This window comes from Streptococcus sp. sy010 (assembly GCF_007859175.1).
Lineage (GTDB): Bacteria > Bacillota > Bacilli > Lactobacillales > Streptococcaceae > Streptococcus.
The window spans coordinates 57,672-173,014 of record NZ_VOHO01000001.1 but is presented as its reverse complement, the minus strand read 5'-3'; the positions used below and the strand labels follow the sequence as shown (position 1 = coordinate 173,014).

General features: G+C 37.8%; 122 protein-coding genes, 1 pseudogene and 1 riboswitch (2 of these 124 cut by a window edge). Of the genes and pseudogenes, 21 read left to right on the top strand and 102 right to left on the bottom strand.

The genetic code is table 11. The features are described 5' to 3' along the window. The 3 genes in view from FRX51_RS00920 to FRX51_RS00910 are tightly spaced (at most 37 nt apart) and all read right to left on the bottom strand, a layout consistent with a single transcriptional unit that may run on beyond the window. On the bottom strand, positions 1 to 1,008 hold the 5' portion of the coding sequence (locus FRX51_RS00920) for a pyridoxal phosphate-dependent aminotransferase (RefSeq protein ID WP_146495037.1). It extends 174 nt beyond the left edge of the window; the window shows 1,008 of its 1,182 coding nt (coding positions 1-1,008); it begins with the start codon at positions 1,006 to 1,008; the stop codon falls past the left edge of the window. Next, the gene (locus tag FRX51_RS00915) at positions 1,005 to 1,478 is read right to left on the bottom strand and encodes a DUF5590 domain-containing protein (RefSeq protein WP_186603304.1); all 474 of its coding nucleotides are present in this window, start codon (positions 1,476 to 1,478) and stop codon (positions 1,005 to 1,007) included. Before FRX51_RS00915 ends, FRX51_RS00920 begins: the two co-directional genes overlap by 4 nt. A 37-nt stretch (positions 1,479 to 1,515) precedes the next feature. After that, positions 1,516 to 3,975: a bifunctional DnaQ family exonuclease/ATP-dependent helicase gene (locus tag FRX51_RS00910; RefSeq protein WP_146495033.1), complete on the bottom strand. Its 2,460-nt coding sequence runs from the start codon at positions 3,973 to 3,975 to the stop codon at positions 1,516 to 1,518. Between the two features lie 60 nt (positions 3,976 to 4,035). Between FRX51_RS00910 and FRX51_RS00905 the strand changes: the two genes are divergently transcribed. Next, a complete protein-coding gene (locus FRX51_RS00905) occupies positions 4,036 to 4,674 on the top strand; it encodes an MBL fold metallo-hydrolase (protein ID WP_146495031.1) in 639 nt (212 codons plus the stop codon). 70 nt (positions 4,675 to 4,744) lie between these two features. On the opposite strand, the gene FRX51_RS00900 is transcribed toward FRX51_RS00905, so the two are convergent. The 35 genes from FRX51_RS00900 to FRX51_RS00735 form a co-directional block, all read right to left on the bottom strand. Continuing rightward, a complete protein-coding gene (locus tag FRX51_RS00900; RefSeq protein WP_146495029.1) occupies positions 4,745 to 5,977 on the bottom strand; it encodes an ABC transporter permease in 1,233 nt (410 codons plus the stop codon). Positions 5,978 to 5,991: 14 nt separating this feature from the next. Further along, positions 5,992 to 6,678, bottom strand: coding sequence for an ABC transporter ATP-binding protein (locus FRX51_RS00895; protein ID WP_261378946.1), 687 nt, complete (start codon positions 6,676 to 6,678; stop codon positions 5,992 to 5,994). 13 nt (positions 6,679 to 6,691) lie between these two features. After that, complete coding sequence (locus tag FRX51_RS00890; protein ID WP_146495027.1) at positions 6,692 to 7,918, bottom strand: efflux RND transporter periplasmic adaptor subunit; 1,227 nt, start codon at positions 7,916 to 7,918, stop codon at positions 6,692 to 6,694. 162 nt (positions 7,919 to 8,080) lie between these two features. After that, positions 8,081 to 9,856, bottom strand: coding sequence for a DUF262 domain-containing protein (locus FRX51_RS00885; RefSeq protein ID WP_146495025.1), 1,776 nt, complete (start codon positions 9,854 to 9,856; stop codon positions 8,081 to 8,083). Positions 9,857 to 9,927: 71 nt separating this feature from the next. Then, positions 9,928 to 10,050 (bottom strand): hypothetical protein, encoded by a 123-nt coding sequence (locus FRX51_RS05860; protein ID WP_261379605.1) that lies wholly within the window; start codon positions 10,048 to 10,050, stop codon positions 9,928 to 9,930. A gap of 149 nt (positions 10,051 to 10,199) precedes the next feature. Beyond that, complete coding sequence (locus FRX51_RS00880) at positions 10,200 to 12,065, bottom strand: ABC-F family ATP-binding cassette domain-containing protein (RefSeq protein ID WP_146495023.1); 1,866 nt, start codon at positions 12,063 to 12,065, stop codon at positions 10,200 to 10,202. Then, complete coding sequence (locus FRX51_RS00875; RefSeq protein WP_146495021.1) at positions 12,058 to 13,266, bottom strand: CCA tRNA nucleotidyltransferase; 1,209 nt, start codon at positions 13,264 to 13,266, stop codon at positions 12,058 to 12,060. The genes FRX51_RS00880 and FRX51_RS00875 overlap by 8 nt, the downstream gene beginning before the upstream one ends. 13 nt (positions 13,267 to 13,279) lie before the next feature. Next, a complete protein-coding gene (locus tag FRX51_RS00870; protein ID WP_146495019.1) occupies positions 13,280 to 14,134 on the bottom strand; it encodes a DegV family protein in 855 nt (284 codons plus the stop codon). A 2-nt stretch (positions 14,135 to 14,136) separates the two neighbouring features. Continuing rightward, complete coding sequence (locus FRX51_RS00865) at positions 14,137 to 14,511, bottom strand: DUF1149 family protein (protein WP_146460044.1); 375 nt, start codon at positions 14,509 to 14,511, stop codon at positions 14,137 to 14,139. 83 nt (positions 14,512 to 14,594) lie between these two features. Then, the gene (locus FRX51_RS00860) at positions 14,595 to 15,116 is read right to left on the bottom strand and encodes a hypothetical protein (RefSeq protein ID WP_146460042.1); all 522 of its coding nucleotides are present in this window, start codon (positions 15,114 to 15,116) and stop codon (positions 14,595 to 14,597) included. Positions 15,117 to 15,286: 170 nt separating this feature from the next. After that, positions 15,287 to 19,213: an ATP-dependent DNA helicase gene (locus tag FRX51_RS00855; protein WP_146495017.1), complete on the bottom strand. Its 3,927-nt coding sequence runs from the start codon at positions 19,211 to 19,213 to the stop codon at positions 15,287 to 15,289. A gap of 86 nt (positions 19,214 to 19,299) precedes the next feature. Next, positions 19,300 to 19,830, bottom strand: coding sequence for a hypothetical protein (locus FRX51_RS00850; protein WP_146495015.1), 531 nt, complete (start codon positions 19,828 to 19,830; stop codon positions 19,300 to 19,302). Position 19,831: 1 nt separating this feature from the next. Continuing rightward, positions 19,832 to 22,483, bottom strand: a complete 2,652-nt coding sequence (locus tag FRX51_RS00845; protein WP_186627071.1) for an AAA family ATPase — start codon at positions 22,481 to 22,483, stop codon at positions 19,832 to 19,834. Between the two features lie 71 nt (positions 22,484 to 22,554). Further along, on the bottom strand, positions 22,555 to 23,505 hold the full coding sequence (locus FRX51_RS00840) for a YafY family protein (protein WP_146495013.1): 951 nt from the start codon (positions 23,503 to 23,505) through the stop codon (positions 22,555 to 22,557). A gap of 50 nt (positions 23,506 to 23,555) precedes the next feature. Beyond that, positions 23,556 to 24,803, bottom strand: coding sequence for an MFS transporter (locus tag FRX51_RS00835; protein ID WP_146495011.1), 1,248 nt, complete (start codon positions 24,801 to 24,803; stop codon positions 23,556 to 23,558). A 215-nt stretch (positions 24,804 to 25,018) separates the two neighbouring features. After that, positions 25,019 to 25,657, bottom strand: a complete 639-nt coding sequence (locus tag FRX51_RS00830) for an HNH endonuclease family protein (protein ID WP_261379772.1) — start codon at positions 25,655 to 25,657, stop codon at positions 25,019 to 25,021. A gap of 32 nt (positions 25,658 to 25,689) precedes the next feature. Further along, positions 25,690 to 27,045: a 23S rRNA (uracil(1939)-C(5))-methyltransferase RlmD gene (gene rlmD / locus FRX51_RS00825; protein WP_146495009.1), complete on the bottom strand. Its 1,356-nt coding sequence runs from the start codon at positions 27,043 to 27,045 to the stop codon at positions 25,690 to 25,692. 88 nt (positions 27,046 to 27,133) lie between these two features. After that, entirely contained in the window at positions 27,134 to 27,904 is a 771-nt protein-coding gene (locus FRX51_RS00820; RefSeq protein WP_146495007.1) for an acetyl-CoA carboxylase carboxyl transferase subunit alpha, read from the bottom strand. After that, positions 27,901 to 28,767 (bottom strand): acetyl-CoA carboxylase, carboxyltransferase subunit beta, encoded by an 867-nt coding sequence (gene accD, locus FRX51_RS00815; protein ID WP_146495005.1) that lies wholly within the window; start codon positions 28,765 to 28,767, stop codon positions 27,901 to 27,903. Before accD ends, FRX51_RS00820 begins: the two co-directional genes overlap by 4 nt. Before the next feature lie 8 nt (positions 28,768 to 28,775). Next, a complete protein-coding gene (locus tag FRX51_RS00810) occupies positions 28,776 to 30,146 on the bottom strand; it encodes an acetyl-CoA carboxylase biotin carboxylase subunit (RefSeq protein WP_146495002.1) in 1,371 nt (456 codons plus the stop codon). A gap of 31 nt (positions 30,147 to 30,177) precedes the next feature. Next, the gene (fabZ, locus tag FRX51_RS00805) at positions 30,178 to 30,600 is read right to left on the bottom strand and encodes a 3-hydroxyacyl-ACP dehydratase FabZ (protein ID WP_146495000.1); all 423 of its coding nucleotides are present in this window, start codon (positions 30,598 to 30,600) and stop codon (positions 30,178 to 30,180) included. Continuing rightward, positions 30,597 to 31,064: an acetyl-CoA carboxylase biotin carboxyl carrier protein gene (gene accB / locus FRX51_RS00800; RefSeq protein ID WP_146494998.1), complete on the bottom strand. Its 468-nt coding sequence runs from the start codon at positions 31,062 to 31,064 to the stop codon at positions 30,597 to 30,599. Before accB ends, fabZ begins: the two co-directional genes overlap by 4 nt. Position 31,065: 1 nt before the next feature. Then, the gene (gene fabF / locus FRX51_RS00795) at positions 31,066 to 32,298 is read right to left on the bottom strand and encodes a beta-ketoacyl-ACP synthase II (protein WP_146494996.1); all 1,233 of its coding nucleotides are present in this window, start codon (positions 32,296 to 32,298) and stop codon (positions 31,066 to 31,068) included. A gap of 42 nt (positions 32,299 to 32,340) precedes the next feature. Continuing rightward, the gene (fabG, locus tag FRX51_RS00790; RefSeq protein WP_146494994.1) at positions 32,341 to 33,078 is read right to left on the bottom strand and encodes a 3-oxoacyl-[acyl-carrier-protein] reductase; all 738 of its coding nucleotides are present in this window, start codon (positions 33,076 to 33,078) and stop codon (positions 32,341 to 32,343) included. Between the two features lie 3 nt (positions 33,079 to 33,081). After that, complete coding sequence (gene fabD / locus FRX51_RS00785; protein ID WP_146494993.1) at positions 33,082 to 34,011, bottom strand: ACP S-malonyltransferase; 930 nt, start codon at positions 34,009 to 34,011, stop codon at positions 33,082 to 33,084. Position 34,012: 1 nt separating this feature from the next. Next, on the bottom strand, positions 34,013 to 34,978 hold the full coding sequence (gene fabK, locus FRX51_RS00780) for an enoyl-[acyl-carrier-protein] reductase FabK (RefSeq protein WP_146494991.1): 966 nt from the start codon (positions 34,976 to 34,978) through the stop codon (positions 34,013 to 34,015). A 93-nt stretch (positions 34,979 to 35,071) separates the two neighbouring features. Beyond that, positions 35,072 to 35,296 carry an acyl carrier protein gene (locus tag FRX51_RS00775; RefSeq protein WP_146494989.1) on the bottom strand — a complete coding sequence of 75 codons (225 nt, stop codon included), beginning with the start codon at positions 35,294 to 35,296 and terminating at the stop codon, positions 35,072 to 35,074. A 62-nt stretch (positions 35,297 to 35,358) separates the two neighbouring features. Continuing rightward, on the bottom strand, positions 35,359 to 36,333 hold the full coding sequence (locus tag FRX51_RS00770; RefSeq protein ID WP_146494987.1) for a beta-ketoacyl-ACP synthase III: 975 nt from the start codon (positions 36,331 to 36,333) through the stop codon (positions 35,359 to 35,361). Then, positions 36,333 to 36,767, bottom strand: coding sequence for a MarR family winged helix-turn-helix transcriptional regulator (locus tag FRX51_RS00765; RefSeq protein ID WP_146494985.1), 435 nt, complete (start codon positions 36,765 to 36,767; stop codon positions 36,333 to 36,335). The genes FRX51_RS00770 and FRX51_RS00765 overlap by 1 nt, the downstream gene beginning before the upstream one ends. Positions 36,768 to 36,857: 90 nt before the next feature. Next, the gene (locus FRX51_RS00760) at positions 36,858 to 37,649 is read right to left on the bottom strand and encodes an enoyl-CoA hydratase (RefSeq protein WP_146494983.1); all 792 of its coding nucleotides are present in this window, start codon (positions 37,647 to 37,649) and stop codon (positions 36,858 to 36,860) included. 178 nt (positions 37,650 to 37,827) lie between these two features. Beyond that, positions 37,828 to 38,574, bottom strand: coding sequence for a 2-keto-4-pentenoate hydratase (locus FRX51_RS00755; protein WP_146494981.1), 747 nt, complete (start codon positions 38,572 to 38,574; stop codon positions 37,828 to 37,830). Between the two features lie 519 nt (positions 38,575 to 39,093). After that, positions 39,094 to 40,272, bottom strand: coding sequence for an HNH endonuclease (locus FRX51_RS00750; protein ID WP_146494979.1), 1,179 nt, complete (start codon positions 40,270 to 40,272; stop codon positions 39,094 to 39,096). Further along, entirely contained in the window at positions 40,247 to 40,960 is a 714-nt protein-coding gene (locus FRX51_RS00745) for a site-specific DNA-methyltransferase (RefSeq protein ID WP_146494978.1), read from the bottom strand. Before FRX51_RS00745 ends, FRX51_RS00750 begins: the two co-directional genes overlap by 26 nt. After that, entirely contained in the window at positions 40,950 to 42,032 is a 1,083-nt protein-coding gene (locus tag FRX51_RS00740; RefSeq protein WP_146494976.1) for a DNA cytosine methyltransferase, read from the bottom strand. The genes FRX51_RS00745 and FRX51_RS00740 overlap by 11 nt, the downstream gene beginning before the upstream one ends. Positions 42,033 to 42,141: 109 nt before the next feature. Continuing rightward, the gene (locus tag FRX51_RS00735; protein WP_146460008.1) at positions 42,142 to 43,131 is read right to left on the bottom strand and encodes a rhodanese-related sulfurtransferase; all 990 of its coding nucleotides are present in this window, start codon (positions 43,129 to 43,131) and stop codon (positions 42,142 to 42,144) included. A 179-nt stretch (positions 43,132 to 43,310) separates the two neighbouring features. Here FRX51_RS00735 and FRX51_RS00730 point away from each other — a divergent pair, with 179 nt between their 5' ends. Beyond that, positions 43,311 to 43,619 carry a hypothetical protein gene (locus tag FRX51_RS00730; protein WP_146494974.1) on the top strand — a complete coding sequence of 103 codons (309 nt, stop codon included), beginning with the start codon at positions 43,311 to 43,313 and terminating at the stop codon, positions 43,617 to 43,619. Between the two features lie 28 nt (positions 43,620 to 43,647). Here FRX51_RS00730 and addA read toward each other — a convergent pair whose 3' ends face one another. The 4 genes from addA to FRX51_RS00710 form a co-directional block, all read right to left on the bottom strand. Continuing rightward, positions 43,648 to 47,235, bottom strand: a complete 3,588-nt coding sequence (gene addA, locus FRX51_RS00725; protein WP_146494972.1) for a helicase-exonuclease AddAB subunit AddA — start codon at positions 47,233 to 47,235, stop codon at positions 43,648 to 43,650. Then, complete coding sequence (gene rexB, locus FRX51_RS00720; RefSeq protein ID WP_146494970.1) at positions 47,225 to 50,398, bottom strand: ATP-dependent nuclease subunit B; 3,174 nt, start codon at positions 50,396 to 50,398, stop codon at positions 47,225 to 47,227. Before rexB ends, addA begins: the two co-directional genes overlap by 11 nt. A 70-nt stretch (positions 50,399 to 50,468) precedes the next feature. Further along, positions 50,469 to 50,834 (bottom strand): OsmC family protein, encoded by a 366-nt coding sequence (locus tag FRX51_RS00715; RefSeq protein ID WP_146494968.1) that lies wholly within the window; start codon positions 50,832 to 50,834, stop codon positions 50,469 to 50,471. Positions 50,835 to 50,840: 6 nt separating this feature from the next. Further along, a complete protein-coding gene (locus FRX51_RS00710; RefSeq protein ID WP_146494966.1) occupies positions 50,841 to 51,353 on the bottom strand; it encodes a QueT transporter family protein in 513 nt (170 codons plus the stop codon). Further along, a riboswitch (PreQ1 riboswitch) is annotated at positions 51,351 to 51,449 on the bottom strand. (Overlaps the previous gene by 3 nt.) A 28-nt stretch (positions 51,450 to 51,477) precedes the next feature. On the opposite strand from FRX51_RS00710, the gene FRX51_RS00705 reads away from it, so the two are divergent. Then, positions 51,478 to 51,921, top strand: a complete 444-nt coding sequence (locus FRX51_RS00705) for a GtrA family protein (RefSeq protein WP_146459997.1) — start codon at positions 51,478 to 51,480, stop codon at positions 51,919 to 51,921. Positions 51,922 to 51,953: 32 nt separating this feature from the next. Here FRX51_RS00705 and FRX51_RS00700 read toward each other — a convergent pair whose 3' ends face one another. The 7 genes from FRX51_RS00700 to FRX51_RS00670 all read right to left on the bottom strand — a co-directional run bounded on the left by FRX51_RS00700 (position 51,954) and on the right by FRX51_RS00670 (position 59,208). Beyond that, on the bottom strand, positions 51,954 to 52,865 hold the full coding sequence (locus tag FRX51_RS00700; RefSeq protein WP_146494964.1) for a YihY/virulence factor BrkB family protein: 912 nt from the start codon (positions 52,863 to 52,865) through the stop codon (positions 51,954 to 51,956). A 7-nt stretch (positions 52,866 to 52,872) separates the two neighbouring features. After that, positions 52,873 to 53,733 carry a methionyl aminopeptidase gene (locus tag FRX51_RS00695; RefSeq protein ID WP_146494962.1) on the bottom strand — a complete coding sequence of 287 codons (861 nt, stop codon included), beginning with the start codon at positions 53,731 to 53,733 and terminating at the stop codon, positions 52,873 to 52,875. Between the two features lie 15 nt (positions 53,734 to 53,748). Next, entirely contained in the window at positions 53,749 to 55,011 is a 1,263-nt protein-coding gene (locus FRX51_RS00690; RefSeq protein ID WP_146494960.1) for a DRTGG domain-containing protein, read from the bottom strand. After that, a complete protein-coding gene (locus FRX51_RS00685) occupies positions 55,004 to 55,558 on the bottom strand; it encodes a GNAT family N-acetyltransferase (RefSeq protein WP_146494958.1) in 555 nt (184 codons plus the stop codon). The genes FRX51_RS00690 and FRX51_RS00685 overlap by 8 nt, the downstream gene beginning before the upstream one ends. Before the next feature lie 88 nt (positions 55,559 to 55,646). Beyond that, positions 55,647 to 56,861: a tRNA uracil 4-sulfurtransferase ThiI gene (gene thiI / locus FRX51_RS00680; protein ID WP_146494956.1), complete on the bottom strand. Its 1,215-nt coding sequence runs from the start codon at positions 56,859 to 56,861 to the stop codon at positions 55,647 to 55,649. Next, a complete protein-coding gene (locus FRX51_RS00675) occupies positions 56,861 to 58,003 on the bottom strand; it encodes a cysteine desulfurase family protein (protein WP_146494954.1) in 1,143 nt (380 codons plus the stop codon). Before FRX51_RS00675 ends, thiI begins: the two co-directional genes overlap by 1 nt. Positions 58,004 to 58,062: 59 nt before the next feature. Further along, a complete protein-coding gene (locus FRX51_RS00670; RefSeq protein WP_261379771.1) occupies positions 58,063 to 59,208 on the bottom strand; it encodes a glycoside hydrolase family 3 protein in 1,146 nt (381 codons plus the stop codon). 116 nt (positions 59,209 to 59,324) lie between these two features. Between FRX51_RS00670 and FRX51_RS00665 the strand changes: the two genes are divergently transcribed. Beyond that, on the top strand, positions 59,325 to 59,738 hold the full coding sequence (locus FRX51_RS00665; protein ID WP_146494952.1) for a DUF6556 family protein: 414 nt from the start codon (positions 59,325 to 59,327) through the stop codon (positions 59,736 to 59,738). Between the two features lie 34 nt (positions 59,739 to 59,772). On the opposite strand, the gene gorA is transcribed toward FRX51_RS00665, so the two are convergent. From gorA to FRX51_RS00635, 6 genes are all read right to left on the bottom strand, one after another. Further along, a complete protein-coding gene (gorA, locus tag FRX51_RS00660; RefSeq protein ID WP_146494950.1) occupies positions 59,773 to 61,125 on the bottom strand; it encodes a glutathione-disulfide reductase in 1,353 nt (450 codons plus the stop codon). Between the two features lie 148 nt (positions 61,126 to 61,273). Further along, entirely contained in the window at positions 61,274 to 61,615 is a 342-nt protein-coding gene (locus tag FRX51_RS00655) for a YlbF/YmcA family competence regulator (RefSeq protein WP_146459979.1), read from the bottom strand. A 17-nt stretch (positions 61,616 to 61,632) separates the two neighbouring features. Then, on the bottom strand, positions 61,633 to 62,796 hold the full coding sequence (locus FRX51_RS00650) for a class I SAM-dependent rRNA methyltransferase (RefSeq protein WP_146495519.1): 1,164 nt from the start codon (positions 62,794 to 62,796) through the stop codon (positions 61,633 to 61,635). Between the two features lie 84 nt (positions 62,797 to 62,880). Beyond that, positions 62,881 to 64,605: a septation ring formation regulator EzrA gene (ezrA, locus tag FRX51_RS00645; protein ID WP_146494948.1), complete on the bottom strand. Its 1,725-nt coding sequence runs from the start codon at positions 64,603 to 64,605 to the stop codon at positions 62,881 to 62,883. A gap of 91 nt (positions 64,606 to 64,696) precedes the next feature. Further along, positions 64,697 to 66,649 (bottom strand): DNA topoisomerase (ATP-hydrolyzing) subunit B, encoded by a 1,953-nt coding sequence (gene gyrB, locus FRX51_RS00640; RefSeq protein WP_146494946.1) that lies wholly within the window; start codon positions 66,647 to 66,649, stop codon positions 64,697 to 64,699. A gap of 142 nt (positions 66,650 to 66,791) precedes the next feature. Next, positions 66,792 to 68,708, bottom strand: coding sequence for a heavy metal translocating P-type ATPase (locus FRX51_RS00635; protein WP_146494944.1), 1,917 nt, complete (start codon positions 68,706 to 68,708; stop codon positions 66,792 to 66,794). Between the two features lie 95 nt (positions 68,709 to 68,803). Between FRX51_RS00635 and FRX51_RS00630 the strand changes: the two genes are divergently transcribed. Beyond that, complete coding sequence (locus FRX51_RS00630) at positions 68,804 to 69,586, top strand: MerR family DNA-binding transcriptional regulator (protein ID WP_146494943.1); 783 nt, start codon at positions 68,804 to 68,806, stop codon at positions 69,584 to 69,586. A gap of 86 nt (positions 69,587 to 69,672) precedes the next feature. On the opposite strand, the gene FRX51_RS00625 is transcribed toward FRX51_RS00630, so the two are convergent. From FRX51_RS00625 to FRX51_RS00580, 11 genes are all read right to left on the bottom strand, one after another. Next, positions 69,673 to 70,017: a hypothetical protein gene (locus FRX51_RS00625; protein WP_146494941.1), complete on the bottom strand. Its 345-nt coding sequence runs from the start codon at positions 70,015 to 70,017 to the stop codon at positions 69,673 to 69,675. 413 nt (positions 70,018 to 70,430) lie between these two features. Further along, positions 70,431 to 70,667, bottom strand: coding sequence for a hypothetical protein (locus tag FRX51_RS00620; RefSeq protein WP_146494939.1), 237 nt, complete (start codon positions 70,665 to 70,667; stop codon positions 70,431 to 70,433). Beyond that, complete coding sequence (locus FRX51_RS00615; protein ID WP_186627069.1) at positions 70,667 to 70,930, bottom strand: hypothetical protein; 264 nt, start codon at positions 70,928 to 70,930, stop codon at positions 70,667 to 70,669. Before FRX51_RS00615 ends, FRX51_RS00620 begins: the two co-directional genes overlap by 1 nt. A gap of 106 nt (positions 70,931 to 71,036) precedes the next feature. Beyond that, a complete protein-coding gene (locus FRX51_RS00610) occupies positions 71,037 to 71,363 on the bottom strand; it encodes a hypothetical protein (RefSeq protein ID WP_146494937.1) in 327 nt (108 codons plus the stop codon). Between the two features lie 24 nt (positions 71,364 to 71,387). Further along, on the bottom strand, positions 71,388 to 71,549 hold the full coding sequence (locus FRX51_RS05780; protein ID WP_222430690.1) for a hypothetical protein: 162 nt from the start codon (positions 71,547 to 71,549) through the stop codon (positions 71,388 to 71,390). 173 nt (positions 71,550 to 71,722) lie between these two features. Continuing rightward, positions 71,723 to 71,962 (bottom strand): hypothetical protein, encoded by a 240-nt coding sequence (locus tag FRX51_RS00605; protein ID WP_146494935.1) that lies wholly within the window; start codon positions 71,960 to 71,962, stop codon positions 71,723 to 71,725. Further along, positions 71,962 to 73,398: a minor capsid protein gene (locus FRX51_RS00600; RefSeq protein WP_146494933.1), complete on the bottom strand. Its 1,437-nt coding sequence runs from the start codon at positions 73,396 to 73,398 to the stop codon at positions 71,962 to 71,964. Before FRX51_RS00600 ends, FRX51_RS00605 begins: the two co-directional genes overlap by 1 nt. Next, positions 73,388 to 74,782: a phage portal protein gene (locus FRX51_RS00595; protein WP_146494931.1), complete on the bottom strand. Its 1,395-nt coding sequence runs from the start codon at positions 74,780 to 74,782 to the stop codon at positions 73,388 to 73,390. The genes FRX51_RS00600 and FRX51_RS00595 overlap by 11 nt, the downstream gene beginning before the upstream one ends. Then, the gene (locus FRX51_RS00590) at positions 74,782 to 76,008 is read right to left on the bottom strand and encodes a PBSX family phage terminase large subunit (RefSeq protein WP_146494929.1); all 1,227 of its coding nucleotides are present in this window, start codon (positions 76,006 to 76,008) and stop codon (positions 74,782 to 74,784) included. The genes FRX51_RS00595 and FRX51_RS00590 overlap by 1 nt, the downstream gene beginning before the upstream one ends. Further along, the gene (gene terS, locus FRX51_RS00585) at positions 75,995 to 76,690 is read right to left on the bottom strand and encodes a phage terminase small subunit (RefSeq protein ID WP_261379770.1); all 696 of its coding nucleotides are present in this window, start codon (positions 76,688 to 76,690) and stop codon (positions 75,995 to 75,997) included. The genes FRX51_RS00590 and terS overlap by 14 nt, the downstream gene beginning before the upstream one ends. A gap of 146 nt (positions 76,691 to 76,836) precedes the next feature. Beyond that, on the bottom strand, positions 76,837 to 77,268 hold the full coding sequence (locus tag FRX51_RS00580; RefSeq protein ID WP_146494925.1) for an ArpU family phage packaging/lysis transcriptional regulator: 432 nt from the start codon (positions 77,266 to 77,268) through the stop codon (positions 76,837 to 76,839). Between the two features lie 75 nt (positions 77,269 to 77,343). Between FRX51_RS00580 and mazE the strand changes: the two genes are divergently transcribed. Further along, positions 77,344 to 77,556 carry a type II toxin-antitoxin system PemI/MazE family antitoxin gene (gene mazE / locus FRX51_RS00575; protein ID WP_146494923.1) on the top strand — a complete coding sequence of 71 codons (213 nt, stop codon included), beginning with the start codon at positions 77,344 to 77,346 and terminating at the stop codon, positions 77,554 to 77,556. Next, on the top strand, positions 77,549 to 77,890 hold the full coding sequence (locus FRX51_RS00570) for a type II toxin-antitoxin system PemK/MazF family toxin (RefSeq protein ID WP_146494921.1): 342 nt from the start codon (positions 77,549 to 77,551) through the stop codon (positions 77,888 to 77,890). The genes mazE and FRX51_RS00570 overlap by 8 nt, the downstream gene beginning before the upstream one ends. A gap of 23 nt (positions 77,891 to 77,913) precedes the next feature. On the opposite strand, the gene FRX51_RS00565 is transcribed toward FRX51_RS00570, so the two are convergent. From FRX51_RS00565 to FRX51_RS05770, 16 genes are all read right to left on the bottom strand, one after another. Next, positions 77,914 to 78,207: a helix-turn-helix domain-containing protein gene (locus FRX51_RS00565; RefSeq protein ID WP_146494919.1), complete on the bottom strand. Its 294-nt coding sequence runs from the start codon at positions 78,205 to 78,207 to the stop codon at positions 77,914 to 77,916. Between the two features lie 105 nt (positions 78,208 to 78,312). Then, positions 78,313 to 78,555: a hypothetical protein gene (locus FRX51_RS00560; protein WP_146494917.1), complete on the bottom strand. Its 243-nt coding sequence runs from the start codon at positions 78,553 to 78,555 to the stop codon at positions 78,313 to 78,315. Between the two features lie 4 nt (positions 78,556 to 78,559). Continuing rightward, positions 78,560 to 79,105 (bottom strand): DUF1642 domain-containing protein, encoded by a 546-nt coding sequence (locus FRX51_RS00555; protein ID WP_146494915.1) that lies wholly within the window; start codon positions 79,103 to 79,105, stop codon positions 78,560 to 78,562. Continuing rightward, positions 79,089 to 79,388 carry a DUF1372 family protein gene (locus FRX51_RS00550; protein WP_146494913.1) on the bottom strand — a complete coding sequence of 100 codons (300 nt, stop codon included), beginning with the start codon at positions 79,386 to 79,388 and terminating at the stop codon, positions 79,089 to 79,091. The genes FRX51_RS00555 and FRX51_RS00550 overlap by 17 nt, the downstream gene beginning before the upstream one ends. Next, on the bottom strand, positions 79,385 to 79,846 hold the full coding sequence (locus FRX51_RS00545; protein ID WP_146494910.1) for a RusA family crossover junction endodeoxyribonuclease: 462 nt from the start codon (positions 79,844 to 79,846) through the stop codon (positions 79,385 to 79,387). The genes FRX51_RS00550 and FRX51_RS00545 overlap by 4 nt, the downstream gene beginning before the upstream one ends. 140 nt (positions 79,847 to 79,986) lie before the next feature. Next, positions 79,987 to 80,817, bottom strand: coding sequence for a PD-(D/E)XK nuclease-like domain-containing protein (locus tag FRX51_RS00540; protein ID WP_146494908.1), 831 nt, complete (start codon positions 80,815 to 80,817; stop codon positions 79,987 to 79,989). 3 nt (positions 80,818 to 80,820) lie between these two features. Next, entirely contained in the window at positions 80,821 to 81,684 is an 864-nt protein-coding gene (locus FRX51_RS00535) for a recombinase RecT (protein WP_146494906.1), read from the bottom strand. Further along, on the bottom strand, positions 81,681 to 81,884 hold the full coding sequence (locus tag FRX51_RS00530) for a hypothetical protein (RefSeq protein WP_146494904.1): 204 nt from the start codon (positions 81,882 to 81,884) through the stop codon (positions 81,681 to 81,683). The genes FRX51_RS00535 and FRX51_RS00530 overlap by 4 nt, the downstream gene beginning before the upstream one ends. 92 nt (positions 81,885 to 81,976) lie before the next feature. Continuing rightward, the gene (locus FRX51_RS00525; RefSeq protein WP_146494902.1) at positions 81,977 to 82,216 is read right to left on the bottom strand and encodes a hypothetical protein; all 240 of its coding nucleotides are present in this window, start codon (positions 82,214 to 82,216) and stop codon (positions 81,977 to 81,979) included. Beyond that, on the bottom strand, positions 82,197 to 83,183 hold the full coding sequence (locus tag FRX51_RS00520; RefSeq protein WP_146494899.1) for a DnaD domain protein: 987 nt from the start codon (positions 83,181 to 83,183) through the stop codon (positions 82,197 to 82,199). The genes FRX51_RS00525 and FRX51_RS00520 overlap by 20 nt, the downstream gene beginning before the upstream one ends. Continuing rightward, positions 83,180 to 83,524, bottom strand: coding sequence for a hypothetical protein (locus FRX51_RS00515; protein WP_146494897.1), 345 nt, complete (start codon positions 83,522 to 83,524; stop codon positions 83,180 to 83,182). Before FRX51_RS00515 ends, FRX51_RS00520 begins: the two co-directional genes overlap by 4 nt. Continuing rightward, positions 83,517 to 83,738: a hypothetical protein gene (locus FRX51_RS00510; RefSeq protein ID WP_146494895.1), complete on the bottom strand. Its 222-nt coding sequence runs from the start codon at positions 83,736 to 83,738 to the stop codon at positions 83,517 to 83,519. The genes FRX51_RS00515 and FRX51_RS00510 overlap by 8 nt, the downstream gene beginning before the upstream one ends. A gap of 2 nt (positions 83,739 to 83,740) precedes the next feature. After that, positions 83,741 to 83,893, bottom strand: a complete 153-nt coding sequence (locus FRX51_RS05775) for a hypothetical protein (RefSeq protein ID WP_186627065.1) — start codon at positions 83,891 to 83,893, stop codon at positions 83,741 to 83,743. Positions 83,894 to 83,904: 11 nt separating this feature from the next. Then, positions 83,905 to 84,195, bottom strand: coding sequence for a DNA-binding protein (locus FRX51_RS05905; protein ID WP_146494893.1), 291 nt, complete (start codon positions 84,193 to 84,195; stop codon positions 83,905 to 83,907). 105 nt (positions 84,196 to 84,300) lie between these two features. Then, a complete protein-coding gene (locus FRX51_RS00500; protein WP_146494891.1) occupies positions 84,301 to 84,483 on the bottom strand; it encodes a hypothetical protein in 183 nt (60 codons plus the stop codon). Positions 84,484 to 84,493: 10 nt separating this feature from the next. Next, entirely contained in the window at positions 84,494 to 84,667 is a 174-nt protein-coding gene (locus FRX51_RS05770) for a hypothetical protein (RefSeq protein WP_186627063.1), read from the bottom strand. A gap of 54 nt (positions 84,668 to 84,721) precedes the next feature. Between FRX51_RS05770 and FRX51_RS00495 the strand changes: the two genes are divergently transcribed. Then, on the top strand, positions 84,722 to 85,102 hold the full coding sequence (locus FRX51_RS00495; protein ID WP_146494889.1) for a DUF2513 domain-containing protein: 381 nt from the start codon (positions 84,722 to 84,724) through the stop codon (positions 85,100 to 85,102). Here the strand turns inward: FRX51_RS00495 and FRX51_RS05765 are convergent. From FRX51_RS05765 to FRX51_RS00485, 3 genes are all read right to left on the bottom strand, one after another. Further along, positions 85,082 to 85,222 carry a hypothetical protein gene (locus FRX51_RS05765; protein WP_186627061.1) on the bottom strand — a complete coding sequence of 47 codons (141 nt, stop codon included), beginning with the start codon at positions 85,220 to 85,222 and terminating at the stop codon, positions 85,082 to 85,084. The two genes, FRX51_RS00495 and FRX51_RS05765, sit on opposite strands and share 21 nt — an antisense overlap. A 15-nt stretch (positions 85,223 to 85,237) precedes the next feature. After that, the gene (locus FRX51_RS05760) at positions 85,238 to 85,384 is read right to left on the bottom strand and encodes a hypothetical protein (RefSeq protein ID WP_186627059.1); all 147 of its coding nucleotides are present in this window, start codon (positions 85,382 to 85,384) and stop codon (positions 85,238 to 85,240) included. A 583-nt stretch (positions 85,385 to 85,967) separates the two neighbouring features. Then, the gene (locus tag FRX51_RS00485) at positions 85,968 to 86,174 is read right to left on the bottom strand and encodes an XRE family transcriptional regulator (protein ID WP_146494885.1); all 207 of its coding nucleotides are present in this window, start codon (positions 86,172 to 86,174) and stop codon (positions 85,968 to 85,970) included. A 509-nt stretch (positions 86,175 to 86,683) separates the two neighbouring features. Here FRX51_RS00485 and FRX51_RS00480 point away from each other — a divergent pair. From FRX51_RS00480 to mnmE, 7 genes and pseudogenes are all read left to right on the top strand, one after another. Further along, complete coding sequence (locus FRX51_RS00480) at positions 86,684 to 87,457, top strand: XRE family transcriptional regulator (RefSeq protein WP_146494883.1); 774 nt, start codon at positions 86,684 to 86,686, stop codon at positions 87,455 to 87,457. A 33-nt stretch (positions 87,458 to 87,490) separates the two neighbouring features. Beyond that, positions 87,491 to 88,486 carry a virulence RhuM family protein gene (locus FRX51_RS00475; RefSeq protein ID WP_146494881.1) on the top strand — a complete coding sequence of 332 codons (996 nt, stop codon included), beginning with the start codon at positions 87,491 to 87,493 and terminating at the stop codon, positions 88,484 to 88,486. Between the two features lie 51 nt (positions 88,487 to 88,537). Then, positions 88,538 to 88,699 (top strand): annotated as a pseudogene (locus FRX51_RS05835) (S24 family peptidase); the annotation flags it as partial. Between the two features lie 39 nt (positions 88,700 to 88,738). Then, entirely contained in the window at positions 88,739 to 90,403 is a 1,665-nt protein-coding gene (locus FRX51_RS00465) for an AAA family ATPase (RefSeq protein ID WP_146494879.1), read from the top strand. Between the two features lie 56 nt (positions 90,404 to 90,459). Beyond that, positions 90,460 to 91,317, top strand: a complete 858-nt coding sequence (locus tag FRX51_RS00460; RefSeq protein ID WP_146494877.1) for a DNA adenine methylase — start codon at positions 90,460 to 90,462, stop codon at positions 91,315 to 91,317. A gap of 255 nt (positions 91,318 to 91,572) precedes the next feature. After that, positions 91,573 to 92,502, top strand: coding sequence for a site-specific integrase (locus FRX51_RS00455; protein WP_146494875.1), 930 nt, complete (start codon positions 91,573 to 91,575; stop codon positions 92,500 to 92,502). A 66-nt stretch (positions 92,503 to 92,568) separates the two neighbouring features. Beyond that, positions 92,569 to 93,936 carry a tRNA uridine-5-carboxymethylaminomethyl(34) synthesis GTPase MnmE gene (mnmE, locus tag FRX51_RS00450; protein WP_146494873.1) on the top strand — a complete coding sequence of 456 codons (1,368 nt, stop codon included), beginning with the start codon at positions 92,569 to 92,571 and terminating at the stop codon, positions 93,934 to 93,936. A gap of 803 nt (positions 93,937 to 94,739) precedes the next feature. Here mnmE and dhaM read toward each other — a convergent pair. The 3 genes from dhaM to dhaK are packed head-to-tail and all read right to left on the bottom strand — an operon-like array spanning position 94,740 to position 96,688. Continuing rightward, the gene (dhaM, locus tag FRX51_RS00445; RefSeq protein ID WP_146494871.1) at positions 94,740 to 95,114 is read right to left on the bottom strand and encodes a dihydroxyacetone kinase phosphoryl donor subunit DhaM; all 375 of its coding nucleotides are present in this window, start codon (positions 95,112 to 95,114) and stop codon (positions 94,740 to 94,742) included. Continuing rightward, positions 95,107 to 95,688: a dihydroxyacetone kinase subunit DhaL gene (gene dhaL / locus FRX51_RS00440; RefSeq protein ID WP_146494869.1), complete on the bottom strand. Its 582-nt coding sequence runs from the start codon at positions 95,686 to 95,688 to the stop codon at positions 95,107 to 95,109. The genes dhaM and dhaL overlap by 8 nt, the downstream gene beginning before the upstream one ends. Before the next feature lie 13 nt (positions 95,689 to 95,701). Next, the gene (dhaK, locus tag FRX51_RS00435) at positions 95,702 to 96,688 is read right to left on the bottom strand and encodes a dihydroxyacetone kinase subunit DhaK (RefSeq protein WP_146494867.1); all 987 of its coding nucleotides are present in this window, start codon (positions 96,686 to 96,688) and stop codon (positions 95,702 to 95,704) included. Between the two features lie 169 nt (positions 96,689 to 96,857). Here dhaK and dhaS point away from each other — a divergent pair, with 169 nt between their 5' ends. After that, positions 96,858 to 97,385 (top strand): dihydroxyacetone kinase transcriptional activator DhaS, encoded by a 528-nt coding sequence (dhaS, locus tag FRX51_RS00430; protein WP_146459853.1) that lies wholly within the window; start codon positions 96,858 to 96,860, stop codon positions 97,383 to 97,385. Positions 97,386 to 97,394: 9 nt separating this feature from the next. Then, positions 97,395 to 98,384, top strand: coding sequence for a DhaKLM operon coactivator DhaQ (gene dhaQ / locus FRX51_RS00425; RefSeq protein ID WP_146494865.1), 990 nt, complete (start codon positions 97,395 to 97,397; stop codon positions 98,382 to 98,384). A 31-nt stretch (positions 98,385 to 98,415) separates the two neighbouring features. On the opposite strand, the gene FRX51_RS00420 is transcribed toward dhaQ, so the two are convergent. Next, complete coding sequence (locus tag FRX51_RS00420; RefSeq protein ID WP_146494863.1) at positions 98,416 to 99,411, bottom strand: NAD(P)/FAD-dependent oxidoreductase; 996 nt, start codon at positions 99,409 to 99,411, stop codon at positions 98,416 to 98,418. 193 nt (positions 99,412 to 99,604) lie between these two features. On the opposite strand from FRX51_RS00420, the gene lctO reads away from it, so the two are divergent. Beyond that, positions 99,605 to 100,741 carry an L-lactate oxidase gene (gene lctO / locus FRX51_RS00415; protein ID WP_146494861.1) on the top strand — a complete coding sequence of 379 codons (1,137 nt, stop codon included), beginning with the start codon at positions 99,605 to 99,607 and terminating at the stop codon, positions 100,739 to 100,741. A gap of 32 nt (positions 100,742 to 100,773) precedes the next feature. Here lctO and trmD read toward each other — a convergent pair whose 3' ends face one another. The 7 genes from trmD to FRX51_RS00380 form a co-directional block, all read right to left on the bottom strand. Beyond that, entirely contained in the window at positions 100,774 to 101,496 is a 723-nt protein-coding gene (gene trmD, locus FRX51_RS00410) for a tRNA (guanosine(37)-N1)-methyltransferase TrmD (protein WP_146495515.1), read from the bottom strand. After that, positions 101,486 to 102,004: a ribosome maturation factor RimM gene (gene rimM / locus FRX51_RS00405; protein ID WP_146494859.1), complete on the bottom strand. Its 519-nt coding sequence runs from the start codon at positions 102,002 to 102,004 to the stop codon at positions 101,486 to 101,488. Before rimM ends, trmD begins: the two co-directional genes overlap by 11 nt. 99 nt (positions 102,005 to 102,103) lie before the next feature. Beyond that, a complete protein-coding gene (locus FRX51_RS00400; protein ID WP_146494857.1) occupies positions 102,104 to 102,349 on the bottom strand; it encodes a KH domain-containing protein in 246 nt (81 codons plus the stop codon). A gap of 10 nt (positions 102,350 to 102,359) precedes the next feature. After that, positions 102,360 to 102,632: a 30S ribosomal protein S16 gene (rpsP, locus tag FRX51_RS00395; protein WP_146459844.1), complete on the bottom strand. Its 273-nt coding sequence runs from the start codon at positions 102,630 to 102,632 to the stop codon at positions 102,360 to 102,362. A 175-nt stretch (positions 102,633 to 102,807) separates the two neighbouring features. Beyond that, complete coding sequence (locus FRX51_RS00390) at positions 102,808 to 103,644, bottom strand: amino acid ABC transporter substrate-binding protein (protein ID WP_146494855.1); 837 nt, start codon at positions 103,642 to 103,644, stop codon at positions 102,808 to 102,810. A 15-nt stretch (positions 103,645 to 103,659) separates the two neighbouring features. Further along, a complete protein-coding gene (locus FRX51_RS00385) occupies positions 103,660 to 104,289 on the bottom strand; it encodes an amino acid ABC transporter ATP-binding protein (RefSeq protein ID WP_146459840.1) in 630 nt (209 codons plus the stop codon). A gap of 9 nt (positions 104,290 to 104,298) precedes the next feature. Beyond that, positions 104,299 to 104,940 carry an amino acid ABC transporter permease gene (locus FRX51_RS00380; RefSeq protein ID WP_146459838.1) on the bottom strand — a complete coding sequence of 214 codons (642 nt, stop codon included), beginning with the start codon at positions 104,938 to 104,940 and terminating at the stop codon, positions 104,299 to 104,301. Positions 104,941 to 105,377: 437 nt separating this feature from the next. Between FRX51_RS00380 and FRX51_RS00375 the strand changes: the two genes are divergently transcribed. Both FRX51_RS00375 and FRX51_RS00370 read left to right on the top strand, forming a co-directional pair. Further along, complete coding sequence (locus FRX51_RS00375; RefSeq protein ID WP_146494853.1) at positions 105,378 to 106,499, top strand: PTS sugar transporter subunit IIC; 1,122 nt, start codon at positions 105,378 to 105,380, stop codon at positions 106,497 to 106,499. Between the two features lie 20 nt (positions 106,500 to 106,519). Continuing rightward, positions 106,520 to 107,551 carry a branched-chain amino acid aminotransferase gene (locus tag FRX51_RS00370; protein WP_146494851.1) on the top strand — a complete coding sequence of 344 codons (1,032 nt, stop codon included), beginning with the start codon at positions 106,520 to 106,522 and terminating at the stop codon, positions 107,549 to 107,551. Positions 107,552 to 107,590: 39 nt separating this feature from the next. Here FRX51_RS00370 and FRX51_RS00365 read toward each other — a convergent pair whose 3' ends face one another. The 4 genes from FRX51_RS00365 to FRX51_RS00350 all read right to left on the bottom strand — a co-directional run bounded on the left by FRX51_RS00365 (position 107,591) and on the right by FRX51_RS00350 (position 112,230). Further along, complete coding sequence (locus tag FRX51_RS00365) at positions 107,591 to 109,336, bottom strand: ABC transporter ATP-binding protein (protein ID WP_146494849.1); 1,746 nt, start codon at positions 109,334 to 109,336, stop codon at positions 107,591 to 107,593. Continuing rightward, on the bottom strand, positions 109,326 to 111,092 hold the full coding sequence (locus FRX51_RS00360) for an ABC transporter ATP-binding protein (protein WP_146494847.1): 1,767 nt from the start codon (positions 111,090 to 111,092) through the stop codon (positions 109,326 to 109,328). Before FRX51_RS00360 ends, FRX51_RS00365 begins: the two co-directional genes overlap by 11 nt. 117 nt (positions 111,093 to 111,209) lie before the next feature. Continuing rightward, positions 111,210 to 111,767: a VanZ family protein gene (locus FRX51_RS00355; protein WP_146494845.1), complete on the bottom strand. Its 558-nt coding sequence runs from the start codon at positions 111,765 to 111,767 to the stop codon at positions 111,210 to 111,212. Beyond that, entirely contained in the window at positions 111,721 to 112,230 is a 510-nt protein-coding gene (locus FRX51_RS00350; RefSeq protein WP_146494843.1) for a YutD-like domain-containing protein, read from the bottom strand. The genes FRX51_RS00355 and FRX51_RS00350 overlap by 47 nt, the downstream gene beginning before the upstream one ends. A gap of 181 nt (positions 112,231 to 112,411) precedes the next feature. Here FRX51_RS00350 and FRX51_RS00345 point away from each other — a divergent pair, with 181 nt between their 5' ends. After that, positions 112,412 to 113,632: a mechanosensitive ion channel gene (locus FRX51_RS00345; RefSeq protein WP_146494840.1), complete on the top strand. Its 1,221-nt coding sequence runs from the start codon at positions 112,412 to 112,414 to the stop codon at positions 113,630 to 113,632. A gap of 22 nt (positions 113,633 to 113,654) precedes the next feature. Here the strand turns inward: FRX51_RS00345 and FRX51_RS00340 are convergent, their stop codons facing one another. Both FRX51_RS00340 and ccpA read right to left on the bottom strand, forming a co-directional pair. Further along, a complete protein-coding gene (locus tag FRX51_RS00340; RefSeq protein WP_146494838.1) occupies positions 113,655 to 114,683 on the bottom strand; it encodes a glycosyltransferase in 1,029 nt (342 codons plus the stop codon). A 63-nt stretch (positions 114,684 to 114,746) separates the two neighbouring features. Then, positions 114,747 to 115,343 carry the 3' portion of a catabolite control protein A gene (ccpA, locus tag FRX51_RS00335; RefSeq protein WP_146494836.1) on the bottom strand. The gene runs 408 nt beyond the window's last position, so only the last 597 of its 1,005 coding nucleotides appear in the window; its start codon lies off the right edge, out of view; it ends in the stop codon at positions 114,747 to 114,749.

The following is a 115,343-nucleotide window of genomic DNA, read 5'->3' as shown; positions in this document are numbered from 1 at the left end:
TAGTTTCATGGCTTCACTGACATTGATAAAAAGATAAAAGGCACCTTGAGGTTTAATTAAACTAAAACCTGGAATCTCTTGGATAAGTGGATAAATGGTATTTAGACGCTCTTCAAAAGCTTGACACATCTTTTCAACCTCATCTTGTGGACCAGTTAGAGCTTCAATGGCTGCATATTGAGCAACTGTGGTCAAATTAGATGTGGTTTGGCTGATGAACTTACTCATAGCAGAAATAATGGCTGCATTTCCAACTGCAAAACCAACTCGCCAACCTGTCATGGCATAGGTCTTAGACACCCCATTGACCACGACAGTTTGTTGCCGAATGGCTTCAGATAAACTGGAAATTGGAACAAACTCTGTTTCATTATAAACCAAGCGCCCATAGATATCATCAGCTAAAATTAAAACATCTCGCTCCACCGCCCAACGACCAATAGCCAATAACTCTTCACGACTATAAACCATTCCCGTTGGATTGGATGGTGTATTTAACAGCAAAACTTTCGTCCGCGAACTGACCATCTGTTCCAAATCAGCTACTGTAACCTTAAACTGATTGGTTTCATTAGTTTCAACAAAAATGGGTTGACCTTGAGCCAAGACGACCTGCTCAGCATAAGATACCCAGTAAGGTGTAGGAATAAGCACTTCATCGCCCTCATCCAAGACAGCCATAAAAAAGGCATATAGGATAAATTTAGCTCCAGTAGCGGCTACAATTTCCTTTGACGACACCTCATAACCATAATAGTGTTTCATGTAGCTTGTAATCGCAGATTTCAAATCTGGTAAACCACTGGCTACGGTATAGTAGCTCGCTTGACCACTTACAATACTGTCAATGGCTTGTTTACCAATATTTTTAGGCGTTGAAAAATCAGGTTGTCCTAGTGTCAAGTCAATAATATCCTTGCCCTGTGCTTTCAAAGCCTGTGCCCTAGCACCAGTAGCTAAGGTGGCACTTTCTTGCATGGCTTGGATTCGCTTGGCTAATTTGCTCATAGCCCCTCCTTTTTCACTAACTCACCTGAAGTAAAATCAATCAGATAGTAGGCTTTGTCTGACTTAACTTCCCAGATTGACCGTTCTTGATAACGACCAAATACTGCTTTATCAATAGTACCTGCACCATAGTCTTGAGCCTTGGCTACTGCTTCTTCCTTACTCAAGCCTGTACTTTGTGGCACCATATAAACCTGACCAGTTTCTTGGTTAATTGTAACAATGACCTCTTGGTCATCTTGAGTTTGACCATAAATAGTGTAATAGGTCATTTCACCACTGTAACGTTCTACCTGATTCGTCTGCTTTAATTGGGCAACTTCTTGGGCTACTTGTCTTGCTTGCTGACTAGCTAGCAAATGAGGACGCATAGCCCAATAAGCCATAATCATCACTGCAAAAAACAAGGAAAACAATAACAAAACAAAACCAAAAAGATACTGTTTATATAAGGGAATCGTTCTGTCCATACTTTTCCTTTCTTTTTTATGATTGATACTCATTCTATTATATCAAAAATTCTGCAATTACTGGCAGAATTTTTATGAAATTTCCCTGCTCCATTTGAAAATTATCTTCTAAATAATCCAAGATAGTAGAACTATAAGAACGACTTAACAGCCGTTGATCTAAAATCAAAATAGCTGACTTTTGCTCAGGACGGCGCTGGGAACGACCAAAGGCCTGAATTAAACGCAAGAGCATCATAGGTAGCGTATAACTCATAAAAGGATTCTGTCCCCTTTGTTCCAACTCTCGATAAATTTTTTGACTAAAACGATCCTTAGGGTTCTCAAAAGGCAACTGCGTAATGACCGTTAATAAGCGGTCTTGTTCTTTAAAATCTACCCCTTCCCAAAAGGTTCCCGTTCCTAACAATAGCCCATTTTTTTCACGGTCAAAACGTTTTTTCAAGCCAAAAGGTTGACCATTCTTATATTGACAAAGATGATTAACTTCAACTTCGTCTAATAAGTCAGAAACCTTCAACATCATTTTTTTTGAGGTAAACAAGGCTAGAATAGGGTAATCAAGTTGGACTAACTGGACCAATTTTTCAGCTAAAAATAGGGCGTATTGTTCCTGTGATAAGGAACGAATATCTGGTAAATCTCTTGGTAAATAGAGGTGTTGTGTTGTTGTTCGTTCACTAGGCAAACGCTCAAAGTGATAGCTTTCTAGTTGTAACAGGTCGGCTAGATTAACGTCCTGACTAATCTGCAAACTGGATGAAATTAAATAAAGTTTCTTCGGTTTGATAAGTTCAGTTAGTCGAACCAGCTCTTTCTGGCTACTATGGAGTATGATTTGGTCTGGCTCATTTAGTTCATCTTTTTCTAGCCAAACCAATGGAAAATCTTCGGATAAGGCTTTAGCCAAAGGTTGTAATGCAACAAGATCCAATTCAGACAGATCTTGACGTAGCTTAGGCAAACGTAGTTCCAACTGCTCTTGGCAGTATGACTCGTTGCCATTAACCACTTGTTCCAGTTCGAATTGCAGACTTTCTAATAAGCGTTGTTGCAAATGATTAGTTATTTCGTCTAGTAACAACTTTATTTGACTCAGCAATTGAGTTAAATTTAGACGCTGATGAGTTTGTGCCTCCAAAGTTGCCAACATAGCCTGCGCTTCATCAATCACCAGCACCTTGTTCGTGATAAAATTCTGACGCTCTTTACTTTCTTCTAACAAATAAGCATGATTGGTTATCAAAAGACGACTAGTTTTAGCTTTTTCTTGAGCACGTCGCCAAAAATCCATTTCATAAAAAGGTGAGTACACATCTAAACGCCCATCATGTCGTAAGGCTTCAAAAAATGGCTCCATCCCTTGTTGTTGTCTAATTTCATCTAAATCTCCCGTTTGCGTTTCAGCCAACCAAACAAGCACACGCATTTTATAACGATTCAATAAACGGTTGCTCTCAGGAGTTTCCAGACTCTTTTGGAAGGATTCCAGTTTAATATAATTTCTGGCAGCCTTGATGCTCTGACTGCTTAGGTTAAAACAGTTTCTTAGCCATGCTGCCTCTTGATAATAAAGTTGATCTTGTAACGTCTTGGTTGGTACGGCAACAACCAGTTGCTCTTTGAAACCTTGACTAAGTAAGGGAAGAAGATACCCTAAACTTTTTCCGATTCCAGTTGGGGCTTGAATCAAACTTGGCTCTGGCAATGCCAAGCCCTGCTCAATCAATTGAGCAAATGCTTCTTGCTTCGGTCTAACATCTAAGCCCAAAGTCTTTAGATTATCAGTAAAATGTCTAGCCAACTCTTTTTCCTTAGCTAGAGATAAGATTTTTTTCAACATCAGATGTTCAACCAACTCATACTGATCAAGGTCATCTTCTCTCATCTTCTCTTCCAAAATTTCATCAATAATGAGATGACTTTCATAAAGGAGATGATGTGAAAAAGTCTTTAAGACCTGCAAGGTCTGTTGGGGAAGCTGTCTAATCTTTTCTTGTAGCATTAAAAAAATTTCTGCCGTTGCTCGTGCATCTGCAATCGCCGTATGCGCTTGATTAAGTTTAACCTCCAAAGCACTGGCTAACTGGGCAAGAGAATATTTTTCCAAGGTTGGAAAAAAAACTTGACTTAATTCGACTGTATCAACTCGTGGTTGACGAAGTTCATACCCTTCCCAAAAGAGTTGCTCTGTTAATAGATTGGCATCGAATTTAACATTATGAGCAACAAAAATAGCATCCTTAATCAACTCATAAATACGACTAGCTACTTGCGAAAACTCTGGAGCAACTGACAGCTGCTCATCTGTAATGCCTGTCAAACTAATAATATGTTCGTCCAAGGGTTGATGAGGATTAACATCTGTTTCAAAGGTTTCTGTGATTTGTCCGTTTTCAATAATGACAATCCCCACTTGGATAATGGAAGAATCAATCGCCGTTCCAGTTGCTTCCAAATCAACAACGGCGTACTTGCGCAGCTTATTCACTTTCATAGTGCCTCTATTATATCATTTTTAATCGCCAAATTGAGGTTTTTTTGATAGACTAGATGTATGAAAATTATAAAAACAGTTAATACTTTTGCGCGTGAAAACACCTATTATTTAGTCAATGACAAGGCTTGTCTTATTATTGATCCTGGTAGTGATACAGACTTCATCTGTCAAAAATTAAGAGAAATCAACAAACCCGTCGCTGCCATCCTACTCACTCATGCCCACTATGATCACATCATGGGGGTTGATGTGGTTCGAGAAAATTTCAACCAACCACCTGTCTATGTGTCAGAAAAAGAATCAAGTTGGCTTTATACACCTCATCAAAATCTTTCAGGCCTTAGTCGTCATGATGATATGGCGGATGTTATGATTAAGCCTGCTGATTATTATTTTGATTATGGACAGTCCTATAACCTAAGCGAGTTTCATTTCTATGTTCTTGAAACGCCTGGTCATTCTCATGGTGGGGTCTCTTTTGTTTTTCCAAAAGAAGAAATCGTCTTTTCTGGTGACGCTCTCTTCAAAGAGTCTATCGGTCGAACCGATTTACCGACCAGTGATTTTGACCAACTCATCACCAGTATAACCACCCAGCTTTTTACTCTACCTAACCATTACGCTGTCTATCCAGGTCATGGGTGGAGTACAACCATTGGTCATGAAAAAAGTTTCAACCCCTTTTTCATCAAATAAAAATAAAGTCCTTAACAAATTTGTTAAGGACTTTTTGATATACATTATCTAAACTATCAAACTAAAGTTACTACTCATATCTCAAGGCTTCAATTGGATCCAACTTACTTGCCTTATTGGCTGGTAAAACACCAAAGATAATACCAACCATGGCAGAAAAAGCAATGCTAACAAAAACAGTAGCCAAGGATATTTCTGGCTTACCAAGATTAGCAACCAGTCCTTCAATATTGCCCAAGGCATAAGTAAACAAATAAGCAATAATCAATCCAATGAAACCACCTAAAATCGTCAACACGACAGATTCAATTAAAAATTGTACCAAAATATTACGGCGAGTTGCTCCCAAAGCCTTGCGAAGACCAATCTCTCGCGTTCTTTCAGTTACGGATACCAACATGATATTCATGACACCAATTCCTCCGACAAAAAGAGAAATTCCACCAATAAAACCAATAAACATGGTCATGGTGCCAACTTGCTGTTTGATTGATTCTAACATTTGAGAAATATCAAACATGGTAAACTCACCTTCTTTGGCATCAGATAACTCGGTTAAACGCTTAGCCGCCTGAGTTCCTAGCTCACTAGCCTGTAAGACATCTGGCACATAAAAATTAACTGCACCAATCTCATCAACATTAAATTCTGCGGCTAGTTGCGTGTTGGCTAAGATCGCGTTTCCTTCTGAAGTCGCTCCATAACTGGCTGAACCTGCTGCGGGATCTTTATAAACACCGACCACTCGGTATTGCTTATTGCCAACATCAACGGTTTGATTAAGGGCTTCTTCATACGAAGAAAATAATTTTTTTGCCAAGACCTTATCAATCATAATTAAGCGAGAAAACTGACTGTAGTCTGAGACGCCCAGTTGGCGACCTGCCAAAATCTTATATTTCTTTATCCCAAAATAAGTGCTAGTGACTCCTGTTAAAGTTACCTTACTAGATTTCTTATTCTGATAAGAGATAGCTTCTGTTGTCGTATTTGTCGCATAATAACCACTGATACCAGGAATTTCTCGAACAATTTGTTCTAACCACTCTTCTCGAATCAAAGGGGGTTTGATAGTTGGCGACACATCTTCTGGAAAGAGAGCATTATCCCCTTTTTTCTGGTAAAACAAGCTAACATCATGTTGAAATTGTGACGCTTGTTTGGTAATGCTTTTAGTCACACCTGTACCAATAGCCATAACCACTGACACAGCAGCCACACCAATGATAACCCCCAACATGGTCAAGAAAGATCGCATTTTATGCCCTAAAATCGAGCTAATGGCAAATTTCCAATTTTGCATTGATTCCTCCTTCCCTACTCAATTCTTACACTGTCTGTTGTATCTGCTGTAATCTCACCATCACGAATGACAATTTTTCTAGTTGCATAGTCAGCAATTTCTGGCTCATGCGTAACCATGATAATCGTCTTGCCTTCTCTATTGAGCTGGGTCAATAATTCCATGATTTGATTACTGGTTTTAGTATCAAGAGCTCCTGTTGGCTCATCAGCTAGGATAATTGAGGGATTGTTAACCAAGGCACGCGCGATTGCCACCCGTTGCTTTTGTCCCCCAGACATTTCAGACGGCATGTGGTACATGCGATTCGCAAGCTCGACTTTTTCTAAAAATTGCTCAGCTAGCTCACGTCGTTTTCTTGCTCCCACACCAGCATAAATCAAGGGAAGTTCGACATTCTCAAGGGCATTTAATTTGGATAAGAGAAAAAATTGTTGGAAGACAAAACCGATTTCTTCGTTTCTGACCTGTGCCAACTCCACTTCTGGCAAATCTTCTACTTCATTATCAGCCAAATGGTAAAGACCACTTGTTGGCGCATCTAAAAGACCAATAATATTCATCAAAGTGGATTTACCCGAACCAGATGGCCCCATAATCGCTAAAAATTCACCCTCATAAACCGTTAGATCAATTCCCTTAAGTACTTGTAACTCCTCTTCACCACTGCGATAAGACTTCGTGATTTGCTTTAAGGTCATCAAAGCTTTCGGTCTATCCTTCACTTGAACTTCCTCCCTCACTGTCAGCCTGAGCATCGCCTTCTGTGTCCTCAGAAGCAACACTTTCCAACACTTGACCGTCTTTTAATTTATTATCTGGATTGGTTACAACCACTTGACCAACTTCTAAGCCTGTATTGATTTCTTGCGAACGGGCATCAGCATTACCAATGCTGACTTCTTTTTTAGCGACTGTTCCATTATTTTCATCATAAACCCAGACATAAGATTTATCTCCCTCAACGACAAGTGCACCAATTGGAACAACAAAACCTTTCTTATCGTTAATGACTTCAACGGAAACAGTAAAGCCTTGCTTTAAGTCACCTAAATCACTTGTAATATCAGCTGTGTAATTATAAGTTGGGGTCGAATTGGTTGAGCCGCTTTCCGTTGGATTGGGGTAATTCGAAATCGAAGCAATTGTTCCTGTCCATTCTTTATCGCTATAAACCTTAGATTTAATTTTTATAGCTTGACCAACCTTAATATTGGCTAAGTCATACTCCGTCAGCGTTCCTTTTACCTGCAATTGTCCCTCACTCGTAACATGAACAATGCTCTGACTGGTCTTGGAGGCAGGATCAATATTGTTATTGACCGCAACCACTGTACCAGAAACAGTACTGGTAATCACCGACTCATTCAAGGCAGCTTGAGCTTTATCGATTTCTCCCTGGGCATTAGCATAGGCATCATTAAGGTCTTGGAGTTGCTGCTCATAACTAGCTGTGGCCTGCATGGTTGGTGGTGTTGTCATCGTATAAGTTTCACCCGTTTCTGGATCTGTGGTCGTATTGGTTGTTGGGAGATTGCCATAAGCTCTCAAGTACTCAATCTGACGAGCAACCTTATTCAAGTTACGAATAGCTGTGTCATAGTCGGTCTGAGCCTTGGTAATATCATACTGCACCAACTGCTGACCTTCTGTGACCTGATCACCAACAGCTACAGTGGCAGTAGCACTTGTTCCCTTACTGGCATCGTAATAAACATACTGTTCAGACAAGGCCTTGACAGTACCAGATAACAAGGTCGCAGATGCTAAAGACCCTTCTTTAACATTAGCAATCTTATAAAGATTATCTGAGGCAACATTAGAAGTTTGATTATTTTTAAAATAGGTAACTCCCGCAAAACCAATTAGGCCTAAAAGCCCTAGGCTAACCAGACCCCACTTTTTCTTCTTCAACGTTTTTTTTCTATGTTTTCTTGACATAAAATCCCTCCTTATCTCGTACCCTTGTATGAGTTATATAATATAATTATAAAGTTTTGAAAAATCCTTGTCAATGATTGGCTGTTAAATTCATTATAAATTTACACTATCTTTTCCATCCACAAAAAACTTCCCAGTTTTAAACTGAGAAGTTGTATTTGGTTAATTAAACAGGAAATTAACGAAACGATTAGCGATTTTTTCCGTTGCTTTTTCAATATCTTCCTTATCCCAAGTATCTTTTTCATACCCAGATAAAGCCTGTGCTAAATGATAACGACTGCCACGGTAACCCTGACCACTTGTCACTTCGTTTTCTTTTTTGGTTCTAAACCAAGCATCACCAATACCACGGTTAATTTCTGCTTCTAATAAAATCTTGTTACCTAATTTTTCCGCATAGCTATAAAATTCATCTTGGTCAACAAAACCTGCATCTCGCATAATCGATTCACGATTTAGACCACTCTGAGGCATGATATGTTCGACATCAACCAAGCCATCTAATTTGAAAGGTAAGCCTTGCTCTTGACTGTAAAGGTAGTCATTAACAAAAACCAACGTTTTAGGTAGGCCACTCTCCAACAGGCGACTTCTAATATCTTCTGGAGTAAAGTGATGAGCAATGTGGTCTTTAACCTCCTGAATCAAATCAGACTCACTGTAAGTGTCAACTTGGCTATATTTAAGATTGATTTTTTCCAAAAATCCTTTGAAAATAGAGTGACTGTAAGAAAAATCTGTCACATCCAAAAGAATAGCCAGACGTAGTAAATAACTCAAGTAACGACTATCTGTCGAGCGATAAAAGAGGTAAGACGAAACAAAGGGTCTAAAATTACCATAAAATCTTCCCATAATCTGACCTAATTCGGTTTGCTCAAAACTCGACCAATTGCTTATAATTTGGTTTAACTCATTGATAAAGATCTGATCTTCTTTCAAAAGATAGGCACGTTTTTTGAAGAAGGCACGAATCCCTCGGTTATTAGTTTCTTTTTGCTCTTTAGCTAATTTCACAAAAATATAATAAGTCATGAGCAAATTTAAGTCCAAAGATGATTGATCCACCCGTTGAACCAAGTCCTTCCAAGAAGCTTCAAAATCACGTCTGTCCTTAGATACTGCCGTTGCTCGAGACACCAAAACTTCAATAGCTGTCAAAGGCAGACCAGTACCATTTAAGGAATTAAAAATGTTGATGGCTTGATCCGTATTGAAACTGGTAATGGTAATAATTTGACAATGAGAGAGTAGATGAGTTGCAAAATCCCTAATTTGGGTGTTGGTCAACGGTTGACAATAATGATAAAAGTAACGGAAGTTTTTATAAAAATTGGTGTATTTATTGTCCTTGCGTCGTCCTTTAATCTTAATCACGCTATACTCAATGGTTGACAGGTCTTCACCTCTTAAAATACTATTCAAATCACTAGCATAAAGTTCGGAAATCGAATCATTTTTATATTTGATTTGATGGTCTTGCAAGTCATGTTGACCACGACGATAGTTAAAGGCATCCTCATCTGATAAATTATATAGCATAGTGACCGTTCTAGCTATTAAGCCCTTAAGTTCTTCCAATAATCTAGCATCTGCCAAAGACTCTTCTGATAAATGTGAGATTTCCTGCTTTAATTTCAACAAAACTGCCTTGAGCAATAACATGAAGGTTGTTGTTCGTTGCTGACCATCAATCAAGGAAATTTCATGCTCTTCCCCAGATTCTTGAGCGATCAATACCGCACCAAAGAAATAGTTATCCTGTTCATCAGCACTAAAGTTTTCTTGATGATTCTTAATATCCTCAATCAACTGCTCACACTGTCCCACCTGCCAAGCGTAGGGACGCTGATAACTTGGGATATAAAATTCTCTTCGCTTACTAAAATAATCTTCAATATTCTGCAAATCTGGCTTAATATCATTTCTTACCATATTTTGTTCTCCTCAAAATAATTCAATAAAAAAATTCTCACAAAGGAGAATTTTTCATCAGCAAAAACAGCTTACCCTTTATAAACAACAGTGTAAGATGGATTGCCACCAGCCATATTTTCTGCCGTTTGTTTATCCATAAAAGGTCCCATAACTACATTACCAAACTGATCAACAACATACCAATTTCCCATTTAGTTCACCTCCTTTCCCAATAGTGACTTAATCTAAGTAATTGACAAAGTCAATTACTTAGATTAAAAAATACTGTAAGTATATTTTAATTTTTTCTTCTTTCAACAATATAAAAAGAACCGCCATTTTGGTGGTTCTTGATAAACTATTATACCAACTCACTCAAATAGTCATAACGTTCATACTTGTTTAAGAGTTGTTCATTTTTTTCATCTAATTGAGCTTGTAACTCTGCGAGTTGACCGTAGTCGCTGCCACACTTGGTCATGGCTTCTTCAATAGCAGAAATCTCATCTTCTAACTGACTAATGTCTTCCTCAATGGTTTCCCATTCCTTTTGTTCAAAATAAGATAAGCGTTTTTTACTATCCTTACTTTTTTCAATCTTTGGCTTTTCGAGTTTACTCACGTCTTGTTCATAGCTGGTCTCAAAAGCCTTTTCATCCAAATAATCCGTATAATTTCCAAAAAACTCTCGAATCTGACCATCTTCAAAGGCTAAAATCTTATTGGCAACCTTATCCAAGAAATAACGGTCGTGACTGACCGTCAAAACTGGACCTGAAAAATCTGCTAAAAATTGCTCTAACACGGTCAAGGTCGCAATATCAAAATCATTGGTAGGCTCATCCAATAATAAAACATTTGGCTTTTCTAACAAAATCTTCAACAGATACAGGCGTTTTTTCTCACCACCAGATAGTTTCCCAATCAAACTACCATGACTGGCACGAGGAAAGAGAAATTGCTCCAATAGATTCGTGATACTGGTTGTTCCCACATCGGTTTTGACTTCTTCAGCCACTTCTTGTAGATAATTGATGACTCGCTTATTTGGATCCATATCCTTGAATTGTTGTGAAAAATAACCCACTCGAACGGTTTCCCCAACAATGAGTTGTCCACTGGATAAAGTTAAATCGCCATTGATGAGATTCAACAGAGTTGATTTTCCAACACCATTATCACCGACAATGCCAATGCGATCTCGATTTTGAATCAAAAGATTGAACTTGTCCAAAATGACCTTATCTGAGAAAGAAAAACTCGCCTCTTGAAACTCAAGCACTTTTTTACCAATACGAGTTGTTTCAAAAGTCATACTCAAATCAGTTGCTTGTTGGTTGGTTTGCAAACCTTTTTTCAAATCATGAAAACGATTGATTCGAGCTTGTTGCTTGGTCGCTCGAGCTTGAGGTTGACGTCTCATCCAAGTCAATTCTTGCTTATAGAGTTGTTGACGCTTATGTAAATTAGCAGCATCTCGTTCATCTTGCTCAGCCTTTAATCTAATATAATCTTGATAATTCCCGTGATATTCTGTTAAATCCGCCTGTTCCAACTCAAAAATTCGAGTCGCTACATTATCTAAAAAATAACGGTCATGGGTAATAAAGAGAACGGTTTTTTTACTTTGATTGAGAAAATTAGTCAGCCAAGCAATCGTGTCAATATCTAAGTGGTTGGTTGGTTCATCTAATAGGAGTAAATCTGCCTCAGCTAGTAAGACTTGGGCCAATTGGACTCGACGGCGTAAACCACCAGAAAGATTACCCACCTTTTCTTGTAGATTCATGATACCCAATTTAGCAAGAATGGTCTTAACTTCACTTTCAATCGACCACACATCTAGGGCATCCATTTCTGCCATGAGCTGATCAAGACGACTCTGCTTAGCTTCATTATAATCCGCCATTAACCGTTCATATTCCTTAATGAGCTGAATTTCTCTCAGGCTTGACGACAATACCGTATCCAAGACCGTCGTTTGATCATCAAAATTGGGTTCTTGCGTTAGGTAAGCAATCTGATAATCATTGGCCTTACGAAAAGGTGACTGGTCGCCATCAAATCCCAAACGCCCTGATAAAACATCTAAGAGCGTCGTCTTACCTGTACCATTCACGCCAATCAAACCAATCCGATCTTGCTCATGAATAATAAAGGAAATCCGATTAAAAACGGTCTTTTCTCCCACACTCTTGGTTAACTGTTCGACTAAAAAATCACTCATCTAGCTCTCCTTTTACAAACTCAAAAATGGCCACTCGATCATTTGGTAAATTTCCCATAACAATTTGATCTTCAATCCTTGTCAACAATTTCCCCAGAATTGGACCTGCCTTGAGTTGAAATTCTTTCATTAAATCCCCTCCATTGACAACAATTTCATGTTTATCATGAATGATCAAACTGTCATTTAATTGCCAAATACTATCAAAATCAACAACCAACCCCAAGGCTTGTCGGAGTTCTTCTACTAGGATTAACTGAGCATAGCCATAGTCATAAACCTGTCGTTGCGTAAGTGGTTTAGTAGCACGGTCATTATAAATGTTAATTAGCTGAGTAACAGTCTTTTGAAACTGGACTGAGGTTTTCCATTTTTTCAAAAAAGGTTTCACATCTACTTCTAAGTTGACCAACAAGTAAGCCCAGGCCTGTTCAGAATTTTTAAACTGAAACTCACTTGGCAGAGCAGCTAGCATCTGAGTCAAAGCCAACTTTTTGTGAGCCAAATCTGGTAAATAAAGATAGGCTTGACTAGCGATAAAAGCTTGCAAACCTTTTTGCCAGTAAGGAGCTGTCAATAATTTATCAAATTCAATGAACGAACGCTCCACCGATATTTTAGTCAAAAGAGGGGCACAGGCCGTCATGGCTGCAAAGGTGTCTTTTTCAATGTCAAAATTAAGATTAGCTGCAAAACGAAAGCCTCTTAAAATGCGCAAGGCATCTTCATTAAATCGCTCACTGGCTTGACCCACAGCGCGTAATAAACCTTGTTCTAAGTCCGCTAGACCATTGAAACGATCAATCAACTGACCGTCTTGATTTAAGGCAAAGGCATTTACCGTAAAATCACGGCGTTTTAAGTCCTCATCCAAAGAGCGAACAAAGGATACCTGACTAGGCCTACGATAATCCACATAGACATCTTCTGTTCGAAAGGTTGTCACTTCATACTCACCATGATCCGTCAAGACCAAAACAGTACCATGCTCAATGCCTATATCAATGGTTCGCTCAAATATTTTCTTAATTTCTTGAGGATAAGCACTAGTGGCGATATCGACATCATGAATAGGGCGATTCAAAAAAACATCTCGAACACTGCCACCCACAAAATAAGCTTCATAACCAGCTTGACGAATTCTCTGTAATATCGGTAAAGCCTTCTGAAATTCAGAAGGCAAATCATTTATAATCTTCATGTTTTATCTTTCACTATAAGATATGTGGTGTTAAAGCAAGAGCAATCGTTCCTTGTCCCACATGGGTGGAAATCACACTATTCAAAGGCACTACTTTTATTTGTTCTATATTATAGCCTTGCTCTCCCAAAAGGCCTTGCAACTTTTCCACCTTGTCTGGTGCATTAGAATGGAGAATAAATAGCTCATAGTCTTGATCAGTCATTTGTTTTTCTAAAATATCCACCAGACGCTTTTGTGCTTTTTTCTCAGTCCTAACCTTATCAAACACCTCAATCTTACCTTCAGTTGTAAAATACAAAATAGGCTTAATATTGAGTAGATTTCCTAACAAAGCACTGCCATTTGACAGACGACCACCACGCACAAGATGATTCAGATCATCCACCATGATAAAAGCACCTGTTTGCTCAATTTGTTGTTCCAGACGAGTTAAGATGCTGTCAAAAGTCTGTCCTGACTCAGCCCACATCAAAGTATTGGCCACCAAACTACCCAAGGGGGCACTGGTAATCTTGGTATCTGGAAAGGCTAGAGTGAGTTGGTCATACTCATCAATAAGATACTGAATATTTTGCCAGAAACCCGAAATACCGCTAGATAAAAAGAGTCCAATGACATGTGTGTAGCCTTCTGCTACTAGCTGTTCCAAAGTGGCAACTAACTCTGATAAACTTGGTTGGCTGGTCGTTGGCAAATCAGTCGCCGTTGCTAAATAACGATAAAACTCATCCAATGACAAGTTTTTCCCTTCAACATAGCTCTGCTTATCCATGATAATGGGAATATCCAAACAAAATAGATTTTGAGCTTGTTTAACTTTTGGTTCTAAATAAGCTGACGAGTCCGTAATAACGGCTAACTTCATGACTAAAACTCCAATGTGATTCCTGGACGATCCAGTGCAATTTCGGTTACTTCATAGGTCAAACGTTGGAGCATATCCAATAGTGGTGCTGCTAAACTTTGAACCTCTTCTTGTGAAAATTCACTTGGTTCGTTGATGATTCGATTTTTAATGCAATTCATTTGTGACACAACTGCTGTCAAAACAAATTCTTCCTTAACAATAATTGACTGTAATACAGCAACAATTGTTGTTTCATTTTTTTCTTCATCTTTCTTAATCAGTTGGAAAGTCACTTCAGCATTTGTTTCAGGAGTACCATTTTCTTTTTCCCATTCCAAATTACGAGCATCATAATGATACTGGTTTAAGAATACTTTTTCACGAACTAATTCCATCATCTTCTCCTCTTTGATTTCAATATAATCTAGTATAGCATAGGACCGTTTATTCTTCAATCAAGGTCAAAATCCACCCAAGTCTAGTATTTTTTCTGAGGGTGTTTGGCAATAATCTCAGGGTATTTGGCTAGGGTTTTATCGCCCTTATCCGAAAGCGAATACCCACGCAAATCAAACTGCTTGGCCAATTCATCTTCTTGATAAGCAATGATCATGGCTTGATCTAGATCAGCTCGCTTCATTTTTGACAAACCAGCAACCTCTTTTTCTTTTAGCCACTGCTTTAGTTTACCTGCTGGCAAATGGCGCAACGAATCAAACGCACTGTCTATTTTGACATAACCCTGCTTGATTAAAAATTCCAACTCTTTTTGAGCGTCAATACCATAGGTTGTCGCAAAATATTTGTGATGTGGGTAGTCTGTCGTGTAGGTGCCAAAATGCACACGCCATAACATAATGATGTGACCAGGCAACAAGCCTTCTTCCGTTCGCTCCATTGCCCATTTGGCAATAGGTTTTTCCAACAATTCTTGCTCATATTCTGGTGCAATATAAGGTTTTTCGGCATGATTACTATAAACTGTTTCAATTGTTTTCATTTTTTTATTATATCATAAAAAGCGTTAAACTTGGTGAAAATTAAAAAAAACGCTTTTTTATTGTTAGCCTCTTTATAAAATCCCACTCAAATTATATAAATAATTGAAAGTCTCTATTAAAAAAAGCAGGTACTTATCCGTACCTACTTATTTTTAGATAATTTGTGTGTCTAATTACTTCGATTGCTAGAAATCAAGTCAAAATCTACATAACAACCTAATTTACAGAAATCACAATCATCTTTTTGACAACCATTCTTAAATTGTCCTTTACGGATAGCTTGCCAAAAATCTTTAATGTCTTGTTTTACTATCTCAATATCTTCTGATGTGACAGTTAAGTCATGAATTGAATAACCTGTTTCTTGACGATCATCATCTAGGAAAATATAGCGTGTTTCGATCGTTTTACCACCTGTATCAATAGCTGTGCTTTCCTCAAGCAAGATATTATAATAGACTGCTTGACGCCAGTAGTCACCACCAGTTTCTAACTCTTCGACACCATGTTGAGCAGAACCTGTTTTATAATCGACTACTCGAATAATATCACCATCGAACTCTAGTTTATCAATAATACCGTTAATTTGTAAGTTATCTTCAAGTGTAACTTGGATTTCTTTTTCTAACTCAACGTCTTTACAACTATTTGGAATATAAGTATCAAATAAATTATTAAGCAATTGATGACCATATTTTTTCATGTCACTAGCATTCATGGTATCAATGATGTTAGATTCATGACGACTAAGAGATTCGTCAAATACTCCAATCGCAGCCGCTAAATCAAGATGATCACGATAAATATGTTCCAGTGTTTCATGCATAACGGTACCAAATACATGACCTGTTGGAGCATGTTTAGCAGCAATCTTACTAGCATATTCTTTCGCTGCTGGTTTTAACCCAGCAACCGTTGTCAGTTTCAAAACATGATCAAAATAAAAACTATTAGAACAATGACGATAACGATTGAGATTGCTAACACTCAAGGTCTTAAATGACTTCACTGCTTGATCATAACTTGCAAGTTCAACAGCCTCACGGTTATCCAATGGCTGCATATTCAATCTTGCTTGAGTACAATACTCACATGGATAAATGCCATTATTTCCGTCCTCCAAAATACCACAACCAGTAGTGAAATCACCAGCTTTCATCTCAAGTAGTGTCGTTTTGATTTGTTCTAAAAGGAAGTCCATATCTTGTTCTGAAATAGAACAATCCTTTTCAGAAAATCCTCTCGAGTCTTTCTCATTTTCAACAAAGACATAACGTACTTGGATCTCTTTACCTGTCACATCGATATCTGAATGCGTTAAAAGGATGTAATAAAATACCGCTTGACGCCAATAATCTTCCCCTTGTGGAGATTTTTCACTTGGTGCAGATAATTTTTTCGTTGCGTTAGTTGGATTGCCAGTTTTATAGTCAATCACACGAATAACATCACCGTCAATTTCAAGTTTATCAATCTTACCATTGATTTCAAAATCAGCCACCTCGGTCAAATCAACACTGGTGTTTTTGATATTACCAAGTTTAATATGAGCAATATTTTTTTCAATAGCAACATGTCCAGACTTAAGATAGTCACTTGCCTGATAGAAATTGTTGATAATAGAAATACCACGCTTGTAATCGTCTTGACGAGCACGCTTACTTGGCAACTGATGTGACTCACGTTCAAAAATTTCTTCAAAATATTTGAGGGTTTCATCTTTAGAGCGAATAGTTTTTGGAGATAAATCAGACAAGTCATCACCGTCTGAAACATAGATACTTTCTAAAGTACTATGGATAATATTTCCAAACACCAAGGCTTCATTACTTTCAGTTGAAAATCTAAGGCCTTTATTGAAATAAAAACTCAGTGGGCATTTCAAAAAACTATTAAGGGTACTGACGCTTAAACTAAAGTTTGAAGTAATAGTTTCTCGCACCTGGTCAGTTAAGGCTGGAAGACTAATTTCAACCTGATTAGACATCTCTTCAGTCACCGGTACGGCAGTTCTTTCTACTAAATAATCTTTAAACTCATCAATAAAATGTGTATGTGTGCCAGTATTGCTATAAGAAATGTTTAATTCTTTTTTCGCTCTGGTCATCGCTACATAGAACAATCGACGATTTTCTTGCTCTTTGAGTTCTGTCTCATTATCTTTCTTATCACTCAGGCTAGGTGGATAAGTAAAACTACTAGAGTGATTCTCTTTTCCTGGCCATCTCTCGTCCTTTTTAGTTCCATCATTACACTTAATCATAAAGACATGGTCAAATTCCAACCCTTTTGAACCATGAGCAGTCATCAAATTGACACAATTATCTGGACTTGTTTCAAGCCTCTTAATCGGCAATGCTACTTTCATTTCCTGTAATCCTGTAATCCGACCTAAAAACTCGGCTAGACTAATTTCTGGTGTGAGTTGCATCAATTCATAAAGCGTTGTTAGAACAGACACTAAATGATATTTGTCAGATGATTGCATGAGATAGGTGTCGATGTGACAGATTTTTATGATTTGTTGCAGAATATAGACTGGTGAAAGGGGTTGTTTGGCACGTAAGATTTTTTGTCGTAAGGTTTCTAGTTCTTTATAGATAGTCAAAATATCAGGAGATGACAGGTCTTCTTTAGTTTTGACGTCTCGAATGTTGACTAACTCTTCTAGTGAAACATTGAAGAAATCAAAGTAAAGCAGTTTTCTAAAGTCACTCATACTCGCAGTTGGACGATTAAGATATTTTAACATCGAATACAGTTTGATAAAGAACGCATCTGCAAATAAATCGTCATCAATCTTAATATGGACAGGAATACCTTGCTGTCTAAACAGTTTCGCCAATTTTTTTCCATAGTTATTACGGCCATAGATAATACCAATTTCCTTGGGTGCTACTCCATGTGCGATTAGTTCTTTGACATCATTTAGAACACCACGCATTTCAGCCGCATCTGTTTCATACTTTGTCAAGGTCGGTGCTTTTTGAAGGTAGTCTTTATTAGCACCTGCTGCTTGTAATTGCTTATCTTTTCTTGGATTGTTTTGAATAAGCTCTTTGGCAGCGTCAATAATCACCTGAGAAGAACGATAATTTTCTTCGAGCACAATCTCAGTTGGATGATATTTCTTACTAAAATCTTCGATATTCGTCGCACTGACTCCTTGGAAACGGTAGATACTTTGATCATCATCTCCAACTACGAAAATATTAGGATTTTCTTGACCGGCTACTAATAAATCAATTAGTTCATTTTGCAGAACAGATGAATCTTGAAATTCATCAACAAATAAATACTTAATACTAGCTGAAACCAACTGTTGAAAGGCTGTATTTTCTTCAAGCAAAGCTTTGACCCATAGGATCATATCATCAAAGTCAAAATAGTTTTTCTCAGCTAGCTTTTCCATATAAATTTCATTGAGCCTAGCTCCTGCTATTGACTTCTCTAAACGTGTTTTTAAGGCTTCACCTTTAGCAGTTAATTTATCACTTTTTTTATAACCTAATCCATGAAACTCTCCCTCTCCTCTGGATGTTTTCATTTGCTCTACGTAGCTTGTTATCTCATTTTTTAACGTATCTTCATTAAAATTATTGCGTTTCATCCTTGAAAACAAATCAAGCAACGGCCCCTTTGATGAATATCTATATCCAGAATTCTTATAAAGCACATCTCCTTCTTGGATATGCTCATCCATGATCTCTTTAAGAATTTCATACTGGGCAGCAGTGGAGATAACTTTGGGCTGATTTTCAAAATAATCAGGATTGGCAAGAATCAATCCACTACAAAAAGCATGAATGGTTGACACTCTAACATTTCTTCCACTCTCTCCAAGTAAGTTTTCCAAACGATCCAACATCTCAGAAGCTCCTGCTTCTGTATAAGTCAAGCACACAATATCTTCTGGATTCGCATTATGATTTAACAAGATATTGGCCACACGTCTAGAAAGAATCTGGGTCTTACCAGTACCTGGACCAGCGATCACCATCACTGGACCTTCAACTGTTTCAACCGCTTCTTTTTGCTTCGGATTTAATTTTGCAAATTCTACTTCATAACTATGTTTAAGATCAATTGTATTCATTTTATTTCTCCTTTGTATTTAATTTTTTAATTTAAATAATTTTATCATTTTTTTAATTATTTCAGCAACTAAGGACATCTACCTGATTAGCATTTGAAATCTCCACGTTTTTGCTCAATAACTTTCATCGCGGCTTTCACAGCATGGTATTCATCGATGAGTTGAGATAATAGTTGATAATTTTTCTCCGTCAACCTTCCAACCATCAAGGTATGAGCCAATTGGTAAAATGCTTCTAAATGTTCCTTGGTGCTGAGTAACATTTCTTGAGAATCTTTAAGCCGATATTTATGAGCTAGCTTGGTCAATTCCTTAGAAAATAACTCCACATTATATTCATGAATAGTTATCTTCTGCCCTTCTGCTAGCATATCATTAGCTTCATAACAAGTGACAAAAGTTCGCTTAACCGTATCACAAACAAAGATAATACCATCATCTGAGACATATTTTTTCACATCAGGCGAAGACGTCGTTTCAGTTGAGTATAAGGTTAAACTACTGATTTGCCGAGCAACCCACTTAGCCAGCCTGTCCGAGTCAACACCAAATCTTTCCAAAGCTCTGTCTGAAAAGTGCTCGCTCCAAGTATAATCAGGAGCATGAGACAATCCCATATTATCCCTCCTCTTTCTCTTTTTTGATAATTTTAAAGCTTAGCCCATCACCTTTGACACCAACTAGCAACTTATCTCCTTTATCGACCAAGCCTTGAATGATTTTTTCTGACAAGGGCGTTTCAACTAATTTTGAAATTCCTCGCTTAATTGGTCTGGCACCATTTTTAGGGTCATAGGTTAATTTTGCAATTAACTTTACCGCTCCTTTTGTAAACTCTAGATGATAACCTTGTTCTTTGATTAGCTCAATTTCTTGGTCAAGTAATAATTTAGTAATTTTCAAAAGTGATGCCTCACTAAACGGCTTAAACGTTACAATCTCATCAATTCGATTTAACAATTCTGGTCTGAAAAACTGCCCAACAGCCTCCATCATGTGCTGACGAATACTATCTTCTTCAAGTTCTGATGATTGTTTGCGACCAAATCCCACTGTCTTATCTTGTTTCAAGGCAGCTAAACCTAGATTGGAGGTCAAAATAATCAAGGTATTTGAAAAATCAACTTTTCGACCGCTATTATCTGTCAAATGACCATCATCAAACACCTGTAACATCAAGTCAAAGACCTTAGGATGTGCCTTTTCAATTTCATCAAAAAGAAGTACTGAGTTAGGATTGGTCTGAACAGCAGAGGTGAGTTGACCACCTTCTTTATAACCAACATAACCCGGAGGAGATCCGATTAGTTTGGATACTTCATGTTCCTGCTGATATTCAGACATATCAAATCTAATCAAATCGCGACTATGACCTGTCAACTCCTCAGACAGAACCTTAGCCGTTTCTGTTTTACCCACACCGCTAGTTCCAAGGAAGAGAAAGACACCTACTGGACGTTTAGGATTTCTAAAGCCTGTCTTAGCACGAATAACTGCCTCAGCAACCACATCGGTCGCAGCCGACTGGCCAATGACTTTTTGTGCTAAGGTTTCTTTCAACCTGGACAGTCGAATTCGCTCCTGTTCTTCTGCAAATTTACCAACTATCATATCTTCTGGTTTTACTGTCTGACCTGATTTTTGCTCAACCACCTTTTTAATAACTGTTTCATCAATTTTTAAAGAATAAGTTTGTGGCGTAAGATTATTGCGTGATTTCTGAAATTCACTCACCAGTTTGTCTAGTTCTTGACGAATCCTATTTTCTTCAACTTCATTATATTCAATCGCTTGAGCAGCCTCCAGTTTCGCTTTCAGTTCATCGACTTGCTTTTGGTATTCTTCCAATATATCAACGCCTTGCTCAGCCTCAATCCTGACCATAGCTCCCGCATTATCAATTACGGTAAAAGCAGAATCTGGGAGTTTTTCCTTAGGCAAATACTTTTTAGCTAGACGGACAGCCAACTCAATACTTTCGCCTTCAAAATTAGCACGATGAAAATTTTCATACACAGGGGATGCCTTTTTAACAATAGTAATGGTAGCATCAATACTAGGCTCATCAACAATCACTTGTTCAAATCGTCGAACCAAGGCAGAGTCATCTGAAAGATACACATCCCATTCTGTAGGTGTCGTTGCACCAATAATTCTAAAATCTCCTCTTGCCATGATTGGCTTGAAGGCGTCTGTTAAATATTTCACACGACCTAACATGTGAATTTCATCAACAAATAAGATGACATCTTTTTCACGTTTCATTTCTTCAATAAATCGTAAAATTCCCTTGTTGTAATCGCCAGATAAAACGGCATATAAATCATTCAGACTAAATTGTAAAATTCGTTTGCCTGCTAAAGAAGCCACCTGACCAGCTGCGATCCTCATAGCTATCCCATCCACAATCGCCGACTTACCAACACCACCTTCTCCAAGTAAGACAGCATTATTCTTATCTCGACGAGTTAGGGCAATCTCTACTTTTCTAATTTCGTCATCCCTACCAATGACTTCCATCAGCTCTGAATTTTTCGCTTTGAGTGTAATATCTGTCGCAATATCTTGAAGTAAAGAATAGTTGGGATCAGACAGTTTATTTGAAATATTCGAAGCAATTCGGTTCTTCAACCCTCGTTCTTTTTCTGCCTTACCATCTGTAAATTCTCTGTAATTATACTTTCTTGACGTGAAGATAGCATCTAAGGTTTGGTCGCTATAAACATTATCACCAGTCAATAGATGCTGTTTGTAAATAATATGGTAAGCGTTGGTGGCAAATGACTGGCTAATACCAACCAATAACCAGTAAGAATCTATGACACCATCTGGGGCATTTTGCTGACGCATTTCTTCTGCGAAATCAAAAATCTGTTTCACATACTCTGATATAGGGTAGCTGTCACACTCTGCCAAAAAACAATCAGATGATTTTTCGACAATAAGTTCTACTGGAGTTTGAATCACTTGCTTTTTAATTTCTTGTTTTTTTCGATACCCTTCAAACGTTTCATCAGTCATATCAAAAATAGTCCGCTCTTCTACAAGAACACTCTTATCCAGTTCTGTTTGTAGCTTAGTTCTTGTCAGCGAATGATAACCCAGAGCATAAGCAAATCCTGTGTCAACAACTGACAACACTGCCATCATGATATCCTGAGTTTCGATAACCTTATATGATTTATGAGAAACTAAGTCTTCTAATTTGACCATCGCAGCCTTTAACTGTCTGCTAAATTTATGTGAAATCGTTGTTTGTCTTTCTTGCATTATCATCGCTCCCTTACATTTGATAAGTCAATTATAAAACAAAGCGTGGACATCTCGCGTCCACGCTTTACCTAATCATAATTTTTTTGCATTTTTTCTAACATATCTTTGATCTCATCAACAAAAGATTGAGGTGATAAGACCGTCAAAACATCCAACTGACTAATAATATATCTTTTCAGACCCAGCGTATTTTGACTTTCAATAACAATTTCATATCCCTTATCATCTTCTTTGACTACTTTGGCATTAGGAAACTTATCCAAAATAATATTTTTATCGATTGTATAGTTAATGGTAAAGGTCATAGGTTTACGTGAAAAAGCATCAACTTTCAAGTTTCGATGTTCGCCATCTTTGTAACGATGACGATAATCTATTTTGGGCTTATCAACATCAGAATTTTGCCACGACTGCACCCGATCTAATCTAAAATCCAGATATTTCTCTTTCTCCATATCGAATCCTTTTAGATAAAAATAATGATCATCATAATAAAGAGATGATAACAAAACCGTGTGTTTCTTTACCTTTTTACTATACGGTGAAGCATAGTCAAATTCAATCATCTGCTCTTGACGAATGTATTCTGAGAAAATCCAAACCTTATCAATACGATGTTGCTGGTCTTGTAAGGGAGCATAATTCAATTTTTCTGATGCTATGATTTGTTCAATTTCTTTCTGGTCACTTTTAGAAAGCAGGGCTAACAAGCCATCCAACAAGGCATTGTTTTCTTCTTTATTTAAGGCTCTATTTTCTAATAAAATCTTTGAAATAACGAGAATCTCTTTTTTATTAAATTGGGACGCTTTCTTCAGTTGTCTTTTATGGTTACTGTGATTATAGATAAGCTCCCCAGAAAAGTAAGACTGGGACTCAATAAAACCTTCTAAAAAGGAGAAATCTCTCTGTATGGTTTTTGTACTGACACCAAATTCTCTAGCTAATTGTGATTTACTTAAATATTCGCCTGCTTGAAGGCGTAGAAAAATCATCAAAATACGTTCTGCCTCTTTCATCATGCCATCCTTATCCACTTTTTTACTATTATATCATGAAACTGTTCTTATCATTTGGGCACTGATTTTTTATCAGAAAAGAGATAAAACAAAGCCACTAAAAGAATTGAAAGATAAACAATACTAATTTGTTGCGAAGATAAGTATAAAACTAGAATCGAAAAAGATAATTTTGAAATAATATCTCCAACTTGAAAATAGGTTACCATACCACCAAAAATTGTCGCCAATTTATCTTCTTCAATATTATTGAAAACAACTGCTCCCATTTTGGGGTTTAAGGCACTCACAAACAGGCTTGACAGAAAAGACATGAGTAAAATGCCAACTATATTTTGCAAATAAAGTGCCACAAAGAAGCCTACGACGAAGAAAAGATTGATTTTTAACAGGATTGATATGGACAGACCTTTGAAATAATTATTTGTCAAAACCAAGGCTCCACCTAAAATCCCACCTAAAACAGTACTTATCCCTAAAAGTGAAATGGTCGTGGCCTTATTGAACAAAATCAAAGTAGGCGTCTGAGAGAGATTGATGACCACTAAGGAAGTCATAATGGCTAAACTTCCATTGAGAATCGGAATCGTCAGCAAAACACTTTTCATGTCTTTTATCGAAAACAACTGCCTAACCGATAATTTCAAATCTAACACCAAGTCCGAAACGATGGTATTTAATTTGATTGCACTCAAGTTTTTCTCACTAGAAGCATGAGTCAGTTGATTTTTTACCGATAAGATAATCAAAAGACTGCATAAAAAACTCAAGGCATTGAGCATGGCTAAACTTGCATAACTTATAAGAGTAAGCAAGAGAACACCTGTAACTTGAAACATAATAGCTAAAGCTGATGTCAGTGTTTGCCTAAAAGCAATCGCTTCTTCTCTATCTGCTTCCTCTATGATTTGATTAGAAATTGGATAAAACAAACCATTTTCATACTGCCCTAAAATATCCGACACGAAATTCACCAAACTAGCAAATAAGACAATCACTAAAGACGGTTGGAAGGTCATGGCAACTGCAACTGCCAGATACAATAACATCCTTAGCCATAAGGTTTTAATAATCATCCCGACCTTATTCATGGTTCTATCTGCCAGAAAACCAAACAGTATGGTAAACAATATCGGCAAGGTTTCTGAAAGGTTGATAGCAGATACGGCCAAACTACCATTCTTAATCTCAGTAATATAAGTCATCAAGGCGAGATAGTACACGGCATCGCCAAAATTGGATACCAAATCTGACATTAAAATTTTCATGTATAATCTGTTTCGTAAGATTTTTTTCATCTGTTTCTACTGTCGAATATTTTACAAATCTGACAACTCCTCTCATCGGTTTTTTTATTCATTATAATTACTATACAATCTCATTGAAAACAAAAACTACCATTTTAAACTTTACAATACTCACAAACATACTTAAAAGAAGTCACTAAATAACTATTATATTTTTTATATAAATTATTACAAATAGCTTAACCATTAAAAATAGCTTTATTAGACTAGTAATAGTCCTCAATTTTTTCTAACATCCTTCTCAGTCTATCACCATTATCTTTGATAAAAATATCAAATATATAACTATTTAGAACTTGTTCTCTTTCACGTATATCTATTTTTGAAATATTAACTTTATCAATTTGAAACACCTCATTTACTTTTAGTTCTAATTCCTTATGACTAATTCCTTGTCTCTTTTGATAAAATGATTTATTGCTAATTCTAGTATTTGTGTCTTTAGTCAATAATGCTAGATTACCTATATTATTTATTAATTTAGAATTTTCATGATTAAATTGATTATATCTTTGTGACCTAGGAACGATATGTTCAATTTGCCATTCCAATGATTGGTTAAATTTATATTCATCTAATAGCTTTTTAATATCATCTTCTTTAATATTATCTAAAGCATATTCTATTGATATAGAAACCAATACAAAACGAGTAAATTTTTTATGATTATCATAAAAATTATGAATTTTTGGAGTGACATATTTATCATATATATTATAATGCTTATGTAAATATTTTATAATATAATCATCACAGTTAGTGACACAAAAATCTCCAACTTTTTTTCTCATATCCGAAATAATATATTCATCATAAAGTATCTTTAGAAGTATTTGTGTATTCAAAATAAGTCACTCCTATCAAAAAATTAATAATTTTAAACCTTATTCTCCAATAAACTGACCACCTCCACATGATGCGTCTGTGGAAATAGATCAACTGGTTGGCTTTTGATGAGTTGGTAGCCTAATTGGTGATAGTGCTTGATATCACGCGCCATGGTCGCTGGGTTACAAGAGATATAGACAATCGTTTTAGCTCCCATTTGGCTACTTGCCTCAATGAAACTTTCTGTTAAGCCCTTGCGTGGTGGGTCAACAATAATCACATCTGCTACAAGACCATCTTTTAACCACTGGGACATGACTTTTTCAGCAGGCCCTACCTGATAATGAGCGTTACTAATGTCGTTACGTTTGGCATTGGCTTTGGCATCCTCTACGGCTTGCTCAACAACTTCGACACCATAGACTGCCTTAACATGTTTGGCAAAAGATAAGCCAATCGTTCCAATACCTGAGTAGGCATCAATGACCACATCACTCGGCGTCAAATCAGCAAATTCAATAGCTGTTTGATACAGTTTTTCAGCCATAGGGGTATTAACCTGATAGAAAGACTGGGCTGAAATTTCATAATGGTTGCCTAGTAGTTGATCGCTAATGGTCAGCGAACCATACAAGGTGCGAAACTCTTTACCTAAAATCACATTGGTCTTTTGATCGTTGATGTTTTGAATAATCGACACCAAATTCGGAAAAGATTTCGTCAAGTGTTCAATCAATTGCTCAATACGAAAAATCTTAGGACGAGTCGTCACCAAGACCAACATGAGCTGACCTGAGTAATGCCCACGTCTTACCAAAATATGACGAATCAATCCTGTATGAGCCTCTTCATCATAGGCTTTTAAGTCCAAACGACGCAATAAATCACGGGTCGTATTAATCAATTGGTCAATCTCTGGATGTTGAATGTAATAATCAGACAGTGGAATCAAGTCATGTGATTGCTTACGGAAGAAACCTGTTTCTAGCTGACCATTGACACGACGAACAGGAACTTGAGCCTTATTACGATAAGCCAAGGGTTTCTCCATACCCAAGGTATCTAGAACCAGACTCTCTTTAAGCCCTGCAATTTTCGACAAACTTTTTCTAACTTGTTCTGCCTTAAATAATAACTGCTGATCATAGGCTAGATGCCCCAAATCCGCGATACCTGTTCGCAAATAAGCCAAAGCCACGTCCTCTTGTCGATAGGGCGATTGACTAATCCAACGCTCAACTTTTCCATAAGAAATATTCTTAGCTAATTTCAAGATTCGCATGTCAATTTCTTCATTTGGTAGAGCATTATCCACAAAAAAGACCTTGCCTTCATGTCTAACCACACCCAAACCGTCATGGCTCAAATCAGTCACTTGAACACGGATAATATCATTTTTTTGCATTTTTTTCTCCTTTTACTTCCCCTTATTATAGCATAAAATCAAAAAGACTTTTACGTCAAGAAGAAAAGGCTGGCTCTGCCAACCTCTCTTAATATTTTCTAAAGCGTTGATAACGTTCTTCTAACAATTGTGCCACTGGTAATTTTGTCAGATAATCCAATTCTTCAATCAAACTAGCTTTTAAAAAGTCCAAGATCTCACTGGTAAAATAACCATGCTCTGCAATAATCTTATCAATTACTTTCATCTGAAGCAGTTCAGCTGCTGTAACTTTCATTAACTCAGCCGCTTCATTAGCTCGTGTACCGTCTTTCCATAAGATAGAGGCAAAACCTTCTGGGCTGAGTACCGCATAAATGGTGTGTTCCAACATCCAAACACGGTCAGCAACTGCTAGGGCTAAGGCACCACCTGAGCCACCCTCACCAATAATCACAGCGATAATTGGCACTTTGAGGTCACTCATTTCCATCAAATTTCTAGCAATCGCTTCGCCTTGACCACGTTCTTCAGCTTCAATACCTGGATAAGCACCTGCGGTATTGATAAAGGTAATGACAGGACGACCAAATTTTTCGGCTTGTTTCATCAGACGCAGTGCTTTACGGTAGCCTTCTGGATTGGGTTGACCAAAACGACGATTCAGATTATCCTGTAGATTCTTCCCTTTTTGAATCCCAATCACCGTCACTGGACGACCTGCCAAATAAGCCAAGCCACCAATAACAGCGCCATCATCAGCCATCTGACGATCCCCATGTAATTCCATAAAGTCATCAAATACTTGGTGGGCGTAATCAAGGGCTGTCAATCGACTTTGGTCTCTGGCTTCTTTTACAATTCTTGCAACTCGACTCATTTGACACCTCCATGAAAGGCTAGCAATTTGGCAATTCGTTCACGCAAGTCCATTCTTGGCACAATGGCATCAACAAAACCATGCGCCAAGAGAAACTCTGCTTTTTGAAAATCTTCTGGCAAGGTTTGACGCACCGTCGTTTCAATGACACGGCGACCAGCAAAACCAATCAAAGCCTGAGGTTCAGCCAGAATAATATCCCCTTCCATGGCAAAACTAGCTGTTACGCCACCAGTCGTTGGGTCCGTTAGAACTGTCAGGTAAAAAAGACCGGCATTAGAATGTCGTTTGACTGCTGCTGAGATTTTAGCCATCTGCATCAAACTCATAATTCCCTCTTGCATCCTAGCTCCGCCAGAGGCTGTAAAAATCACAACTGGCAAACCTTGCTTAGTAGCTAGTTCAAACAATCTTGTTATCTTTTCACCGACAACCGTCCCCATGCTAGCCATGATAAAGCGAGCATCCATGATTGCCAAGGCTAATTCTTGCCCCTTAATCTTAGCAAGACCAGTCACCACGGCCTCATCAAGACCTGTAGCTTCACGAACCTGACGTAATTTCTCATCATAATTTGGAAAATTTAAGGGATTAGTCGTTTCCAAGCCAGTAAACAACTCTTCAAAAGTCCCCTCATCCACTGTTAAAGCTAGACGTTCTTGGGCTGAAATCCGAAAATTATAACCACAAGAAGGACAAATCTTTGCCACTCCCAAATCTTTTTGGTAGATGATATGCTTACAAGACGGACACTTGGCAAATAGCTCATCTGGAACTTCTGGCACATCACGAGTTTGTTTTTGACGCAAGGAACGGTTAGGACTGATACGAATAGATTTATCTTTTTTACTAAATAAAGCCATAAGACCTCCTAATTATCCTTTTGATTGTAAGCAGGCAAAAAGGTTTCCATCAAGAAAGATGTGTCATAATCCCCTGCAATCACACGCTTGTCGGAAATTAAATCAAGCTGAAAATCACTATTGGTTACCACACCTTCAATCTCTAACTCGTATAAAGCACGCTGCATCTTCATCAAAGCATCAAAACGATTATCCCCATGAACAATGACCTTAGCGATCATGCTGTCATAGTAGGGAGGAATCGTGTAACCTTGATAAACTGCCGAATCCACTCGCACACCTACTCCGCCACTTGGTAAATAAAGGTCTGTAATCTTACCTGGGCTTGGTGCAAAGTTAAAGGCTGGATTTTCAGCGTTAATACGACATTCAATAGCATGACCCGTCAAGCGAATTTCATCTTGACTGACGCTCAAGGGTTGCCCAGCAGCGATTTTGATTTGTTCCTTGACAATATCAATACCTGTGACAAACTCGGTAACGGGATGCTCCACTTGAACGCGGGTATTCATCTCCATAAAGAAGAATTGACCTGATGATTCATCCAAAAGGAACTCAATCGTTCCTGCATTTTCATAAGAAACGGCCTTGGCAGCCCTTACTGCAGCTTCTCCCATTTGCTGACGTAAAGTTTGACCAATGGCAATCGACGGGCTTTCTTCTAACACTTTTTGATTATTTCGTTGTAAAGAACAGTCACGCTCACCCAAATGAACAATATTGCCATAGCTATCGCCTAAGATTTGTACCTCAATATGACGGGCTGGATAGACCACTTTTTCGATATACATGGCCCCATTGCCAAAGGCTGCTAGGGCTTCCTGGGAAGCTGATTCAAAGGCAGCCACCAAGTCTTCTTTATAACTAACCTTACGAATTCCCTTACCACCACCGCCTGCAGAGGCTTTTAACATAACTGGATAGCCAACACTTTCTGCAATTTGGAGTGCCTCTTCACTTGTTGTGACTTCACCTTCTGAACCAGGGATTACTGGCACATTGGCTTTTAGCATTTCCTTACGAGCATTGATTTTATCGCCCATCTTCTCCATGACTAAAGCACTTGGCCCAATAAACTTGATGTTCATCTCTTCACACATAGTAGCGAATTTAGCGTTTTCACTCAAAAAACCAAACCCTGGATGAATGGCTTCTGCCCCAGTCACAATAGCTGCTGATAAGACACTGTTCATATTGAGATAAGAATGCGTTGACTTGGCTGGTCCAATACAAATAGCCTCGTCAGCCAAAATCGTATGCAACGAATCTTTATCCGCTTCTGAATACACTGCTACCGTAGCAATTCCTAATTCTCTTGCTGCACGAATAATTCGCACGGCAATCTCACCACGGTTAGCAATCAATAGTTTTTTTAACATGGAGGATAACTCCCTCTCTTTTTATCTTTGATTAACCACCAATTGCAAAGGTCAAAACACCACTGGCTGCTAATTGACCATCAACTTCAGCCTTGGCTTCAACCACTGCAATGGTACCACGACGCTTGATAAATTTAGCTGTCATGATGAGCTGATCTCCTGGAACCACCTGTTTTTTGAATTTGACCTTATCCATACCTGCATAAAAGACTAGCTTGCCTTGATTATCTGCTTTGGATAATTCTAAGACACCTGCTGTCTGAGCTAAGGCTTCCATAATCAAGACACCTGGCATGACAGGATAGTTTGGAAAATGCCCTTGAAAAAAAGGTTCATTGATGGTCACATTTTTTAGAGCAACAATTTCATCTTCTCTGACCTCTAAAACACGATCCACTAACAGAAAGGGATAGCGATGAGGTAGGGCTTCTTGAATCGCTTTAATATCAATCATTTAATGCGTACCAATCCTTTACCAAATTCAATCACTTCTTCATTAGTAACCAAAATTTCAGTCACCACACCATCACATGGTGCAGGCACTTCATTCATGACTTTCATGGCTTCAATAATCAGTAGGGTTTGTCCTTTGGTGACACGATCGCCAACAGAAACAAAGGCTGGCTTGTCTGGAGATGGGGCCAGGTAAGCCACACCAACCAAGGGACTTTCAACAACGTCACCCTCTGCAAATTCTGCTGTAACAACTGCTTCTTCTGCCGTTTCAGCAACTGGTTGTTGAACCTCTTGAGCAGGCACTGATTTTACTTCTTCTACTGGTTGAACAACTTGATTGGCAGTGACTTTAATATCATTTTTACTAAAGCTTAGCTCGTCTGAACCATTACGATATGTAAATTCTTTTAGACTTGATTGGTCAAATTGTGCCATCAAATCTTTGATTTCTGCAATATTCACCTTAATCCTCCCAACGCTTAAAGGCGGTTACCGCATTATGACCACCAAAACCAAAAGTGTTTGACAAGGCATACTTAATTTCTGCCTCTTGGCCTTGATCATAAACGACATTTGCCTCAATATCTTCTGATAGTTCTTGTGTACCAGCTGTCATGGGAATAAAACCATGACGCATGGCTTCAATGGTTGCAATGGCTTCCACCCCACCTGCTGCTCCAAGTAAGTGACCTGTAAAGGACTTGGTTGACGATACAGGAACTTGACGACCGACCACTGCAACGATGGCTTGGCTTTCGCCTTTTTCATTAGCCGGTGTTGAGGTCCCGTGGGCGTTGACATAATCCACATCTGATGCTGTAATACCAGCCTCTTCAATCGCTAAACGCATAGCCCTAGCTGCTCCAGAACCGTCTGGTGATGGACTGGTTTGATGATAGGCATCACAGGTATTACCGTAGCCAACGACTTCAGCCAGGATGGTTGCTCCACGTTTTTGAGCATGTTCAAGACTTTCAAGCACCAAGACACCTGCACCTTCGCCCATAACAAAACCATTACGATCCTTGTCAAATGGAATAGACGAACGAGTAGGATCTTCTGTTGTTGATAGGGCTGTCAAGGCATTAAAGCCACCGATACCAATTTCATTGATGGTCGCTTCTGCACCACCCGCTAAGACCACATCTTGCAAGCCGAATTTAATCTCACGAAAGGCTTCACCAATGGCATCATTGGCTGAAGCACAAGCAGTGGTAATTGATTTACAAACACCTTGAGCACCAATGCGAAGAGCAATATTTCCTGCTGCCATATTAGACAGTGCTTTTGGCACAAACATCGGCTGAATGCGTTTCATCCCTTTTTCATGCAAACGAATGATTTGCTCCTGCATTTCTTGAAGGCCACCGATACCAGACGACACAATGACACCTGTGCGTTCACTGTTGATACTAGCCATGTCTAACCCAGCATTCTCCAAGGCTTCTAAGGTTGCATAAATAGCGTAGATAGAATACATGTCCATCCGATTTTTGTCCTTGCGAACAAAATACTTATCAAAGGGAAAATCCTTAATTTCACCTGCATTGTGAACAGGAAGCTCTGATGTGTCAAAACGCGTAATGGGACCAATCCCAATTTGACCAGTTTCTAAACTCTTCCAAAATTCCTCAGGTGTATTTCCAATCGGTGAGGTCACACCATAACCTGTTACTACAACTCGATTAACTGTCATTTCTTTACCTTTTAGTTTCTTTTATTAGGGGCTAGACTATCCTTAGCCTTGCATGGTCATGCCACCGTCAATAGCAAGGACTTGACCTGTTAGATACTCTTGTTCTGCCAAAAAAGTCACTAAACTTGCCACTTCTTCTGGCTTACCAATCCGTTTCATAGGAATTTGAGTAAGAGCTATTTCCTTGACCTTATCTGCCATAGCATCTGTCATATCTGACTCAATAAAACCTGGTGCCACCGCATTAACACGAATGCCACGACCAGCAACTTCACGAGCAACCGACTTGGTAAAACCAATCAAGCCAGCCTTGGACGCTGCGTAATTAGCTTGACCAATATTACCAGTCAACCCAACCACACTTGATATGTTAATAATAGCACCTTGACGAGCTTTTGTCATCTGTTTTAGGACCGATTGTGTCATGTTAAATGCCCCAGTCAGATTGATTTTCAAGACAGCTTCAAAGTCATCTTCTGTCATCTTCAACATCAATTTGTCCTTGGTTATGCCTGCATTATTGACCAAAATATCAACGCTACCCAAACTAGCAATAGCTTCTTCAATCATTCGTTTCGCATCTACTCCATCAGCCACATCACCAGAAATCGCCAAGACCTTAACCTTATAAGCCTCAAACTCTTCTAAAAGTTGAGCTGAAATTGGACGACGACCGTTCAAAATTACATTAGCCCCAAGACTAGCAAAACGATGAGCAATCGCCAAGCCGATACCACGGCTTGAACCCGTTATAAAAACATTTTTTCCTTGTACATTCATTTATTAACCCTCCATTTTGGTCAATAGTTGCCTGAAGCTAGCCTCGTCTTCTACAGGAGCTGACATGAGTTGCTTGTCAATCTTCTTAATAAAGCCACTCAAAATCTGACCTGGACCAATCTCAATAAAACGAGTCGCTCCCATAGCTATCATGGTTTTAATCGAGTCATAGAAACGCACAGGTTCCATAACCTGACGTGTCAAGAGTGATTTGATCTGTGATTGTTCCATCACCTTGGCTTCTGTATTGCCAATCAAAGGAATAGCAAAGTCAGAAAAAGAGACGATTTCAAGTACCTTGGCTAGTTCTTGACTGGCAGGCTCAAGTAAGGCAGTATGGAAAGGACCAGATACATTGAGAGGTATTAAACGTTTGACCCCTTCGTTTTTTAGTAATTCTACAGCTTCATTAACCGCTTCAGTATGACCACCAATGACGATTTGATTGGGTGTATTGTAATTGGCAGGGCTAACCACTCCTTTGACTGACCCTTGACGACAGGCTTCTTCGATAACGTCTATTGGTGTGTTTAAGACGGCTACCATCTTACCAATCCCTTTGGGAACAGCTGTTTCCATCAATTGTCCTCGTTTAGCAACCAAAGGTAAAGCCTCTTCAAATGACAAAGCACCTGAAGCCACCAAGGCTGAATATTCACCCAAAGACAGACCAGCTACCATATCAGCTGAAAGACCTTGTTCTTGCAACAAGCGAAAAATCGCTACTGAAGTTGTGAAAATAGCCGGTTGAGTATAACGGGTTTGATGTAACTTGTCTTCTTCACAATCAATTAAAAATCGTAAATCATAACCCAAAATATCATTGGCCTGGGCAAAGGTTTCCCGAACACAAGCGTATTTTTGGAACAGGTCATAAGCCATACCTAGCTTTTGTGCTCCTTGACCAGCGAATAAAAAGGCTGTCTTTCCCATACTACTTCTCCACATCTGACCAGCGACTAGCTTGCATTTGGATAATATCTGCCGCACCATAATAGAGATCTTTCAAAATGGCTTCACAAGTTTCTTCCTTATCAATCAACCCTGAAATTTGACCTGCCATAACTGAACCAAAATCCACATCACCATCAACCACCGCATTACGCAAGGCACCCGCTCCCAATTCTTCGATTTCTTGCTCATCTTTTAGACCACGCATATAATCTTGCTCGGCCTTGGCATAGGTGGTTGACAGTTTATTTTTAATGGCACGCACAGGATGTCCCACAATGGAAGCTGACACAACCGTATCAATATCCTTGGCTTTAAGAATCTTGTTCTTAAAATTTTGATGAGCATTAGACTCTTTGGCAACTGCAAAACGTGTGCCTACCTGAACAGCCTCAGCTCCTAGCATAAAGGCAGCCGCAACTCCGTAACCATCAGCAATACCTCCTGCAGCAATGACTGGAATATTAACCGCAGCGGCAACCTGACGAACCAAGGCCATGGTTGTTAATTTACCGATATGACCACCTGCTTCCATACCTTCGGCTACAACAGCGTCTGCTCCTAATTTTTCCATACGTTTCGCCAGAGCTACGCTTGGAACCACTGGAATAACCACAATCCCTGCTTCATGGAATCGTTCCATGTATTTACCAGGATTACCTGCCCCAGTTGTTACGACCTTAACCCCTTCTTCAATGACCAAATCAACAATGTCATCAGCAAAAGGAGAGAGCAGCATGATATTCACTCCAAACGGTTTATCTGTAATTTCTTTAACACGATCAATATTAGCTTTAACCACTTCTTTAGGGGCATTACCACCACCAATGATTCCTAAACCACCGGCATTTGATACTGCTCCAGCCAAATCGCCATCAGCAACCCAAGCCATACCACCTTGAAAAATCGGATATTTAATCTTTAGTAAGTCAGTAATTCTTGTTTTCATCTTGTAACATTAACCCTCAATCGATAATTTGATTATCAAACTATATAGATAAGATTTAAGAATACTCTAAAATTAGAATATTCTTAAACCACCTTATTTAGTTTTTTCTTCTACATAAGCAACTAGGTCGCCAACTGTGTTAAGACCTTCTTCCGTTTCGATTTGAATGTCAAAAGCATCTTCGATTTCTGAAATTACTTGGAAGACATCTAATGAATCAGCATCCAAGTCATCGAAAGTTGTTTCCAATTTTACTTCTTCTGTCTCTTTACCAAGTTCTTCAACGATAATTTCTTGTACTTTTTCAAATACTGCCATGTTTCTATTTCTCCTTAAAATAAATAATAAATTCACCTTGTGCTAGGCACAAGTTTTAATAACTACATTTTAACAATTAGACTTCCCCATGTCAAACCTCCACCGAAGCCCGACAAAAGAATGGTCTGTGTCCCATCCAATCTGATACGACCATCTGCCACACATTCTGATAATAAAATCGGAATACTGGCTGCACTGGTATTACCATAAGACATCATATTCGCTGGAAATTTCTCCAAAGCAATCCCCATCTTCTTAGACATTTTCTCCAAGATACGACGATTAGCTTGATGTAACAACAAATAATCTATCTGATTTTTGTCAATCGCCGAGCTATCAAGCAAAGTCATAATGCTTTTTGACACATCACGAATAGCAAAATCGAAAATAGCTCGACCATCCATGGTCAAATAGGGTTGATTTTTTTCTTTAATGGAATACGGCGAGTTCAAAGCGGTCACACTAGATACCAGACCTTGACCACGACTACCATCAGAATTCAGTGATTCAGCCAAAAAATGCTTGGTGTCAGATTGTTCTAACAGTACCCCACCTGCCCCATCACCAAATAAAACAGCCGTGCTGCGATCCGACCAATCTAGCACCTTGGACAAGGTTTCTGCCCCTAAAATCAAGCCCTTAGCATAAGCCCCAGATTCGATTAACTTTTGTCCCATCGACAAAGCAAAGGTGAACCCACTACACGCCGCCGTCAAGTCAAAAGCAAAAGCATTTTTAGCAGCCAAACCAGCCTGAACTCGAGCAGCCGTTGACGGCATAAGAGAGTCAGGAGTAATCGTTGCTACAATAACAAAGTCAAGCTCCAAAGGATCCAAGTTTGCCTTGGCTAAAAGCTGCTTAGCCACTTCTAAAGCCAAATCACTGGTTGACTGTTCTCGACTAATACGTCTCTGCGTAATCCCAGTGCGTGAACGAATCCACTCATCACTGGTTTCCAAAATCTGAGAAAGATCATCATTCGTCACGATTTGATCAGGTACATAATGAGCAACCTGACTAATTTTTGCAAAAACCATTAGACTAAATCCTCCAAAAATTGATGAAGATTGCCCAAACCTCGAGTCAAAACATCAATCTCAGCTGGATCAAGGTCCTCAATGATGTGAGTGACCATGGACTTGTGGAATTTGGCATGCAGACGATTCAGTAATCTCCCTTTTTTTGTTAGACTAAGATAAACCACTCGTCGATCGACATCAGATCTGGTCCGTTGAACATACCCCTTTTTTTCAAGTTTGTTCAAACTGGTCGTGACTGTTCCCAATGTGACCATCAGCTCACGCGCAATATCACTCGGTGTTACTTGAGAGTCTTTGCCAATAATTTCAATCGTGTGCATTTCTTTGAGAGAAACATCATTGAATTGACTGGTTCGCAGACTCGTCTCTTCAATAATTAGAATCCGATTAAAAATATTAACAAGGTATTCGTTTATTTGATCGTATTCCATGCTGATCTCCTGATTTTTGACAAAATTTGACTCTCAAATTATACCAACTTTTCTAATCATAAGCAACTATGTGCTATGGTTTGCCAAAAATCATTGACCTGTAAATCGTGGACGACGACGTTCGGCATAGGCACGAACCCCCTCTTTGAAGTCTTCTTTGAATGCCAAGTTCTCTTGCAAGTCTAATTCTAACTTAGTATAGGCCTGCCAATCTTGAAATTCAGAAGCCCAAACCATCTCTTTGATGGCTCGATAGGAATTGATAGAGCCACGCAAGAGTTTTTTAATCAACTGAGCGGTGGTTTTTTCCAATTTATCAGCCGAACACATCCGATAGACAATACCATAATCAAGAGCTTTTTCAGCCGACAAACCCTCACCAGTCATGGCTAATTGGGTTGCTCTGTTTGCTCCAATCGCTCGTGTCATCAAAAATAAGCCGCCCGCATCTGGAGCCAAGCCAACATTGACAAAGGCTTGAATGAATTTGGTTTGCTCGCTTGCAATCACAAAATCTGCAGCAACAGCTATATTAGCTGCCGCACCAGCCACCGCACCATCAATACTCATGATGACTGGCTTGGGTAATTTTTTAATCGCAAATGAAATCTGATTAACCAAATCAGCAATCAACACCAAGGATTGCACATCGTCTGCCTCAACAGCTCGTTGCATTTCAACCAAATCACCACCGACTGAAAACACTTTGCCGTTGGCCTTAATCACTAGGAGGCTGATCTGATCATCTTGAGCCACTTTATCTAAAACATCCAAAATTTCCTGACACATAGGAATGTTAAAACCGTTAGAAACGTCTGGACGATTAAAAGTAAGTGTCGCCACTTGATCTTCCACCGTATAAATAATTCCCTTATAGGTCATCTCTTCCTCCTTTCCCTTAAAATGATTTGATTTTCAAACCATTTTTCAGATTAACCTTATTTTACATTAAAAAATAAAAATTGGCAAGAAAAAAGTTTTACAATAAAATTATTTAGTTATCAAACAAAAATAGCAAGTGTTTTATCAACACTTGCTATTTTTATGATTTTTCAAAATCTTATTCTGTCACAACTAGCTCAACTGAACCAAGATTGTCATAAACTGCCTTATATGTTCCAACTTCTAACTTAACTGGCATTACAAAAGTCCCTGATGAAACAAACATGCCTGCCGGGAGAGTCTTGCCATGTTCAGCTAGGGTATCAACCAACCATTTAAGTGAATGAACAGGATGTCCCAAAACTTCTGTCGAACGTCCTTCAGTTACCAACTCATCATTAAAGAAAAGTTGACCTGCCACATCTGCAATATCTTCCAAGCTCACTGTCTTAGCTTCCCCATAAGCCACACCACCATTCACGGCACCATCAGCGATAACCTCATACAGGCTAGCTTTAGGGAACCAATCTTGATAACGCGCATCTGGCACTTCTAAACCTGGTGCCACCTTACACTTAGCCATTAACTCTTCCAAAGAATCCGTCGGCAACAATTCGTCTTCTGTCAAAAAGACCAATTCCAACTCTAAAAGCGGCTGATTGTAATCTTTTAGGGAGTAAGTGTGTTTCACAGTAACATCCGTCATCCCACCATAAAGCGGCGAATCACTGTTGAAAAGATCCTGTGTCTTTTGACTAGTTAAGCTGATTTTATACCCTTTGAGTGTTTGACCATCTGCTTCTTTAAGAGCAAGAACACCGTCTTGGATAGCATAGGCTTCTTCCTTAGTTGTCGCTTCAACCTGTCCCAAGGGTAATGGTTGATTGGTTTTATAGGCTTGGTATAATTTTTCAACTGTTGTCATAAGAATACTCCTTCATTTTGTTTTCATTATTATATGTCAAAAGATTTAGATTGTCAAGTTGTTTTCAGAATAATTAAACAAAAATAATAAATTGAATTATTTTAATAAATAAAAGACACCGAGTTCTCGTCTCGCTGTCTTTCAGGACTTTATTCTATTATGTTTGCTAGGGATGGTTTCATGTCTTTGTTTTATGGGCTGCTAAATTTCTTCTTATTGACGAAATAAGCTCCTAGTAGAAAGGCAAGCATCGTCACAAGATAAGAAATCAGTAATCGATCGTGTAATAAAAAGGTTGTGTTTAATTCATTCGGCGTGATTTTACTGATAATCTTTACACCAAAAAGTGTGATAATCGTTCCACTCTTAGTGATCTGAAATAGTTCTATTAGTAAATCAATCAACACTAAATACAGATAGATAATATTGCCTTGTTTAAGAGAATATATAATTTTTTCATTTCCCAAAACTCTAGGCACTTACTCACGTTCTTTCCTGTACTTGTTTCATAGTCATACTTTAAGATAATAATTCATAAATTTTATTTATAGTCTCTTTATCTGTATTTGTATTTAAATATGTTTTTGTAAACGCCATAATATCTGAGCGATCAAATAAAATATTTTTGATTAATTCTTTTTGATACGCAGATTCTGCTCGATTAGGAGTCATTGCACGATGACAAGTTGGACATAATTTAACTACATTATCTGATATATCTAATTTTGTTTTATCATTGGAAAATGAGATAACATGATGATATTCAAAATAATAACGTCCATCTTTAGGTTGTTTAAAACTTCTACAATCAATAGGATAATATTTATAACATGCCGAACATTTATCAGCCGTACTATTACTAATAACTAATTTAACTTGTGTGCTACGACGTGGAATTTTATTATCTTCTGCAAAAAGTTCATTTCTAAATGATAAGATCTCTGTTTCATTCAATTTTTGCCCTGCAATTTTCTCCCTATATAAACTTAATCTTGATAAAAAAGTTTCATAACTTTTATTACTCTGTGGTAAGTTTCCTATTTGATTTTGATTACTCTCTAACAAATCGTACCTGTACGAACTCAGTTGCTTTATCTCAGATAATAAATAATTAAATACCCAACGCAGATTAATTCTTAATTGAGTATTTCGTAGACTCTCACCAGTAACATATTGCTTTTGTAACTCTCGAAAATTCCAATTAAGGTATTTTATCAAATCATCTGAACTCGTTACAATTCTAAACAAACTATCTAAGTAAACTTCTGACGCATTACAACGTTTAATATCAACAGCCATAAAATTACGTGTAAAATCAACAGAGCCCCTTAAAATGATTATTGCTAATGCCATCTCTTTATCTATCACTTCTAAATCATCAATTTTAGAAAGATTGACCATAATAAGAGCTCGAAGTTTCTTAATAAAGTCATCAAACGATAATTTCAAATCATTGTCAATAATACACTGATATGAACTTCTAGTTGTATAAAATGGGAGTTTATAGTAGCTAGATAAATTATATGCTAATTCATTAAACAACTCACCTTTATCGGCGGATAATTTTGAATATTTCGACACTTTAAAAGAGCCCTCGACTACAAATTTATCTTTTTTATGATTAACATTAAAAAAAATAAGTAATAACGCTTTTAAATCTAATTCAGATAATTCACTCGTCAATATTATTTTGTTCATTTAATCTTTCCTTTGCCAATTTATAATAAATTTTATCTATCTCAACACCAATAAAACGTCTACTATGTTTAATAGCCGCAACTCCTGTTGTTCCAGAACCCATAAATGGATCAAGAATAATATCTACTTTGTTAGTATGAATAGTTATAATATTTTCCATCAATGATAAACTTTTTTGAGTTGGATGTTTTGTTCTTTCTCGTCCAGCAACTACAGACGTTTTAAATTCTGCACGTAAATAAGATACTTCTTTTTTCTTATTAAATATCCATTTCTCACCAGGTTTAACTGCCCATATAGCAAATTCTGTATCTTGAACATAGCGTCTATTTACATTTCTAGGCATTGGATTGGTTTTAATCCATTTTAAAATATCTTTGACAATGAAACCAGATTTCTCTAGTTCATCAACAATATAACTAATATATCTGTAAGAAGTAAAAATTATAAAACTTCCACCTTTTCTAATAAGTTTTCCATAATTAGCAATCCAGCTATATAAATCAAAATTTTTATCCCATTCACCAAAATCCACACCTTGACGATTAGCAGACTTCATTGATTTAAAATTATTTTTCTTAGATATGTTATAAGGTGGATCAGTAATTATATGGTCAACTTGTAAATCTTTTTTTAAAAGTTTATCTATAATGGTATAGGCATCACTATTGTATAATTTATAATTCATCAGCTAACATCTGCTCCCTTATACTTTTAGCAATAGCAGTTGCCATTAAGGGAGGTACTGCATTGCCAATTTGTTTAGTAATTTGAGTTTTATTTCCCAAAAATACAAAATCATCCGGAAAACTTTGTATTCTTGCAGCTTCCCTTGGAGTAATTGCACGATGTAAAACAGGATGAGAATTTTTACCATTAGAGGGAGTATCAAAACGTGTATCAATTGTCGGACTTTGCTCATCCCATACCAATCGTCCCCAAGTAGTTTTAAATTTTTGTTTTCCCCATAATTCTTTTGGAAGATATTCTTTACCTTTTTCAGATGGAATCATTTTTAATTTTTCCAAAGCTTGTAATGAATGATTCGTTGCTACATGATTATACAATTTCTTTGATTTTTTTCTCATTAATCGTTGATAATTAGATTCCGGTTCATTAATATATGACATTTCTTTTTGTCCTTCTCCAGAATTCAAATAATTCAAATCTGAAATAGCATCTCGTACTGTTACAATATGATTATATTTCATCTCAGGTATGGGTAAGTAAATGTTTTTATACTTACTAGCAATAATAATAGCTCGTTCTCTTTTCTGAGGTACGCCATAATCACTAGCAACCATCACACCATAATCTATAAAATAGCCAAGTGAAGTAATTTTCTTTTTAATTTGTTCTAAGAAATAACCATTTACAGCTGTCAACATTGTTTTAACATTTTCAATTACAAAAATCTCTGGTTGGATTTCTTTCACAATTTCAAGATATTCTAAAAAAAGAAAATTTCTGGGATCCTCTAATCCCAATTGTTTTCCTTTATTACTAAAACCTTGACACGGTGGTCCACCGATAATCATATTAACTTGTCTACTTCTAGCAATTTTTAATATCTGTTTTTTTATATCTTTATTTGTTATATCACCATAAATAAGATCTGTATCTGGAAAATTATATGCAAATGTTTCCAAGGCTTCCTTATTAAAATCAGTAGCAACTACTGTTTTAAAATTTTTTATTTGATCAAATCCTTTAGAAAAACCTCCTGCTCCTGAAAATAAATCTAGTATATTAAATTGCATACTGTTCTCCTAAATAATATAATCTTCATTATATCATAAAATATAAAAACTTACTCTCTCCACTATTTTTCAAAATAAGAACTAGCTAAATTTTAGCTAGTTCTTATTTTTAATTCGACAAACTATGAAACTCCAAAGTTTCACCGATTTCCGCTAAACGAGCTGCCCATTCTTCATGGGTCAATCCGTGCTCAACAACATAGCGGTTTCTCTCATGAGCACGGCATTCTGCAGAACAACCACGAACATATTTATGTTCATTTTCTTCTGTTGAGAAGATTTGGCGATTGCAGAACGGGTTTGCACAATTAACGTAACGGTCACACGATGAACCGTCATACCAGTCTTTACCAATCACTGTTGGATCAACGTGGTTAACATCAACGGCAATACGGTCATCAAAGACGTACATCTTACCTTCCCATAGCTCACCACGCACTTCTGGATCTTTACCATAAGTGGCAATACCACCATGTAATTGACCAACATCTTTATAACCTTCACGAACCATCCAACCTGAGAATTTCTCACAACGGACGCCACCTGTACAGTAAACGACAACACGCTTGTCCATGAATTTTTCTTTGTTATCACGAACCCATTGTGGTAATTCACGGAAATTGCGAATGTCTGGGCGAATCGCACCACGGAAATGACCTAAATCATACTCATAGTCATTACGCGTATCCAAAACAACTGTATTTTCGTCAAGAAGGGCTTCCTTAAATTGTTTTGGTGATAGGTATTCACCTGTTGTTTCCAATGGATTGATGTCGCTATCAAAATCATTATCTTCTAAACCAAGATGAACGATTTCTTTTTTATAGCGAACAAACATCTTACGGAAAGCCTGTTCATTTTCTTCATCAATCTTGAACCACAAGTCAGCGAAACGTTCATCGCTATGTACCCAGTCCATATACTTTTGAGTCGTTTCATAGTCACCAGAAACGGTACCATTGATTCCCTCATCGGCAATCAAAATACGACCTTTTAGTCCGATTGACTTACAAAATGCCAAATGTTCTGCTGCATATTCTTGCGCATTTTCAATTGGCACATACTTATAATAGAGCAGTACTCTAATTTTTTCAGCCATGCTTATCTCCTTTAATCTTTGCAATAGATTGATAGATCAACCACTTTTATTTTACTATCTTTTGGTCAAAATTGCAAAGCCTTGCCAAACTTTTTTATCACTAATTCAAAAGGTGGCAAATCTGTTCGTTTTTTTGATTTTATGATAAAATAGGGGCAAACAAATCCAAAGGAGATCTCATGACCTACGAATTTAGCTTGGAATATGGAACCTATCCTGTCAAAAAGCCTGTTGTTGATTCACTATTGATGTCTAAATACAAAGTGCCTGATTTTTTAGCTGACAATGATCAACTTCATCAAAAGCTCCTAAGCATGAATCAACTTTTTCATGAATTGTTTCTAACCTTGGAATGTCAATCCCATTATATCGGACATGAATTTCCAGATAAGATTGCTGACATTCGCAAGCTCTATCAAGAAACTAGCCAAGAATTGATTGCCAGCTACCCTGACTTGAACTTTAAGATTGAGCATTTTTTACTATAAAAAGACTGAATAACATTCAGTCTTTTTTTTATGGTACTTTAACCACTTCTAATTGCTTGCCACCTAATAAAATGAGATATTTTTCAACAGTTTCAATCTGGTAAGATTGTGATAAGGCTTTGGCATAGAGAGTCATTTGGTTACGGTAGCGATTGACCAAAACCTGTTTATCACTAAAACGATCGGTTTTATAATCAAAGAGAATAATCCGATCATCTAGTACAAGATAACCATCCAAAATCCCACGAATAATATAATCTTCTCCACTAGCTTCATCTTGATGTAACATGGAAAAAGGTGCTTCACGTTGAACAAGGTGATGATGTTTCTGTAATAACAAGCCTAAATCCGTTTGGAAAAAAGCTGCTAGCTTGCCTAAATCAATGTGGCGTTTCACATTTTTATCAACATCAAGCTGAGCTAAAGTGGTCTTAAGTTGAGATAAATCAACTTGTTCAGACAAAGGTAAGAGTTGCATAAGTTGGTGAGTAGCACTTCCCAAAGCTACTGGTGACAGAGGTTTGGATGATTTAAAATCTGGAAGTGAGAAGTCAAGACGAACATCTTCCTTATCTAGTATGGCAACCCCCTCTAACTCTGTCACTGGCTGATAAAGAGATTTAAGTTGACTAGGTGTGCGAACACTAGGCAAGGCAATAGCTGCTTCAAATTTCTTATTATAAGTTAAGGCTGCTTCTAAATCTCTAAGTGCTTGAGCGAATTGAGCCTGGGAATTCTCGTTTAGAATTTCGTCAATAGCAAGTGGGCAATCATCTAGTTGACCAATCTTGTCTGGGGTTAAGTCACCCGGACCAACAAAATCTAAATTCAGAGCAAAATCTTTTTGAGGAAATGTGGCTAAGGTTGCTAGCAACAAATCTTGAAAGCTAGATGCACTTTGACGAACATTGACTGCCAAGTAGCCTTCTGCTGTCTTTGGTGAGGCTTCTCGACTGGTAAATTTTTCTTGACTGGCTTGACCAATCAAGTACAGTTTTTTCTTGGCTCTCGTCATTGCTACATAGAGCAGCCGCAAGCGTTCTGATAAATCCGCTAAATCATTTTGTTCTTTGATGACTTGATAAGCGAGGGTATCTAAGCTAACCGGTAAACTAGCCAAGTTGGTATCAAACTCTGCCTTCATATCTGCCACGTATTGTATTCCCAAACCTAAATCACGACTCAAGGTAAAAGCTTGTCTTGAAGAATGTTTGTTAAATGCTTTAGCTAGATTAAGTACAAAAACATAATCAAACTCTAATCCCTTACTTTTATGAATGGTCATGAGATTGACGGCATTTTGATTAACAGGCAACTCCACATTAGCCAAATCATGCTGATTAGCTAGAACCTTATCAATCATTTGAATAAAGCGAGTTAGCCCTTTAAAGCCTGTTTGTTCAAATAGATGGGCACGACTGGCTAAGGCGTAGAGATTAGCTTGTGCTTGCTGACCTTTTGGTAAAGCACCAACATAATCATAATAAAATTTTTCTTCATAAATCTGCCAAATGAGATGGTACAAGCTCTTAACCTTGGCAGCCTGACGCCATTTGTCAAGACAATCATGGAATTTTTTCAAGCGTTGTTCTAAATCCACATCAATCAAATCCGGCGCTTCTCCCTCATGGGCAATGGCTAACTGTAATTTTTTATAAAAGGGGATGTTTTCCTTGGATTGCAGAGCGATTCTAGCCAAATCATCTTCATTAAAAGCAAACATAGGAGAGCGTAAGAGAGCAACCAAGGGATAATCATTAAGAGGATTATTGATCGTTCTTAAGGTATCCAGCATGACCATGACTTCAATGGATTGGAGGTAATTTTTAGCCTGCTCATCCACAACTACAGGAATTCCATACTGGCCTAGGGTTTTGAGTAATTGATCGTTGGCTGTTCTTGAAGGAACTAATAAGCAAATGTTACTAAAAGCAACCCCTTGATGATAGAGTTTAATAATTTCTCTAGCAATCAAATCAAGCTCGCCCACTTCTGACTGTTCGTCTTTTTGATCAAGGTCATAAAGATAAAATTGGGTCTGAAACTGTTTATCAGTCACCTCTTGGGCAGGACTTCCCACCAATAACTGATGACTTTGGTCATAACGAACATCACCAATACTCTCATCCATCAAGCGACGAAAGAAGGCATTAGTTGTGTCTAAAACACTGGATTGGCTACGAAAATTTTCTTTTAGAAGAATCAACTGACCTTGATCAGATTGTTTCTGGTAACGATCAAACTGAGCCTTGAAAATCTGCGGATCAGATTGACGAAAACGATAAATAGATTGCTTGATATCACCCACCATGAAGCGATTACGACCATTAGACAATAAATCAAGCAAACGTTCTTGCAAGTGATTGTTATCCTGGTATTCGTCCACCATGACTTCAACATAACCATCTTGAAATTGCTGACGTAACTGTTCATGATTTTCTAAAAGTTCAATAGCAAAATGAGAAATATCACTAAATTCTAGGGCATTTTCTTGAATTTTTAATTGTAAGAATTGTTGTGAAAAATCGTCAACAAAATCTCGTAAGATGGCTAAAAGTGGGCTTGCTTGTCCTTGATAATTCAAAATCGTCTCTAAGTGACGAAAACGAGCCAGATGAAATTGTATAGCTGTATAGATGGGATAGGCAACTTTATTGACGGTTACTTCTTCGCCAGTTGGCAGTACTTGGGTTAAATGAGCAAGAAGTTGACTAAAGGATGATTTATCACCATTCAACAACTGTTCACGGGTTTCTCTAAGAGTTTGAATTTGTTGTAGGTGATTTTTATATTTCGCTGTTGGTTTATTGGCTTTAGTCAGTTGTGGATAGTCTGGCAGTTGCGTTAAGTTTTCCACAGCATCAGCTGTTTGCTCCAAAGTGGCAAGTAGTTGTTCCACCCAGGATTCTGGTAAATGATCCAAATTTAAAAACTTGCTATGACCACTTAAAAGGATGTCTTTTATCCAATCTTTTGGATTGGGCATACTTTGACTAAACTCATAAATGGCATAAACGACCTCTTGAAAAGCCTTACTATCCTTACGATTCCCTGAAAAATTACTAACCAAACGCACAAAATCTCGACTCGATTTTCCTTCTAGATAAGAAGGAAATAACTCACTAAAGACCTCATCTTGCAACAATCTGCGATCACTTTGTTCTTGTAAAATCCTAAAACGTGGCGACAGACCTAAAAGGTAGGCATATCGACTGACCAATTTATTGGTAAAGGCATCCATAGTCCCAATATCAGCTAGGGCGAGTTGCTGAATTTGTGTCGATAGGTGCTGACGCGTTTCTACATCTTCTGTTTCAGTCAAAGCTTGACTCAACTTTTTCTCCAAGCGTTCCTTAAGCTCACCTGCGGCCTTAACGGTGAAGGTAGAAATGAATAGCTGATCAATCCGATAACCTCGACTGATAATGTCAAAAATTCGCTCAATCATGACAAAAGTCTTACCAGAACCAGCCGAAGCCGATACCAAAATATTTTTACCGTGACTATAAATCGCCTCAATCTGCTCTGGGGTTCGCTTTTGTAACTTATCTGAGCTTGCTTCAATCTGTTGAAGACTAACAATTTCTTCAGTAGTCAAAAATGGTTTAATCTTCATCTTTTCCCTCCATCAATCCTAATAAATAAGATTTACGTTTTTCTCCACGTTCCTTAACCGTCAACAAGGGACGAGCATAACTCATGTGTTGATCAGATGAAAAACGTGTAATATTTTTCAGTTGACGACCAGCCACACTAAGACCATCCTCTGTATAAGGGTTAATCTTAAAATGACCCGTTCGAATTTGCTGCTCTGCTGCTTGATACAGATTTTGATTATAAGCCAATAATCGATCGATATCTTTGGAGCTATATAGGTCTAATTGATAATAACCATTGTCCAGAAATTCTTTTTTATCTTCTAAAAACAGTCCCTTATAAGCCAAGTTTTTATAGGCTTTAACAATCAACTCTTCTTTCTTCTTGATGTTTTTTAATTTTAAGTGTGGTTCTGTCAAATGAAGATACATGGCTCCAAAAGGGTCTTGACCTGTCTGTTTCAAAGCTTGCAAATAGGTCACTAATTGAGTATCTAAACCATTATAAAAATCCAATAAATCAAAAGTCTTCGCACTAGACTTGTAATCAACAATTCCTTGACTGCCATCAAATAAGCTGTCAAGACGGTCAATGATTCCCCTAACTTGTAATTGCTGACCCTGATTAAAGTGAAACGGAACTTCCTGTTTTAAGACGTGAATAGCCTTATTTTCTTCTAAGAAATTAGCAACACTGACTGCAATAGTTTCTAAAATACTTCTAGAAAACTGACCTTGAGCAGATTGTTGATAAAATGGTGCTAAAAAGCGATCCTGTCTGGTCTGAGCAAGCGCCTGGCTGAAACGCTGATCAAAAGACTGATCCGACTGATCAGCCATAAAGTATTCTAAAACCTTATGCAGATAAGAGCCGTGTTGCCTTGCGTCTGGATAGATACTTTCTGGTTCTTGTAAACCTAATAAATAACGTAAGAAGTACAAATACTGATTATCGTAAAAGGTTCTTAAGGCTGAAACCGATAACTGTAACTGGTCTTTGGGTAACCATCTCTGCATGACTTCTGCTGCTACCGGTACTGTTTCTGGCAAGTCTAGTAGAGTTGTTTTCAACTCATTTTCTGTTAACTTTTGATGTAAAAAAGGAATCGCCTGTTGCCAAAAAGTCTCACGGTCATCTGTTTCAATCTCCAAATGATTGACTGCCAACAAACGAGATAGCATCGCCTTGTAAGCACTCGAATCATTTTCGCCACTAAGTTTTTGTTTTTCAAGTCCTAATTCTTCTAAAAACTTCAGATAAGACGATAAGTCATCACTAGAAGCAGCGGATTGGCTAAAACTACAAACTAACTGTTGTCTAGCACTATTAAGTAACGAAAGCGCCAGATAATGATTTCGTGGACCATTTTCATGACTAACCACATCCAGTCCGATCTGATCTTCTTGCTGCTGATTTAATAGTAGCCGTTCCTCATCTGATAAAAGACTTTTATTTTGCTTAATCAAAGGAAAAACACTTTGAGTCATGCCTAAAGCAAAAATGAAGTGATTGTGATGTGGGGTAACTAAGTCGTAAGATTGGACTTTGACCACATCTACTGTAGCAGGGAGGGTACGATAATGACTAGCCTGCATACCACTTGATAAAATGGACAGAAAATCAGACACCGTCAGTTTACTAGACCCAAAGATTGTATGGACTTGCTCTAATAAGCGACCAAAAGTCTGCCAAACCTGTTCTTGTTGTTCTAATTCTTCTTGACTCATGCCCTGACTTAGCCTTTGCATATTGTCCATGACATCAACCTGATTCAAAAAGTCATTAAACTTAATCAATAGACTAGTCGCTTTTTGTGGTCGGCTATTTAAGAAGTTGGCTAAAGGAGTGATGATTCTTGTTCGCAAATCATTCAAAAAATCTAAGTCGTAGCCAACTTGTCCCTTAGCTGTGAAATCTTGCTTAAATTGACGGTAACCTTTAACATCAGCATAATTGAGATAGACTTCAAATTGATCTAAATCCGCTAAATCAAACTGGCCATAAAGACCTGATTTCAAAAGATTAAGCAAGTCTTCTGCTCGATAATGATAGGTTTTCAGTCGCTCCAGGGCTTCGATAAAATTAACCAAAGGATGATCAACCATAGACTGACTGGCTGCAACATAGTAGGGAATATCAAACTGATGAAAAATTTTTTCTATCTCCAATTGGTAACTGGTTAAATCACCAACTAAAATCGTGATGTCTCGATAGCGCCAACCTTGATCAGATTGGACCAGTTGACGAATCGACTTGGCCACGGCTTCAATCTCATCTTTTGATTGAGCCGCTTGCCAAATTTGTAACTTATCTGGATTAGCTGATAGTTTAGGCAAAGAACCGACAGTGAAACTCGTCTTCATTTCTAAGGCTTGTGTCACAAGCTGACCAGATTGTGATTGAACTGAAGAAGTCAAATAAATTGGTCTAGTTTGATACTGGCTGGCTAGGCCTCGTAAAAACGTCACACTAGCTTGATAAATATGACCATCAATGTACTGAGCTTGATAGGCTTTTTGACTGGCATAAACACCAACAATAACCTCATGACTGTTAGCGTCTAAGAGTCTAACTAAGTCAGCTTCTTCTGCTGAAAAACGCGTAAACCCATCAATGATGATCACAAATTGACTCAGATCAACTCGCCCAGCTAAAATCTCTTGACTAAGAAAGGCCAGCGAAGATTGTTGACTCAGATGATGTTCTACTAAAAAGTCATCGACAGCTTGAAAAATCTTAACCAAATCAGTCGCTTTCTCTTTTTCTGCCAACTGCTCTAAATCAAGCCAATCTAAATGAGAGGTCTTGACTTCTTGATAAAGTTCCACCAGTTGCTGAATAAAGGCTTGATCTGTTCTCACTCGATGATAGACCTGCAAGTCACTATCAGAAAAATCCTGCAAAAGCTTATAAAAAATCATGGTCAAACCCTGATCATCAATCGTCTCTTCTTGCTTGATGTTATTAAGTGTTAAATAGCGAGCCATTTGGGCAAAACGGGTCACTGTTATCGCAAAAGATGCTCGTTCAGGTAAGAGCCTTAGCACTTGACCTTCTTTTTCAAATGACAGAGAATTCGGTGCAATATAAAAAACACGCTTGCCAGCCTTTGCAAATGTCTTGGCTTCTTCTACTAAGAGTGGTGTCAATTCCTGCCAAATATCCGTATAAAGTAACTTCATGAACAACCTCGTTAATTTATTTCCCTTATTATAACAAAAAGAGCAAGAAGTTGGACTTCTCACCCTTAGCTTATACCTTAAAATCAATAACTATGGTCAAGTCTTCTCGCAAAAGTTTTTTCACTCGACAATGTTTGTCAATATAGGCTGACAACTTATCTTGCTCGCTAGCCTCTAAAGCCACTGGCAAATTGACTCTGACCTGAAAAAAATCTGCCTCATAGCGACTATCCACCGTAACAGGAACCTGTTTTTCCTTGTGATAGCGATAAAAGTAGCCCTGAACACACATGGTAATACAACCTGCTAGGGCTATATTTAACAAGCTCATCGGCGTTTCACCATCCTTGGTTTGACCAAACAACTTAACAGATGTTCCGTAACCTTCTGAACGAACTCGGTAAAGATCTTGTCCTATTATTTTAGTTTGATACATCTCATCCTACTTTCCCAAATGAAGTCGTTGGGCTAAACGTTCAATGATAATAGAGCCAACTAAGAGTGAAGCAAATTCTCCCAAAGCTGTTGTTAGCCAAGTCAATAAGAAAGGCACCTTAGCGAGAATGGTTAATTCGGCTGCGACTGTCACCATAGATAGCGCAAAAAAGATTGAAAAATAGAAAAACGCTTTATTAAATAGACCATTAAAGACACGCTCGTTGAGATAGTGATGGAATAGCTTAACACCTAAATGAACAAAAATCAGTGTTGATAAACCACCAACCAAGACGTCAATCAGACCATAACTGTAAAAGTTAGCAATCATGCAGCCAAGTGTCACGGCATAAAGGTATTTGCGATGATAGAAAGCTAGAAAGTTAAACATTTCAGCAACCCGAAATTGATACGGGCCATAACTAATCGCATTAAAAGGTGGAAGAATTGTCAAGACGATGTAAAGAGCTGCAATCAATGCAACATCAACATAGTCACGTGTAGTAAGTCGTTGTGTCATTAGTATCTCCTTTAGTGGTAAAATCCACGTTTAATATGCTTGGTGAAAGGATAAGAAGCACCAAGGGTTGCCTTGCAACTCGCTCATTATAGCATAATTTAACAAAATATGGTAGAGTAGAAATATGAAAAAATTACTACAAACTGAAGCTATTAAATATTTGATTTTTGGTGTTCTTGCTACTGTGGTTTACATGCTAACACGAGAAATCATTTTTTACCTAACCCAAGAACCAATTTTATCAGCCATTGTGGCCAATATCACGGCAGTGCTTTTTGCTTTTGTCACCAATGACCTTTTTGTTTTTAATCAAGCACATCAAGGTCGTCTTAATCGCTTTGGTAAATTCCTTGGGGCTCGCCTAGCCACCTTAATCCTTGATTTATTCTTGGCTTGGTTCTTTGTGACTGCTTTTCCACAGATTATTGGGCAATTTGTCAACGATAGCATTCTTTGGGTTAACCGAATTGAAACACTATTTTCTCAAGTCTTTATTATTGTTTTGAATTACTTCTTGAGTAAATTCTTTATCTTCAAAAATAAAAAACAAACAGAAAATCTCCACTAAACCAGTGGAGATTTTTCTTAATGAAGCAAACTTTAATTTTCGTCCTGCCGAGATTGGATGAGAGCTTTCACGTCTCCTCGACGAGCCTCGAGTTTGCCTTGAGAAAGTTTTTGTGTGGTGGCATTAAGAACAGCTCCTAAAATCAACACACGGGCTAAAACCATAAACCAAACCATGATCACAAGTGCAACAACAGAACCAAAAACCTTAAAATCACTCAACCTGTCCAACTGCTTACTCACATAAAAACCAATCATGTTATTTAAAAAAAGTAGAACAAAGCTAGTCAAAAAAGTTCCTGGTAAAATATAGCGTAATTTTTTAATCTTGACATTGGGAAGAATAAAATACAAAGAGGCGATTCCCAGCCAAACCAAGATGGCAAGCAATGGCTTGGTCAAGGTTAAGGCTAAATCAGCTAAATCTCCCAAAGGATAATGACGATTGATGACTTGTAAAATGGCTTCTGAAAATGTCGTTAACATCAAGGCGAAAGTCAAAAGAAAGAGAATCAATAAACTGGTTAAAATACCAATCAAATGGCTGATGAAAAAATCTCGATTATCTGCTGCTTCATAAACCTTATTGACTGCTTTTTGGAGAGAACTCAGACTTTTCGTCATGGTCCAAAAACCTGTCAAACTCGCCAAACCTAAAATACTACCTGCAGGTTTGGAAAATATATCCACAACCAAACCCTTGGTCATTTGATAAATTTGCTCTGGAAGATTTTCCTCCATCAAGACCAATAAATCAGTTAGATTGATTGGTAGGTAGGAAAAAATGTTGGCTACGATAATCAACAGTGGAAAGACGGTCAGCATAAGATAATAGGCAACTGCCACACTAGACAGCTCCATTTCGGCACTTTGATAATTGGCTATAAAAACCTGTAAAGGCTGCCAAGAAAGGTAGCCTTTAATTTTATTCAATACTGTTTTCATCGATAGTCTAGTAGGTTTTTTCTTGACCCTGACTGGTTAAAATTTTTGGACCATCTTTAGTAATGACAAATTGATGTTCATATTGACAAGATAAGCCACCATCTAAGGTCTTATGAGCCCAACCCGTTTTCAAATCTGTATCAATTTCCCAAGTCCCTGTGTTAATCATAGGTTCAATGGTTAAAACCATGCCTTCACGCAAACGTAAACCACGACCTGCTACACCATAATGGGGAACTAAGGGATCTTCATGCATGGTTGGGCCAACGCCATGACCAACCAAATCGCGGACAACACCATAGCCACGACTTTCAGCATAGTCTTGAATGGCTGCACCAATATCTCCCAAACGGTTACCAACCTGTGCTTGTTCAATCCCTCGATACAGGCATTCACGCGTCACTTCCATCAAGTCTTTTACCTGTTCAGAGACTTGACCTACTGCATAAGCCCAACAAGAATCTGCCAAGCCACCTGTATAAGACTGGGTATGTTGTTTCATCAAGGCAACATTATCAAAATCAAGTTTAGAAACATCTAAAACGCTCTTGTCCAAAGGCTCACTCAAGACCATGTCCACCTTGAGCAAATCTCCCTCTTTTAAGATATAGTGACGTGGAAAGGCATGTGCCACTTCATCGTTTAGACCACAACAAGTGGCATAAGGGTAGTCCATCAGACTTCCTTCTACTCCAATTTGCAAAGGTAGAACATTTTCTTCCTTACAACGTTTACGAACAAATTCTTCAATAGCCCACATATCCAAGCCTGGTTTGATGAGCTGACGCAAGGCGATATGAATGCCTGTCAAAACCTTGCTGGCACGTTCCATAGCTTCAATTTCACGAGCTGATTTAATGGTAATCATCTAAAATAAACTCCTCTAAGTTACTTTACTGGTTATCATGGCTTTGGCAACTAATGTCTCATCAATAAAGATAGACAATTCAATGATATCTTGCCTTGTTGCCATACTAAGATGAGGCTGAATGAAAAGTTTGCTGCCTTGTTTCATCTCTTCTAACCAGTATATCATCATTTGCTCAATAATGATATGTTTTTTTCCGGCATCTTCCATAATTTTCTCAGCTAAGTCATTAACCGCAAGCAGTAAAGTAGCTTTCGACCACTCTCTTACTGAGTCAAAAAGGGAAAAACCATCTTTTTCTTGCAACCATGGAAAGTCAACAACAGAATGAGAGGAAACGAAGGGCACTGAGCCAGTCCAGTCTAAACTATCCATCACTTGTTTTCTAGTAACCAAGCCTAACAACAACCCCTTATCATCAACGACAGGTAAAAAAGCGAAGTCTTCTGCCACCATTAACTGCCCAATACTAGCTAAACTATCTTCCAGTTCTACACAAACAGGGTATTTCGTCATTACTGTTTTTAAGAACGCTTCTTGAGGGGAGGCCATCACATCACGCAAGCTCACCACCCCAACCAAATTTCCCTCTTGGTTAACCACTGGAAATCGCACACGTTTAGTCGTCTTTTGCAACTGAAAATAATCAGTGATGCGGTCTGTTTCATGTAAATAGCCGTAAGTTTTCTTACTTTGATAAATATCAGCGACATGGCAAGTTTTCATGAGAAGATTTTGCTTAATAAAGGCTTGGTTAATCAAACTAGCTAGGGTAAATGTATCATGTGAACTAACCAAAAGGGGTAAACCCAAAGAATTGGATAGCGCTTTCATTTTTTCGGAAATAGAATAGCCCCCCGTTACTAAAAGGGCATTGCCACTCTCTAAGACCAAACTTTGAATGTCCTCACGATCACCAACAATGACTAAATTACCAGGTTTCAAATATTTATTTAACCCCTCAGTTGTCATGGCACCAATTAAAAACTGATTAAAACGTCCTGATAAACCTGCCTGACCAGCAACCACTTCCGCTCCTGTAATCGCCACCACATCTGCAAACCGTAATTGACTAGGGAAAAACTTGGCTTGACGATCAATTCTCACGGTGCCACTACGATGATGGGTCTCTACCAAACCACGATTTTCAGCCTCCTTAATGGCACGGTAAGCTGTGCCCTCACTCACTTGTAAACGATTGGCAATCCCTCTGACACTAATGCGTTTGCCTACTTCTAGCTGCGTCAAATAATCTAAAATCTCTTGATGCTTACTCATAATAGTAATCTCCCTTTGTCATGATAAAGAGCTTATAGGACTTGATTTGGCGGTTGTAACGATCACTCCCCTTGAATTGTTTCAGATAGCGAAAACCTGCCTTTTGAGCCACATGTTGACTGGCCACATTTTCAGCATGGGTGATGATGATCAATTCTGTCAGCAAAAATTCTTGAAAGGCAAGAAAAACCAAGGTTTTTAAGGCTTCGGTTGCATAACCTTGCCCCCAAACCTTTCTATCAATAAAATAGCCCACTTCTGCTCGTTTTTCTTCTGGATTGATTTTTTCTAAGCGGATTGAACCAAGTAACTGATTGTTTTGTTTGTCTTCAATCGCCCAAATCCCCAAAGGATGTCTCAAAAAATCATGCACCAAAAGGTAATCACTCTCTTTTTGTGTTAGGGGAGCAGGAAAAATAAACGGCAAAGGCTCTTTTTGACCACTAATAGCGAAAAAAGCCTGTGAATCTGCAAAGGTAAAGGGTCGTAAAATCAATCGTTGTGTTTCAATCAAAGAAAATTTAGCCAAAGATGTCCAGATATCCATGTTTTCATTATAACAAAAAAAGAGAATTTTGTGTCTTTTTTCACAACATTTTAAGCAAAAAAAAACTAGAACTTGTCTAGTTTTCATCTTATAACAATTGATCAATCAAATCTGTCACTTGATCTTGCTCAATTTGAGGTGTGATTTCCGTCACCTTAATTCCTGCCACAGCTCGAGCAACCAAGCCTTCTACGTCTAAACGTGCCTCATACTGCTCGACATTTTTCAGTTTGGGATTGGTTTTAGGACGATCTGGAGCAAAAATCGTACAACAATCTTCAAAGGGTTGAATCGAAATCTCAAACGTATCAATGGCTTGAGCCAACTCAATAATTTCCAATTTATCCATGGTGACCACTGGACGAATGACTGGGGTGTTGGTTACCGCATTGATGGCTTGCATGCTTTCCAAGGTTTGACTAGCAACCTGACCAAGACTTTCACCATTGATAATAACCATGCCTTGACGTGCTTCACGAATAGCATCAGTAATTCGCATCATAAAGCGACGAGTCAAGGTCATCAGATAGGCTTCTGGTGTTTTTTCCTTAATTTCTTCTTGAATTTCGGTAAACGGTACCTCGATAAACTGAATATTACCACCAAATTTAGTTAATTGACGTGTCAAATCTTGAGATTTTTTCAAGGCTCCTGGACTAGTATAAGGAGGGCTAGCAAAATGTACCGCTTCAATTGCTACACCACGTTTAAGAGCTAAATAGCCCGCTACCGGTGAATCGATGCCACCTGATAACATCAGCATGCCACGACCAGACGTCCCCACAGGAAGTCCCCCTGCCCCTTTAATTTCTTCGTGAGAAAGATAAGCTGCATCGTCACGAATTTCAACTTTAAGATTGACATCAGGAGTCTTCATCTGAGCTTGAATTTTTGGCAAAACTTCAAAAACTGCAGCTCCTAAAAGTTGATTAAGATCACGACTATCTAATTCAAAACTGTGATCACTTCGCTTGGTTGAAATCTTGAAGGTTAATCCCTCATGATACAGGTCCTGCATAATAGTTTGCACAGTTTTTTTCAAAACAACAAGGTCTTTTTCAACCTTATAAACCGGAGAGAAAGCTTGAATACCAAAAATTTTGGTTAAATCTTGAGCCACCAGTTGATAATCTGTTCCATTAAGATAGATGTGGGTCCGATCTCGTGTTGCCCTAATGCTAATATCAGGATAACAACTTAGGACATGTTGGATATTACGTCTTAATTGGTTAATAAAGCGCATACGGTTTTTACCCTTGGTGGATAATTCACCATAACGTACCATAATTTCAGCGTATTGCATTAGTTTCTTACCTTTCTTGTCTGCTGATAAATATCGCTAAAAGCTGTCAAAAACTGCTCAACTTCTTCTGTTGTCGTATCATAATCAAGGCTGATACGAATAGCAGTTTCTGCTTCTGATTGTGGAATCCCCATAGCAATCAGTGTTCCTGCTGGTTTACCCGCTTTTGAGGAACAAGCACTGGTTGTAGAAACATAAATTTCTCGTTCTTCAAAAGCATGAACCAAGACTTCTCCACGCAGTCCTTTCAAGCCAAAGGTCAAGATATGCGAGGCAAAATCTTTGATACCTGAAAAAATCTGAACATCTTCAAATGCTGCTAGGCGTTCTAACAGGTGATTTCGTAAACCAACAACCTTTTCAAAGTCTGTCAAACGGTTCATGGCTAGACGCAAGGCCTTGGCTGTCGCAGCAATACCTGCCACATTTTCAGTGGTTGAACGTTGATTGTTTTCTTGACCGCCACCAGTCAATAGCGGGGTTAATTTTTTACCTTTTTTCTGATATAAAAAGCCTACACCTCTGACCCCGTGGAACTTATGGCTAGAAAATGACGCAAAATCTACACGTTCTGTCAAAAAACTAGTCACTGGTAATTTTCCCAAGGCCTGAACCGCATCGACATGAAAAGCGATAGTCGGTCGATCAGCTAGTAGCTCACTAATCGCTTGAATCGGCTGAATACTACCAATTTCATTATTAACAGCCATGACGGACACGAGAATTGTATCTGGTCGGAGCATTTGCTCAAGGGCTTCTACCTTCACAAAACCTGTTCGATTAACAGGAATAAAATCAACTTCAAAGCCCTGTCCTATCAGCCACTTAGCTGACTCCTTAACAGCAGGATGTTCAATGTCTGATACCAAGATGTGCTTGCCGTATCTTGCCTTTTCAAAAGCCAAGCCCTTAATCGCCCAGTTATCACTCTCTGTACCACCAGAAGTGAAGATGATTTCCTCACTTGATTTGCCTAAAAGACTAGCCACCTGCTGACGGCTAGCTTCTAGTAATCTTGTTGCTTCTTCTCCCAAACGATGTAGGCTAGACGGATTGCCTATTAACTTTGACGCAACTTCATGATAGGTTGTCAGCACCTCTGGATCTGGGCTTGTTGTTGCTGCATTATCAAAATAAATCATAATTCACCTTTTTAATTTCAATACCTACCATTCTACCACAAGATAGACTGAGGCTCAACTTAGTTTATCTTGGATGACTTAGTCAATAATCCCAAATCATATTTCCAAGCCAGCACTCGCTTGACCGAGTCATCAATTCGTTTTTCTGTCAATTCTCCCTGTTCAATTTTTTCCAAAACATAGGGAATCTGACTTTGATAAGCCGAACTCATGATCATGTCATTACCTGCCAAAAGAGCTTGATAGGCTGCTTCTTCTTGACTGATAAAATCAGCCAGGCCTGCCATATCAAAATCATCGGTAATTACAACCCCATCAAAGCCTAAATCTCTCCTTAGTAGTTGATTGATTTTTGGTGAAATGGAAGCTGGTACCTCATCAATCTGAGTTAAGATATTATGGGTTACCAAAACACTGTCTGCCCCTGCCTTGATACCAGCAGCAAACACTGTCAAATCATAGGATTTAAGCTCTGCCAGACTGCGATTGTCCCAAATCATACTGGTATGGCTATCACCATTGTCCCCATAACCTGGAAAATGTTTCAGCATTGAACCAAACTTATCCTTTTTCATTTGCTCAACTAGTTGCCTGATATAAGTCCTTGTTTTCGACAAATCAGCCCCCAAGGTACGATAATAGATAAAGGAATCACTATATTGTGCAATATCTGCCACAGGATAAAAGCCTGTCATAATCCCAACTGACTTCAACAAGTTAGCCTTTTCTTGACTATCTTCTAAAACCATTGGTAGACCACCTTGTTGATAAAGGCTCATTGGAGATTGAAAGGGAGTATCCAAAATAGCAGAAATCCTAGTCACTGCCCCCCCTTCCTCATCAGACCCCACCAATAAGGGAATCTTACTTGCCTCTTGAAAACGATTGGTCAGAGCCTTGACTCCGTCCAAGTCCAACCCCTCATAATCACGAGCAAAAAGCATATAACCACCCAAACCATAAGTTTCCAAGTCTTCCAGGGCATTATAGACAGGCACTCGAGCAAAAAAGAGCTGACCAACCTTTTCTTCTAGGCTCATCTTTTTGAGCAAATGCTCGATTTCTTTTTCCTTTTGAGATTGCTGAGTGACATCTTGATTGGCTGATTTTTGAGGACTAGCACTGGGCAATACTGCCGCATAAACCAGCAGTAAAAAGGTAAACACAAGTGCCAAACCTATCCTAATATCAATTATTTTTTTCATCATTTCATTATATCAAAAAACTGTGTGACAACCCAGAAAAACAACCGATAACTTAGGCTTTTAATGGCATTTTTCATCAGAAAATCATATAATAACAGTAAGAAAAGGAGCTAATTATGACTACACAGTATTCACGAAAAGAAAAACAACGTCATGCTAAAACCATAGAGCCTACCAAGCATATCAAGACTGGCTTTACTGCCTTACAAAAAACGCTAGCTTTAATCGGTAGTGTCTTGAGTATCATCGTTGCTTCAATTACCATCAATAATGCCCTAAACGCCAATAAAACAAAACCTGAAACCGAACAGACCACAACTACTGTTATCCAATCTAATCCAGACAATACTGACTACAATAGTCAAGTTATCCCAAATAACAATCAAGCAACCACATCAACTGAAAATCTAGAAAATACCTCAGTATCAAGTGATATTTCTGAAACCGTACCTACATCAGCAGTTGAAACACTGCCAGCAGCTAGTCAGACAGAACCTAGTCTTAGTCAAGCAGACACCCCAGAGCAATAAAAGACTTACCATTTTTATTGGCAAGTCTTTTTTCTTATCTCATAGTGACAAATTCTTCAGAACCAGTTGGGTGAATCGCAACGGTCTGATCAAAATCAGCTTTGGTAGCTCCCATTTTAATCGCAACAGCAAAGCCTTGAATCATCTCATCAACTCCGTAGCCAATTCCATGCAGACCAATCACCCGTTCATTAGGACCTTGACAAATCAATTTCATCAAGCAAGCTTGACGATGATCCGTTACAGCCGTGTACATAGACGTAAAGCGAGAACGGTAAACCTTGATGTCGTCTTTTCCATATTTTTCAATGGCTGCTTCTTCTGATAAGCCAACCGAACCAATAGCTGGGTGGCTGAAAATAACCGTTGGCACATTGTCATAGTCCATTTTTTCATCTGGTTTATGGTTGAACAAACGCTCAGACAGACGGCGACCTGCCGCAACGGCAACTGGGGTCAATTCCAATTTACCGGTCACATCTCCTAGGGCATAAAGACCTGCGACTGCTGTATTTTCATAAGCATCAACCTGAATATAGCCTTTCTCATCAAGGACAAGACCTGTTTTATCCAAACCAAGATTGGCTGTATTAGGACCACGACCAATTGCCCAAATAACCGCATCCACCGTTTCTTTACGTCCATCAGCCAAATGAAGCGTCAAACTACCATCACTTGCTTTATCAACCTGCTTTGATTCAGCAAAAGTATGCAGAGTAGGCCCATCTTCAACCATTAAATCAACTAATTGAGCAACAATATCCTTATCAAATGAACGTAAGGGTCGATCTTGTCTGACAAAAAGATGAGTTTTACTGCCCAAGGCATGAAGGACACCAGCCACTTCAACGCCAATATAACCAGCCCCCACAACTGCCACACGTTTTGGTAATTGATCCAATTCAAAAAATCCATCGGAAGTCATCCCATACTCAGCACCTGGAATATCAGGCAGCAGAGCATGACCGCCTGTTGCAATCAAGATATGGGGCGCCGTATAAATTTTTTCACCAACCTGTACACGTTTAGCATCTACAAATTTGGCATAACCTTGCAGATAAGTCACACCATTGTGATTCAGACCATTTTCATAAGACTGATGAATCCGATCAATATAGGCTTGACGATTGGCTTTCAACTGCTTAAAATCAAAATCAATATTTTCCCCACTAAAACCATAAGAAGACGCATAACGGTATAATACATCTGCCACCTGTGCCCCATACCACATGACTTTTTTAGGGACACAGCCACGGTTTACACACGTTCCTCCCAAATCATTAGCTTCAATCAAAAGCACCTTAGCTCCGTACATGGCTGCACGATTAGCTGAAGCGATACCACCACTGCCAGCACCAATGACGATATAATCATAAGCTGTTTCCATTTCTTTCTCCTTATTTCTTTTTATTTTACCTTATCATAAAGACTATAAAATCTCAAAAATCTACTATGACTAAAAAGTTAGGACAAGCCTACTCAAATGCTCTCTTTAGAACACTAAAAATCAGGAAGGATAACTCCTCCCTGTTTTTTTATTTCACAAGATCATGAAGTGGTTTAAAAATGATACGCTCAATATCAGTCATGTAAACAGATAGACGTTGTTGGGCATCAAAATAAACTTTCAAAGTAGCATTTCCTTCAATTTTTTGTCCAAGAGCCTGCATGGTTTCTTGATCTTCTTGCGATGGCATTTGACCAGACTGTAATAAACCTTGCACACGATCTTGCACTTGAGTAAACTCATCCCAAAGAGCTTTTGCTTGACTATCTTTGGCAATTTCTTCCTTAGCTTTAGCGACATCTTGATATTCTGGCAAGCTACGGATACCACGTTCCAACTCATTGGCTAAATCATAAACATTAACTGACATATCGTCTCCTTTATTTTTTATTGATTAACTTGTATTGTAAATACTTTAAGATAATTACTAGAGGAATCAGCTGAATTGACCCTAAAATCAGCCGGTAGTTGCTGGAGAGCCAGATACTGATGGTTTACACCTACTAATCCCTTATCTAATTGTTTTCTAAATTGCTCAACTGACACATTACTGGCATTCGTTGATGCAATAATCAAGCCACCTTTGTTTAGTAAGGGCAAAGAATCGGCAATCAAGCGATAGTAATCTTTGGCGACTGAAAAGGTTCTTTTTTTGTTACGAGCAAAACTCGGTGGATCAAGCACAATCACATCAAAAGTCAAACCTTTTCGCTTGGCATAGCGAAAATAATCAAAGACATCCATAACAACAAACTGATGATGTTTAGTGTCCAAGTGATTGGCAACAAAATGAGCAATGGATAAATCACGAGAACGCTTGGCCAAATCAACTGACGTTGTGGAACTAGCACCGCCCATAGCTGCAGCTACTGAAAAAGCTGCTGTATAGGAAAACATGTTCAATAAGGTTTTGCCTGCTGCTAACCCATCTACCAGACTGCCTCTGACCTCATGCTGATCCAAAAAGATTCCTGTCATCAAGCCATCGTTCAGAAAAACTTGATAACGAACACCATTTTCTAACACATGAAAAACATCAGGTGCTTCCTGTCCATACAGGTGGGCAGACTCATAGTTCAAACCTTGAAATCGAATTTTTTCATAACCACCTAGTAAGTTAGGAAAAACTGCTCTAAAAGCCTCAACAACTACTGGAGCCAAGGTATAGACAAAATCATTATACCATGAAAACAAAGCATAGTCGCCATAACAATCAATGGTTAGACCACCAAATCCATCCCCATCTTGATTAAAAAGGCGATAGGCTGTTGTTAACTCTGACGCAAGGTAAGATTGGCGTTTGAGTTTTGCCTGTTCAAACAATTCCAAAAAATAAGCCTTATCCAGATTAACCACCTGTTTTGATAAGAACCAACCCACTCCCTTGTTTTGCTTGGCTAGATAAGCCGTTCCTAAGAATTGGTTTGCTGAATCACAAAGACTGACTAATCCTTCATCAGCAGAAAAACCAAGGAAATCTTGCTCCAACAAGAGTTGCTTGCCTTGTTTCAGTTTTTGAGCGGCCTGTTTACTTACCTGTAACGTTTTCATATTGTTATTATACATTTTTCCAAATCATCCTGCAACTTCAACACCTATCAAAAAAAGGTTAAATCGTTGATTTAACCTTTTCTTTTAGAAAGTAATTGTTTCCCGTGTTTTTTCATAAGATGAAACAAAACGATCGGTAACTCCTGGTTCAACCAGTTCCAAAGCATAAGAAATTTCTTCAAAGGCTTCTTGGTAGGCATAATCAACCTCAAACAATTTCAAGGCATGCTCAAAGCTATTTTGAACACTTGGTTCAAAGCTACGGTAGCGATTTGAATACTGCAACAACTGCTCAGTCAAGGTAGCCTGTTGGACTACTTGATAGGCTGTTTCTTCCAAATTAAACATGGCAGATTTGGCAACATCCAGTAAGCGACCAATGGTTTGAATATCCATTCTACCTCGGCTAAGCTCTTCCATCAAAGCTTCAAGCTGTGAACTAGTTGTAAAAAAGACACTTAGGAAATCTTGAGGGATACCTGGAAGATTACGTTTTTCCATATAACGTTTAATTGTATGCAATCTATTAACATACATATCAACGCCTTGACGCGCTTCTTTTTCTGTCTGCTCAATTTTTCTCAAATCCTCAAAAACCTCTAGTTGTTCTGCCTCAACATCAGACAAGGTTTTCATGCTGCGACTCAACAAGACTTGTAAATCGGAAAAAGGTAATTCCTGCTCTTCAAAATTATCCATTGTCGGTTTAATTGCCTCGTCAATCTTCGTCACATCCGTAGCAAAGTTACGAATTCTCGCACTATGATTGTCATTCAAAATGTATTTCCGAGATAAGCGAGCCAATTCTGTTTCTAATTTCTCGTTATTTCCTTTTACATGAGCTAGATAATCTGGAATAACCTTGATGTCCTTACTCACTTGCTTCTGTGCTTGAATTTCCTTTTCAAAGGTATCATAAAGACTATCAATCTTGGTTTGAATCTCCTCGTTTTCTGAACGAGCACGGTTCAAATCCAAGGTCACCAATTCAGATGCGTTACTCCTAATGGCTTCACGAATTTGACGGAACTGGCTTTCAATGTCTTTTTCAGCAAAATGATAATTTTCTTCCAAAAGACGACCATAACCATTTTCCAAATCATCTAACTGATCAAGGAAGTCATCTTCTAACTTAGCAACAATAGCTGGAATTTGTTCTGTAATTTGACCCAAAGCAATCGTGTGTTCTTCTGCTCGATCAAGAATGACTGAGGCTTCCAAAGGATCCCCTGATGAATTCAAGGTAACAAATTGTGAAAATTCTGCTTCAATATTGCTTAATTGCTTTTGGATTTCAGGCATGGTTGACCCAAAATTGTCTGAATTTTCCTTAATAGATTCTTGTAGATTTTCATATAAATCAAGAGCATGTGTCACACGCGCACTGTTTTTTTCTTCTTGTTCACAAAGAACAGTCAAACCATCACGAATGGCAGTGATGTCTTCTTCAACCAAATCTAGCTGACTCTCAATTCTTGTGATTTCATTTTTGGCTCGAATAAAGTTAAAACTATCATTAAACTTTTCAGCCTGAAGGGCGCTGGCATCCACTGTCGCCAAGGAATTTTCGGACAAATCTAACCATTTTTGTTCCCATTCCTTAAAATTAGCCTGACTTTGACCAACTAAATTTAACTGCTTGACCGCTTGTATTTCTTCATTGACTGGCAATGAAAAAAGGGTCTGTTTTCTTTCTTCTAATTTTGCAATCAGCGAGTCATTACGCTTTCGAATAATAACGCTAATTAGGTAAACAATAATGACAACTAGCACTATAGCTACCATTAGCAAAATGATTCCGCTAGACATTCCCTATCTCCTTAAATATTTGTTTTTCACTCATCAGACGACAATAAGCCCATTATAACACACTTGAGTCTGATTTTCAAAATAAGCCGAACTAGATATCCAAGGTACTATAAACCGCATTTTCTTCGATAAATTCACGACGTGGTTCAACCTTGTCCCCCATCAACATATCAAAAATGCGATCAGCCTCTGCTGCATCATCTACTGAAACTCTCGCCATCAAACGTCTTTCAGGATCCATCGTGGTTTCCCAAAGCTGATGATCGTCCATTTCTCCCAGACCTTTATAACGTTGAACAGTCGGTTTTGAACGGCCTTGACTATATTGGTCTAAAGCCTCTTTCAGATCTTGTTCTTGATTGGCACCAGGTTGAATATAGGCCTTAATCTCACTACCGACCTTCACTCCATAAATTGGTGGCTGGGCGATATACACATAACCTGCTTCCAAGATTGGTCGCATAAAACGATAAATCAAGGTCAACAATAAGGTACGAATATGGGCACCATCAACATCGGCATCGGTCATGATGACTAATTTTTGATAACGGGCCTTAGCCACATCAAAATCAGCACCAAAACCAGTTCCCATAGCAGTAAATAGACTTCTGATTTCCTCGTTAGCTAGAATTTTATCCATGGTAGCTTTTTCGACATTCAAAATCTTACCACGAATAGGCAAAATCGCTTGAAATTCACGATTACGGCCAGACTTGGCTGAGCCACCTGCCGAATCCCCCTCAACAATGAACAATTCGTTTTGACTTGGGTCATTTGATGAACAATCTGCCAATTTACCAGGTAGATTGGAAATTTCTAAACCAGATTTCTTTCGGGTCACTTCACGCGCGCGCTTAGCTGCAATCCGAGCTTTACTCGCTAAAATACCTTTTTCGACAATCTTTTTAGCAATTTGTGGATTTTCTAATAAAAAGCGACTAAAGGCATCACTAAACAAACGATTGGTAATCTTGACCACTTCTGAATTGCCTAGTTTCGTCTTGGTTTGCCCTTCAAACTGGGGATTTGGATGTTTGACAGAAATAACAGCCGTCAAACCTTCACGCACGTCCTCTCCTGTTAGATTATCGTCATTTTCTTTTAAAATCTTATTTTTTTTCGCGTAATCATTGATGACACGCGTCAGAGCCGTCCGAAAACCTTGTTCATGAGTTCCACCTTCATGGGTGTGAATGTTATTGGCAAAACTAATCACAGTTTCATGGTAACTGGTGGTGTATTGCATTGCCACTTCGACCGAAATTCCCTCTAGCTCACCATCTGTATAAATCGGAGATTCAAAAATAGTATCTTTATTGGAATTGATATAGTCAACATAGCTAACAATACCACCCTCATAGTGAAATGGTTTCACTTGTTCCTTACCGGAACGCTTATCTGCAATAGAAATCCTCAAACCACGATTAAGAAAGGCCAACTCTTGCACACGCTTAGCTAACTTATCAAAATCATATTCCGTTGTTTCTTTGAAAATCTCTGGATCTGGCGTAAAATGAACGGTTGTTCCTGTACGGTCTGTCTGACCAATCACAGCTAAATCAGCAACAACTTGCCCACGACGGTATTCCTGGAAATAAACCTTGCCATCCTTATAGACTTTAACATCTAGTTGGGTTGACAGGGCATTAACAACTGAAGAACCTACTCCATGCAGACCACCAGAAACCTTGTAACCACCACCACCAAATTTTCCTCCGGCATGCAAGACCGTAAAAACCGTTTCTACTGCAGGACGTCCTGTTTTTTCTTGAATATCGACAGGAATTCCACGGCCATCGTCAATTACAGTAATCGAATTATCGCTCTCGATAATTACTTCGATTTCACTAGCAAAACCTGCCAAGGCCTCATCGATCGAGTTGTCAACAATCTCCCAAACAAGATGGTGCAAACCCTCTTTAGACGTTGAGCCAATATACATTCCTGGGCGAACACGAACAGCCTCTAAGCCATCCAAGACCTGAATCTGACTGGCATCATATTCCTTGGCGAGATCTGCCATTTGTTTCTTTTCTTCTGTCATCTGAACAACCTTTTTTCCTGATAGTTTTACTGTTTATTATAGCATATTTTTCATAAAAATCATAGTGTTTACAATAAAAGTCACCATATAACCTCTCAAATAATCAAAAACTGACCAACTAAACAAGTGGTCAGTTTAAGGCTTAATTTCGTCTGAGTAATAGACGTAAGCTATTTAGTAATACAAGTAAGGTTGACCCTTCATGTAGTGTCACACTGGCCACCACTGAGAGATTACCAAAGAAAGTTAAGCTAATAAGTAGAAAGACAACGAGCATTGAAAAGACAATGTTTTGTAAAATAACGTTTTTTAAACGTTTCGATACTTGGTGGGCTTCCATCAGTTTCAACAAATCATTTTTCATCAAAACAACATCTGCTGTTTCAATCGCCACATCTGTCCCTTCTCCCATGGCAATCCCAATATCCGCCGTTACTAAGGCCGGTGCATCATTTACTCCGTCACCCAACATAGCCGTCAAACCATAGTTGGCTTGTTGAGTTTTGATAATCTCAGCCTTTTGCTCAGGCATGACATTAGCAGCGATGTCTGCGATCCCCAACTGACGTCCAATTGCTTCACCAGTCAGTTTAGCATCACCTGTAATCATTACCGTTCTCACGCCAGCTTTATTGAAATAATCAATGGCTGTCAAGGCACTTTCTTGAGGCACATCTTGAATTGCAATAAATCCAACGACTTGATTATCAATAGCCACCATAACAACCGTGCGTCCTTGACTCTCTTCTTCCTCTTTAACCGTCAACCAAGTTTGAGAAATTGTTTCAAATGAACTTGGCTTGGCAATGCGATAACGATGTCCTTGATAATCTGCGATAATCCCTTCTCCAAGACGAGTTTCAATCTCCAGACTTGGCACACCTACCACTAGATTAGGCATAAAATAATTCACAATAGCCGTCGCGAGAGGATGGTTGGATTGCTGCTCCATACCAACCAAGATAGCCTGTAATTCGTCATTACTCACCACATCTTGCTCAAAGCGATAGTCAACCACCTTTGGTTTTCCTTCTGTCAAAGTACCTGTTTTATCAAAAGCAATTGCTTTCAAGTCACTAAGGTTAGACAGATAAGCCCCACCCTTAAACAAGACCCCTTGACGTGCTAGATTAGAAATGCCTGCTAGGGTCGCTGGCACTGCAGAAACAGCCAAAGCACATGGCGACGCTGACACCATAAAGGTCAAACCGATTGAGAAAGTCTTAGCCAAGGTCCAGTTAAAGACTAGTGGCCCAACAAACATCAAGGCAAGAAACACCAAAAGAACAATATTCACATAAACTGGTTCAAAAGCTCGAATACGACTTGCCGTTGGAGATAGATTACTTTGAGAAGCCTCTACCAGTTGCAAAATACGAGAAAAGACCGTGTCTGAACTATCCTTGGTCACTTCCATGACAAAGGTGCTGTTACCATTTATGGTTGAACCAAATACCGTATCACCCACTGTTTTTTCACGTGGAATTGACTCACCATTGATAGTTGATTCATCAATGCTTGTCGTTCCTTCAATGATGACACCATCTGTTGGCACTTGACCACCATTCAACACCTGAACACGATCTCCGATTGCCAATTGATCCACCGGCACAACCTCCACATTACCATCACCAGATAGACGGCGGGCTTCAGTTGGATTTAATTGTAGCAGTTTAGTGATTTCACGTTGGCTGCGTCCTTCCACATATTCTTCAAGAAAATGAGCTCCCGCAAAGATAAAAATCAACAGTGCTGATTCGGTCGCTTCACCCAGTAAAACCGCTCCAATGGCTGCTAGGGTCATCAAAATATGTGTATTTGGAGTGAATTTTCCTTTTTCCTTAGTTTTTTGAATGGTATCTTCAATCCCCTCCCACATAACATGGTAGCCTGACACCAACATGGCAACTGTTGAGAAAATCGCCTTAACCGTATCACTAACAGGTAAGACTAAGCCTAGAATAAAAATGCCAATACCAACGAAAAACAAGACCATTGGCGATACTTTTAGCTTGCTATGGCTATGTTGGCAGTTCTTATTATGTTTTTTCTCACTCATAAAAATTCTCCTTTAATCGAATAGCTTGGAAAAGCTTTCTTGATTTGTTATACTCTTATTATAAACTATACTGTAAAGGGAAGGTCAAGCGTTTTATGGCAGATTTTCAACATTTTTTAACCATTGGTCAGTTAAGTAAATTTTCAGGCATTCATGTCAAAGCCCTACGCTACTATGAAAAAATCGGTATTCTATCGCCTAGTCATATTAACCAAGACAATGGTTACCGCTACTATTCGCATTCTCATATTCCTTATGTTGCCTTGATTAAAATGTGTGCAGATTATGGCTTGCCACTCAAGGATTTTAACAATTATATTCTTGACGCAGATACCATTGACATGAGTAAAATTATTCAAGAAGCTAGGGAGAAAATTACACAAATCGAAAAACAGGTTGACAAAGACAAGGCCTATCTGCAAAATCTTCATGATCAACTCCTACTATCTGACCAACTTGACAAGACCCATAAGTCCCATTTGCAAGATCAAAATGACGACTTTCTGCTTTTTGATTTTCAAGGAAAAATCCTATCGGCTAACTACCACCAACAGGCTCGCCAAGCCTTACTCAAATTAGAAGAGCAAGGCCTCCAATACGACAATCGTCTTGGCTGTTACTACACTTATCAAAATGAGACTTGGCAGCAATATTTAGCTATCAAGGTTAAAGAATGTTTGAGCCAGCCAGAGCGTCTTAGTATTTGCCTTAACCAAAAACATATCCATGCCGAACATATCCATCAGGATCAGATTGATCAACGACTCAAGCAACTACATCGTGACAAGGGCATTCAAAATTTTCTTATCCTAGAAACATTTGAAAATCCCTACCATCTTCGTTTACCACATTTGGAATTGCGTTATATTATGGTTTAACGTCCTAAGGGTGTTGACATCTTAAATCCTTTTCTAAATAAAAAACGACACTATCCTTAGACAATATCATTTTATTATTTTATTAGTTAATGTCCTTGAGTTGACTTGATTGCACTGTCTAAATATAACTCTGCCCTGGAACACTCATGCTCATATTTCTCTATATTTTCCCACTGCATCTGACAAAATATCCCTAAATTCATACAAGCCAGTACACAATAAAAGACAGGGTCTGCAAGAGCTGGCAAAAGAAATATCCAAGTAATCACTCTCCATAATCCTACTGAAACCTTTTCATTTGCCATATATATAAAAGCAAAGATTATCGTCGTAAGCAAAAGAACTACCCACAACAATAGCCACAACCAAGCACGCAAAAGCTTAGCCTCTACCTGTCTTAAATCTTGAGCTAATAGTTCCAGTTCGCCCATTTCCCTTCACCTCGCTTCTTTATCTTTATTATACTACTCAAGTTCAAATAAGCAAACTACCACTTAGTTTTTTAACAGATTGACTAATAAAATCGCCTAAGTTCATAACACTCATACAGCTTTTAACTCCATCAGCACAGTTTGGGCAAACACAAAACCGTATGGAATTTCATACAGTTAGCTTATCTCCGACTAAATAAGGACTTCTTCTGTCCCTTTCTCAAGGATAAAATCCCCTTAACGCCTTATTTTCAACTGTCAACTGTGCTACTTTATTTTCAAGTTTTGCCATACATAACTATTCTCTCTTTATCCTTTGGTTCATCGTATATCCTTTCATTTTAGCAAATTATATCCACAAAAAAGTCCCCGTATTTCTACGACGACTTCTCCGATTAAGATCAAACAATAAATTAATACCACGCTAAAATTTTAGTATCAACTAGATTTCCAGCCTTTAGTAAACGTAAAACTTCAGCTCTTGCCTTGTTAGCATAGTAAGGAACTCCTAGCTCTTTGTCACGATTAGACTGAACAGCAATAAAAACTTCATCACCCTTGATTTCGATCATTCCTACATCATCTGTATTCTCAGGATGATAAAAATAGCCTGAACTTCCTGAATTTTTTATTCTTTCCAGTTTTATCATTACAAATCACCTCTTTCAATTTGCCACTGTTTTAATGCCTCATAATAATTATACTTTTTATCTGTTTCTTTATGGGCTTCACTATAAGATAATCCTTGTTTCATCAAGCGATACTCCAGTAACTCATGATGTAACATAATTATATCATGCTTTTGGATATTTTTACCTTGATTTTCTGATAATCTTATCCAAGATTCAGTCATATCATAATTAGGATCAAATCGTTTATGGCCTTCATCTAAATCATGCTCCCAGAAATCCATATCACATACTTTAGCTTTTCTAAGATATATATATCTAAAAAGGTGGCTAAGCAAATATTACTGATATAAATAGCTTTTGAACAAACTAATTCTGAGATATTTTAAGTTAAGTTTCCCTTAAAAATTGCTTTGCTGTCAGTTGATTGTTTTTTCTTAACATATCAACCAATCTTCCTGCTTTTATTTTATATACTAAATCTCGTTTCGGAGGTAGTTTATAAGTTTTTACATAATCTTCCACGAATTTTTTATCTTTGAAAGTTCTAATCTCATCCGGAAAGAGAACAAATATTGAATAACTGATTTTCGTTAATTCTTCATCACTAGCTGATTGTAAAAAAGATAAAATAACATTAGGTGGTATAAGTATAGATGACGCCTGTATCCTACCCTCTATACTTGCAAACGGTTTTAGAAAACGTTCTTTAATCATTTTGTAGCTCCAAACTTATTAAATTCAAACCCGAAGAATTTTGTTTAATTCCTTGACATCTTCTGTTAAGCTATGTAATTGTTCCGCAAAGATTAACAAGGACTTATTTTGTTCTTCATGGTTATCCAAACGGTCGACATTATGGTCAATCTTACCTGACAAATGCTCCAATTTCATTTCCATCACGATTAAGCGATGTTCACCTTCTTTAATTTTATTTTTGTTAGTGATATAAAGACCAACAACTGGAACAGCTGTCGTTACTAATTATAATAAAAGTATCAAAAAAGCACTCAGATTGTTCTAAGTGCTTAAAAATTTGATTGTTGATTCATATTTTATCTTTATAATATAATTTTTTATCCCCAAGCTAAAAATTTTTCGTCTGGCAATTCTCCGCTATCCCACATTTGCTTAACCACTCCTCGAGCTTTATTTGCAAAATAAGGATAGCCAAGTTCAGTGTCATAAGTAGATTCAATAGCTACAACTACTTCTCCTGTTTTTTCATCAATCTCTACCATTCCTGGTGCTTTGTTCTCAGGAATATACCAATAACCTTTACTATTTGAATTAAAAATTTTAATCAATCTAAGCATTACAAGTCTCCTTTTTCCTTAGCCCAAGCAATCCATGCTTTTTGATAGTGATAAATTTCATTAGTTTTTTCATGAGCTTCATTATAATTCATTCCTTTAGCCATTAACCCAAGTTCCATAAGTTCATGATATAACATAATTATATCATGCTTTTGGATATTTTTACCTTGATTTTCTGATAATCTTCTCCAAGATTCAGCCATATCATAATTAGCATCAAATCTTTTACGGCCTTCATCTAAATCATGCTCCTTGATAAAAACATGATTATAAATCTTATCAATATCTGAAATTGAGAAGTTGCTATTATGAGCTACACGAGTAATTTCTTTTACTTTATCTCGATTTCTGACTTGTTCATAATACATTTGAGCATGTCTATCACGTTCCTTGTTATACGGGTCATTCTTATCATTCCATGCTCCATAAATCGCACCACTACTTGTCATATTTTGATTATACACCTTCTCCCTATCTTTTTCAAGCGTTTTCCTACGAATAGACTCTACACTCTCTCTTATCAACCTCTCATACTCTTTCTCAGTTGTTGCATAATATGCAACAGTTGTACATCTACAATAAGGGTGCATGGGTGCTGCAGTTTCTCCTGGTATCATTTTCTCCACTTTGAAAACTTTACCATCTAAAGGTTTACACAACTGACAAGCCTTTGGTTCTGCAACAAATTCATACTCATCATAACCATTAGCCTTGTACATCTGAGCTTGTGCAGCAGTGGCTATCCTTGCCCCTTCTGTAACGGCTAACCGTTTAGCTTGACGAGCAGATACCTCAAACTCTTTTTGGAGTTTAGGAATCATACCAGTTGGATTTTTGCCTTTGAGTAAGTAATCTTCTGTCATGCGAGCCACAATCTCTCTTAGCAGGGTTTGTCTTTCCCAAATCTTATCTGACCAAACGGCTCCTTTAAATGGTGTGTTCAAGATAGTTTTAACAATAGTTTCTAACTGTCCAACACTCAAAACGGATTGACCTAATAAGCCCGCTTGTAGTTCCAATTCCTTGACGTACTCTGCGTTCAAAAAACGCTCTGTCAGTTGATGTTCGCCTTGACTAAGTGCCAACATTTCTAAATCCAATTGGTATTGTAATAACTCTAGACGGTTGAGCTTCATCTTCAAGTTATATAGGCTCAATTCTGCATTAGCTTTGGCCGAGAAATCTTTTTCTGCTACATACCGTTTAGCTTTTTCTTCAAAAGCAACGACATCCATTTCATCAACCCTAGCCTTAACATCTGCCAAGGTTAAATTATTTTTTTGAGCATAGCGTTCAGAAAAGGCTCTCATTTCCTTTTCTAGCTCCTTAAAGTGATATTGGTATAATCTATCCATCTCATCACTTAAAGTAGCGTCACGCTCAATTCTGGCTAACTGTTCGGCTTCTAATCGTTTCTTCCAATAATCACTGGCCATTTGCAATCACGTCCTGACTATTAGCCTGTAAGTCCTTATCAGCCAAGCGTTCTTGTTGAGCCATTATACGAGATAAACGACTAGCATTTTTTTCTTCATTTGCCATCTTTTCCAACTCAGATTGTGGACTGTCCACGATAGATAACACCGACAACTTAGTTTCATCAGATACCTGTCCAGACAGTTGAGCAACAATTTGAGACTCTTCAAGAATGTTTCGTGGCACGTTTCTAGTAAATTGATACTTAATCCCCGTCCAACTGTCGCTTGGCACAGTTGCCATCGGCACATTAAAGACCAATTCATACAAACGATTAAGTGCTGACTGTAACTTACGATCTTTCATTTTAGCCAAGTTATCCATAGCTTGAAGTTTGAAAGCCAAAGCCGTCCCTGATGTATTACCAAAATTTTCATCTGATAGATTAGCCACCATTGATACAGTAAAAATAGTTTCTTTCAAAAGAGCAATCAGGTTTTCCTGCGTCGTATCAGAGTTTGGCTTTTCTAAAAAACCGACATCAGGGAGAACGCCATCAGCACTGTTTTTCCACAAGTTAAAAATACGATTTTCCTTGATTTGATCAGCCATGCCTTCTTTTAGCTCAACTCCCAACACTTTCAAGTAAGCATCAGCAAAATAGTCCACATCATTAGCCTTTTCACTTACAGCCTTATTAAGAGCATTGATTAAGGTTTTGACACTTTCAAAAACTCCTTGTCGTTCTTCGTTTTCAATTAACTCCACAACAGGTAATTTTCCATAGATATGTGAGCTACGCTCTCCAAAAGTAACCTCACCACCTAACTGGAAAGTAGCATTAATGATTTCCCTAGCCGTAAGCACTTGACCATAACCTGTAACTTCGCCATCATTAAAAGCATATCGCACCGCAAACAAAGGCTTTTCTTCGATACTGTTATCATGAATTAACAACATATTGACTGGACTATTATAGGTCGCTCGAGTTTGACCCAATTCGTCCTGATAGACATACAAGAAAGCATGGCCGAAAATATCTGCCATCTTGGCCAGTTCAAACTCTGTATCTTCCATATCGTTAATCTTACGAAAACGGTCAATGAAGTCCGTTACTTGTTCATTATCATGCCTTACCTTTACAGGAACACCTATTTGATAACCGCTAAAAGTATCCACAATATATTTGGCATAGTTAATAACTAGCCTATTATCCGGCTTCCACGGTTCTTTCTTTGACGCTTTCAAAATGTCGTAACGTGACATATACATTTCTTCGTTTTCCACATAACCTTTGAGCAACTGTGACTGATGAAGTCTGACTGCTTCGGCTACCAAATCTTCTGTCACTTCTTCTGTTGATGTAGTCAACAATTTTCGTTTATTTAGACTGACTAGTGACATCAAAAACCTCCTTTGAATAATTTAATATGACTACCAGTGCCTGTAATTCTAGAATAGATGGCATAGCGTAAAGCATCTAGCACATCGTCAAACTCTTTCAAAGGTTCATCGCCAGAACTATTTGACTTCCACTGGTATTGGTAAATCTCATCAAAAAAGCGAGGGATAACCCCACGCTTGATGAATAATTTTCTTTCTTTGAATAACTTAGCAATAGTTTCAATCCCTGCAATCACTGACTTGTTAGCGTTGATCGTTACAATTTTTTCATCGTTGAAACGTTCAACATGCTCATGTCTAGCTGAATCAGCATAGAAAGTAATGTTGCCATATTTCTTTTGAAACGATTTAGCACAGTCCACCCACCAGTCAATATAACAACCTTTTTCAGCCACACCATCAACGAGATAATAATGACCATTACAATCTACTCCCACAATCACAATAGAGCCATAGTGGTCAAACCCCCAGTCCACACCAGCAAAGTAGCCGACTAATTCAGGCAACTCATCCACTTCATGAATGGCTTTATCATAATCTGAATAAATAGCTCCAGCAGAACTCACCCAACGACCATAAATCCCACGTTCTATAAACATACCACTAGGTGTCGTCGCAATCAGATTGTCAATATAACGCTGATTTAAGAACGTGTTATCGAATACAGTGAAATGGTTAGCAATAATACTTTTACCATCTGCCTTATCAATATAATCTACTTTCAGCCAATGATTCGGGTGGTCTGGGTTGGTGTCACAAATAATTCTTGCCCCAGACCCTGAACACCGCTTGCGAATTTCGTCAAAGACTTCTTTATTGGCCAAGGTCGCCTCATTGATATAAGCTCCATAAGCCGTCATCCCACGAATAGAACGAAGCCCTGCAATTGACCCTGTAAAAGTAGTGACGACATAAACACCAAATAACATGAAATTACCATGTTTATCAAACTTAAAATCGATACCATATTTGTCGGATAACTCTCTCAAAATATTTGTCTGAAGTGTTCCACCACTAGTTGCACCTAGAATATACATCGGAGTTTCCACACCGTCGTGTTTGGCATTCTTTTTGGCTCTGCGTAATTCCAGCAAAAACAAATCATTATCCAACTGAGTCTTGCCTGCACGAACCGCCCCATGATTGATCATCATATACCAATCTTCACGCAAAGCACGTTTAAGAATACTAATTTGTTTGGCATGATATAACTTACTCAGTCCCATTGATATTGTCCCCCAGTTTTTCCAAATATTCATCCAATGCAGATTCTGTCCGATTGACGTTATCATTACCTAGTTTAGCTTTGATACTATCAATTCGTAAGCGTTGCTCTTCAGTAATCAAGTCAGACCTAGTCATCTCATCATAGGTCTTAATCATTTGACGCAGCTCTCCCTGTATTCTAGCAATAGCAGCAAAAGATCGCCCTTGCTTATCCCAAGCTGTTTGATGTTCATAACTGATTCCGTTATCGCCTTGGCTGGTGACATAAACATTGCTATCTTCCTTATTTTCAACAAATAAAATACGTTGAGCATGTAGTAGATTGGCGTAAGTCAATGTGATGTTTTCCCAAAGAATATCAATGGGTTGTTTTTCTTCCAATTCCTTAACGATACCGAAAACTTCTTGAGGCAGATACTTGGCAAACAGGCCATGCTTAACTGCATGGGTATTACCAGGTAGACCAGTTGCATTTTTGTTATTAGGTTGTCCACCTCTTTTGCGAACGTTCACTTTAATTTTATCCGAACGTTCGCTTTGACCATCCCAATTATAATTACTTTTCCATCGACGAACCGTACCAGAGGGAACACCCAACTTTTTAGCAATATCAACTAGTTTCCAGCCTTGACGGTACAATTCTTCAGCCTTGATTGACTTCTCGTTCCTTTGCTTTGGCACGTCCTCCCTCCCTTTTCGTCGTTTTGTAAAAATAAAAAGACAAGACCTCATAGTCCTGTCTTCTTATTATTTGATACTACCATAATATCATAAACAAATGACTCAAAACTCCACAATTACTCCGCTTTTTCTCCGCAAAAACTCCACTAATTCTCCACTTTTTCCACAAGAAGAATGCCGTGACGAAACAATTCCGCAAAAGCTAGCAGAGCTTTTTCATTCTCTTCATAGTAGAGCGTTTCTGAAATCGCCAAATCTGAGTAAATGGCTAAGTCTTGCTTAGGTTCTGGCAACAAATACTTCTCAACTAAAATTCGTCGATGTAACGAGTCAAATAAACCACTAACTGCCCATCTGATAGCCTCAAGCTCTTGTTCGGCAGATACTTTATTTAATGCTAAATGCTCCACTGGTTGGCTAGGCTTACTCAAGGCTTGCTTAGGCTCAAAAGAATAACTAGCTGTTAACTTTTGCTCCCCAATATCAGCTGCAATCCGTCGCCATCTTGAATATTCTCTTAGTTTTCGTTTAGCATTATTTTTTGTTTTCTCGACATCAATATCTGGAAAAAACGTCATTGATTCACCTTTCTCTTGATTTTTCAAATCTTTCCGTATATACTTGTATATACAAAAAAGGCGGGGGAAATGTTAATGAATTTTGTTAAAACTCGAAAAGTTGGCAACTCCATCACTGTGACTTTGCCCAAAGATTTAGGCATTACAACAGGACAAGAATTTCTCATTGAAAAAGGAAAAAATGACGTTATCATGCTTGTTCCTAAAATTTCTAATCCATTCAATGGTAATGATAATTTAACCATGACAGATGATTTTGAAGGAGTCATTTTACTTGAACATGAATAATTATATTCCTAAAAAACAAGATATTATTTGGTTAGATTTTGACCCTTCTGCTAGTAAAGAAATACAAAAACGAAGACCTGCTCTAGTCATTTCTAGTGACAATTACAACAAACAAACTGGATTTATTGCTGTTTGTCCCATTACTCATGGACAAGAAAAATTAAAAGTAAAAGGATTACTAGTTCCTATCGATTCTAGTAAAGTTGATGGCTATGTTAATCCTTTCCAACTCCATACCTTTGACTATCGTGCTAGACGTGTAGAAAAAATTACAACACTTGACGATTATGCCTTTGCTCAAGTTTTGCAACTTTATCATTTTATCTTTGAATAGAGCTATCTAGCTCTATTTTTCATTTACTTCCAACTAATCAACTTCCCACCGTTGTCATTGTTCCAGTAAGGAGGCAGACGTCCTTTATCAACCTCAATATAGACTGGCTCTTCAACCACATCAAGATTATCACTCCAACCAACTAACCATGCTGGATTGACATTATAGGCTTTAGCAATTTTCTCAATCGTCTGGATAGATGGTGTTGTCCCTTGATGGTAGGTTTCTAAATTACGTCGATGTATTCCTGTTTGTTCACTCATCTGCTTTACAGTAATACCTAACTGCTGACGTAATTCTCTAATCCTTAGTTCCATATATTCTCCTTTCTATATCCAATACATCTTACCATCTCAATCATAACGATTAGCTCTGAAAAACTGCTTGACTGCTCTGATTAAAAACATAAGCGATCCCATTAACTACTCCTTTCTAAACGGTTTCGGTAAAGGCATCCATGCGATAACATCATCGTATTCTGAAAAACCAATTCCACTATAACCATAATCTATAAGTGCGTCGATATTTACATTACCATAAGAAGTTGTAACAAGCACAATTTCCCCAATTTTTGGCATTTTACAATCATACATAAAATCTAAATTCGGGTTAATTTCCTTTTCTTCGTCTGTCAATGGTCTTGTTTCAATTTTAATCCATTCCATGCTTTTACTCCTTTTCGTTCACTTCTTCTACAAAACCTAAATCCCATGCCCAAGAAAAGTCTTCTTTAATTTCTACTTCTGTTAGCTGATACCTATTGTGTACATATAAATCATCATCAGTTCTCCTTATAACAACATCACCATTACTATTTTTGACTAATACAGTATGTTTGTAAATATATGACTTAGGGTTAGGTATTCTTACAATGTATCGTTTTTCAGGTTCTACTTTATAACCATTAAACCAAGCATTGACAAATATATATTCCTTCTCATTTGCGTCACCGTCTTTATACAGCCAATTATAAATGTTATCAACTTCTTCGAAATCAATAGTATTTTCTAATATATCTAGTGCGTTGTAAACAGTGTTTTTTGAATAATCTTTACATTGTTTGATATAATCTGCGACAAACCTCGGTATCGTTGGTACTAACTCGTCTTTTAATGAGTTAAGTTTATCTAAAATACCGTGCATTTTATCGTAACCACCAAATACACTATTGTTAAAATTACTTAATAATTTAATAATTTCATTTAATCTTTCCATAATTCATTTCACCCCTTTCTACCAAAAACTTTGGCACTTTATCGCCAAGCTCTATTTGTTCATATTCTTCCTTGGTCACTAGAAACTTACCATAGCCCTTAATTGTGACAGTGTATTTTTGTCCTTGCTGCTCTTTCTTGATAACTGCTCCGACTGGTGCCATAACTTCTATATGACTAGGATTTTTCTTAGATAAGTCCACCAAAGCAAAGATAACCACTGCCACTTCAAACACGATCCAAAGAAGTTTAAGGTTTGTTTTTGTTTGCTTACTGAGTTTCATCTACCCTCCTTTTCTACTTCAGTTATAACCAATTCAATCCGTGGATTTGGGCTATACACTTTTCTGGTCGTGTGTTCCACAATCAGATTATCATCTACCCACACGATTTCTGACTTACTAATACTGTCATAAACTGCCTTTTCAAGATTATCTAAATCAGGTTTTTTATCAACGTAAAGACGCTCATTGATAAAATCGTTATATTCTCTGATTTTTTTCTGTCTTGACCTTGGCTTAGGTGGGGTCGCTAGTGTTTTAGGTGCTTGAAGATAAAACGTCATATCCACTTTAATGGCATCATCAAAATATGGGCCGTCATAAGTTTCCTTAACTAACTCCGTACAACGTTTTCGCCATTTCATCATTTCAGGGACTTCATACACCCCTGCATGCTTTCCCCGTCGTGTTGCCTTGGGTCTGCTTTGCGGTTTTGGTTCAATATTCAAAATCAATTTCATTTTTATTATAAAAAAACGCGACTGCCCTCTTGTGAATTTCGGCTAAATACAGGCAGTCGCCATTCCTTACATCATTCATCAATAGTTGATTCTTGACGCATTTTCTAGTTCGCTTTTATCGTGATTCACGGCACGTTGATTTAATTGTTAATTAGCTGAGTTAAACTCACAACCTTACCAAGTTTTTTCTTACTGCGACAGTAATCACAACGTTCGCAAGCTGTTGGTTTTTGTTTACTTTGGATAACATTCCAAACATCTACTATATTCTCTTTTAATTGATCTAAGCCTTCATCAAGCCAATCATTATCAATTTCTAAAATCTCCTTATCTGGCATAGTTTCTTTACTTACTGCCACAATATAAGGTCTGAACTCTTGACCGGTCATTTGTTTTAATAAGTTACGGTATAACCCTAATTGTCCATGATAACCAAATCCAAGAATGTTATTAACTGCTGCTGGAACTCTTTGTTTCAACTCAGCATTCCATTCTTCACTATAAATAGATTTCATGGTTTTTAAATCCACAAAGTAACCTCGTGTTAAATTGACACTATCCAGTTTACCTTTAACAGGAACCCCTTCAATTTCTCCATAAACAATCAATTCTTTTTGCACATCATCTTCTGAGAAACCATGGTATAGACGTCCAAAACCATCGTCATTAGCTAAGCTATCAATCATCTTATCTCCAATGACAAAGTCCGCTTTAGGTTTACCTTTATTCTTGCCAGTTTTAGCCAAAATTTTATCACCATTTTCAGCTAGAAATTGCTCGTGAGCTTCTGGGCTTTCAAAATAGCTGTGGACGTAATTCCCAAGTAAGAGCGGTGTTTCATCTCGTTCTTCCACCCAATCTCCTTTATCAACTGCGTAAGCCTTAGCTTGACACTGCTGATAGCGTTTATAACGTGAGTTTGTTAAATAGTTTGTATCTTCATAATAATTTTCTTGTGTTAATGTTGTCATGTCTTACTCCTTAATTTGTGTTGTATTGCCTTCAAAAAAGCTCAACTCTTCTACAATTTCACCAGTTTCTTCTTCAAAACTTGGGATTTCATCTGCTGGATAACTTGTGTCACTAATGTTACCGGGTTCTACTGGGGCCTCTTCCAACGGTTGGCCCATAATATCCTCTAAGCTATCAACTTTTGGTGTCACATCAATTGGTGTTGTCTTAACATCTTCTGTCTGATTATCTGCAACGATCGCTTGCTCCATCTCAATCGATAAAGGACCATATTTGCTAATAATCTGCTTGAGTAAGGTTTTCTGTGCCATCGCATCAAAATCAGATTTCCAAGGGCCGTTATTAAAAGTCTTAGAAAAACGTTTGCCGTGAGCTTGTGCTTGTTCCTTGGTCCAATAAGTCACCTTTTCAAAACCATTCAAAAGCTTAAATGCTGCAAAATAACCAACCACTTCATCTTGTGGTTTAGTAAAATCAATCTCCAGCTCTTCAAATAAGGGATTGTAAGCAATGAATTGACTCTTATAAACCACTCCTGAGTTAATGCTCTTATACTTGCCGCTTCTTTGGGCCAGTTGAATCAATCCCTTATAACCTAGCTGGAATTGAGCTTCTCGACCATAAGGGACAATATAAGCTTGTCCCAAACTTGGCTCAATCGGTAAATTCAACACCGCAGCTTTCATTGCTGCCGTCATAATTGATTGGTTGCTTGTCTTAGCCAATAAATTATTGTTGGTCACCACCGATAAAAGACTGGCCACAAATTCGTTTTCCTTTCCCTTCAAAACTTCTTGAAATTTAGCCTTTACCGAAGGGGCGTTGAAAAAATCCTTATGTGATACTGTTGTTAAATTCGTCATCATCTTCTCCTTTTATTTTTCTTCAAATTCCAATTGGCACGCTCTAGATGCTTAATCCGTCTAGCTTGTGCCACAATCACATCTTGCTGTTCGTTGATAACTTCTCCCAGCTCATAGCCAAGGTCCATATAGCGATTTCGCCAATCATCGATACTTTCTATCAGTTCCCTAACCAATGAGCTGGTCATCTCGCCATCTGTCATAAGCGTCATCCTCGTTTTCTACTTGCGTTGTCTCTTCATCCCAATAATCATCTGAGGGCGATATTTTCCAATCGTCATAATCAAAATCCCAATTATCCATACCCTGCTCTTTCTGTGTCACTTTTTAGAAACAACCGCTTATCAGCTTCTGTTGAACTTATTCCACACCCAAAAGCGTAAAGATTGATTGGATTCAACACAGGAGTAACATCATTTTCCTTCACTCCTTTTTGACAATACTGAATAAATCTCTTAAACGTTTCTTTGCTGCATGTTCTACCATAACGCTCTTTCAAAAATTCGTTATAACCTTCAAAAAGCTCCTGGCTCATCATCTACTCCTTCCAATTCTGCTATCATCTCATCGTAAGTCTTGCCCTTGTAATCAGGGTTAGACCAACTAGGGATATTCGACCGATAAGATTTCTTGGCTTGGCGTTCTGTCTGTCTCGCTTTAACATCTCCAACTGTTTTGATACCATCTTGTTTCCAGTTTCTCAAAATTCCTAAGAGATACTTAAAGCTTCGTTTACCCTTGTCGGCTGCTAAGTCAATACCTAAGCAAATCACCTCTTCGTTCATGCCGTCAAGTTTGACAAAATCCATCAACTGCTCAAACTGGATACCATCTAAAACACCAATACGCTCTTGGTAATACTGACCAACCGACCGACTCACTGTAGTCTGTTTGTAAGTCTGGTATATAGTCTGATTAGGGTAAAGTTTTTTTACCCCATAGCGTAAAGAATTTTTACGTCCTAGCGTAAAGTTTTTTAACCCTAGACGTAAAGATTTTTTACCCCCAGTATAAAGTTTCTTTACCCCATAAAGATTTTTTACCCCTTCCTCATCACCAAATAATTTATCTCCATGATCACGAGTGGACTCCAATACCACCCCCATCTGTGACTCATGTTTACCATCGAACACCTCTTCTGATGTCCCCCTCAGGTTGATAACACTTGTGATTGATTTAGGATATAGATGATTTGGCTTGTTGTAGCCACCTTTTTTCTCTACCAGTAGCCCAACATCAACTAATTCTTTTTTAATTTTATTCAAGGTTGGCTTGGATACGCTCAACCACTGACACATAATATCTGCCGTTACTTCAACAAAGAACTCACCGTCCTTGTCTTGATAATGCTCTGGGTATCGCTTAGCTAATTGTAATCTATCAAATAAGATACAATATAGCCCCCTAGCATGAAAAGATAGCTTCAGCAACTCTTCATGTTCCAGTAAGACATCATAAAATTTTATAAAACGATGTTTTTCTACTTCAGCAATCTTTTTCACTTCCCTTCCAATTCTAATGATTTCTCCCAGTATTTAGCCAAATCAATCCCCATCACTAAAGATAAGATGCGTTGTTCTGTTTGAATCTGCTTCTGATAGGGTTTCATCCCTGCTTGTCTTTCTTGCTCATTCTTAGGCAAATAATACCCACTAGGCAAAGTCTTTTTAGCAACAATCGGATGACCAAATTGAACACGAAGGTCTTCAACAACTACTTCTAATTGACGCTTTGTCAGTTGGCAATCTTTTCTTAATTTTTTTGCTGGGATAGGTCGTTCAAAACTCCCTCTATTTTTGATTTCATTCAGCACCATTATTTCAATCAGTGACATCTCACGCATACTGTTCCTCCTCTTTTATCAAGTAATAACAATCTCTGGCACCGTAATCAATCCGAATCTGATTATCACTCATACTTTTCTGATAAGTTGGATTGGTGATAGCCGAATTGACCATGACATGCTCTTTTAAGGCACGAACAGCCTCATCCCCTGTCTCATAAGTTCCAAGAGAAACCTGTCGATAACCATTAAAGATAAAGACTAAATCAATCATTGCTACACCTTGGCACTAGTCTGTTTCCGCTTCATATAAGCATGAAAACGATCATAAACTTGACTATTTTCTTCCCAAGTTTGACGAGGTAAGACCACTTCATACCGCTCTACTTTTTTTGGTTTGGCAAAGAGCCAATTAAATACTTTTTTCATCTCATTACCCTTCATACACTCAACCGTTGCCAATTTTTAACATACCATTCAATTACGGCATCTCTTGGATACTTCTCACGACCTTTTCCTGTGATTCTTGGAAAATCAGGAAAACAATTAAATCTAGCGTCAAACGTTGTGACATCCATATTGCCACCAATCATTTGGCAGACTTGCTTTTTAGTTAACTCCAGTGGAAAATGCGTCCGTTCATAATTCAGTGCTGATTCTGAAGCTGATAAAGCTGCTGAGGTCAACCTATCTTGAAACTTCATTGTCAAAGACTCTAACAATTCATCCATAGTCACCACTACCCCTTTCAAAAATATCTACTTTATGCTATAATTAACTTGACTTTTTTTAGTAAGCCCCATTACTCTTTGGATTGCCGTCCAAAGGGGCTTTTTTTATTTTGCCGATTGTAGAAATCCCATCATCAAATTATCTGGTGTCGGATTTTCCAAACGCTCCAAACGTTCCTTTAATGTCTTATTTTCAGCTTTTAGAGCCACATTATCAGCCAATAATTTATCAATATCAGCTTCCAAAATCTCCAATCGGTCTAAAACTGATAATCTTACCTTACTCATTTCTTCCTCCTTAAAGTGTTACAAGCATATACCATACCAGCACCAGTAACGGTAACACACTCACTACCAATGCTAACCACTCATTAAGTTGCCAAACAGCCAAGCAAAACCATAATAACCCCACTATCAGCCCTGCCAACAATGACGCAATCAGCCAAATTAAAATCAATGTTTCTAATGTCATGAGACCTCCTTTCTGTTATTTTTGATATAATGAACTAAAAACGAGAAAATTATTATGAAATTAAATCCAGACTGTGTAAGACAAATTCTCTTAGATGTTGAGAAACGTGCCATTTACGGTAACTTTGTGGAATACACCAATCCCCAAAATTTCCAAGTATTCCCAAATCATTCTCCAAATGAAGTACTCTATCATATTAGACAATGCCATGAAAATGGATTTTTTCTAGGAAATACTAAATTTGTAGCAGAAGGCTGCATCATCAAAGACCTTTCACCAGCTGGTCACGAATTTCTTGCTAATATTCGAAAAGATACAAATTGGAACAAGACAAAAGATATTGCCTACTCTGTTGGTTCGACATCTCTTAACGCTATTAAAGACATTGCTACTCAAGTTATTTCAAATCTCATATCAAACCAATTTGGCAAGTAAAGTCAATGTCACTTCTGCATAACCATTATCAGCTGTGCTTTTTATTTCAAATTCTGTTAGAGTAACCAACTCTTTTCCGTTCAAGTAAATCTGTCCATTTTGGATTTTTATCTCATCCATCTTCTCCCCTCCTTTCTAAATTTTCCCCATATAATCCAAAATTGCCATACGGATATAGCCTGCCGTCGTAATACCACGCTTGGCACTTTCTGCATGTAACCTAGCCAACAAAGACCTAGGCAACCTAAAATTAAACACTGTCATGCTTTCTTTATCGTCCATTTATATTCCCCTTTCTTTCCAACTTTTTTACAGATACCTCTCATCTCCTTATGCTATAATGAGCCTATTATTACAGAAAGGAGAGAAAAAATATGATCGACCATCAACTTGAAGCTTCTGTCAAAGTACTGCTTGACGAATATCATCGTACAGTAGCAATGGGCGAGACCACTTTTACTGTTCACAACAGTTTTTTTGAAGGTCTTGATAGAACGGCTCACCTAAACGCTTTTTTATTGCAATGTCCCGTAAGGATAAGCCATCAGAATTATGAGACAACCACGTTTGAAGTACGTTAAAATCGTTTAACGGAAATGGTCTATCAGCATCCATATCAAGAGCAATCGTAACAATAGACTTTTCTGATGGATGATTGATGTCTTGCAGTCAGCAATACATCATGTCGCTCTAAATCAATTTCAATGTTCCTTATTGAATTAAAGAGCGTTTTGTTTTCCTTCTTCGCCATAATTCTCCTTTCCATTAGTTATAAGTAATATGTTTTGTCAAGAGAAACATATTACTTTTGATATATGTAGTATATCAAGGATTTTGTAGGAATGTGTTATTTATGTCAACTTTTTTAGGAAACTAAAATGGCTTCAAAAACCACTTTAGGCTCTACTCCTAAAATTCCAGCAAGTACTAGCATTTCATTACCGTCAAATCGTTCTTTTGGCTTGCTCTGTTTTCTATAAAATCCTGTACGAGTTAATCCCATTTTTTGAGCAATAACTTGTCGCTTCATACCACTATTATCTAGAAGTTTTTCAAATTCTGTTTTTTCCATTGATCGTCCTCCTTTCTACAAGTATGACTACTTGAAAATACTAAGAAGAAGATTGATGATGCTTAATATAGCTGTAATAATTAACAATATTGTTCTTTGCTTTTCAGTCATCTTGCTATTCTCCAAGGGTTATGATAAACTTTAAATAGTAGTAAACTAGCCCCCAGCTCTTTGCTGGGGCGGTTGATTTACTTACTGGCTATTTATGAAAAGTTCTCTTATAAGTCTTATAACTTCGATGACTGCCAAGACTATCGTTGCTATATCACTTGTTGAGAGCTTTTCTTTTTTATGTTGCCTTCGTTTTTTCATAACCCTTGCTCCTTTCTTTTTTTGTTAAGGTCTATCTCAACCTTACAACTCTATTATAAACCTTTGTTTCCTTTTTGTTAACTCTTTTGTGTTAAAAAAGTCAACTTTTTTGAAAAGAAAATATTATCATGTTTGTTGACAAAAAGAAAACACAGCTATATAATGAAAACAAGTAATACGATAAAAGGAGCTTTGTTATGGAAACTCAGATAGCTTTTCCTGCTATGGTAAAAGAATATAGAACTGCTAACAATCTAACTATGGAACAATTAGCTGACAAGATTGGCAAGACAAAATCAACAATATCAAAATGGGAAAAAGGAACACGTTCTCCAAAAATTCAAGAAATCGAAGAAATTGCCAATTTTTTTAACGTTGAACCAGCTATTATGATGTTTGGTGCTATAACCACCGACACCCCCGCACAAGCCCCTAGCGAGCTTGTCACGGCGATTACTGAAACAGTGACACGATTACACCCTGAACGCCAAGAAATCGTCCTAGACGTCGCTACAGAGCAACTAGAAGAGCAATTGAGAGAACAAGCTAATCTTATTGAAGAAGATAATGATCCTGTTGAACTTTATGAAGTTATCACGACAACTAAACTTGCAGCAGGCTATGGTTATTCTTTTGATGATTACGACCAAAATAAAGAGTACGTTGAAAACGAACCGCCACGCCATGATATAGCAAGTCTTGTCAGTGGTGATAGTATGTTACCAGATTATGAAGACGGTGATATTGTCTATTTACGCGATGCTGGTTTCAGTCATTATAACGGTCAAGTCTGTGCCATTGTCGTTGATGATCAAACCTTTATCAAGAAAGTTTACACAGAAGACGGGGGCTTACGTTTAGTCTCTATCAATCCTGATTATCCTGATAAGTGGGTTGACTTTCCACCATCTGAAGATACACACATTAAAGTATTCTTAGTCGTTGGGTCAGATACACCAGTCAGTCACTAATCTTAAGCGTGACATTGACTTAGAAAGAAACCTATGAAAGAATTACAATTTTTAGTTTATACAACCGACCAAGAACAAGAAACAGCCAATATCATTGTCAGTGACGATACTATTTGGGCCAGTCAGAAAGAAATGGCTAGACTGTTTGATGTTGGCTTGTCAACAATCAACGAGCATCTTAAAAATATTTACGATACTAACGAACTATCAGAAAAAGCAACTCTTCGGAAATTCCGAAATGTTCAACAAGAAGGAACACGCTTAGTTAATAGAGAAATAAGCTACTATAACCTTGATGTTATTATTTCCGTTGGCTATCGTGTTAACTCAAAAAAAGCGACACGCTTTAGACAGTGGGCTACCGCTGTTCTGCGTGAGTATATGATAAAAGGCTTTGCTATGGACGACGACCGCCTAAAACAAGGCGAAAACATACTAGAAAAAGACTACTTCCGCGAACTGCTAGAACGAGTCCGCTCTATTCGAGCCAGCGAACGCCGTATTTGGTTACAAATTACCGATATTTTCGCTGAAATATCAATAGACTATGACCCAGACAGCCAACTGACCAAACAATTTTACACTACTATTCAGAATAAGTTCCATTATGCCATCACTGGGAAAACTGCTGCCGAAATTATCTACACAAAAGCAGACCATACCAAGGATAACATGGGACTAACTACTTGGAAAAATTCCCCAGACGGTCGCATTTTACAAGCAGACACCCTAATAGCCAAGAATTACCTGACAGAAAAAGAAATCAAATCACTAGAACGAAGCATATCTAGCTATTTTGATTACCTGGAACGCCAAATAGAACAACGAAAAGCCCAAACTATGCAACAACTGGCTGACAGCATTGACCGTTTTCTTGCCTTCCAAGAATACAATATTTTAGAAGACCACGGAAAAATTACCAGTAAAACAGCCAAAGATAAAGCCAAAGCAGAATATCAGCTTTTTAACAAGACCCAAAAAATAAACTCAGATTTTGAAAAAACCTTAAAACGACTGACAGATAAATAACAATTTTACTAGATATAATATCAACTTAAAAAGAGATTTATTCATATCATCGAATGGGACGGACAAACCTACATCAAAAAAGCCTATAAAGAAGAAAAAGGCTTACGTTTAGTGTCTCTCAATAAAAAATACGCCGACAAATTCGCTGCATGGGAAGAAGAACCACGCATCATCGGTAAGATTGTTGGACATTTTACACCAGTGGAGAGGTAGGAAATTAGTCTTAGAAAAATAAGTTAAAGGATATATATCATGGATAATTTCAAAAGAAAAAAAGAATTAAATATTAACGATAACAAAAACATTATTATTGAATCTGTACATGGAATCAGCATTAAAAATTTTAGATTACTCGAAAATCAAGAATTTACTTTAGGAAAACATATTACAGTTGTCTCTGGCAGAAATGGTACAATGAAATCTACAATCATGGGGTTAATTGCCCACCCCTTCGAAACAGATTATGAAGACATAACTGAAAAGATAATGAAGACTGCTTTTAGCGAAGTTTTTAAACTGTCTTTATCTAAAGATACCGAAATATATAATTATGATATAAAAATGAATATCTTTTATAATAAACAGACAGAATATCTAGTAGAGCCTGTAAAAATGTACAGACAAGGCAATAGATTTCGACTTGTGCCAAGTGGTCGTCAAAAAGGAGATGGTTTTTTTAATCTTCCATCTGTATATATTAATTTGAAAAGACTGTTCCCTCTGGTAGAAATTGATGATAAGGAGCTTTCTAAATTAAACATTCAATACACATCCGATGAGAAAGAGTTCATAACACATTTTTACGAAACAATATTTGGTAAAACTGATTTCACTACATTCCAAACATATAAGACTAAAAATGATAAAATAAATAAAAATCCAATAGGTCCTGGTCCAGAGGCAATGTACGATATTTCTTCTATTTCCTCAGGAGAAGACAATCTTAGTTATTTTATCAAGATAATGATATCTTTTATGAGAATTCATAAACAAAAAAAGAACAAAAACGAAAAAGGATTAACAGGCTTACTATCAATTGATGAATTTGAAGCTAGTTTACATCCGATTGCTCAATTAAATTTATTTAATTTTTTATTTGATTGGTCCAGAAAATATAACGTTCAAATTTTATTAAATACACATTCATTATATCTTATTAAAGAAGTTATGAAGATGCAAGATTGTATTGAAAATAATTCAATACGCATTAACTTTATAACAAAACGTTTTTCAAAAAATCTAGAAATTTATAGCAATCCAGGCTTTAAATTTACAAAAGAAGAGCTTACACTAACGTCTGAAGAAACTGTAACTCCTATTAAAATTAACATACTTTGCGAAGATACAGTTGCAGAAAAATACATGAAACAAATATTATTAAGGACAGAAATAAGAAAGCGTTGTGAATTTATACCTAATGTTACAGGAGAAACAGGCAGTAGTTGGAAATCGTTAAAATCTCTTGCAATAAATGGGGCAAATTTATTATCGGATACCAAAGCATTAATCATTTTTGATGCAGATATCTCTTCTGACAAGATTGGTAAAACAAAGTATGATAAAATTTTATATCTCCCATCACTTACAAATAAAAAACTGCCTCTTGAAAAAGAGATAGTTAACTATATTCTTAGTCTTCCCGATGATGACAATTTCTTTACAGAAATCAAACTATCAAAAGAAATGTTTAAACAAAAATTTTCTACCTATAAGATTCGTTTAGAACCTCAAAATATTGAAAAGGAAAAAATCGATTATTACAAAAATTGGTATAATTCAGTCCCTCCAAGGGATATAAATAAATATATAAAGTGTATGATTAAAAAGCACCCCAAAATTTATGGTGATTTTCAAAATGCTATGAAAGATAAAATCAATGAGATATGTGAAGAACATGGAATTCCAACTATAAAATAAAATACTGGGCATCATTTACAAAAAAAGATAAAATGATAAGAGAGGAGGGATAAGAAATGAAAAACATTAGCCCACTAAGATATCCTGGCGGCAAAAGCCAAATTTATGATTTTGTAAAAGAATTGGTTATTAGTAATCAATGTGATACTTATATAGAGCCTTACATGGGAGGAATGGGAATTGCTTTAAAATTACTTTTAAATAATCATGTCAAAAAAATTATGGTAAATGATTTCGATAAATCTATTTACGCTTTCTGGTTTTCTGTCTTAAATTATACTGACAAACTAATTGAAAAAATTGAAACTACTCCTATTACTATTGAAGAATGGAAAATCCAAAAAGAAATCCAACAAAACAAGGAAAATTGCGATGATCTATTATCTTTAGGATTCTCAACTTTATTTCTCAACCGAACCAATCGTTCAGGAATCATTAAAGCTGGAGTAATCGGTGGCCAAAAGCAGAATGGCAACTATAAACTGGATTGCCGTTTTAATAAAGAAAAAATTATAGAAAAGATTAACTTAATAGCCTCTATGAGAAAGCAAATCAAACTTTATAACATGGATGCTGAAAAATTTATTCGATTAAATATTTCTAAAACAAAAAATTCTTTTACATTTTTTGATCCCCCATACTATGCTAAAGGCCCAGGGCTATATACTAATTTCTATAATCACGGAAATCATTTAAGTTTGGCCAAAACTATTAAACATTATATGAAAGATAAAATATGGATTCTTACATATGATCTCACTGATGAAATTTTTAAAATGTATAATGAATATCAACATGAAAAATATTATCTTAATTATTCAGTAACTAAACCTAGTAAAGGAATAGAATATATCTTTTATTCTCCAGAACTAATTTTTCCTATAAATAGACAATATTTAAAAATAGTCCAATAATAAAAACATCCCCACACTCTCCATCGCCAAATTTTGAGTGCAGGGAAACGTCCTTGTATAGTAAAAGGCATTAAAAAGCCCTTTTTACTATACCCATTTTATCAAGAAATGAGGTAAATAGCAATGGCATACTTTAGAAAGCGTGACAATGGCTGGGAATACCGTATCAGTTATAAAACACCTGATGGCAAATACAAGTAAAAGTCCAAATCCGGTTTTCGTACCAAAGCACTTGCCACGGCAGCTGCTATTGAAATGGAAAGACAGCTCACTCAAACTGTCAGCATCGACTCCAACATCAGCTTTATCAATTACTTAAAAAACTGGGCAAATACTTTCAAAAAAAGAAATCTTGCCAAAGGCACTTGGCGAAATTATGAACAAACCTTTAGGATTGTTGAACAACATTTTGGTCAAACTAAATTGACTGCCATCACGACATCTACTTATCAACAATTTCTCAATACTTTAGGCAAACACTACTATCATGGTACAATACGAATTATTCACCATCGTTTACGTTCTTGTGTCAAATATGCCCTAGCAGACCAACTAATCTCCTACAATTTTACTGATTTAGCTATTATTACTGCCGATAAAAAAGCCAAACCATTGGATGAAAAATTTCTTGAATTAGATGAATACCAGAGGCTACTTCAGCATCTCAAAGAAAATATTACAAACCATCGCTACATACAACTCTACCTTATTGCCGTCACAGGATTACGCGTTTCTGAAAGTTTAGGATTAACTTGGGCAGATATCGACTTAGAAAATGGTATAATAAATATTAACAAAACATGGGACATCTATGACCAATCAGGATTTATGCCAACCAAAAATCCCCAATCAATGCGTACGATTCCCATTGATGAAACGACCTCCCAACTCTTACATGATTACAAGAGCAATCGTTGGCAGGCAAACGATCTTGACCGTGTCTTTCTTGAACCCAACCAAGTTTGGCTTAATCGTGTTATTAAGAAAATTGTTGGAAGAAACGTACATGTTCACTCACTCCGTCATACTTATACAAGCTATCTCATTAGCCAAGGAGTCGAGTTAATAACCATTTCCAAGGTTATTGGCCATAAAGATCTGACTGTCACACTCCAAACCTATGCCCATCTCTTAGAAGATAAAAAAGAAAAAGATTTCCACACCATTCGTCAACTCTTTCAATAATTTGGGTCGGATTTGGGGCGTAAAACAACAGAAACACTATAAAATCAAGGATAATTTAAACATATTATGATAACAAAAGAATTTGATACCATCGCTGCCATTGCTACTCCCTTGGGGGAAGGGGCTATCGGAATCGTCCGTTTGTCTGGCACAGATGCCATTACAATCGCTAGCAAGGTCTTTAAGGGGAAGGACTTAAAACAGGTCACTTCTCATACCATCAACTATGGCCATATCGTAGAAAACAACCAAATCATCGATGAAGTCATGCTCAGTCTGATGCGAGCACCAAGAACGTTTACTCGTGAAGATGTCATCGAAATCAATACACATGGCGGTCTAGCAGTGACCAACCAAATCTTGCAACTCTTGATTCGCCACGGTGCTCGTCTAGCCGAACCAGGTGAATTTACCAAGCGTGCCTTTCTCAATGGTCGAATTGACCTCACACAAGCTGAAGCAATCATGGATCTCATCCGAGCTAAGACAGATAAGGCCATGTCAATTGCGGTCAAACAATTAGACGGTTCACTGTCTGATTTGATCAATAATACACGCCAAGAAATCCTGAATACGCTGGCTCAGGTGGAAGTTAATATCGACTATCCTGAATACGATGATGTTGAAGAAATGACCACGGCTCTCTTACAAGAAAAAACTCAAGAATTCGAAAAGCTGCTGACCAACCTGCTCAAAACAGCCAAACGTGGCAAGATCTTGCGTGAAGGCTTATCGACTGCGATTATTGGCCGACCAAATGTAGGTAAATCTAGCCTACTCAATACTCTGCTGCGAGAAGACAAGGCCATTGTCACTGATATTGAAGGAACCACTCGTGACGTCATTGAAGAATATGTCAATATCAATGGGGTACCACTGAAACTCATTGATACGGCAGGGATTCGTGAAACCGATGATGTGGTTGAGCAAATCGGTGTGGAGCGTTCTAAAAAAGCCCTCAAAGAAGCTGACTTAGTGCTTTTGGTCTTAAATAGCTCTGAAAAACTAACTCCACAAGACCGTCAACTTCTTGAACTCAGCCAAGGTAGCAATCGTATCATTCTTCTCAACAAGACCGATCTACCCCAAGCTATCGAAAAAGAACAATTACCAGATGATGTGTTAAGCATTTCTGTCTTAACCAAAGAAAATATTGATTTGATTGAAGAGCGTATCAACCAACTCTTCTTTGACAATGCAGGTATTGTTGAACAAGATGCCACCTACCTGTCCAATACCCGTCATATCAGTCTAATTGAACAGGCTGTGGATAGTTTACAAGCAGTCAATCAAGGTTTAGAACTTGGTATGCCAGTTGATTTACTGCAAATTGATCTCACTCGCACTTGGGAAATTTTAGGGCAAATCACTGGAGACGCTGCACCAGATGAACTCATCACTCAACTCTTTAGTCAGTTCTGTCTTGGTAAATAAAAAAAAACGAGAATCACTGAGTGACTCTCGTTTTTTAGGAGATTTATAAAAAGAAAAGTTTTAGGATGACTATAGTATAAGCCAGCTAGCTTAATCCTAACTTAAACAAATGTTATTTTACAGTTGTTAGAAATAAAAATAACTATCAAATCAATCCCTCCACAATTATAATGGTCATAACACCAAAAGGAAATAGACTCATCACAAGGTTTTTCTTCCTTGCCCATTTTGGGCAAACCTCCTCATAACTGTGACGACGACAATTCCAAAAAAAATTGAGCTCATCACAAGATTCTCCTACTTCGCCCATTTTGGGCACACCTCATCACAACTGTGATGATGACAACTCCAAAAAGAATTGAGCTCATCACAAGATTCTCCTACTTCGCCCATTTTGGGCACACCTCATCACAACTGTGATGATGACAACTCCAAAAAGAATTGAGCTCATCACAAGATTCTCCTACTTCGCCCATTTTGGGCACACCTTATCACAACTGTGATGATGACAACTCCAAAAAGAATTGAGCTCATCACAAGGTTTTTCTTATTTGCCCGATTTAAAGTTGAGTTGCTCATCGCTAGGATGAGAACCACTCCGAAGAAAATTAACTTACTCAATGTTTTTCTCTGATTTGTCAAGAAAAACTCTTTTATAGTATAATAAGACTATTAAAAGGAGTAAAGGAATCGTTAGTATGAACACAAACACAGCTACCGCTGATTATGTATGCTTTAATCAATAGTCAAAATGATATCAATTAAAAGACGATTCCTAAATAGAATCGTCTTTTTTGCTGCGTTTATTTTACGATTATCAAATCTTTTAGTTGTTCAAGAATGTCTTCTAAACCAACTCCAGCTTGTAAAAGTGCTGCTGCAGCATAGGTTCCTTCCAAAACTGGCACATCTTGAATAAGCAAGGTCTTATCTGATAAATCTGCGACCATTTCTAAATTCATCCGAGCTGAACCTAAATCATAAAAAGCTAAAAGTTGCGAGCAAGGATTGTCTGCCACAATCGCTTCAATTTGTTCAAAACTGGTACCGATACTACCATCAAGCAAGCCACCAACATAGGTCACAGGCACATCTTTTGCTACTTGGTTAATGAGATTAACCACACCTTGAGCCAAGTCCTTAGAATGAGAAACCAGTACAATACCCAAATCAGCCATTAGCCACCACCACTTCTAAAAGCGAATCAAATAGCAAGGCTGACGAATAGGAACCGGGGTCAAGATGACCCACAGAACGTTCACCCAAGTAAGAGGCACGCCCCTTGGTTGCGACTAATTCTTTTGTTTGCTCTGCATAAGCATAAACTTTCTCGACACTTAAATCGCCCATTTTTAACGCTTCAATCGTCGGTTGCCACACATCAATCATGGTCTTTTCACCCAGACTCGCTTTTCCTCTTTTGACAATCATCTCAAGGCCTGATGTTAACAATGTGACTAACTGGTCTTCATCACTAGCTTTACTCATGCCAATAAATGCTGAACCATAAAGAGGACCTGAAGCTCCACCAACTTTACTCAACAATTGCATGCCAACGGTCTTAAACACCTCACCTGTATTGGTAAATTCATTTTGATTTAGAGATTCCATGACGGCAGCCATCCCACGCGCCATATTTCCCCCATGATCTCCATCCCCAATCGGAGTGTCTAATTCACTCAAGTAATCCTTGTTCTCTTGAATCTTTTCATTAAAACGAGTCATCCAAGCTAATGCTTCTGCTACTTTCATCCACTACCCCTTTCTACCAAGCTGGTGTATTAACTGGACTGTTCAAGGCTTCTAACCAGTCAGCTTCTAATTTCATCAAGGTCAAAGATAAGCCTGCCATATCAATGGCCGTCATATAATTCCCTAGTTTCTTATAAACCACTTTAATGCCTTTATCGGCTAAAAGATTAGCAACATCATTAGCAAACACATATTGTTCCATCAAAGGAGTCGCTCCTAAGCCATTGATTAAAAGGGCAAATGCTTGATCTTCTGTCACTTCAAAATCGACCAAGAGCTTATCCACCAATTCCTTAGCTAATTCTTTAGAAGGTTGCATTTTTTCTTTACGATAACCTGGTTCGCCATGAATCCCTACGCCATATTCAAACTCATCATCCGCAAGAACAAAGCCTGGTTTACCAACTTCTGGTACTGTGGCACCTGATAAGGCCAAACCAATCGTTTTAATATTTTTAACCAATTCATCAGCCAAAGCCTTAATGTCAGACAAAGATTTGCCTTCACGAGCAGCATGTCCCAAAATTTTATGAACAAATAAGGTACCCGCTACCCCTCGACGTCCTTGAGTATATAAACTATCTTCTACTGCCACATCGTCATCAACAACAACGCTAGCCACTTCAATACCTTCTAATTCTGCCAATTCTTGTGCCATTTCAAAATTCATGATGTCACCAGAATAGTTTTTGATAACCATGAAAACACCCGCACCCTCATCAGCAGCCTTAATCGCTTCTAAAATTTGGTCTGGCGTTGGTGACGTAAAGACCGCTCCACAGACCGCAGCAGATAACATCCCTTCTCCAACAAAACCAGCATGAGACGGCTCGTGACCTGAACCACCACCAGAAATAAGACCAACCCGTCCTTTTTTCTCTGCCTTACGCACCAGCACATCATAACCATCTAAACGCTCCAACAAATCAGAATGGACAAAACCAATCCCTTCAATCATCTCATTAACAACATCTGTAGGCTGATTGATAATTTTTTTCATGATAAATTCCTCCTTAGCATAAATAATCATGTATTAACACTTTCATTATACTCATTTCAAGGTCATAAGATAAGGGACAATTTTTTTAATTTGTCCCTTTTAATCTTTTTAGACTAGCTTTTCGTTCAAATTTTGTTAAGATTAAACTAAGTCTTTTGGGAGGTTTGCCATGACATCATCTTTGATTACCAAAAAACGTATTGCTAAAGCCTTCAAAAATCTCTTGGCTACTCAGGATTTCCAAACCATTTCTGTTGTTGATATTATGAAACTGGCCAAGATTAGACGTCAAACTTTCTACAATCATTTTGTAGATAAGTATCAGCTAATGGACTGGATTTTTGAAAGTGAATTGCAAGAACGTATTACTGATAACCTAGACTTCATTTCTGGGCGTCAACTGTTGATGGAACTCTTTTTATATTTTGAACAGGAACGCTATTTTTATCTTCAACTCTTTGATAGCAGAGGGCAAAATAATTTTTACGACTATTTTGTCGGCTACTGTCAGATTTTGGTGACAAAAATTATTAAAGAATATGCCACATCAGCAAAAATGGCTGACCCGCAGTTTTTAGATTTTCATCAACATTACCATAGTCATGCTCTAGCTCAAACCATCAAGGACTTTCTTCATCACAAACAAGCCTTGCCCAAACCAGACTACTTAATTAGTGAAATTTGTGCGATAGATTAGGAGATTATTATGCCCTTTATTCATAATCATAAGGAAAATATTATTTCCGACTACTTGGCCGGTTGTTTAAGTCTTTATCCACACTTGGAAAAACACCCTAATCTGCCTTTGATTTATCACAAAAATCATGATGACAAAACTGTTCCTATTCTATCAGGTGGAGGAACTGGGCACGAACCTGCGCATATCGGCTTTGTTGGACAAGGTATGCTGACGGCTGCTATCTATGGTCCTATCTTTACACCGCCAAGTGCCAAAGACATTTATCAAGCCATTCGATTCCTTGACAAAGGACATGGCGTATTTGTCATTATCAAAAATTTTGAAGCTGATTGCCTCGCTTTTAAACAGGCCATTCAAAAAGCTAAGGCTGATGGGCATGCTGTCAGATACATTCTTTCACATGATGATATTTCTATTATTCCCAATCATCCCTTTCAAATTCGAGGGAGAGGACTGGCCGGCACAGTTTTACTCCATAAAATCTTAGGCAGTATGGCACATCAAGGAGCAACATTAGAACAATTGGAACAAGAAGGTTTTGAATTGGCAACAAAAATTGCCACCATTGGCTTTGCGACCAAATCATCAACCAAACCACGAGCTGCCCTTCCCTTATTTGATTTAGAAAAAGAATTGATTTCTTATGGTAGTGGCATTCATGGCGAAGAGGGTTATCGTATCGTCCCTTTTGAATCCTCTGAAAAATTAGCTATTGAAATCATCAACAAACTGAAATTGCATTTTCATTGGAATCCACATGATCAATTTATCCTGTTGGTTAACAATCTTGGCACGACTACCGATTTAGAAATGGGAATTTTTCTCAACGACATCAAACAACTACTTGAAATCGAAGATTTGGACATTCCTTTGGTTAAGGTTGGTAAATACATGACTAGCCTTGATATGACAGGAATTTCGGTCAGCCTTTGTCATATTAGTCGGTTAAACTGGTTAACCCATCTACAAGAACCGACGCAGGCCTTTGCTTGGTAAATAAAAAAACTGGAATAACTTCCAGTTCTTTTTATTTAATCAAAGAAGTGGAATGAACCACTCGATTATCCCTATCAGGATAGATATAGTTGATGGCTTGGTTGACGGCTATCGGGGCTTCACCGAATCCTGTTGCAATCAAATCCACTCGTCCATCATAACTAGCAGCATCTCCAATAGCGTAAATGCCCTCTTGGCTGGTTTCAAACAAGGGTGACACACAAACACTAGAGCGTTTGGCCTCTAAATTCCAATTTTTCAAATTTTTATTTGAGGTTGAAAAACCAAAACTGACAATCAAGGCATCTAGTGGCAAATCAAGGACTTCTTCCCCCTTAACTTTCTGAACCCTCAAGGATTTAAGTTGTTGACCGTCACCTAGTAATTCAATAGGCAAATAAGGTGTTAAACGCTCAACCTTAGATTGTTCCAAGGCAGCAACGCTATGTTCATGAGCTCTAAAGGCATCTCTACGATGAACCAAGGTCACTGATTTCGCCAAATCTGCCAGACTATTAGCCCAATCAACTGCCGAATCACCACCACCGCAAATGACCACATCTTTATCAACAAAATCTTCCAAATGCTTGACATGATAGTAGAGATTTTGTTCAGCATAGTTTTCTTCGCCTTCTAAACCAAGTTTACGAGGAGCAAAGGCACCATTGCCACAAGCTAAAATAATAGCCCTAGATTGATGTTGTGCCTTATCTGTTTCAATAAGAAAATAATCTCCAACTTTCTTAAAAGTCTTAACTTCTTCTTTTAGGCAAATTTCAGTTGTTTCCTTGAAACGTTCCAATTGTTCTAACAACTGATCTACCAACTCTTTACCAGATATAGCTGGATAGGCAGGAATGTCATAAATCAATTTTTCAGGATAAAGGATAGCTGGCTGACCCCCTAGGTCTGCCAAACTCTCAATAATCTTAACATGTAAACCTCGAAGTCCAGCATAAAAAGCCGCAAACAAACCCACTGGCCCACCACCAACAATGGTAATATCAACAATCGTCTTATCGTTCATAATCATCTCCAATTTCTTTATCAACTTCTCTAGTATAACACAAATTCAAAGCCTCATCTTAAATGAAAAATTGTGAAAAAAATAATTTGAAAATTCCATAAGCTAATCTGTTGACAGGCTGTTTTTTTCGTGATAAGATAACAATATAAACGTGAAAGCGTTACCAAATTTATTTATATTAGGAGGAAAGTGTATGACTTTCAATACAAGCACGGCTGAGGGCCCTATTACTTTTTATAATCTTTATGATTTAGAAAAAATGGCACAACACGTTATTCCAAAAGGTGCTTTTGGTTACATCGCTAGTGGTGCAGGGGATACGTTTACTTTGTACGAAAACATTCGTGCCTTCAATCATAAGTTGATCGTTCCAGAAACCTTACGTGGCGTTGAAAATCCTGACACAAGCACTGTATTTGATGGTGATAAGTTAACTTCTCCAATTATCATGCCACCTGTTGCGGCTCAAAAATTGGCTAACGTTCAAGGTGAAGTAGCTTGTGCCAAAGGTGTTAGCGACTACGGTACTATTTATACAACAAGTTCGTATGCTTCAGCAGACCTTCCAGAAATTTCACAAGCTCTTAACGGATCACCACACTGGTTCCAATTTTACATGAGTAAAGATGACGGCATCAACCGTAACATCATGGATCGTGTAAAAGCAGAAGGATGTAAAGCTATTGTTCTTACTACTGATGCTACTGTTGGTGGTAACCGTGAAACAGATGCTCGTAACGGCTATGTCTTCCCAGTAGGTATGCCAATCGTTGAAGAATACCTACCACAAGGTGCTGGTAAATCAATGGACTTCATTTACAAATCAGCGAAACAAGCCCTATCACCACGTGATGTTGAGTTTATCGCAGAATACTCTGGCTTACCAGTTTATGTTAAAGGCCCACAATGTAAAGAAGATGTTAAACTAGCTCTTGATGCTGGTGCTTCTGGTATCTGGGTAACTAACCATGCTGGTCGCCAATTGGATGGTGGACCTGCAACATTTGACTCACTTCAAGAGGTTGCGGAAGCTGTTAACAAACGCGTTCCAATCGTCTTTGACTCTGGTGTACGTCGTGGACAACATGTCTTCAAAGCTCTTGCTTCTGGTGCTGATCTTGTTGCTGTAGGACGTCCTGTTATCTATGGTTTAGCACTTGGTGGTAGTGTCGGTGTTCGTCAAGTCTTTGATAAATTGACAGATGAATTGAAGATGGTTATGCAATTGGCTGGTAAACAAACTATCGAAGATGTTAAGAATACAACACTTCGTCACAATCCATACCCATCTCCACTACCTTCTGAAGCAGCTCCACTTAAACTTTACTAATTTTCAGTACAACTAACATAAAAAGAAACCTTTTATTCAAAGGTTTCTTTTTTTATGTCTTCTAATAATTGACTTTCTTCTGCTGTCAGCTGATAATTTTCCAACAAATCCGGACGGCGTAAATAAGTTTTTCTTAATGATTCTTTCAGACGCCATTGACGGATATTTTCATGATGACCACTCATCAGCACATCTGGAACCACCATACCTTGATAATCATAAGGACGTGTATATTGAGGATATTCCAATAAACCAGATGAAAAACTATCATCTTGATGACTAACCTCTTTACCAATAACTGATGGAAGCAAACGAACTGTGGCATCAATAATGGTCATGGCTGCCAATTCTCCTCCTGTCAAAACAAAATCTCCCAAAGAAATTTCATCTGTCACCAAGGTCTTTATTCTTTCGTCATAACCTTCATAATGGCCACAAATAAAAATCAATTCTTCTTCTTGGGCTAATTCTTCAGCGTAAGTTTGATCAAAGGAACGACCGGCAGGATCCAACAAAATCACTCGTGGATTTTTTTTGTCAATGGCATTAAAAGCGTCAAAAATCGGCTGTGCCCTTAATAACATCCCTTGACCACCACCATAAGGCTCATCGTCCACATGGCGTGCTTTTTCAGCATAATTTCTAAAATTATGATAGGTCACTCTGACCAGTCCCTTATCTCTCGCCTTGCCAACAATAGAATGCTCTAAAGGCGAAAACATTTCTGGAAAAAGGCTTAAGATATCAATCTTCATCATCTAAACCCTCTAACAATTCAACAGCTACTCTACCTGACGCCAAATCCACCTCAAGAATCACTGATGGAATATAAGGTAATAACAAGTCACGTTTGCCTTGACGCTTCACCACCCAGACATCATTGGCTCCTGGTTGTAAAATTTCTTTGATTTCACCAATGTAATTGTCTTGTTCATAGACGTCAAGACCAATGATTTCATGGTAGTAGAATTCGTCATCTTCCAAATCGGTCAAATCTTCTTCGGCAATTTTAAGAAAATGTTCCTTATATTTTTCCACTTCATTGATGTGATAATGGTCTTTGAATTTAACAATGTCAAAATTTTTATGTTTACGATGACTAGCAATTTCCACGGTTTTAACCAAGTGATCATTGGCATCAAAAAGAGCTAACTGACTTCCTTTTTTGAAACGTTCATCTGCAAAATCAGTCACACTCAAAACCCTTAGTTCACCTTGTAAACCTTGTGTGTTAACAATTTTTCCAACGTTAAAATAATTCATGCCATCTCCTAATATCTGTAAACTATTGTCTTTTTATTCTATCATGATATGCTTAAAAAGACCAGTCTAACCAAGAAAAAACAGCTCACTAGAGCTGTTTTAATTTATTTTTTCATCAATCACTAGACGAACTTTCTTACCTTGAATTGGCACGGAATAGACAATCGATCTTATTGCAGAAATCGTTCGCCCCTTTCTACCGATAATACGACCAATATCTTGGGCATCCAAATCAAGATGGTATTCCAAAAATTCGGGAGTATCCTGTATTTTGATAACAAGTTTATCTGGTTGTGAAATCAGAGGTTTCACAATCGCAATAATAAGATTTTCAATCGTGTCCATAGGCTAAGAATTATTTAGAAAATTTTTGTTCGTGGAATTTCTTCATCACGCCAGCTTTTGAAAATAGGTTACGTACTGTATCAGATGGTTGAGCACCTTTTGACAACCAATCAAGAACACGCTCTTCTTTAAGGCTAACTTGATTTTCTTCTACAAGTGGGTTGTAAGTTCCAACTGTTTCGATGAAACGACCATCACGTGGTGCACGTGAATCTGCTACGTTAATACGATAAAAAGGTTTTTTCTTTGAACCCATACGAGTCAAACGAATTTTTACTGCCATGTGTAAAATCTCTTTTCTATTTCTTTATTATTTAAGGGAAACTTCCCCTTACCTAAAACAGTATAACACAAGTAAAAAAGGGTGTCAAGAAAAAAACTTGACACCCTTTTAGTTTTATTATCAGAAAAGCTACCTTCTAAAAATTTAGAAGATAGCTTAAGAAATATTAAATTGACTAATTTTTTACTTGCTCAGTAGCAATGTCTTCACCGAACCACTTATCTGATATTTTCTGGAATTCACCTGATTGATAAAGATCCTTGAAACCTTGGTTGATTTTATCAACTAAAGTCTTATCTGCTTGACGAGCACCTACTGCAAAATCTTCACCACTATATTCACTAGTAATAATGTTATATTGATCTAGTTGCCCTTCTTTTTGCAAGTAGTAATTAGCGTAAACACGATCAATCAATAGCCCATCAATACGGTCATTTTTCAAGTCAATCAAGGCTTCTGTAAAGGTACTATACTGGGTTGCATCTTGATCTTTGACCAAATCTTTTAAGACTTGTGGATTATTTTGGAAGGCATCGTAACCAGAAGAGCCTGCCTGTACACCTAAAACCTTATCTTTCATCTCAGCAAAAGAGTTAATTTTAGATGACTTCTTAGTTACCAAGACTTGTTCGTTATTCATATAAGGATTGGTAAACAGTACTTTCTTCGCACGTTCATCCGTCATGGAATAACCATTCCAAATTAAATCAATCTTACCATTGGTTAATTCAGTTTCTTTTAGATCCCAGTTAATTGCCTGCCATTTAACCTGAATACCATAAGATTCAAACAAGGCATTAGCCAAATCAATATCAAAGCCAACATTCTGACCTGACTCATCTTCAAAGCCCATTGGAACAAAGGTGTTATCAAACCCAATTGTAATGGTTTTTTCTTTTTCATAACGTGCCCATTGATCCGTAGATATGGCTGAGTTTGTACTATTTTTAGTTTGACAAGCTACTAAAAGAAAGCTCAAACCTAAAGTTATTATTGCAAGGAGTTTTTTCATGTTCTCATTTTCTTTCTATTTGGGATAAACTTTCACAATATCATCAGCAATATGCTGAGCAAAGTCTAAATCATGCGTAATGATTAACTGAGTGATGCCGGTTTGCTTATTTTGCAAAATCAATTGTTCCACCTCACGACGTAATTCAGGATCAAGAGCTGAAGTTGGCTCATCATAACCAATAATTTCTGGATCAATCATCATGGCTCGGGCTAGGGCTACCCGTTGTTTTTGACCACCAGATAAGGCATGAGGGTAGTTCTTAACTTGATTAGAGAGACCAAGACGCTCTAACAGCTCTAATGCCTTTGTTTCCGCAGCTGCCCTAGACATGCCTTGAGTCTTAACAGGTGATAAGATTAGGTTATCTAAAACGGTCAAATGTGGAAATAATTGAAAATCTTGAAACACAAAACCTAGCAATTGATTTTTAGTGAAATAATCTCGCCCTACTTCTTTTCCATTATGGAAAATCTGTCCACTATCAATACTTTCTAAACCAGCTAACATGCGAAGCAAAGTGGTCTTTCCTCCACCAGATTGACCAACAATAGCCAAGGTTTTTCCTTTTTCAATGGTTAAGTCAAAATTCTCAAAAATTTGTTTACTGCCAAAACGCTTGGCAATTTGTTTTAACACTAACATGATGTCTCCCTATTTGTAATAGTTATATTTCTTTTCAACTTGTTTAGACACCAAGGTCAATCCACCAATGACAATCAGGTAAATAGCACCCGCAATAAACATCGGTACTAAACTGGCATCACGGTTAGCTGCCGTCCTACTCGCCAAAAGCAGATCACCTACACCTAAGGTATAAACTAAGGCCGAATCTTTAACTAAAGTAATGACTTCATTAAACACACTTGGTAAAACCACCTTGGTCACCTGTGGCAAAATGACATAACGAATAGTTTGTAACTGACTAAGCTTAAGTACTTGAGCCGCCTCATACTGACCCTGAGGAATACTTTCAATACCACCACGAAATATCTCTGCAAAATAAGCAGCATAATTCAATGTGAAGGCTAAAATAGCTGCTGGCATCCGATCAAGTGTAATGCCAACATTTGGCAAAACATAATAGATGAAAATCAATTGCAAGAGCAAGGGGGTTCCTCGCATGATCCAAATATAGATGGTCAATAACCAGTTAAGAAACTTAATTTTCAGTTTCATCACAAAAGCTAGTATCGCTCCTAAAGGAACGGAGAGAACTAACACTAGCACAAAAATTTGCAAAGTTACTAAAGCCCCCTTTAATAAACTGGGCAAAACTTCAAATAGATAAGACATCTTTTCTCCTTCAGTGATAATCTCTACTATTTTACCAAAATAATCCAAACTTTGTAAAGTAAATCTTTTATTGAGGCTCGTCAACTGATTTTGAAATACATTTTTTTCTGTACAATTTTCATACTAATCTGATGATTTCTTGAAAAACTTAATTGATTTTTCAAAAAACTCTTGTCATTCTGAAAAGTTTTTGCTAAAATACAATATATATTAAATTTTGATAATAACAAATTTTAGAAAGGAGCTTGCTATGATGCTGCTAGTTGTCGCTATTATTCTTATTATTATGGTTGAACACGTTTATATCAGTAGTGGATAGCAACGCTTTTTTCTGTACACTTGTATGATAAAGCCAGTAGCTACTCACTTTGTAGCTACTGGCTTTTCTATTATCAAAATTTAATAGTGAATTTTTTATCAAATGAAAGGAAACTGTTATGACAGCAACAAAATCAACTCTTTCTGTCGGTCAATTTCTAAATAAAGTTCTTAACGGAACTGCTATCGCCGTAATCGTCGGCCTTATTCCAAATGCCATCTTGGCTGTTCTTTTAACCAGTAGCTTATTTCAAGGCAACAGCTTTGTAGCTACTTGGCATTCAGCCAACGTTCTTTTCCAAGCCACTATCCCTGCCTTAATGGGTGCCTTAATTGCGCTTCAATTCGGATTTGATGGGCTGAAGGTCGGTGTCGTTGCTGCTGCCACCTATGTTGGTTCTGGAGTAACTAGTAAATCAGCCGTCGCAGCTGGATTATTGAGCCAACTTCAAGATAGTAAGGCAAGTGAGGAAGTCATCCAAACTGCCACAACACTAGCTGGTTCTTTCTTTACCGCTGGAACTGGTGACATCATCAATGCCATGTTAGTGGCTAGCTTGACTGTTGCCCTTCTTCTTGCTCTTGGCGACAAATTGGGCTCACTCAATATCATCTTTTTACCAATCTTATCTGCCTTGGTAGCCACAGTTGGTCTTTACACTCTTCCACATGTCAAAGGCATCACCACTCAAATCGGAGTTCTTATCCAAAACTTTACAGAACTCCAACCCTACTTGATGAGTATGTTAATCTGTATCTCTTTTGCTATCCTTATCGTCTCACCTATCTCAACGGTCGCAATCGGTTTAGCCGTTGGATTGACTGGTATCTCTGCTGGTGCTTCTGCCATGGGAGTGGCCGCAACTACGATGGTCTTAGTCGTTCATTCTTTCACTGTTAATAAACCTGGAGTTACAATCGCTGTTGCCCTTGCTTCGATGAAAATGATGATGCCAAATGTTTTCAAAAATCCTATCGTTTATGTCAATATCGTCACGACAGCAGCCCTTTGCTCACTACTTGTTCCTCTCTTTAATATCACAGGAACACCTGCTAGTGCTGGATTTGGTCTTGTCGGTTTAACCGGTTTATTTGCCTCAATCAATGGTGGACTATCACCTGTCCTAGCACCAGTAGTTTGGATTTTATTACCTTTGGCTATCGCTATCGCCACTCGCTTTGTTTACACTAAATTACTAAAACTTTATTCTGCAGAAGTCTTTAAGTTTGAAACAAAATAACAATCAAGGAGATTTATCTTATGACAACACCTGCTTCACAATTAGACTGGAACAATCTTGGCTTTGCCTATATGAAATTACCTTACCGCTATGTAGCACGTTACAAAGATGGTGCTTGGCAACAAGGAGAACTTACAGAAGATGCTGAATTTAACATCTCTGAATGTTCTCCCTGCCTTCACTATGGTCAACAAGCCTTTGAAGGCATGAAGGCTTATCGTACCAAAGACGGTTCACTTCAACTCTTTAGACCTGATATGAATGCCGAGCGTCTGCAACGTTCAGCACGTCGTTTGCTCATGCCTCCTGTTCCTACTGACATGTTTATTGATGCCGTCAAAGCTGTCGTAAAAGCCAATGCCGACTATGTCCCACCTTATGGTTCAGGAGGCACCTTATATCTTAGACCGCTTTTGATTGGTGTCGGAGATGTTATCGGCATCAAGCCCGCACCTGAATACATCTTCTGCGTCTTTGCCATGCCTGTTGGCAATTATTTCAAAGGTGGCTTGACCCCAACTAACTTCTTGGTGTCAACTGAATTTGACCGTGCTGCTCCAAATGGTACTGGTGCTGCAAAGGTTGGAGGGAACTATGCTGCCAGCTATCTACCAGGAAAATTGGCTCAAGAACGTCAATTCTCTGATGTCGTTTACCTTGACCCTGCCACACACACCAAGATTGAAGAAGTCGGGGCTGCCAACTTCTTCGGTATCACCAAAGACAATGAATTTGTCACGCCACTCAGCCCGTCAATCCTACCTTCAATCACCAAATATTCACTGCTTTATCTAGCTGAGCATCGTCTTGGTCTTAAAGCCATTGAAGGAGATGTGCCAGTCGCAGAACTCGATCGCTTTGTTGAAGCCGGTGCTTGTGGAACGGCTGCTGTCATCTCACCAATCGGTGGCCTACAAATAGGTGAGGACTTCCATGTCTTTTATAGTGAAACAGAAGTCGGACCTGTCACTCGTCGTCTTTACGAAGAATTAACTGGCATCCAATTTGGCGATGTGGACGCTCCTGAAGGCTGGATTGTCAAAGTTGACTAAAGCAAAAAATCTTAGATCCTGTGATCTAAGATTTTTTATTTAATTATCCATCATACCTGCTTGTAATTGATACATGCGATGATAGGTTCCTTCTAGAGCAAGAAGCTCTTGGTGACTCCCTTGCTCAATAATCTTACCTTTGTTTAAGACGTAAATGCAATTAGCATCTTGAATGGTTGATAAACGATGGGCAATCGCAATGGTCGTACGGCCCTGTCTCATTTTTTCCAAAGATTTTTGAACAGTTTGCTCTGTTTCAGAGTCAATATTAGCTGTCGCTTCATCTAAAATGAGAATCTTCGGTTGGCTAGCTACTGTTCGTGCAAAAGCTAGTAGTTGCCGTTGTCCTGTTGAAAAGGTCGAACCACGCTCAGTCACAGGGTCATCATAACCTTTGGGAAGTTTTTGAATGAACTGGTCAGCATCAACAAATTTCGCTGCGGCTTTAACGTCTTCATCTGTCAAATCTTGGTACATTTTAATATTCGACTTAATTGTGCCATGGTACAAGAAGGGATCTTGCAAGACCAAACCAATCGTTTGGCGTAAGGTTGCTTGATCGTAGGTTCTGATGTCACGACCATCTATCAAGACTTGACCAGATTGGAAATCATAAAAGCGCATGAGGACATTGATAATTGATGATTTACCTGAACCAGTACTACCAACAAAGGCAATGGTTTCACCTTTTTTCACACGGAAAGACACCTTATCCAAGATTTGATTCTTACCATCATAAGAGAAACTAACATCCTTAAACTCAATATCACCTTGGGTAATAATTGGCCCATTAGCTGATTGGCTGGGTTCGTAATCTTTACGGTCAATGAGGGCAAAAACACGACCAGCTGCTACCATTGACGTTTGTAGCGTTGAAAAGTTTTGGGTCACTTCAATCAAGGGATCAAAAAGACGATTAACATACTGAATAAAAGCATAAATCAAACCTGCCGTCACGCCAGATTCTTGCCAACTTAAACCAAAATAGAGCATAAGCAAGGCATAAGCCAATAATTTTAACAATGACATGGCTGGACGTAAAAATAAACTATCTAGCGCCATTGAACGATTAGCATAGGTCATATGTTCCTGGTTTATGTCTGAGAACTCTTGACGCAGACGCTCTTCTTGGCGAAAGGCTTGAATAATGCTAATTCCTTCAATGCTTTCAGATAACTTGCTGTTGATGTCACTCAAAAGACTTCTAGTTTTCGAGATGACAGGTTCTGACAATTTACGATAAAGAGTTACTAAAATAAAGATACAAGGTAAAAGCATCGACACCAAGAGTGTCAAACTAGGATTGAGGCCCAGCATGGTATAAAAGGTCACAACAAAGATAAAAATAGCTGAAACAAAATTAGCTAAAATCCCTGAAAACATCTCACTGATAGCTTCAGTATCATTGGTAATTCTTGATACAATAGCTCCTGCTGGCGTTTGATCAAAGTAAGACATGCCTAATTTTTCCATATTAGCAAAAGCGTCACGGCGAATGTCTCTTACAATACTGAAAGAAACTTTGGCAAATAACAGATTACCAAGGTACTGCAAAAGCGTCTGTAAAAGATAAAGACCATAGTAACTCACTAAAATCAGCATGGCTGTTTGATTAAGATTACCTAAAAAATGATCAATAAAATTAGAAGCCACCAAGGGAATCACGTTTTTAACAATAGTGGTCATCAAAAGTAATAACAAAGCAAAAAACGTTAGCAACTTATAAGGTTTTAAATAAGATAAAAGTCTTTTAAAGGTCTGCCATTGTTGGCTTTTAGAAGTCATCGCTACCTCCTTCTAAATCAAGCTGTTGACTCGCATAGGTTTCTGCATACCAACCTCCTTGGGCTAAGAGGTCTTCGTGACGACCTCGCTCAATAATTTGACCATCTTGCATAACTAAGATTAAATCAGCATGAACAACCGCACTCAAACGATGGGCTGAGATGATAGTTGTTTTTCCTGTACGAGATTGTTTTAGGTTATCAATAATGGCGTGCTCTGTCTTAGCGTCAACCGCCGACAAAGAATCATCCAAAATCAAAATGTCCGGATCCAAAATCATTGCTCGACTCATGGCAACTCGTTGACGTTGCCCACCAGATAAGGAAACACCTTTTTCACCAAGTAAGGTATCAAATCCTTCAGGCATGGCTTGAATATCCTCATGGACATGAGTCAACTTAGTAATAGCTTCAACTTGAGCCAAACTCAAGTCTGGATTAGCAAAACGAATATTATCGACAATAGACATGGCAAACAAGAATTGATCTTGTGGCACATAACCAATCAAAGAACGTAAATCTGTCAAACGATAGTCTTTAATGTTATGCCCTGCCAATTTAATTTCACCATCCGTGATATCAAATTCGCGCAACAAGGCTTTAATCAAACTAGACTTGCCTGAACCTGTTTGCCCAACTAAACCTAGTGTTTGACCTTTTTCCAAGGTAAAGTAAATATCTGACAAGGTTTTTTGTTCTTCATAAGCAAATTGGGCAATAGCATACTCCAAGCGGCCATTTTTGATTTGTGCCTGCGGCTTCTCACTTTCTTGCACATCTGACTCTTGAGCTAGGAGCTTTTGAATGCGTTCATAAGAAACCTTACCTCTCTGCGTCATATTAAATAAGAAACCAATAGCCATTAGTGGCCAGACTAACATGTCCAAGTAGGTAATAAATGTAACCATATCACCAATACTAACTTTTTGTTGGGCAACCATAAAACTACCAACTAAAAGGGTCAAGACATAAGTAGCACCAACAAAAAGTAAGACTAAGGGATCAAAAAGAACATCATATTTCATGGCTGTCATGTTTTTTTCAAACGTGTCCTGATTGATTTTTTGAAAACTCTCAAATTCTGCTGCTTGATAACCAAAAGATTTGGTGACTTTAACCCCCGACACACTTTCTTGAACACTATTATTTAGTTCTGAAAAGGCTGCATTAGCTGATTTGAAACTATCGTGCATTTTTTTTGATAGACGATTAGTTGCAAAAGCCATAAAAGGTAGCGGCAAGATAGCAATCAAGGTCATTTGCCAAGAAATATTGAAAAACATGGTAAATAAGGTAACCAAGGCTGTGACAGACGCATCCACGGCTGACATGACACCGCCACCAGCAAGTCTGGTTAAGGCATTGATGTCGTTGGTGGCATGAGCCATCAAGTCACCTGTACGATATTTCTGATAAAAGCTAGGCGCCATTTTGGTAAATTGCTCAAATAAACGTTGTCGCATGATTTGACCCAAGCGATACGACGTCCCTAAAATATACATCCGCCAAACATAGCGTAGCCCATACATCGCAAAAGCAGCTAAAAGCAAATAAAGCAATTGCCACAAAAGTGCTGGTTGGCTCAAATTTCGACTGGCAATCTGATCAACAATTCGCCCCATCACCATTGGTGGAATCAAGTTAATCACAGATACCAAACTCAAGGAAAAAATCCCAATCAGGTAGCGGCGTTTTTCTAACTTGAAAAACCACCAAAGCTGACCAATGATACTGGTCTCAAAAAACTTTCTTTTCATCGTATCTCCTTTTTTCATTTCTAAATAAAAATAGATAACTGACTGATTATACACCAAAGCGTGTCATTTATCAATACATAGAGATAAAAAACAAACCTCGGTTGTTACGAAAAGTCATCAACGAGATTTGTCTTTCTTGTACCAATAATATTTCGTTAGCATAGCGTAACTTAGAGCTGCTAAAATGGCACCCAAAGTGTTGGTCCAAAGATCATCCACTTCAAAAACACGATTAAAATCAAAAAAAATGTCTAATAAAATCTGTCCTACTTCAATCAATAAACTAAAACTCAGTCCCAATCGCCAAGCCTTAGCGTAGGAACTATAAGAAGGATACAAAAAAAAGAAAATTAAGAAAAAAGGATAAAGTAAAAAGATATTAGCTAGATTTTGTCCCAAAACCCACATCAAACTAAAACCATCTGTAATCTCAGAAAAGCGTAATAAGGTATTAAATGGTGTTAAAAGTAGAGGAACACGCCCAACATAAAAAATCCCTGGTGTTTTGCCGCTACTAATGGTAGGCTGAGGAATAAAACACATCAAAGCAATGACTATAAGATAAAACCCCAATAAAAACCGTAAAACTCCTTTTGCCTTTTGACTAATCGGATAGGTCCTTGTCAACTTAACCTTTTTTCTGACGAATAACAAAGTTTTGTTTTCTCTCCTCATATTGCTCTTTATTAGATGATTTATTATCTTTTTTACCAATCTTATTTCTTGTCCGTGACCGATAAGACTTTTTGCGAGGCCGTTGACTTATAAAAACAGGTTCTTCTATTGCTTCTTGAGGTTGATGATTGTAGAGAACAAAGTAGGCGCAACCATAATTACAAAATTCCTTTAGATAATCTTCCAAGTGATTCATATTGTCCAAATGATTTAGGGCCTTTTCTGGTCGATAAAAGCCTTTAAGACGTAGTTGATCATTTCCCCAATCTCCAACAATATAGTCATATTTTAATAAAATTGGCGAAAAACGTTGACTAAAGACCTGAGCATCAAAAGCATCGCGATAATTGTCAACCAAATCAAAACTTAAATCGTCTGATTTAACAAGCTGCTCTAGGCAAATAAACTCTGGACCAGGAAATTTATTATAATTGTAAAGTTCAGGAGCAATTTCTTTTTTCATGACTCTTACTTTCTAGACGTTACTTTCGTTCTATTATACCCCATTTTTAATGATTTGTTATCAAGAAACCATGATTTACAAAATCTTTACCATTATATGACAATTAAAAGACAAATCTTTTGAGTTTCTAACTATTTTTTGATAAAATAAAAGTGTATCATAAAATTTTATGGAGGTCATTATGAATACATCTATTTTGGATAACGGTTTTGTTCAACAAATCGTTTCTTATGTGCCATCCGCTCTTCGCGTGATTGTACTTATTCTATTAGCTCTTATTTTAGCTAATGTGGTTAGAAAATTAGTCGTCAAAGGACTAGCTTCAATCAAACCTGTTAGCTATCTTAGCAAATGGGGCTTGGTAAAAGAAGGAACTGACGAAGCTGGCTTGAACAAAACAATTGGTCAAGTTTTCTACTTCGCAACTATTCTTTTCTTCCTACCAGCTATTCTATCTGGACTTGGTGTAGCAAGTGTTGTTGACCCAATTTCAAGCATGTTTGCTGAGTTCTTTGGTTTCATTCCAAACATCATTGCAGCAGGCTTCATCCTTTTCCTTGGTTTTTACTTCTGCAAGTTCATCAAAAACTTGATTAAAAACCTTATTATCAACCTACCGATTGATAAATGGATGACAAAAGCTCTTGGTCAAGACAGCAACACTGCTCTTACTAACGAAGCACAATTGGCTGATGTTCTTTCGACAATTGTTTATGTGTTGATTTTTGTACCAATTTTGGCTACTGCGCTTGATACACTTGGTGTAGCGGCATTGTCTAAACCAATCGTTGCTCTACTTGATCAAGTTGTTGGTTTCATTCCAAACCTTGTCACAGCAGTTCTGTTACTGGTTATCGGTGGTTTCCTTGCTAAACTAATTGGTAACCTTGTTGAAAAATTGCTTGAAACTTCAGGAATCAATCAATATTCTAAATACCTTAGCTTTGATGAGAAAAAAGTAAGCTATTCACTTTCAAAAGTAATTGCTAACCTTGTCCGTGGTATTCTTGCTATCTTCTTCCTTGTACAAGCTATCGCTGTTCTTAACTTGGAAGTTCTTAACACAATCGGCTTCTCAATCATTGCTTTCCTACCAGCTATCATTAGCTCGTTGTTGATTCTTGCTGCTGCTGTTGTTGGTGGTAACATCTTGGCTGATTTCTTCGGTAAAGTAACAAACAACAAGTTCTTGGCTGAATTGGTTCGTTATGGTTTGATTGTTCTTGCTGTCTTTATGACACTTGATCAACTTGGCATTGCTCAAACAATCGTTCAATCTGCCTTTACTATTATCTTGTCTGCACTTGCAGTTGCTTTTGCCCTTGCATTTGGTCTTGGTGGTCGCGACTTTGCTGCTAAACAATTAGACAAGCTAGACAAAACAATTAACAAAGATAAATAATCTAATCTAAAAATCATCAACCTTAAGGTTGATGATTTTTTACATTATCAAATGATTGATTGAAGACATGATGGTAAACTTTGATCAATTCTTGACCAATTTGTTCAATTCGCCGTGATTGAGCAACTTGATAACCTGCTTCGATTTTTTGACTATGGCCTGCTAAAACTCGATTGATTGCTCGGACAAATCCAGAAACATCCGTTGCCAATTCAGCACTCTTATCATCAAGCCAACCCTGATAAACAGGAATATCACGCAAGATTAAGTGTTGGCGACTTGCTAAGGCTTCTAACACAACAATTCCTTCTGTTTCTTCCTTGCTAGGAAAGAAAAAGGCATCTGCTCCTGTCATAGCACCTTCAAACACATCTCCCTTGATATAACCTGCAAAAGTAACATTAGCTGGATGATGTTTATTGACCAGACGTCTAATTTTAGCTGGAATAACCCATTTATTCGTTTCACCAAACCAAATAAAACGAACATGAGGGAGTTGCTCAGCCACTTTTATAAAATCTTCGATACCTTTCCGTTTAAAGTATAAGCCTGCACAAACAACAACGGCTTGATCCTTAGTTAATTGAAAATAATCTCGGAAAATTGCTTCTTTATTTTGGCTTTCTTGATACCGACTAAGGTCAATCCCATTTGAAACCACGAAAATTGGTGTTTTAATACCATAGCCTGCAATCAAGGATTTAGAATAAGTCGTTGGGGTAATAATGGCATCCGCTTCTTGATAAAATTGACAAAGGTACCATTTAAATAATGGACTAATCAGATTCGAGCCAATAAAAGAATCTTTAAAATCTTCTTCAGTCGAATGACCGTGCATGATAACTTTTTTACCAGATTTTTTAGCCGCCTTCATCAATCGCCAAGATTTCCATCCATAAGTATTGAGATGAACCAAGTCATAGTCATCGTTTGGATTGGTTGTGTAAGCTTGGCCAGCTGATTGAAGGGCCTTTTCTTGATGTTTAATGGCTCGACCAATGCCTGACTTGCGTAAATAATGCTCTGCTTCTAAATACAGTAATACTTTCATAGCACCTTCTATTATAACGCTTTTTATCTCAATGGTAAATAAAAACAGTCAAAGTGACTGTCTTTACTCCTTAGTTGTGCCACGTTTTTTAACCCGATGATTAAGAATGATTTCTTTTTGTTCTAATTCTTCTTTATTCATAATCTTGGTTAACATCCGCATAGCAATGGCACCTACATCATAAATTGGTTGACTAATTGACGTCAAGTTTGGTCGAGTAAAGTTTACAACTTCAGAATCATTGCTGGTAATCATTTCAAAATCCTCTGGTACTGTTTTACCTGCTGCAAAAAGACCATTTAATAAACCAGCTGCCAAATCATCTTCTACTACATAGGCTGCAGTTGCACCCGACACCAATAAACGTTTAGCTAAATCAAAGCCGTCTTGATAACGATAATTGGCTTCAAATACCAAGGCTTCTGTAAAGTCAAGTCCCTTAGCTTTCAAGGCTTCTTTATAACCCTGCAATCGAATCTTACCATTGATATCTTCCATCAAAGACCCAGAAACTAAGGCAATCTTGTCATGACGTTCAGCCAATAATTCAATCGCATCTTTAGTGGCTTGCTTATAGTCGATATTAACGCTTGGTAATTGATCTTCTAAATCAACTGTTCCAGCCAAAACAACTGGCGTTCTTGAACGACGAAACTCTGA

Coding starts and splice junctions, on each gene's coding strand:
- FRX51_RS00915 (WP_186603304.1), bottom strand. CDS start 1,478: ATGGACAGAACGATTCCCTTATATAAACAGTATCTTTTTGGTTTTGTT.
- FRX51_RS00910 (WP_146495033.1), bottom strand. CDS start 3,975: ATGAAAGTGAATAAGCTGCGCAAGTACGCCGTTGTTGATTTGGAAGCA.
- FRX51_RS00905 (WP_146495031.1), top strand. CDS start 4,036: ATGAAAATTATAAAAACAGTTAATACTTTTGCGCGTGAAAACACCTAT.
- FRX51_RS00900 (WP_146495029.1), bottom strand. CDS start 5,977: ATGCAAAATTGGAAATTTGCCATTAGCTCGATTTTAGGGCATAAAATG.
- FRX51_RS00895 (WP_261378946.1), bottom strand. CDS start 6,678: ATGACCTTAAAGCAAATCACGAAGTCTTATCGCAGTGGTGAAGAGGAG.
- FRX51_RS00890 (WP_146495027.1), bottom strand. CDS start 7,918: ATGTCAAGAAAACATAGAAAAAAAACGTTGAAGAAGAAAAAGTGGGGT.
- FRX51_RS00885 (WP_146495025.1), bottom strand. CDS start 9,856: ATGGTAAGAAATGATATTAAGCCAGATTTGCAGAATATTGAAGATTAT.
- FRX51_RS05860 (WP_261379605.1), bottom strand. CDS start 10,050: ATGGGAAATTGGTATGTTGTTGATCAGTTTGGTAATGTAGTTATGGGA.
- FRX51_RS00880 (WP_146495023.1), bottom strand. CDS start 12,065: ATGAGTGATTTTTTAGTCGAACAGTTAACCAAGAGTGTGGGAGAAAAG.
- FRX51_RS00875 (WP_146495021.1), bottom strand. CDS start 13,266: ATGAAGATTATAAATGATTTGCCTTCTGAATTTCAGAAGGCTTTACCG.
- FRX51_RS00870 (WP_146495019.1), bottom strand. CDS start 14,134: ATGAAGTTAGCCGTTATTACGGACTCGTCAGCTTATTTAGAACCAAAA.
- FRX51_RS00865 (WP_146460044.1), bottom strand. CDS start 14,511: ATGGAATTAGTTCGTGAAAAAGTATTCTTAAACCAGTATCATTATGAT.
- FRX51_RS00860 (WP_146460042.1), bottom strand. CDS start 15,116: ATGAAAACAATTGAAACAGTTTATAGTAATCATGCCGAAAAACCTTAT.
- FRX51_RS00855 (WP_146495017.1), bottom strand. CDS start 19,213: ATGAATACAATTGATCTTAAACATAGTTATGAAGTAGAATTTGCAAAA.
- FRX51_RS00850 (WP_146495015.1), bottom strand. CDS start 19,830: ATGGGATTGTCTCATGCTCCTGATTATACTTGGAGCGAGCACTTTTCA.
- FRX51_RS00845 (WP_186627071.1), bottom strand. CDS start 22,483: ATGCAAGAAAGACAAACAACGATTTCACATAAATTTAGCAGACAGTTA.
- FRX51_RS00840 (WP_146495013.1), bottom strand. CDS start 23,505: ATGAAAGAGGCAGAACGTATTTTGATGATTTTTCTACGCCTTCAAGCA.
- FRX51_RS00835 (WP_146495011.1), bottom strand. CDS start 24,803: ATGAAAAAAATCTTACGAAACAGATTATACATGAAAATTTTAATGTCA.
- rlmD (WP_146495009.1), bottom strand. CDS start 27,045: ATGCAAAAAAATGATATTATCCGTGTTCAAGTGACTGATTTGAGCCAT.
- FRX51_RS00820 (WP_146495007.1), bottom strand. CDS start 27,904: ATGAGTCGAGTTGCAAGAATTGTAAAAGAAGCCAGAGACCAAAGTCGA.
- accD (WP_146495005.1), bottom strand. CDS start 28,767: ATGGCTTTATTTAGTAAAAAAGATAAATCTATTCGTATCAGTCCTAAC.
- FRX51_RS00810 (WP_146495002.1), bottom strand. CDS start 30,146: ATGTTAAAAAAACTATTGATTGCTAACCGTGGTGAGATTGCCGTGCGA.
- fabZ (WP_146495000.1), bottom strand. CDS start 30,600: ATGATTGATATTAAAGCGATTCAAGAAGCCCTACCTCATCGCTATCCC.
- fabF (WP_146494996.1), bottom strand. CDS start 32,298: ATGACAGTTAATCGAGTTGTAGTAACAGGTTATGGTGTGACCTCACCG.
- fabG (WP_146494994.1), bottom strand. CDS start 33,078: ATGAATGTACAAGGAAAAAATGTTTTTATAACGGGTTCAAGCCGTGGT.
- fabD (WP_146494993.1), bottom strand. CDS start 34,011: ATGGGAAAGACAGCCTTTTTATTCGCTGGTCAAGGAGCACAAAAGCTA.
- fabK (WP_146494991.1), bottom strand. CDS start 34,978: ATGAAAACAAGAATTACTGACTTACTAAAGATTAAATATCCGATTTTT.
- FRX51_RS00775 (WP_146494989.1), bottom strand. CDS start 35,296: ATGGCAGTATTTGAAAAAGTACAAGAAATTATCGTTGAAGAACTTGGT.
- FRX51_RS00770 (WP_146494987.1), bottom strand. CDS start 36,333: ATGGTTTTTGCAAAAATTAGTCAGGTTGCTCATTATGTACCTGATCAA.
- FRX51_RS00765 (WP_146494985.1), bottom strand. CDS start 36,767: ATGGAATACGATCAAATAAACGAATACCTTGTTAATATTTTTAATCGG.
- FRX51_RS00760 (WP_146494983.1), bottom strand. CDS start 37,649: ATGACCTATAAGGGAATTATTTATACGGTGGAAGATCAAGTGGCGACA.
- FRX51_RS00755 (WP_146494981.1), bottom strand. CDS start 38,574: ATGACAACAGTTGAAAAATTATACCAAGCCTATAAAACCAATCAACCA.
- FRX51_RS00750 (WP_146494979.1), bottom strand. CDS start 40,272: ATGAACAAAATAATATTGACGAGTGAATTATCTGAATTAGATTTAAAA.
- FRX51_RS00745 (WP_146494978.1), bottom strand. CDS start 40,960: ATGAATTATAAATTATACAATAGTGATGCCTATACCATTATAGATAAA.
- FRX51_RS00740 (WP_146494976.1), bottom strand. CDS start 42,032: ATGCAATTTAATATACTAGATTTATTTTCAGGAGCAGGAGGTTTTTCT.
- FRX51_RS00735 (WP_146460008.1), bottom strand. CDS start 43,131: ATGGCTGAAAAAATTAGAGTACTGCTCTATTATAAGTATGTGCCAATT.
- FRX51_RS00730 (WP_146494974.1), top strand. CDS start 43,311: ATGACCTACGAATTTAGCTTGGAATATGGAACCTATCCTGTCAAAAAG.
- addA (WP_146494972.1), bottom strand. CDS start 47,235: ATGAAGATTAAACCATTTTTGACTACTGAAGAAATTGTTAGTCTTCAA.
- rexB (WP_146494970.1), bottom strand. CDS start 50,398: ATGAAGTTACTTTATACGGATATTTGGCAGGAATTGACACCACTCTTA.
- FRX51_RS00715 (WP_146494968.1), bottom strand. CDS start 50,834: ATGTATCAAACTAAAATAATAGGACAAGATCTTTACCGAGTTCGTTCA.
- FRX51_RS00710 (WP_146494966.1), bottom strand. CDS start 51,353: ATGACACAACGACTTACTACACGTGACTATGTTGATGTTGCATTGATT.
- FRX51_RS00705 (WP_146459997.1), top strand. CDS start 51,478: ATGAAAAAATTACTACAAACTGAAGCTATTAAATATTTGATTTTTGGT.
- FRX51_RS00700 (WP_146494964.1), bottom strand. CDS start 52,865: ATGAAAACAGTATTGAATAAAATTAAAGGCTACCTTTCTTGGCAGCCT.
- FRX51_RS00695 (WP_146494962.1), bottom strand. CDS start 53,733: ATGATTACCATTAAATCAGCTCGTGAAATTGAAGCTATGGAACGTGCC.
- FRX51_RS00690 (WP_146494960.1), bottom strand. CDS start 55,011: ATGAGTAAGCATCAAGAGATTTTAGATTATTTGACGCAGCTAGAAGTA.
- FRX51_RS00685 (WP_146494958.1), bottom strand. CDS start 55,558: ATGGATATCTGGACATCTTTGGCTAAATTTTCTTTGATTGAAACACAA.
- thiI (WP_146494956.1), bottom strand. CDS start 56,861: ATGCAATACGCTGAAATTATGGTACGTTATGGTGAATTATCCACCAAG.
- FRX51_RS00675 (WP_146494954.1), bottom strand. CDS start 58,003: ATGATTTATTTTGATAATGCAGCAACAACAAGCCCAGATCCAGAGGTG.
- FRX51_RS00670 (WP_261379771.1), bottom strand. CDS start 59,208: ATGAAAAAAATAATTGATATTAGGATAGGTTTGGCACTTGTGTTTACC.
- FRX51_RS00665 (WP_146494952.1), top strand. CDS start 59,325: ATGACTACACAGTATTCACGAAAAGAAAAACAACGTCATGCTAAAACC.
- gorA (WP_146494950.1), bottom strand. CDS start 61,125: ATGGAAACAGCTTATGATTATATCGTCATTGGTGCTGGCAGTGGTGGT.
- FRX51_RS00655 (WP_146459979.1), bottom strand. CDS start 61,615: ATGTCAGTTAATGTTTATGATTTAGCCAATGAGTTGGAACGTGGTATC.
- FRX51_RS00650 (WP_146495519.1), bottom strand. CDS start 62,796: ATGAAAACGTTACAGGTAAGTAAACAGGCCGCTCAAAAACTGAAACAA.
- ezrA (WP_146494948.1), bottom strand. CDS start 64,605: ATGTCTAGCGGAATCATTTTGCTAATGGTAGCTATAGTGCTAGTTGTC.
- gyrB (WP_146494946.1), bottom strand. CDS start 66,649: ATGACAGAAGAAAAGAAACAAATGGCAGATCTCGCCAAGGAATATGAT.
- FRX51_RS00635 (WP_146494944.1), bottom strand. CDS start 68,708: ATGAGTGAGAAAAAACATAATAAGAACTGCCAACATAGCCATAGCAAG.
- FRX51_RS00630 (WP_146494943.1), top strand. CDS start 68,804: ATGGCAGATTTTCAACATTTTTTAACCATTGGTCAGTTAAGTAAATTT.
- FRX51_RS00625 (WP_146494941.1), bottom strand. CDS start 70,017: ATGGGCGAACTGGAACTATTAGCTCAAGATTTAAGACAGGTAGAGGCT.
- FRX51_RS00620 (WP_146494939.1), bottom strand. CDS start 70,667: ATGATAAAACTGGAAAGAATAAAAAATTCAGGAAGTTCAGGCTATTTT.
- FRX51_RS00615 (WP_186627069.1), bottom strand. CDS start 70,930: ATGGATTTCTGGGAGCATGATTTAGATGAAGGCCATAAACGATTTGAT.
- FRX51_RS00610 (WP_146494937.1), bottom strand. CDS start 71,363: ATGATTAAAGAACGTTTTCTAAAACCGTTTGCAAGTATAGAGGGTAGG.
- FRX51_RS00605 (WP_146494935.1), bottom strand. CDS start 71,962: ATGCTTAGATTGATTAAAATTTTTAATTCAAATAGTAAAGGTTATTGG.
- FRX51_RS00600 (WP_146494933.1), bottom strand. CDS start 73,398: ATGGCCAGTGATTATTGGAAGAAACGATTAGAAGCCGAACAGTTAGCC.
- FRX51_RS00595 (WP_146494931.1), bottom strand. CDS start 74,782: ATGTCACTAGTCAGTCTAAATAAACGAAAATTGTTGACTACATCAACA.
- FRX51_RS00590 (WP_146494929.1), bottom strand. CDS start 76,008: ATGGGACTGAGTAAGTTATATCATGCCAAACAAATTAGTATTCTTAAA.
- FRX51_RS00580 (WP_146494925.1), bottom strand. CDS start 77,268: ATGACGTTTTTTCCAGATATTGATGTCGAGAAAACAAAAAATAATGCT.
- mazE (WP_146494923.1), top strand. CDS start 77,344: ATGAATTTTGTTAAAACTCGAAAAGTTGGCAACTCCATCACTGTGACT.
- FRX51_RS00570 (WP_146494921.1), top strand. CDS start 77,549: ATGAATAATTATATTCCTAAAAAACAAGATATTATTTGGTTAGATTTT.
- FRX51_RS00565 (WP_146494919.1), bottom strand. CDS start 78,207: ATGGAACTAAGGATTAGAGAATTACGTCAGCAGTTAGGTATTACTGTA.
- FRX51_RS00560 (WP_146494917.1), bottom strand. CDS start 78,555: ATGGAATGGATTAAAATTGAAACAAGACCATTGACAGACGAAGAAAAG.
- FRX51_RS00555 (WP_146494915.1), bottom strand. CDS start 79,105: ATGGAAAGATTAAATGAAATTATTAAATTATTAAGTAATTTTAACAAT.
- FRX51_RS00550 (WP_146494913.1), bottom strand. CDS start 79,388: ATGAAACTCAGTAAGCAAACAAAAACAAACCTTAAACTTCTTTGGATC.
- FRX51_RS00545 (WP_146494910.1), bottom strand. CDS start 79,846: ATGAAATTGATTTTGAATATTGAACCAAAACCGCAAAGCAGACCCAAG.
- FRX51_RS00540 (WP_146494908.1), bottom strand. CDS start 80,817: ATGACAACATTAACACAAGAAAATTATTATGAAGATACAAACTATTTA.
- FRX51_RS00535 (WP_146494906.1), bottom strand. CDS start 81,684: ATGATGACGAATTTAACAACAGTATCACATAAGGATTTTTTCAACGCC.
- FRX51_RS00530 (WP_146494904.1), bottom strand. CDS start 81,884: ATGACAGATGGCGAGATGACCAGCTCATTGGTTAGGGAACTGATAGAA.
- FRX51_RS00525 (WP_146494902.1), bottom strand. CDS start 82,216: ATGAGCCAGGAGCTTTTTGAAGGTTATAACGAATTTTTGAAAGAGCGT.
- FRX51_RS00515 (WP_146494897.1), bottom strand. CDS start 83,524: ATGCGTGAGATGTCACTGATTGAAATAATGGTGCTGAATGAAATCAAA.
- FRX51_RS00510 (WP_146494895.1), bottom strand. CDS start 83,738: ATGATTGATTTAGTCTTTATCTTTAATGGTTATCGACAGGTTTCTCTT.
- FRX51_RS05775 (WP_186627065.1), bottom strand. CDS start 83,893: ATGAAAAAAGTATTTAATTGGCTCTTTGCCAAACCAAAAAAAGTAGAG.
- FRX51_RS05905 (WP_146494893.1), bottom strand. CDS start 84,195: ATGGATGAATTGTTAGAGTCTTTGACAATGAAGTTTCAAGATAGGTTG.
- FRX51_RS00500 (WP_146494891.1), bottom strand. CDS start 84,483: ATGAGTAAGGTAAGATTATCAGTTTTAGACCGATTGGAGATTTTGGAA.
- FRX51_RS05770 (WP_186627063.1), bottom strand. CDS start 84,667: ATGACATTAGAAACATTGATTTTAATTTGGCTGATTGCGTCATTGTTG.
- FRX51_RS00495 (WP_146494889.1), top strand. CDS start 84,722: ATGAAATTAAATCCAGACTGTGTAAGACAAATTCTCTTAGATGTTGAG.
- FRX51_RS05765 (WP_186627061.1), bottom strand. CDS start 85,222: ATGGATGAGATAAAAATCCAAAATGGACAGATTTACTTGAACGGAAAA.
- FRX51_RS05760 (WP_186627059.1), bottom strand. CDS start 85,384: ATGGACGATAAAGAAAGCATGACAGTGTTTAATTTTAGGTTGCCTAGG.
- FRX51_RS00485 (WP_146494885.1), bottom strand. CDS start 86,174: ATGGAAAAAACAGAATTTGAAAAACTTCTAGATAATAGTGGTATGAAG.
- FRX51_RS00480 (WP_146494883.1), top strand. CDS start 86,684: ATGGAAACTCAGATAGCTTTTCCTGCTATGGTAAAAGAATATAGAACT.
- FRX51_RS00475 (WP_146494881.1), top strand. CDS start 87,491: ATGAAAGAATTACAATTTTTAGTTTATACAACCGACCAAGAACAAGAA.
- FRX51_RS00465 (WP_146494879.1), top strand. CDS start 88,739: ATGGATAATTTCAAAAGAAAAAAAGAATTAAATATTAACGATAACAAA.
- FRX51_RS00460 (WP_146494877.1), top strand. CDS start 90,460: ATGAAAAACATTAGCCCACTAAGATATCCTGGCGGCAAAAGCCAAATT.
- FRX51_RS00455 (WP_146494875.1), top strand. CDS start 91,573: ATGGAAAGACAGCTCACTCAAACTGTCAGCATCGACTCCAACATCAGC.
- mnmE (WP_146494873.1), top strand. CDS start 92,569: ATGATAACAAAAGAATTTGATACCATCGCTGCCATTGCTACTCCCTTG.
- dhaM (WP_146494871.1), bottom strand. CDS start 95,114: ATGGCTGATTTGGGTATTGTACTGGTTTCTCATTCTAAGGACTTGGCT.
- dhaL (WP_146494869.1), bottom strand. CDS start 95,688: ATGAAAGTAGCAGAAGCATTAGCTTGGATGACTCGTTTTAATGAAAAG.
- dhaK (WP_146494867.1), bottom strand. CDS start 96,688: ATGAAAAAAATTATCAATCAGCCTACAGATGTTGTTAATGAGATGATT.
- dhaS (WP_146459853.1), top strand. CDS start 96,858: ATGACATCATCTTTGATTACCAAAAAACGTATTGCTAAAGCCTTCAAA.
- dhaQ (WP_146494865.1), top strand. CDS start 97,395: ATGCCCTTTATTCATAATCATAAGGAAAATATTATTTCCGACTACTTG.
- FRX51_RS00420 (WP_146494863.1), bottom strand. CDS start 99,411: ATGAACGATAAGACGATTGTTGATATTACCATTGTTGGTGGTGGGCCA.
- lctO (WP_146494861.1), top strand. CDS start 99,605: ATGACTTTCAATACAAGCACGGCTGAGGGCCCTATTACTTTTTATAAT.
- trmD (WP_146495515.1), bottom strand. CDS start 101,496: ATGAAGATTGATATCTTAAGCCTTTTTCCAGAAATGTTTTCGCCTTTA.
- rimM (WP_146494859.1), bottom strand. CDS start 102,004: ATGAATTATTTTAACGTTGGAAAAATTGTTAACACACAAGGTTTACAA.
- FRX51_RS00400 (WP_146494857.1), bottom strand. CDS start 102,349: ATGGACACGATTGAAAATCTTATTATTGCGATTGTGAAACCTCTGATT.
- rpsP (WP_146459844.1), bottom strand. CDS start 102,632: ATGGCAGTAAAAATTCGTTTGACTCGTATGGGTTCAAAGAAAAAACCT.
- FRX51_RS00390 (WP_146494855.1), bottom strand. CDS start 103,644: ATGAAAAAACTCCTTGCAATAATAACTTTAGGTTTGAGCTTTCTTTTA.
- FRX51_RS00385 (WP_146459840.1), bottom strand. CDS start 104,289: ATGTTAGTGTTAAAACAAATTGCCAAGCGTTTTGGCAGTAAACAAATT.
- FRX51_RS00380 (WP_146459838.1), bottom strand. CDS start 104,940: ATGTCTTATCTATTTGAAGTTTTGCCCAGTTTATTAAAGGGGGCTTTA.
- FRX51_RS00375 (WP_146494853.1), top strand. CDS start 105,378: ATGACAGCAACAAAATCAACTCTTTCTGTCGGTCAATTTCTAAATAAA.
- FRX51_RS00370 (WP_146494851.1), top strand. CDS start 106,520: ATGACAACACCTGCTTCACAATTAGACTGGAACAATCTTGGCTTTGCC.
- FRX51_RS00365 (WP_146494849.1), bottom strand. CDS start 109,336: ATGACTTCTAAAAGCCAACAATGGCAGACCTTTAAAAGACTTTTATCT.
- FRX51_RS00360 (WP_146494847.1), bottom strand. CDS start 111,092: ATGAAAAGAAAGTTTTTTGAGACCAGTATCATTGGTCAGCTTTGGTGG.
- FRX51_RS00355 (WP_146494845.1), bottom strand. CDS start 111,767: ATGAGGAGAGAAAACAAAACTTTGTTATTCGTCAGAAAAAAGGTTAAG.
- FRX51_RS00350 (WP_146494843.1), bottom strand. CDS start 112,230: ATGAAAAAAGAAATTGCTCCTGAACTTTACAATTATAATAAATTTCCT.
- FRX51_RS00345 (WP_146494840.1), top strand. CDS start 112,412: ATGAATACATCTATTTTGGATAACGGTTTTGTTCAACAAATCGTTTCT.
- FRX51_RS00340 (WP_146494838.1), bottom strand. CDS start 114,683: ATGAAAGTATTACTGTATTTAGAAGCAGAGCATTATTTACGCAAGTCA.